Consider the following 111,804-nt stretch of genomic DNA (forward strand, 5'->3'; position numbering starts at 1 on the left):
CGTTCCGAGGTGATGCGGCGCAAGTTGCTGGCCCGACCCGACGAGTCATAAAAAAAGCCGGGCGGCTGCCCGGCTTTTCCGATCCGTGTCACGGGTGCGTGACTCAGACCATGTCTTTCAGGCCTTTCAGGGCCGTGACCTTCACCGTCTTGCTGGCCGGCTTGGCCTTGAACATCATCTCCTCGCCCGTAAACGGGTTGATGCCCTTGCGCGCCTTGACGGCGGGCTTCTTCTTGACGGTCATCTTTGCCAGGCCGGGCAGCGTGAACGTCCCGGGGGCGCCGCGGCCGCCGAGGTTCTTCTTCATGAGGCCGGTCAGTGAGTCGAAGACCGCGGCGACGTCCTTGCGGGTGAGACCGGTGTCTTCCGCGATGTGCCTGTAGATCTCCGACTTGGTCGGTGCCTTCTTGGCCGTGGTAGCGGCCTTTTTCTTTGCTGCCATGTATCAACTCCTGGATGAAACGAAAAACCCGGGCAATTCCGGCTCGATAAAGCGCGGCAACTTACCACAACTCGCCCTGCCGCGACAGATGGTCAAGTGCATTTCGCAGGCTTTTTTTCGGGGTTTCGTCAATCGGTGAAGAACTGGCGGCGGAATTTCAGCATGGTCGGCTGAGTGGCGCCGGGCGGCGTTGCCTCAATGTTGAAGATCAGCGTCTCCCGATGCGCGACCGGCACCTCGCCGATGTAGTAGGTCGCCTCGCCGTCACGCACGCGGCGCATCGTGATGTTCTTGGTCTGCCCCGTGAGATTCGCCGCCGACACCTCGACGCCGCCCTCCACCGTGTTGCCGGTCTCCTTCTCGACGAAGCTCACGTTCAGCATCGCCCGGTTCCTGGAGCGGACGATGCCCGTGCTCTGCGCGACGGTCGGCGTGAGCTGATCGGTGGTCATCGCGTTGTAGTGCACGATGTAATCGCCTACCTCGGCGGACGTCTCGCTCGACGGCATCGCCTCGGGCACGTTGCGCTCCGGCTGCCCGCTGTCACCGCAGGCGGAGAACAGTACAGCCGCCAGCGCAAGCAGTATCGTATTCGTCGGCCTCATAGCGGTCTCTCCGTGCCTTTTCATCAGGGCCCTACTATAAACCATCCGCTTCCCCCGGCCCGAATGCGCGGTTGCGGTGACGTGGTGTCCGGCCATCCGGCGCTCCCGACCGCTGCCGTCAGTGCAGCACGCCGGGCAGGCCGCTGCCGACCGCGATGCTGGCGGCCTGCAGCAGGATGGCGACCAGCAACGGCGAGAGATCCAGCCCGCCGATCGTGGGGATGAGACGGCGGGCCGGGTCGAGAATCGGATTGACCAGCTGACTGAGCAGGCTGGTGACCGGGTTGTAGGTGCCCGGTGCGACCCAGCTCAATATGACGTAGACGATGATGGCGAAGAAGAAGAAACGCAGCGCGATCATGACCGTGCGCAGTATCGCGTAGTACAGCAGCCCGAAGCCGTGGGGGGTCATGTTGAGCGCGTACGCCATGGCGGCGACGAACACGAGCTCGAACAGCAGTATCACCACCAGCGTGGCCGTGTCGATCTTGCCCATGGGCGGCAGCACGCGCCGCAGCGGCACGATGAACGGCGAGGTGATGCGCACGATCGCCTGGGAGACGGGGTTGCGGAAGTCCGCCCGGAACAGCTGCATGAACAGCCGCAGCAGCAGCACGATCAGGAACAGGTCGGCCAGTGTCCGGAACAGGAAGATCAGCGCGTCGTCCAAGCTCTCACTCCGTGCGGTCGGGTCCGGCGGGACTCAGTCCGCTGCGGCATCGCCGGCGAGCTCGGCCGCCCGCCGCCGCGCGGCATGAATGGCGCGTCTAAAGATAGCACGAACGTCGACGTCCTCCAGGACGGCGAACGCGGCCGCCGTGGTGCCGCCCGGCGAGGTGACGCGTTCGCGCAGCACGGCCGGCTCGTCGGCCTCGCTCTCCGCCGTGGCGGCGGCGCCCTTCGCCGTCTGCACCGCCAGACGTCGCGCCTGCTCCGGCGTGAAGCCGAATTCGACGGCCGTGGCGATGAGCGCCTCCAGCAGGTAGAAGAAATAGGCCGGGCCGCTGCCGGAGATGGCCGTCGCGGCATCGATCATCGATTCCTCGTCCACCCAGAGCGTCGGCCCGGCGGCCGAGAGCACGTCGTCGGCGCGGTCCCGGCCGGGCAGCGCGCGCCGGTTCGCATACAGCACGGTCATGCCCTGGCCGACCAGCGCCGGCTGATTGGGCATGCAGCGCACCACGGCGAGTCCGCCGCCGAGCCAGGCGTCGATGTCGTCGCTGCGTATGCCCGCCGCGATCGAGACGACCAGGGCCGCGGAGGCCTGCACCGTCTCGGCCAGCGGCGGCAGCACGTCCGCCATCACCTGTGGCTTCACGGCCAGCACGAGCACGTCTGCGGCGGCGGCGACGTCCCGATTGTCCGCGCTCACCCGCCCGCCGGGCAGCAGCGCCGCCAGCGCGTCGCGTCGCTCTTCGCTGGGGTCGGCGACGGCGATGCGCTCGGCGTCCACACCCTTCGCCAGCAGGCCGCGCATGATGGCGGTGGCCATGTTGCCGCCGCCGATGAAGCCGATGACCGGTTCGCTCATATGAGACCTCGTCAGTCGTCCGCCGGGCGCGGCCCGAATACGTCGGTGCCCACCCGGACCAGTGTCGCGCCCTCGAGTATGGCCGCCTCGAGATCGGCGGACATGCCCATGGACAGCATATCCAGCCGATGCCCGCGGCCGTTCAGCTCCTCGAGGAGGCCGCGCAGCCGGGCGAACGGCCGGCGCTGGGCCGCGATCCCCTCGGCCGGCGCCGGTATGCACATCAGCCCGCGCAGTCGCAGCCGCGGCAGCCCGGCGACGAGATCCGCCAGCGGCCCCGCCTCGTCCGGCGCGCAGCCGCTCTTCGACGCCTCGTCGTCGACGTTGACCTGGATGCAGACGTCCAGCGGCGGCGCATCGGGCGGACGTTGCTCGCTCAGGCGCCGGGCGATCTTCTCCCGCTCGATGGTGTGCACCCAGTCGAACCGCTCGGCGATCGGCCGGGTTTTGTTCGACTGGACGGGGCCGATGAAATGCCAGGTGAGGCCCGCGTCGCCCGGCGCATCCACCAGCGCGTCCATGTGCGCGAGCGCTCCCTGCAGCGTGTTCTCGCCGAAATGGCGGTGGCCGGCCGCCACCGCCTCGCGCACCCGCTCGAGCGGCTGGCGCTTGGACACCGCCACCAGCGTCACCGCGGCCGGATCGCGGCCTGCCGAACGGGCGATGGAAGCGATGGATTCATTGATTTTCCGGAGGTTTTCCGTGACTCCAATCACGTTAATTTCCGTTTGCTCCGCTATACTAGCCCATCCGGATTTATGGTAAATCCGGCAGTCTGGATACCTGCAAGCAAGGGATACGCATGGCCGTCGATATCGCGCAGCTCCTGTCGTTCACGGTGAAGAACAAGGCCTCCGACCTGCACCTGTCGGCAGGCGTCCCGCCCATGATCCGGGTCGATGGCGACATCAAGCGGATCAATATGCCCGCCCTTACGCACAAGGAAGTCAACAGCATGGTGTACGACATCATGAATGACAAGCAGCGTAAGGCCTACGAGGAGTACTTCGAGACCGACTTCTCGTTCGAGATTCCGAAACTCGCCCGCTTCCGCGTAAACGCCTACAACCAGATGCGCGGCTCCGGTGCCGTCTTCCGCATCATCCCCTCGGAGATACTCACGTTGGACGACCTGGGTGCGCCGGCGATCTTCAAGGACATCTCGATGCAGCCCCGGGGCATCTGCCTGGTGACGGGTCCCACCGGCTCGGGCAAGTCGACGACGCTGGCGGCGATGGTGGACTACATCAACGACAACAAGCCCGATCACATCCTCACCATCGAGGACCCGATCGAGTTCGTGCACGAGAGCAAGAAGTCGCTCATCAACCAGCGCGAGGTGCACCGCGACACGCTCGGCTTCTCCGAGGCGCTGCGCTCGGCCCTGCGCGAGGACCCGGACGTCATCCTGGTGGGCGAGCTGCGCGACCTGGAGACCATCCGTCTCGCGCTGACCGCGGCCGAGACGGGTCACCTGGTGTTCGGTACGCTGCACACGAGTTCCGCGGCCAAGACCATCGACCGCGTCGTCGACGTATTCCCGGCCGCGGAGAAGGAGATGGTGCGCGCCATGCTGTCGGAATCGCTGAAGGCCGTGATTTCGCAGACCCTGCTGAAGAAGATCGGCGGCGGCCGCGTGGCGGCCCATGAGATCATGATCGGCACGCCGGCCATCCGCAACCTGATCCGCGAGGGCAAGGTGGCGCAGATGTACTCGGCCATCCAGACCGGGCAGGGCGCCGGCATGCACACACTGGACCAGAATCTGGCCGAGCTCATGCAGAAAGGCCAGATCACCAAGGAAGAGGCCCGCTTCAAGGCGGTCAACAAGGAGAATTTCTAGGCCGCAGCTTCATGATGCGGCCCGGGGGCGGAAATGGATCGGGAACAGGCAGTACGACTGACGCAGAATCTTCTGAAGAAGCTGGTGGAGAAGAAGGGCTCGGATCTCTTCATCACCACAGGCTTCCCGCCGGCGATCAAGATCGACGGCGAGGTGCATCGGGCGACGGAGCAGCCGCTGTCCGCCGAGCAGACGTCGATCATCGTCCGCTCGATCATGAACGACAAGCAGGCGAAGGAGTTCGACGCCACCAAGGAGTGCAACTTCGCCATCAATCCCCAGGGCATCGGCCGCTTCCGCGTCAGCGCCTTCGTGCAGCAGGGGCACGTGGGCGCGGTGATGCGCACGATCACGACCAAGATCCCTACCTTCGACGAGATGGAGCTGCCGCCCATCCTGAAGGACGTGGTGATGAACAAGCGCGGGCTGGTGATCGTCGTCGGCGGTACCGGTTCGGGTAAGTCGACCACGCTCGCTACCATGATCGGCCACCGCAACGAGCACTCCCGCGGCCACATCATCACCATCGAGGACCCGGTGGAGTTCGTGCACCCCCATCGGGGCTGCGTGGTCACCCAGCGCGAGGTCGGCGTCGACACCGAGAGCTGGCACATGGCACTCAAGAACACGCTGCGCCAGGCGCCGGACGTCATCCTGATCGGCGAGATCCGCGACAAGGAGACCATGGAGTACGGCATCCAGTTCGCCGAGACCGGCCATCTGTGTCTCGCGACGCTGCACGCGAACAGCGCCAACCAGGCACTGGACCGCATCATCAACTTCTTCCCGGAAGAGCGCCGCTCCCAGCTGCTGATGGATCTCTCGCTGAACGTGAAGGCGCTCATCTCGCAGCGGCTGATCCCGCGGGAGAGCGGCGTCGGCCGTATCGCTGCGATGGAGATCATGCTGAGTTCGCCGCTGATCGCCGACCTGATCTTCAAGGGCGAGGTGGCCCAGATCAAGGAGATCATGGCCAAGTCCACGCGGCTCGGCATGCAGACCTTCGACCAGGCGCTGTTCGCCCTGTACGAAGAAGGGCACATCTCCTACGAGGAGGCGATGCGCAACGCGGATTCCCGCAACGAGCTGCGGCTGAAGATCAAGCTGGAGAGCAAGCGCGAGACGGCGCTGGCGGACCAGCAGTCGAGCAGCCTGCGCATCATGGAGGAGGACACCGCCAAGCACTTCTGACGGTGCCCCTGCACCTGTCAGTGTCGAGGGGCGCTAACCCATGAACGTCAAACCCCTGTTCAAGCTGATGGCGGAGAAAAAGGCCTCGGACCTCTTCTTCACCTCCTATGCGCCGGTCAAGATCAAGATCGAGGGCAAGATACGGCCGGTGAACAAGCTCGAGCTGACGCCGAAGATGGTGAAGCAGGCGGCCCTCGAGCTGATGAACGAGGAACAGCTCGAGGTCTTCTCCCGCGAGCTGGAGATCGATTTCGCCCTGTCCGAGCCCGGCGTGGGGCGCTTCCGCGTCAACGTGTTCCAGCAGCGGGGCAACGTCGGCATGGTGCTGCGCTTCATCACGGCCGATCTGCCGACGTTCGAGCAGCTGGAGTTGCCGGAGGTCCTGGAGGATCTGGTCATGCTGAAGCGCGGCCTGATCCTCATGGTGGGCGCCACCGGCAGCGGCAAGTCGACGACGCTGGCGGCCATGGTGAACCACCGCAACGAGAACACCTCGTCGCACATCATCACCATCGAGGACCCGATCGAGTTCCTCCACCCCAACAAGAAGTCCATCGTCAACCAGCGGGAAGTGGGCATGGACACCATGTCCTACGCCCGCGCCCTGAAGAGCGCGATGCGGGCGGCGCCCGACGTCGTGCTGATCGGCGAGATCCGTGACCGGGAATCGATGCAGGCGGCGCTCGACCTTGCCGGCACCGGCCAGCTGGCCATCGCCACGCTGCACTCGAACAACGCGCCGGAGACGCTGGACCGCATCATCAACATGTTCCCGATGGAGCAGCACAACCAGGTGTTCATGGACCTCTCCCACTACCTGCGCGCCATCATCTCCCAGCGGCTGGTGCGCGACCGGGAGGGCAAGCGCGTGGCCGCCGTGGAGGTGATGCTGAACTCGCCGCACATCGCCGAGCTGATCATGAAGGGCGACATCTCCGCGGTGAAGGAGGCCGTTAAGGACTCCAACGAGCGCGGCATGCAGACTTACGACGAGGCGCTGCTGAAACTCTACCGGGACGGGCGCATCACGCTGGAAGAGGCGCTCGCCAACGCGGATTCCCGCAGCAACCTGGAAGCGAAGATCAACTTCGGTTGATGGTCTTTATTTCACGGCCGTCCTGCGGGGGTATCCATCTTGCTCCCGACAAAAGGTCGCGGCGATGGATACCCCCGCATGACGGCCGCCTCGCGGTGGCGTGAAAGCGTTGCCAGTCAGCAACGCCTCCTGACTGGTGCCAGGCCTATCGGCGACGGGCCCGCCACGCTGACCCAGCCGATGGCGGGCCAACGCCAAAAGAAAGGCGGATCGGGCCTGAAGGCCCTCCTACACCGTTACGCGGGGAAGACGGTGTTGGCGTCGAAGACCGGGCCGTCCACGCACACGCGTTTCATCGCCGGGCCGTCCGGTGTCTCCACCCGCACCGCGCAGCCGGCGCAGCCGCCGACGGCGCAGGCCATGTATTCCTCCAGCGAGACCTGGCAGGGGATGCCGTAGCGGCGGGCGACACGGGCCGCGGCGACGAGCATCGGCGTCGGGCCGCAGGCGAACATCTCGACGCGGGCCAGCGCCGCCTCGTCCAGACTCGCCAGCCACTCGCCGGCGAGTTCGGTCACGAAGCCCCTGTAGCAGCCCTCGAAGGCGGAGCCGCTCGCGAGCCGCGAGGGCACGCCCCGGTCTTCGAGCAGGGGCATCACGGAGCAGACCTCCGCCGCGATGCCTGGCACGTCCGCGGTTGCCCGAGCCAGTTCGAAGGGGAACGGTATCTCCGAGCCCATCAGCACCAGCGGCTCCCAGTCGTGCTGCCGGTCCGCTTTCAGTGCCTCGGCCAGGAAGACCATGGGCGGTATGCCGACGCCGCCGCCGACGAGCAGCGCGCGCGGGCGCGCCGGGTCCGGACGGAAGGGGCGACCGATGGGGCCGAGCACGCTGACGCGATCGCCGGGCCGGCGCCGGCTCAGCAGGCGCAGCCCGTCGCCGACGATCTTGTACAGGAATTCGATCCAGCCCTCCGCGGCGTCCGCGCGCATGATCGAGAGCGGCCGGCGCATCGGCAGCGACTCGTCGCAGGTGACATGGGCGAAGCTGCCCGGAAGGGCATGTGCGGCGCATTTCGGCGAGCGCAGGCGCATGATGAACTGCTCGCCGGGGTAGTGCCGCACTTCCAGCACCTCGGCATCCTCGACGAAGAGGGTGCCCCGGTGGCCGCGATCGCCAAGCGTCGCGGCGGCGGTTTCGGTCTCGATGCTCATGGCGCCGCGGATTCTATCACCTCGCAGGGCGGCGCCGGTCTGCTCAGTGGCGGCCCGGCCAACGCTCGGCCAGCCATTGCTCGGCAATGATGCGGGCGGACAGGCTGTCGATATCCGCCTTGCTGACGCGCCGGCGGCGTGCGCCGCTGCGGCGCTCGCCGGTCAGGCGCGACTGCGCCTCGGCCGAGGAGAACTGCTCGTCCACCAGCTCCAGCGGGATGCCGAAGCGCTCGAGCCGGCGCCGGAACCGCTTCAGCGGCTCCTCGAGCACGGAGGTCTCGCCCGGCGCCAGCGGCATGCCCAGCAGCAGACGGTCCGGTTGCCAGTCGGCGATGAGCCTGGCGAGCGCGCCCTCGTCGGGCTCGCCGCCGACGGCGGGCAGGGTCGTCAGCGCCGTGGCGCTGCGCGTCACCGCCTGGCCCACGGCGACGCCGATGCGCCGCAGCCCGAAGTCGAAAGCCAGGACGGTTTCGGCAGTCTCAGCGTGGTCAGCGGTGCTGGCGCTGTCAGGCGTGTCCGGCATCGCTGGCCAGACGAGTGATGTCGATGCCCAGCTGCCGGGCTGCCGCCTGCCAGCGCTGATCGAAGGGGACTTCGAAGACGATGTCCGGCGTGGCCGTGACGTTCAGCCAGGCGTTGGCCATCATCTCGGACTCCAGCTGGCCGGCGTCCCAGCCCGCGTAGCCGAGGGCCACCAGCGAGCGGCTCGGCCCGATGCCCGCAGCGATGGCCGCCAGGATGTCCCGTGAGAAGGTCACGCGGATGTCGTCGGACACCTCCAGCGTCGCCTCCCATTCCTGCTCGCCGGCATGCAGCACGAAGCCGCGCTCGTGCCCTACGGGACCGCCGGCCAGCACCCGCGTGTCGCCGATCTCCGCGTGCTCCGCCGTGAGTTCGAGCTGGGCGAGCACGTCACCGAGCCGCAGGTCCAGCGGCCTGTTGATGACGATCCCGAGAGCGCCCTCGTCCGTGTGTTCGCAGATCAGCGTGACCGTCGTCTCGAAATTCGGGTCCTGCATGCCGGGCATGGCGATCAGCAGCTGATTGACGTAATTGGGCTCGTTCATGCACGTCAGTATCGACATTCCGGCGGGCATCGACAAGCGCGGGCGGATGGGGCCGCAGGTGGGGCGTGAGGGTCTGCAGGGTGTCCCGGCGGGGCGAGACGTCGGAGTTATGGGGAGTGATCGGGGCCTGAAGGCCCTCCTGCACCCGGGTTATCGGCGGGTGGCTATTCTCGGGCGCGCGCCGTCCTGGTTGAACTGCCACTGGTAGGCGAAGCGCAGCTCGTCGTAGTCCTTGCGCAGGTCCTCCGGGAACGGGTCGAAGGGCGCCGCCCGGCGCAGGATGTTCAGCGCCGCCTGATCGAGCAGCCCGTGCCCCGAGGAACGCCGCACGACGATGTCCGTGAGTTCCCCGTCGGCGTCGATCGCCACCTCCAGCACCGGGCTGCCGGTCATCCCGCGCGTGCGTGCCTGCTCCGGGAAGTTCAGCGTGCCGACCCGCTCCACCTTCCGTTTCCAGCGGTCGAGATAGCCGGCAATGCGGGATTCCCGGGTATCGGCGCTGATCACCAGATGGCGGGGGTCGTCGTCGTGGATGAGGAGATTCGCCTGTTCCTCCACCGGCAGGGGCAGGCTGCGGGGATCGCTCGCCGGCGCCGCCTGCACCGTGGTCTGCTCCGCGCTCGGGGCGGGGCTCGTGTCCTCGGGCGCGTAGTCGCGCCGGTCCGAGGGCGAGCGCGAGACGACCGCCGTGCGCGGGTCCGCCTCGCCCGGCGCCGATTCCACGGCCGTCTCGCCCGGGATCTCCTCGGGGAACGGCCGGGCCTCGGCGGAGCGGGGCCGGGCGCCGGGGCGCACCTGTTCGGTGGTGTTGCCGCCGCCGCGCTGGTTCGCCTGGGCGAGGTAGTCCGCGTCGTCGCTGGGCTCGACATGCTGGTTCGAGTCCGCGACGATCGTCACCTCCAGCGTCGTCGCCTCGTTGCTGCCGAGTGGCACTGCCTCGAACGTGACGCCGAGGATGACCACCGCATGGAACAGCGCCGCCAGGAAGAGCATCGGCGGCAGCCGGTCCGGCGTTGCCGGCACGGCGGGAAGCATGTCCCTCGTCAGACTCGGCCTGGTTGCTGCCACGTGGCTCCTGCCCCGGTTACCCCTGCCCGTTCCGTCGGACCGGTCCGTGCGACGGGTCTGCGCGACCCGTCCGTCCGGCCAGGCGCCATTCTAACCGTTCCCGCCGGCCCGGTAATGAGACGGCGATCACCCCGTGGCGGACGCTCGGGCCAGGCGGGCCTCGATGGCGTCAAACAGCAGCCCGGCGATGTTGATGCCGAATTCCCGGTCCAGTTCGCGGATGCCCGTGGGACTGGTGACGTTGATCTCGGTGAGGTACTCACCGATGACGTCCAGCCCGGCGAACAGCACCCCCTCGCGCTTCAGCACCGCACCCACCGTCGTCGCGATCTCCCGGTCGCGCTCGCTCAGCTCGCGGCCCACGCCCTTCGCTCCCATCACCAGGTTGCCGCGGCCGTCGGCCTCCGTGGGGATGCGCGCCAGCGCATACGGCACCGGCTCGCCATCGACGATGATCACGCGCTTGTCGCCCTCGGTGATCTCCGGGATGAACTGCTGGGCCATGGCGTAGCGGTGGCCGTGGCCGGTCAGCGTCTCCAGGATGACGTTGGTGTTCGGTTCGCCCTTGCGCACGGAGAAGATGGAGCGTCCGCCCATGCCGTCCAGCGGTTTGACCACCATGCGTTGCACCTCGTCGAGGAACGTCCGCATCGTGTCCATGGAGCGCGTGATGACGGTGCGCGGCACGAAGTCCGGAAACCAGGCGGTGTAGGCCTTCTCGTTCATGTCCCTCAGCGCGTCCGGACTGTTCACCACCAGACAGCCCGCCTCCCGGGCGCGACCGAGGATGTAGGTGGTGTAGACGTATTCCATGTCGAAGGGCGGGTCCTTGCGCATGAGGATGACGTCCAGCTCGGCCAGCCGGCGGCGGCTCGCCTCGCCCAGCGTGTACCAGCGCTCCGGGTCGTCGGCGACTTCCAGCGGCCGCATCTCGCCCCAGGCGGTGCCGCAGTCCAGCCACAGCCCGCCCTGTTCCATGTAGCTGATCTCGTAGCCCCGCGCCTGTGCCTCGAGCAGCATGGCGAGGCTGGAATCCTTCTTCGGGGTGATGCCCGCGATGGGGTCCATCACGATGCCCAGCCTTGTCTTTCCGGCGTTCATATCCGCTCCTGCAGGTCTCGCGGGCGAACTATACCGTCTGCATGACCCGGCGACGATGCCCGGCCATGCCTGCATCGGACTGCGTGTGTCCCCGATTGCGGGTGCCACCGGCTGCCATTAACATCGGACGAAATCCTCCACAGGCTCTTGTTCCATGATTTCCAAGCTCCGAATCACCGCATTGCTCGTCGCCGTCCTCGCCCTGTTGCTCTCGGCCGGCCCCGCCGCCGCGCGCAGCCTGGACGAGATCAGGGAGGCCGGCGTATTGCGGGTCGGCACTTCGCTGTTCACACCGTGGGCCATCCGCGCCGGTGAGGGGCAGCTGATCGGCTTCGAGGCCGACGTCGCCCGCAAGCTGGCGGCCGACATGGGCGTGGAGCCGGAGCTGAAGGTCTATCCGTGGAATGAACTGATCGACGCGCTGGAGGCCGGCGAGATCGACATGATCGCGGCAGGCATGTCGGTGACGCCCGCGCGGGCGCTGCGCGTGTGGTTCAGCGACGCGTATCACGAGAGCGGCATCACGCTGGCGACCAATACGGCGAAGACGGCGGACGTGGCGCGGCTGGAAGACCTGAACGATCGCCGTTACCGCATCGGCGTGGTGAAGGGCACCGTGGCCGAAGACCTGGCCCGACGGGTGTTCGGGGAGGCGAAGATCAAGGTCTACGATCAGGACGACAAGGCGTCGGAGGCGCTGCTGGCAGGCCGCATCGACGGCTACCTGGAGAGCTACCCCGGGCCCCAGTTCCTGGCGCTGGAGAACCCGGAGCGCATCGACACGCCGCTGGCCAAGCCGCTGCTTACCACCCGGTCGGCCTTCGCCGTGGCGCGCGGCAACGCGGACCTGGTGTATTTCCTGAATGCGTGGATCACGGCACGCCAGGCGGACACCTGGCTGCCGTCCACCGAGTCCTACTGGTTCCGCAGCCTGCGCTGGAGAGAGCGGCTTGAGGACTGACCCCCGTTTCTGGCCGTTCGCGGCGGTCCTTGTCTTGCTGGCCGCGCCCGGATTCGCCCAGGCGCCCGCGGACGGGGAACCCGACGCCGGGTCCGGCCCCGGCGCCGCGCCCTTCGAGCCTGCCCCCCGTGCCGACGAGGACGTGATCGAGGAGATCATCGTCTATGGACGCCAGGACGAGTGGCGGCTGCCCGACATGGGCGACCGGCTCCGCCGCGAGCGCGAGGAACTGGAGAAGGCGAAGGTGCGCGAGGTCGATTTCGAGTTCCTGCCGCTCTACGACCCGGAAGAGGCCACCCGGGAGCCGGACCTGTTCCGCATGGACGACCCGCTGCAGCGAGTGGGCAAGGTGGAGCTGTTCCGGTTCCGTTTCGGAGGAGACCGGTCCGAGCGCTGAGAGGCGCGTCGGGCCCGGCCCGGGGCCCCGTCAGGAGACGATTCGAGACACCGGAGCAGCGGCTGTGCCGTTCCGTGCACTGCCTCGTGGCAGCAGTCAAAACAATATGTTAAAAGTGCCCGGGTTGCGTCAGGGACAGAATGTGCGCTGTTCCACACCTGGTGGGTGGCCGGCGTGTTAGAACGCGATGCGGGGTGCAGGGAGATTTCTCAGGTGGCGAATCCAGAAACGGGCCAGCGGTCGGCCGACCTAAAGGGCCTGAAGATACTGGTCATCGACGACAGCAAGACCATCCGGCGGACGGCGGAGACGCTGCTCAGCAAGGAGGGTTGTGACGTATTCACGGCCGTGGACGGCTTCGACGCGTTGTCCAAGATCGCGGATCACCAGCCGGACATCATTTTCGTCGATATCATGATGCCGCGGCTGGACGGGTACCAGACCTGTTCGCTGATCAAGCACAACAAGGCGTTCCGGGATACGCCGGTGATCATGCTCTCCAGCAAGGACGGGCTGTTCGACCGTGCCCGGGGACGTATCGTGGGCTCGGAGCGCTATCTGACCAAGCCGTTCACGAAGGACGAATTGCTGGGTGCCATCGCGAGCCAGATGCAGGGCTGATGCGCCGCCCGCGACAGGAGAACGGATATGCCGACGGTACTGATCGTTGATGATTCGCCGACGGAGCTGCACGTGTTCCACAAGATGCTGGAGAAGAACGGCTTCGAGACGCTGCTGGCGGCCGACGGCGAAGAGGGACTGGAGAAGGCGCGCGCCGAGCGTCCCGACGTGGTGCTGATGGACGTCGTGATGCCCGGCATGAACGGCTTCCAGGCCACCCGCCGCATGACCCGCAGCCCGGAGACCGCCGATATCCCGGTCATCATGGTCACCACCAAGGATCAGGAGACCGACAAGATCTGGGGCATTCGCCAGGGCGCGGCCGACTATCTGGTGAAGCCGGTCTCGGAAAAGGAACTGGTCGCGAAGATCAACGCGGTGCTGGCCGGCTGATATGGCGGAAGCGCAGACACTGGAAGCGCTCCGCGACCAGCCGTTCGAGCTGCTGAAAGAGCTCGAACGGCGCAGCCGCGCGGCCCTGGCCGGGCAGTCGGCGACGACCGCCAGCGCGGAGGAGTGGGTCGGCGTCGGCTTCCGCATCGGCAGCGAGAATTTCGTCGCCGCCCGCGACGAGGTGCGCGAGGTGCTGATGGTGCCGGACGCGGTGACCCGCGTGCCGGGAGCGAAGCGCTGGGTGCTCGGTCTCGCGAACGTGCGCGGCCACCTGCTGCCGCTCATCGATCTGAAGATGTTCCTGGGCGGCGGGCGCACCGGCACGGGCCGCACGGCGCGGCTCATCAGCGTGCATCACCGCGAGATGCCGGCCGGCCTGCTCGTGGACGAGGTGGTGGGGTTCCGCCGCTTCATGACGAACGAGTTCTCGCAGGACTGGTCGCCGACCATCCTGCGCTGCGAGCAGTACCTGACCGGGTCGTTCAGGCGGGGGCCGGAATCCTGGCCCGTATTCGGCCTCCACCTGCTGGTGGAGAGCCCACAGTTCCTGCAGGCCGCCGCGGACTGAAAGGCCGCCGGCAGGCCACTAGCAGGCAAGTAGCAAGACGGATTGAGCTGGTATGGCACAGACAACAACTGGATCACGGACGTTCGTATTCCTCGCCGTGGCGCTGCCGGTGACCCTGGTGGCGGCGGGCGTGGTCGCCTGGCTCGCTCTGGGTCCCGAGGCGTTCGGCTCCGGCGGCTGGCAGCCTCTTGCGCTGTTCGCGCTGCTCGCCCTCGCCGTGATCCTGGGGATCGCGCTGCTGATCTCCTCCATCCGCGCCTCCCGGCTGGCCAGCTCCGCCATCCTGCAGGCCGACCAGAACGAGCGTAACCAGCAGGCCATCCTGCGGCTGCTGGACGAGCTGGGCAGTCTCGCCGACGGCGACCTCACCGTCGAGGCGACGGTCACCGAGGACATCACGGGTGCGATCGCGGACTCCATCAACTATGCCATCGAGGCACTGCGCGACCTGGTGACCACCATCAACGAGACGGCCATCATGGTGGACTCCGCGGCCAAGCAGACCGAGAGCACGGCCAACCACATGAGCCGGGCCGCTCAGAAGCAGTCCCAGGAGATCAGCGCCGCGTCGGAATCCATCGCGGCGATGGCAGCCTCCATCGAGGAAGTCTCGGGCAATGCCGAGCGCTCGGCCGACGTGGCGCGGCACTCGGTGGACGTCGCCCACAAGGGCGGCGAGGCCGTGCGCCGCACCATCGACGGCATGAACACCATCCGCGAGACCATCCAGGAGACGTCCAAGCGCATCAAGCGCCTCGGCGAAAGCTCCCAGGAGATCGGCAACATCGTGGAGCTGATCAACGACATCGCAGAGCAGACCAATATCCTGGCGCTGAACGCCTCCATCCAGGCGTCGATGGCGGGCGAGGCCGGCCGTGGCTTCGCCGTGGTCGCCGACGAAGTGCAGCGCCTCGCCGAACGCTCCACCAACGCCACCAAGCAGATCGAGGTGCTGGTGCGAACCATCCAGAGCGATACCAACGAGGCCGTCGTCTCCATGGAGCGCAGCACCACCGACGTGGTCGGCGGGGCGCTGCTGGCCGAGAATGCCGGCGCCGCGCTGGACGAGATCGAACAGGTCTCCAATCAGATCGCATCGCTGGTGCAGAACATCTCTAGCTCCGCCCGCGAGCAGACGACGGCGGCCACCGACGTCACCCGGCGCACCAAGGTGCTGCGCGACATCAGCGCCCAGACCGGGCGGGCGACCAGCGCAACGACGTCGTCGATCTCCAAGCTCTCCGATCTGGCCAGCCAGTTGCGCCAGACGGTGGCCGGGTTCCGCCTGCCGGGGGGCGACCTGCGGAACGAGGCGCCGACGGGGGAGGCGGATGAGGTACTCGTTTCCGGCACCTATCCCCGGCTGGACGACGAGGCCGCCGGTGCGGACGAGCCAGACGACGAACGGCCCCGGCCGGCCGAGCGGGTGGCGGGTCAGGGATGAGGATCGAGGGTCGGCGTGATCTCAGGGAGCGGAAGCGGCGGTGAGTGAGGCGGCAGCACAGACGGCGCAGGCGCTGAACGTCGTCAGCGACGAGCTGACCGAGACCCTGAAGCAGGCGCGGGTGGCGCTCGAAGAGGCCGTGGAGGGTCACGGCAGCCGGGAATCGCTGCTGCGGGCCGGCCGGCGCCTGCACGAGGCGGCCGGTGTTCTGAAGATGGTGGAGGTGTACGGCGGCGCGCTGCTGGCCGAGGAGATGGAGGCCGTCTGCCGCTATCTGGCCGATCTGCGTCCCGGCGCCAAGGGTCAGCAGGACGGACTGGATGCGATAACGCGGGCCATGGTGCAGCTGCCGAGCTATCTCGATCGCCTGCTCGGCGGCGGACGGGACATCGCGCTGGTGCTGCTGCCGCTGCTGAACGATCTGCGCGCGGTCCGCGGCAAGCCGCTCATGTCGGAGAGCACGCTGCTGCTGCTGAACCTGACCCCCGGTCAGCGGGTCGGCGTGGCGGACAGGGCCGCGCCGCCGAAAGAAGACATCGTGGAGCTGGCCCGCAAGGCGCGGCCGGCTTTCCAGCTGGCGCTGCTGGGGTGGATCCAGGGCCAGCACCCGGGTCAGCACCTGAAGAAACTGCGCCAGATCGCGCTGGCGCTGGAGCAGGCGGCCGACCGCGACGAGATCTACCAGCTCTGGTGGGTGGTGGTCGGCGTGCTCGAGGCCCTGGCGGACGGCGGTCTCGAGACCAGCGTCTCCCTGAAGCGCCTGCTGGGCCAGGCGGACCGGCAGCTGAAGCGCCTCATCGACGAGGGCTCCGACGCGTTCGAGCAGAACCCGCCGACCGATCTGCTGAACAACCTGCTGTACTACATCGCCCGTTCCGCTACCGCCGGCGAACGCGTGAGCGCCATCCGCCGCGCCTTCAACCTGTCCGAGCTGTTGCCCGGCGACGAGCAGGTGGTGCACGCGCGGGAAAGCCTGGCCGCGCCGAGCATCCGGCTGATGGAGACGGTCGGCGAGGCCATCAAGGAAGACCTCGGCAAGGTCAAGGACGTGCTGGACATCTACGTGCGCACCGGCATGGACGACGTTGCCGACCTGGCCCCCCAGGTGGACATGCTGAAGAAGATCAGCGACACGCTGGGCGTCCTCGGACTGGGAGACCTGCGGGGCGACATACAGGCCGAGATCGAGCGCCTGCGCAACATCGTGGCGGAGTCCGTGGCGGCTGACGAGACCATGCTGCTGAAGATCGCCTCCACGCTGCTGCAGGTGGAGGACAGCCTGGACGCGAAGCTGAAGCGGCTGATCCGCCCCGCCGGCGCGGACGTGGACGAGCCCGGCGCTGTCGAGGATACCGCGGAGGTGGAATACCGCCAGGTCACCGAGGCCGTGCTGCGCGAGTGCATCGTGAACATGGCGCGGGTGAAGGAGGCCATCACCCAGGTCACCAGCGAGAGCGGCGACCCCATGGCCATCGACAACGTGCCGAAGCTCGTCCGCGGCGTCAAGGCCGGGCTGGTCATGCTGGACAAGGGCCGGGCCGCCGAAGTGGTGGAACGGCTGGGCCGCTTTGTCACCCGGGCGCTGCAGGCCGGCCGCCAGGCGCTGGACCCGGAGCACCTGGACCGCCTGGCCGATGCGGTGGTAAGCATCGAGTACTACATGGAAACCGTGCAGGCCGGCCGCCGGGATCCCTGGTACATGCTGGACAACGCCGAGGCCTGCCTGGACGCGCTGTCCGGCATCCTCGACGAGATGGATGGCCGCGCGGCCAGGATCGAGGAGACCCTCGTGGCCAGCCAGCGGCTGCGCGCCATCCCCGAGCCGGAGCAGCCCGGCGGCGCCGGAGACGCCACGGAGATCATCCAGATCCCGGTGGTGGCCCAGGACGCGGAGCATCTCGACCCGGAGCTGCTGGAGCTGTTCATCGAGGAGTCCAAGGAGGAGATCGCCTCCATCCGCAAGCAGCTGCCCCGCTGGGCCGAGAACGCCGACGACATGGAGGCGCTGATCACGGTGCGCCGCTCCTTCCACACGCTGAAGGGCAGCGGCCGGATGGTGGGTGCCGAGCGCATCGGCGATTTCTGCTGGCACATCGAAGATCTGCTGAACCGGCTCATCAACCGCACGCTGACCCGTACGCCGCCGATGGTCGAGTTCATCGAGCGCGCGGCGGCGGCTCTGCCGGAGCTGGTGGAGCAGCTGGAGACGGGCATCGAGCCGAAGGTGGATACCCGTCAGCTCGTGGTCCAGGCGAGCGCCTTCGCCGAGGGCGATCCGAACGCGCCGAACCTGGCGGCGTCGGCGGTCGAGCCGGAGGAGGAGCCGGCGCCGGTGGAGATGGACCCGGTGCTGCTCGACATCTTCTCGAAGGAGACCGCGGCGCACCTCGGGTCCATCAAGAGCTACATCGAGGCCTGCCGGGAGGAGGAGCCGCCGTATCCGATCCCGGACAACCTGCACCGCGCCTGTCATACGTTGCACGGTAGCGTGAACATGGCCGACGTGGACCGGGGCGTGACGGTCACGGCCAGCCTGAATCAGTACGTGCGGCGGCTCTACGACGCAGGTCAGGGAATGGATACCGACGGCCTGGCGGCAGTGGAGGCCGCCGTGAAGGCCATCGAGAGTATTGTTGCCGGCATCAACCAGCCCGGTGCCCGGGACGAGGACTATCAGCCCCTCGTCGAGCGGCTGCGGGAGCTGACCGCGCAGGTGGAGAGCCGCCAGGCGGAGATGGACGAGACCGGCGAGCGCACCGGCATAAGCCCGGTGCCGGGTCCGGAGTATGGAGCCGGGGCCGCGCTCGGAGAGCAGGAGGAGCCTGCTGCCGGGAGTTCGCCTGCCGAGTCGGCGGCGGAAGCGGCGGCGCCGGAGCCGACGGAGGAAGCTGCCGAGGCCGGGCCGGCCGAGCCGTCGCAAGGCGAGCCCGCCGCGCCGCCGCCTGCCGAACCGCCCGCCGCGGAAGCCGACTACGACGCCGAGATTGCCGCCATCTTCACCGAGGAGGCGGGCGAGATTCTGGAGGCCAGCGACGAGGCGCTGGCGAGCTGGACCGGCGGCGGCCGGCCGGCGGAAAGCCTCACCGAGCTGAAACGTCACCTGCACACGCTCAAGGGCGGGGCGCGCATGGCCGGCATCACCGCCATGGGCAACCTGAGCCACGGCCTGGAAACGCTGCTGATCGCCATCGACGACGATCGCGTGCAGCCGTCCCAGGCGGTGGATGACCTGCTGCAGCAGAGCCTCGACGAGCTGCACCGCATGCGTGACATGGTGACGGGCGGACAGCGGGCGGCGCCGGCCGCCGGCCTCGAGGCGCGCATCGAGGCACTGGCAGCCGGCGAGACGGCCCCGGCCCAGCCCGAGGCGCCGGCCGAGCTCGAGACCGAGGCGCCGGAGGAGGAAGTACCGGAGGCAGCCGCGCCGACGGAGGCGTCGTCCGAAGCCGGCGAGTATCCGGCCCTGGAGTTGCCCGAGGCGCCCGAGGCGCCCGAGGCGCCCGAGACGACCGAGGCGCCCGAAGAGGGCGAGGTGCCCGCCGGTGCCGAGGTGCCGGAGCCGCCGGTCGGCGAACCTGTGTTCGGCGTGACGGCCCGCGGCGAAGGCGAGGAAGGCCTGCCGCCCGAAGCGGCGGAGGGAGGCCTGCCGGCCGAGACGGACATCAGCGAGTGGTTCGCCGAGCATGGCGAGGAGATCGCCGCGGAGGTGTTCGGCGAGGAGGCTGCCTCGGAGCGAGGCTTCGAAGCGGAATCGGAGGCACCGGCCGAGGCCGAAGCCGCGCCCGAACGGCAAGCAGAGCCCGGGCTCGAACCCGAACCGGAGCCCGAACCCGAACCGCTACGCGAGGCCGAACCCAAAGCGGAGACCGAACCGCGGCCGGAAACCGAAGCGGAGCTCGAGGCCGAACCGTCCCTGGAGACCGAAGCGGAGCGGGACGTCGAAGCGGAGCCCGAGGCCCCTGCGGAAGAGCCGTACGCCGCGGCGGAGCAGCCGGTGGCGCGGCCACCCGAGCCGCCGGCACCGGCGCCCGTGCGCCCGGAGCGCGCCGCCCCGCCGACGCCTGCCGCGCCGGAGCGCCAGGAGTTCGCCCGCATCGACGCGGAGCTGCTGGAGGAGCTGCTGAACGCCGCCGGCGAGATCAGCATCTATCACTCCCGGCTGAGCCAGCAGGTCACCTCTATCGATTTCAATCTGGCGGAGCTGGAGCAGACGGTGAGCCGGCTGCGCGACCAGCTGCGCAAGCTCGAATTCGAGACCGAGACCCAGATCCTGAACCGTCATCAGGAGGAGCGGACCGCCCAGGACTTCGACCCGCTGGAGCTCGACCGCTACTCCACCATCCAACAGCTGTCCCGGGCGCTGGCCGAATCGGCCAGCGACGTGGCCAGCCTGAAGGACCTGCTGCAGAACCTGGCGACGGAGACCGAGTCGCTGCTCGTGCAGCAGTCGCGGGTCACGGCGGAGCTACAGGACGGCCTGATGCGCACCCGCATGGTGCCGTTCCAGCGGCACGTGCCGCGGCTCTCGCGCCTGGTGCGACAGATCGCCGGCGAGACGGGCAAGCGGGTGGAGCTGGCGGTGGAAGGCGGCTCCGGCGAGCTGGACCGGCAGGTACTGGAGAAGATGCTGCCGCCGTTCGAGCACATGCTGCGCAACGCCATCGTCCACGGCATCGAGCCCCCGGAGACGCGGCAGGCGGCCGGCAAGCCGCCCGTGGGCCGCATCACCGTGCGGCTGCACCGTGAAGGCTCGGAGATGGTCATCGACGTGGCGGACGACGGCGCCGGTCTGAACGTGGACGCCATCCGCCGCAAGGCCACCGAGCAGGGGCTGCTGACACCGGACTCGGACGCCTCCGACGAGGCCGTCATGGAGCTGATCCTGAAGCCGGGCTTCAGCACTGCGGACCAGCTGACCCAGTCCGCCGGACGCGGCGTCGGCATGGACGTGGTGGCCAACGAGGTGAAGAAGCTCGGCGGCGCGCTGCGCATCACCTCCATGCCGGGACAGGGCACCAATTTCACGGTGCGCCTGCCGTTCACGCTGGCCATCACCCAGGCGCTGATCGTGCGCGCCGGCGAGGAGGTCTACGCCCTGCCGCTGCCCACCGTCGAGGGCGTGGCGCGGGTGGCCCGCGCCGAACTGGACTCACTGCTGAACCAGCCCGAGCCCACTTTCGAGTACGGCGAACAGACCTATCGCTTCCAGCACCTCGGGATGTTCGTGGGCGGCAAGCCCTCGGAGCTGCCCGAGGACGACTCGGCCGTGCCGGTCATCCTGATCCGCGCCGGCGAGAAGTCCATCGCGCTGCTCACCGACGAGATGCTGGCCAGCCGGGAGATCGTCGTGAAGTCGGTCGGACCCCAGCTCGCCAGTATCCGCGGCATCTCCGGGGCCACTATCCTGGGCGACGGCCGCATCGTGCTGATCCTGGACATGGGCAGCCTGGCCCGGTCGACGGCGCCGCTGGTCGAGATCCGCGAGGCGCCGCGGCCGAGCGTCGACGAGCGTCCGCTGGTGCTGGTGGTGGACGACTCCATCACCGTGCGCCGGGTCACGGAGCGTTTCCTGCAGCGACAGGGCATGCGGGTGGCCACCGCGAAGGACGGCATCGACGCCATCAGCGTGATGCAGGAGCACCGGCCGGACATCATCCTGCTCGACATCGAGATGCCGCGCATGGACGGCTACGAATTCGCCACCCACGTGCGCAACGACGAGCGTTTCGCCGACATCCCGATCATCATGATCACCTCCCGGGTGAGCGAGAAACACCGGGCGCGCGCCATCGAGATCGGCGTCAACGACTATCTCGGCAAGCCCTATCAGGACAGCCAGCTGCTGGAGGCGATCCATGCGCTGCTGGAGGAAAAGGGCGGTAGCGGCCTGTGAGCGCAGTGGTCGAGGAACTGTATTCCCTGCTCGTGCCCCTCGCCGAGGATCGGCTGATCGTGCCGCGGGCCTGCGTGGCCGAGGTGGTGCGCTACACGCCGCCCGAGGCGAAGCCCGTCGAGGCCGAGTCCTGGGTGCTCGGCGGCTTCAACTGGAACGGGCGGCTGCTGCCGCTGGTGTCCTTCGAGGGCGCGCTCGGCAAGCCGGTGCCGAAGGCCTCGGGCAGGACGCGCATCGTCGTCTTCCACGGCGTCACCGGCAGACTGCGCGCCGGGCACTTCGGCATGCTGACCCAGGGCTTCCCCCAACTGGTCCGCGTCAACCGGGAGGTGCTGCGGCCGGGCCAGCCGGCCGACGAGTGGCCGGAGGGCGCGCCGGTGTTCTGCCGGGTGAAGATGATCAACGAGTACCCGCTGATCCCGGACCTGGCGCGGCTCGAGGAGATCCTCGCCGAGCAGGAACTGGAACTCTAGCCATCTCCTCCGGCCGTTCGCCCTTGCAGATCGCCCCATAGCGTCTGCAGGGCCGCGATGCCGGCGACGGCCGCGGTCTCCGTCCTCAGTATCCTCGGGCCCAGCCCCACGGGCCGGAACCCGGCCGCCTCCGCCGCTTGCGTCTCCCGGTCCGTGAGTCCGCCTTCCGGGCCAACCAGCAGTGTCACCGGCGTCGTGGGGCGCGCGAGGGCGGTCAGCCCGTCCGCCGCGTCCGGCGTCAGCACGAGGCGCAGCCCCGTGGGCGGCGCCGCCAGCCAGTCCTCCAGCGCGGTAATGGGGGCGATCTGCGGCAGGCGGTTGCGCCCGCATTGCCGGCAGGCGCTCACCGCCACCCGCTGCCAGTGCTCGAGCCGCGCGGCTGCCCGCTTGTCGTCCAGCCGCACGACACCGCGCTCGCACAGCAGCGGCACGATGGCGGCGGCACCCAGCTCGGTGGTCTTCTGCACGACGTGGTCCATGCGTTCGCCCCGGGAGATACCCTGGGCGACCGTGACCGCCAGGGGCGATTCGCGCTCGACGGCTCGGTGTTCGCCGACGGCCACCGTCACCACCCGGCGACCGGCCGTCACCATCGTCGCGTCGTACTCGCCGCCGCGGCCGTCGAACAGGACCAGGGGCGCGCCCACCGGCAGCCTGAGCACGCGCGTCAGGTAGCGGGCGTCGTCTTCCCCGACCGTGACCTCGTCGCCGCTGGTCAGGGGTTCCGGATAATGGAGGCGGACCGTGCGCACAGCAGGATCATGCAGTTCCGGCCGCGGGATTGGAAGACGGGCGCGTGCGTTGACAGCCGCCGGGGCGGCGCCCATATTGCCGGCGATGACCGCGACCCCGGAGCCCCGCTTCCTGACCGATCCGGCCACCGGGCTGGTGGCCCCGGCCCGCCAGTGCCCGTCGCCGAATCAGGACGACCGCCCCGCGGGCTGCGAGCTCGAGCTGATCGTGGTCCACGGCATCAGCCTGCCGCCGGGCGAGTTCGGCGGGCCGCACATCGAGGACTTCTTCGCCAACCGGCTGGCGACGGACGGCCACCCCTATTTCGCCGAGATCGCCGGCATGGAGGTCTCCGCCCACGCGCTGATCCGGCGCGACGGCAGCCTGGTGCAGTTCGTGCCGTTCCGGCGGCGCGCCTGGCATGCGGGTGCCTCCTCCTGGTGCGGGCGCGAGCGCTGCAACGACTTCTCCGTGGGCATCGAGCTCGAGGGGCTCGACGACCTCGCCTACGACGATCGCCAGTACGATTCCCTGGCGGACCTGATCCGCTCGCTGCGCCGCGCCTACCCGAGCCTGGCGGCCGCCGACATTCTCGGCCATTCCGACATCGCGCCGGGCCGCAAGACCGACCCCGGCGCCGCCTTCGACTGGCGCCGGCTTGATGCGCTGCTCGGGCGGGACATAAGCTAGGGCTCTCCCTGTAGCCGCCCGGCTGGTTGCCCATGAAGCTGATTGCCCTGTTCATCGCCATCGTCCTGGAGCGACTGGCGACCCAGCTGTTCCATCTGCGCGAGCTGCGCTGGCTGGACGGGCTGTTCGATTTCGGGCTGCGGCTGGCGCAACGCTTCGATGCCATACCGAAGCTGCTCGGCGTGGCCGCAACGGTCCTGTTGGTGGCCTCGCCGATCATCCTCCTGCGCATCGGCCTCGGCGACGTGCTGCTCGGACTGCCTTATCTGGCCCTGTCCGTGGTCGTCCTGTTCTTTTCGCTCGGGCCCCAGGACATCGGCGAAGAGGTCGACCGCTGGTGCAACGCCATCCAGGCCGGCGACGACGAGGAGGCACGCAGGCTGGCCCACGCGCTGGTCGAGCACCGGGCTGCCGGGGAAGACGTCTCCAGCGGTTTCGCAGTGCAGGAGGCCGTGTGCGTGCAGGCGAACAACCGCATGTTCGCCGTGCTGTTCTGGTTCGTCGTGCTCGGCCCGGTGGGTGCCTGGCTGTTCCGGGTCGCGGATCTGCTGCGGCGCCGGGCCGTGTTCCAGGCGGAGCGGCTCGCGGCGGCGGGCGCGGCGGAGGGGGCCGACGAGGCGGCCCTGGCCGACCAGGCTGCTGCCGCCGCCGCCCGCGAGGCCACCGAACAGGTGCACGCTGCTCTCGCCTGGCTGCCCGCGCGGCTGACCGCACTCGGCTACGCGCTCACCGGCAGCTTCGACACCGCCCGCCAGGCGTGGGCGGGCCTCGGCATAGAACGGGTCACGCTCGGGCTCGGCAACGAACGCCTGCTGGCCCGCGTGGGTCTCGGCGCCATGGCGCTCACGCCGGTCGACGGCGAGAGCGAGCAGCAGCGTCAGACCCGCGGTGCGCGCGCGGCCAAGACGCTGGTGTTCCGCACGCTGGTCTTCTGGCTGGTAGCCATCGCGGCCCTGACACTGGCCGGCGCCGCCATTTGATCCGCCTGGCGCTGATCCTGTTCGCCGCGTCCGTCGGCGCTGCGGCGGACCCGGCCGACGACCTCGCCGAACAGCCGGCCGGCCCGCCGGCGCGGGTGGTCACGCTGGCGCCGCACCTGGCCGAGCTGGTGTTCGCCGCCGGCGCCGGGGAGCGCCTGGCGGGAGTCACGGCCTACACGGACTATCCGCCCGCTGCCGCCTCACTGCCGCGCATCGGCGATGCGTTTCGCGTGGACATGGAACGCATCGCGGTGATCGATCCGGATCTCATCCTGGCCTGGGAAGGCGGTACGCCGGAGGCGCTGACCGACAGGCTGCGAGGACTCGGCTACACCGTGATGGTGGTCCGCACCCGCAGCGTGGCAGACGTGGCCGCCGCCATCCGGGACCTCGGCGAGCGGCTGGGCACGGCGGAGACGGCGGATCGCGCGGCCGCGGAATTCCTGCGGGCGCTCGAGTTGGCGGTGTCCGGCCACGACGACGCACGACCGCTCAGGGTCTTCTATCAGGTGGCGAGCCGGCCGCTGTACACGGTGAACGGCGGCCACTACATCAGCGAACTCATCCGCCTGTGCGGGGGGAGTAACGTCTTCTCGGACCTGGACGAACTCGCGCCGGTCGTCACCGTGGAGTCGGTGCTGTCCCGGGACCCGGAGGTGATCCTGGCACCGGCGGGAGAGACCGGCGTGCTGGAACGCTGGCGGGCGTGGCAGTCCCTCGCCGCGGTGCGGGCGGGCAACCTGCGCACCGTCCCGCCGGATACGCTGGCCCGGCCGTCGCCGCGGCTGGTGCAGGGCGCCGCGGATATCTGCGCCGCCATCGAAGCATCCCGCCGGGAGCTATCCGCAGCGGCGCCCTGAGCGGGCGCGTCAGCCTTCCGACCGGGTCAGGCTGCGCCGCCGCTGCGGCCGCTCTTCCACAGCACCTCGGTGCCGTCCTCCGCGCGGGCGAGGATGCGCGCGATCACGAACAGCAGGTCCGAGAGGCGATTGAGATAGCGCAGCGAATCCGGGTTGATGGCTTCCTCGCGGCCGAGCGTGCTCACCCGGCGCTCGGCGCGCCGGCAGACCGTGCGTGCCAGGTGGCAGGCGGCGGCGCCCGGCCCGCCGCCGGGCAGGATGAAATCCTTCAGCGCCGGCAGGCCCTCGTTGTAGCCGTCCAGGGCCTGCTCCAGCCGGGTGACGTAGTCCGGCGTGATCGCCAGGTGGCCCGGGATGCAGAGTTCGCCGCCCAGATCGAACAGCTCGTGCTGCACCCGCTCCAGGCAGTCGCGGACGTCGTCCGGCACCGCATCCGTCGCCAGCACCATGCCGATGCAGCTGTTGGCCTCGTCCACCGTCCCGTAGGCCTCCACCCGGGGTGAGTCCTTGGCCGTGCGGCTGCCGTCGCCGAGGCCCGTGGTGCCGTCGTCGCCGGTGCGCGTATAGATCTTGGTCAGGCGATTGCCCATGTCGACTCCTTGTCGGTGGCCGGCGCTTCAGCGCCAGGCGTAGCCCAGTTCCAGATAACCGCTGCGGCCTGCCATGTTGAAGCCGGCCGCCGTCTCGTAGTCCCGGTCGAGCAGGTTCTCGACGCGGCCGGTGAGGCGCCAGGATTCGCTCAGCCGGAAGCGCGCGTTCACGTTCGTCAGCAGGTAGCCGCTCATCGTCTCGCCGCCCACGCCGGCCCGGTCGCCGTTCGCCACCAGGGACAGCCCGAGCGTATGCCGGCCGATATCGCGGCTCGCCGTCAGGCTCACGCTCTTCTCGGCCCGGCGCAGCAGCCGTTCGTCGGTGGCGCCGTCGCGCGCCTGCTGGCGCACGGCGGAGACACGCATCTCCCAGTCCTCCCAGCGCCTGTCCCAGGATACCTGCAGGCCGCGAATCTCGGCGGTATCGATGTTGCGCAGGCGGAAGGCGGCCAGGTCGAACTCGATCAGGTCGTCGATGTCCTTGTGATAGAACTCCACGCTGACCCGCGAGTCCGGTGCGGGCGCGTAACGCAGCACCAGCTGGGCCTCGCGGGCGGTCTCCGGCTCCAGGTCGGGATTGCCGCCGAAACCGAAGCGGTCCGTGGCGTCCGGCGCCCGGTAGGCGGTGCCGATGCCGGCCGACACCCGCCAGCGCGGGTTGATGCGATAGCCGTATTCGGCGTTCCAGGTGGACTGGCCGCCGAAGTCGCTGTGATCGGTGTAGCGGGCGGCGAGCTGCACTTCGTGGTCGCCCTGCCGGATAAGATCCTGCAGGAACAGCGCACGCACGCTCGTGTCTTCGTCGAAACCCAGCCCGAAGGACAGCGCGCTCGCGTCCTCCTCCACGAGGTAGGCACCGGCCATGAGCGTGTGACCATGCCACGAAGGGAAGGTGTGCTGCAGGTCCAGGGTACTGCGTTCCGACTCGACGAAGTCGGGCGCCTGGTTCTGCTCGATCTCGTCGCGCAGGTGGCTCAGGATCACCCGCGCGTCCCCCAGCCCGCCGATCGGGGTAGCCACTTCCAGCGCGGAGACGGCGTTCAGGTAGTCCTGGTCCACCGGGATGCGGAAGAAGTCGGAGTACTCCGTGGTGCCGGTAGCCTGCCAGTGACGCAGGGTGACTGCGGCCGGACCGAGGGACATGCCGGCGTGGGCGTTGGCGGAGAAGTTGTCGTAGCCGCGGTCGTTGTCGTCGTCCCGGTAGGTGGGGAAGCCGTTCGTCTCCGACCAGTCCAGGTTCAGACCCAGGTCGACGGCGCCGGCCCGGCGGCCGAGTGACGTCTGTATCTGGCGGGTGTCGAAGCTGCCGCTGCGCACGGCGGTCTCGCTGCGCTCGCGGCCGCCGCGGGTGATGATGTTGATCACGCCGCCGATCGCGTCCGTGCCGTACAGGGAGGAGCGAACGCCTTTCACGATCTCGATGCGCTGGATGACCGAGGGCGCCAGATTCTGCAAAGGCGCCGCGCCGATCGTGCCCGGGTTTATGCGTACGCCGTCGATCAGCACCAGTGCGTGATTGCTCTCGGAGCCGCGCACGAACACCGCTGCCGCCTGGCCGGGCCCGCCGGTGCGGGCCACGTCGAGGCCGGCCTCGAAACGCAGCAGGTCCAGCACGTCCGTGGCCAGGGAGCGCTCGATCTGCTCGCGGGTGATCACGGTGACCGGCACCAGGGACTCGGAAGCCGGGATCGGCGTGCGCGTCGCGGTGACGATCAGCGTGTCGAGACCGGCCGGCGAATTAGATCTGGCCGACGAGCTCGTCCAGGCCGCCGCACCGTCCGACTGCGCCTGGGCCGCGGCTGCCGCCGCGGCCAGCATCGCGACCACGGTCACCGCCATGGCCGCGCCCAGTCGCGTGACCGTCCGAGAAGATTCGTTCATTGCTGTCCCCCGCGTGCCCGCCGCACGTCTTCGTTCGTATTCCGCGGCCGGGAAGGGGAGAGAGTCGGGTCGATGGGTTACATCGGTCCGGCCTGCGCCCTCCGCGCCGCCACCATGACACCAGGCCGGTCTCCGGGCTGACGAGCGGGCCGTCATGGCCCTGGACGGAGCACCTTCCCGTGAGTCGCCTCACAGTGGCTTCGGAGCCGGGAACCGGTCCGACGCTTCGTCCTTCACTCGATCACCGTTGCGGGGGCAGCGCCGGAATCGGCCGCCCGGATCAGGGCGGCACCACCGGCTTCCCGTTCGTCTGCAGCGCCGCTGCAGACTCACCTGGTGTTCGCGCTCGATTCTCGGGGCCCGTGCATGGGGTGTCAAGACGACGCGGCAACAGCTTTGCCGCATTGGCGTAGAATGCGGCCGTCGCGGAGACGGGCCGGGCGATGGCACATTCGGAAAGACTGGAGACGGCGCTGGCCGCCGCCCGAGCGGCGGCCGAGGTGATCCGTCATTACTACGATCACTACGGCGAGGACATCGAGGTGCGCTCGAAGTCCGACCGCTCGCCGGTGACCGACGCGGACGTCGAGGCCGAGCGCACTATCCGCCGCGTTATCGCCGAGCGCTACCCGGACCACGGCTTCTATGGCGAGGAGACCGGCCGCGCCGACCGGGACTCGCCATTCCTGTGGCTGGTGGATCCGATCGACGGCACCAAGAGTTTCGTCCGCCGCTATCCCTTCTTCTCCACGCAGATCGCGCTGATGGAAGACGGCGAACTCGTCCTCGGCGTCTCCAGCGCGCCGGCCTTCGGCGAGCTGGCCTGGGCGGAGCGGGGGCAGGGCGCCTGGCTGGACGGGGCGCCCGTCCGCGTCAGCGGCGTCGCGACGCTGGAAGACGCCGCGGTGTCGGGCGGTAACCTGCGCAGCCTGGCGCTGAGCGCGCGCTGGCCTGCCTGGGGCGAGGTGGTCGCGAGGGCCGACCGCATCCGCGGTTACGGCGACTTCTACCACTACCACCTGCTCGCCTCCGGGCGCATCGATGCCGTGGTCGAGTCCGACGTGAACATCCTCGATATCGCGGCGCTGGCGGTCATCGTGCGCGAGGCGGGCGGCATCTTCACGGACCTGGCCGGGGGGCCGCCGGGGCTGGCCACCACCACCGTACTGGCCGCCAATCCGTCCCTGCACCCCGTGCTGCGGGGGATGCTGGAGTGGCCCTCAGGGCCGGGCGGCGGGGCCGGCTGAGCCGTCCGGGACGAAGAGTCGTCCGCCGCGCCAGTCCACCGCCGACATCGGGGTGCGGTAGAGGCGGCTGAGGCTGTCGGCATTCAGCACGGCGTCCGTATCCCCCAGCTCCCAGCCGCCCTCACCGTCCAGCAACAGGCAGCGGTCGGCGTAACGGGCCGCCAGGTTGACGTCGTGCAGACTGACCACGGCGGCCGCGCCGGCGGCGACCCGCTCGCGGATCACGTCCAGCGTCAGCAGCTGGTGCTGGGGGTCGAGGTGGTTGGTGGGCTCGTCCAGCAGGAACAGCTCGGGCCGCTGGCTCAGGGTCTGGGCGATGGCCAGCCGGCGCCGCTCGCCGCCCGACAGGGTGGTGGTGTCCCGGTCGGCGAGGCCCGCGAGGCCGACCCGCTCCAGTTCCGTCAGTGCAATCCGCCGGTCCGCCTCGCTCTCCCAGCGCCAGCGGCCGATGTGCGGGTGCCGGCCGATCAGCGCCTCCTCGAGCACGGTGCTGGGGAACAGGTCCTCCTGGTCCTGGGGCAGCAGCGCGAGCCGGCGGGCCAGGTCGGGTCGGCGCCACTCGCCAGCGGGTCGGCCGAAGTAGCGGATGTCTCCGGCCCGGGGCGGCCGCAGCCCGGCGAGGGTCTCCAGGGTCATCGTCTTGCCGCTGCCGTTGCAGCCGAGCACCGCGACGAACTCGCCCGGGGCCAGCCGGAGATCCAGCGCTCGCACCAGCAGCCGGCCGGGCACCGACACGTCGAGCGCGGCGGCTGTCAGGGAGTAGATCGGCTCCGATGTGCGGCCCGGGTCCATGGGCGGCCATGATAACCCGCGACTCAGCGGATCAGCCCGATCTCCGCCGCCGTGAGGGGGCCGATGGTCGTGCGTCCCAGATTTGCCGGGATGCGCGCCTCGGTGGGTGAGACCGCGATGCGCCCGGCCATGATCTCGGCGCGGGACTGGGGGTACAGCGGCACGCGGTCGGGATCGGCCAGGCCCGCTGGCAGCAGGGGCAGCGACGTCGCCGGGTCGTACTTGTCCGTGGCGCCGAGGGTGTGCAGCAACTCGTGGGTGATGACCACCCCGTTGGCGCCCCGCATCGCGCGGCTGGCGAACGCGTTGATGACGCCCACCAGTCCTTTCTCGAGCCCCAGGGAGGGGTCCAGCACCACCTCGTCATCCGGCGCGAAGTAACGGACGAAGAGCTTGATGTCGGGCTCGGGCACGCCGTCGTCCCGGGTGGCCCGCCATGACCACCACCGCAGCTGCAGGCTCCAGGCCGCGACCTGCAGTACGTTGGCCTCCTCCGGCGGCCGGGGCGGCCCCTCGTCCATCGTCGGACCCAGGGTGATGTCGAGGGTCCTGGCCGGCCGTCTGCCGTAGCGCTCGGCCTCGGACTGGAGATACCGCTCGATCGGCTCGAAGTCTCTTTCTTCCAGCCCTTCGATCCAGGCGGCCGCGGCGTCGCTGCCGTCGCCGTTCACCGGATAGAGGTTCACGTACAGGGTGTCGTCCCAGTCCGTGGTGGCCGCACGGCTGATCCACGCGCCCGCCGCGACGAACAGCAGCACGTAGAGCAGGAGCGCGATGCGCAGTTTGCGGAAGACGGTGGATCGGGCCTTGTGCATCGGCATGGGCATCGGCAGCGGTATGGTCGGCGTCCGTGGCCGCTCATCATGCCCGGAAAAGAAAAACCCCGCAGCAAGAGCGAACGGGGTCAACAGGACTTCTTCTTATTGTTGTCAGGTAGGCTGATTCTTCGGGCCAGACAAGCGTTTCTTCTTCTGGTTATTGTTTTTTTGCGTGTTGTTCTTGTTCTCGTTCTTGTTGTTGTTGTGACTTGTCTTCTGGCTTGTGAATCCTTGTTGGTAGGGTTCTCGTTTGACCTCCCGAATCAGTTACCTTTTCGCTTGGGCAGAGCTTGCTAAAGCAAGGGCTGTGCCAGCCATCGAATTCTCTTTGCCTTTCAGCCAATTGTTCCCCGTTGTTGACAAACGACAGCCACGGGCCGGACGGTTTCGTAAAGAAAATCGACGCGCCGGCAGGCGGCTGCCGGGCCGTGGTTCTGCGTGCCGGCCAGCAAAAACGGGCGCTTAGCGCGGGACTGGCGGGTATCGCCAGCTCTCACCGCTCGAGTCCGTTATGTCAAAACTGTCGCCGATCGGCGACAGTAGCTCAGAATCGCCTGATTTTGTCAAATTATCCGACACTTCCGCCGGCGAAGCCGGGTCCGGGGCGGCGGTCAGGCCGGCCGGGGTGAAGAAGCGGCCGCCGGTGACCACCGCCCGCACCTCGGCGGCGTCGGCGGCGGTCCGCAACGGGTCGCCTGCGACCAGCAGCAGGTCCGCCCGGTGGCCCGGCTCCAGGCGGCCCCGGCTGTCCTCCAGGCCCACCAGGCGGGCGGCCTCGACGGTGTGGCGGCGCAGAGCCTCGTACGCGCTGGCTCCCTGCCGCTGCAGTCGTCGGAGCTGTTCGCGGACGCTGCACGGGCCCGGGTTGCCGGGGCGGTCGGCGATCCGCCTGGCGCCGGCGGCGGCCAGCAGTCGGCGCACGTCTTCGTAGCGGCGGCCGGCGGGGGAGGTCGGCAGCTGGCTGCCGACGCCCAGCAGCGAGGCGCCCGCCTCGAGATCCGGATACAGGCGATCGGTGATCACCGTGGCTCCGGCTGCCCGCGCCTCCCGGATGCGCTCCAGTCTCCGGGCCCGGTCCCGGATCCCGCGCACGTCCACCAGTCCGCCGTCGGGCGCCTGTCCGGAGACGAGCGTCGGCCCCGGCACGGCGCCCGAATTCCACCCGTCCGGCGGCGACGGACGATCCGCGGCCGGGGAAGGCAGGTCCACCACGGTGGTGACGCCGCAGCCGAGCAGCAACGGGCCGTCTTCGGCGCGGACGCCGTCGGCGAGCCCCAGCTGGAGCAGGCCGGGCAGCAGGACGGCATCCGGGAATTCGAGCACGTCCACGCCGTCCCGCTGACGCCGCTCGCTCACCTCGACGATGCGGTCGTCCTCGACGACGACGTCGACGCCTTCCCGGTAGGCCGGGCCGCTGCCGTCGAACACCCGGCCTGCGCGTATCACGTAGCGCCCGTGATGCAGCAGCGGCGTGTCGCCGTCGAGATCCGAGCGGATGCCGGGCGGCCCGGCCGGCGATATCCAGGCCGTCCAGGCCACTTCCGTTCCGCGCAGCTCGCCGAACACCCGGGTGCGGATGCGGCCATCGGCGGTGTATGCGAGGCGATTCCGGGCGAGCCACTCCACGGGGCGGCGGAAGAAGTCCTCGTCCCGTGCCAGCGCCTTCGCCACCGCGGGGTCGGACAGGATCACGGCGGTGAGCTGCGTGCCCTCCGGCGGTTCCTCCACCAGGACGACGACGCTGTCGTCGGGCCGGATCGACGGCGCGGACAGCCGGTGCCCTGCCGCGTAGACGAGACGGGGCGCGGCCGCGCGGTCGCGCAGCCAGAGTTCCCAGCGACCGGCGGTGCGGGTGATCCAGGCCGTCAGTCGGCCGCTGGACGAGACGGTCGGGTCCAGTTCGTCGGTGCCCGGCGTACGGGTCAGCGTGCTGACCGTGCCGTCGGTGACGTCGACCGCATAAAGATCTGCCGACCCGGCGCGGTCCGAGCTGAAGATCACGCGCCGGCCGTCCGGATACCAGTGCGGCGCCGTGTCCCGGCCCTCGCCGTCCGTCAGCGGCCGGGCCGAGCCGTCGGGCTCCACCAGCCACAGTCTGCGCGCGGTGCCGTCGTCGCCCTCCGCGACGATGGTGCCGTCGCCGCGCATGTCCGGGCGGCGCAGCGCCAGCTCGGGGCCGGTCAATGGCTCGGCCATGCCGCCGCGGCGGTCCAGGCGCCAGAGCCGGTCGTAGAGATCGAAAACCAGGGCGCGGCCGTCGGCGGACGCGGTCACCGCGATGTTGGTGCCTTCGCTGACGCCCAGCTCCACCGCTGCGACCGGCACGGCGGCCACCATGCCGGCGAGCAGCGGGAGCAGGGTCCGCTTAAGACGATCGCTCGGCACGGACGTCGCTGAGTTCCCCGTCATCGACTTCGAACGCGATCTCGATCGGCTGGCAGCAGACCTGGCAGTCTTCCACGTAACCCTGTCCGCCGGCAGACAGGTCGAATTCCACGCTGATGGTCTCCCAGCACCAGGGGCAGGTGATGTCCCGGTTCTCGAGCCAGGCGGTCATGGCTGCAGCCTCGTGGATTGCCAGTCGCCCGTCTGGAAACTGTGCTCCGAATCGCGGGTCAGCCGGCGCTCCCAGAGCGCCCGGTCGTGGATGCGCGACGCGCCCTCGGTCCACAGCTCCACCCGCGATGCCCACAGCCGGAAGCCGCCCCAGTGTGCCGGCCGCGGGATGCCGGGCTCGTCGCCCGGCGGCACGGAGACGCCGAGTTCGCCGGCCCGCGCGTGCAGCTGCTCCAGCAGTGCCTCGCGGGAGGCCATGGGTTCGCTCTGGTCGCTGGCCCAGGCGCCGAGCTGGCTGCCGCGGGGGCGGCCGGCGAAGTAGGCATCGCTCTCTTCCGCCGGCGATCTTATGGCCACGCCCTCGATGCGCACCTGCCGTCCCAGTCCGTCCCAGTGGAACAGCGCGCCCACCCGCGAGTTCGCCGCGATCTCCCGGGCCTTGCGCGACTGGTAATTCGTGTAGAACACGAGGTAACCCGGGTCGGCCACGAATTCCTTGCAGAGCACCACCCGGGCCGTGGGCTGCGTCTCGCGCCCGACGGTGGTGATCACGAGTGCGTTCGGGTTCGGCTGCAGCGCCCGTTCGGTGGCCTCGGCCAGCCAGGCGGCGGCCACCGGCATCGGATCGTCTGGCAGCGGCGTGGGCAGCAGGCCTTCCGCCGTCAGGAATGTGGTGTCTGTCGCGGTCATGGCGGGGCGCTATTCTGCGGCATCGCCTGCGGCGGGGCCAGAGTCCGTGGCAGGGGGCGTGGCAAGTGGCGAGGCGCGTCCGAGGCATACGCCGCCCGCCCGCCGCGGATCGGCGGCGATCTCGAAGCCGCGGCGCTCGTCGTGCAGCACCGCGCCGACGCCGCCGAAGTACATGCTGAGCCCGTCGAAAGTGCGCACGGGCAGCCCGACGTCGGGCATGGGCAATCCGGGCTCGCAGGCCACCCGATCGCCGTCGTCGCGGATCTCCACGTGCAGCCGCGGATGCGCGACCGCGGCATCCAGTCCCAAGCCGAGGCGAAAGAAGTTGACGAGTACCTGGCACAGCGCGGTCGTGATGCGGCCCGCGCCGGGCGTGCCGATGGCCAGCACGCGGCCGTCGCTGCGAGCGGTGGTCGGGGCCATGTTGGAGGGCAGCCGGGTGCCCGCCGGGCCGCACACGAGGCCGCGCCGGTTCAGCTCGATCTCGCCGAGACAATTGTTCAGCCACAGCCCCGTGCCGGGCGGCATTTCCCCGGAACCGTAGCCGGAGGAGACGGTGATGGCGCACGCGAGTCCCTGCGCGTCGACCGCCGACGTGTGCACCGTGGAGCCCGACTCGCGCAACGCCGGCAACCGGCCCAGCTCCCCCCGCCGCGCGGCGGCCAGCAGCGCCTCGCCCTCGCCCGCCGGGTCCTCGGCCAGGTCCAGGCGCTCGCGGCGCCAGGTGAGCGCGCCGTGCATCGCCGCGATCAGGCGGGCGACGGTCTTTTCCGTCCAGTCGTCCAGGGTCTCGTGGTCGAGTTGCTCCAGCATGGCGCCGAGCACCGCGCCGCCGATGGCGGGCGGCGGATTGGTGGCGATATCCCAGCCGCCGGTGCGGATGGTGAGCGCCGGCCGCAGGATGGGACGGTAGGCGGCCATGTCCGCCAGCGTCAGCGCGCCTTCGCCAGCGCGCACGTGCTGCACGATGGCTTGCGCAAGCTCGCCCTCATAGAACGCCCGCACCCCGTCGCGGGCGATCAGCTCGAGGCTGTCGGCGAGATGGGGCACGTGCACGGTGTCGCCGGGCGCGAGCAGCCTGCCGTCGTCGTCGTGGATGGCGGCGCGGGAGTCCGGCGAGCGGCTGAAGACGACGTCGCCGGAGTATTCCAGGTAATGGTGGCAGGCCGAGGCGAGCGGGAAGCCCGCCCGCGCGGCGCGGATACTCGGCTCCAACAGCGCCGCCCACGGCAGCCTGCCGTAGCGCCGGGAAGCCTCGGCCAGCGCGGCCGGCGTGCCCGGCACGGCCACCGAGCCCGGGCCGATGACGGTCTCGAGCCCGCCGCCGTAGTCCATGGCCACGCGAATGCCGCCCCGGCCCGGGGCGTCGGCGGCCAGGCCGCGGCCGGGCATCTCGACGTAGCCGTCGATGGTGACCGGATCGCCGTCCGGCGGCCACACCACGGCATAGCCGCCGCCGGCCAGCGCACACACACCGGGCTGGGTGTTGGTGGATGCCATCGACGCGGCCACCGCCGCATCCACGGCGTTGCCGCCGTCCTCTATGACCGCCAGCGCCGCCTCGGCGGCGAGGGGCGAGGTCGTGGCGACGGCGACTTCCGACATGCGGGCGTACCGCGGCCGGTCAGAAATGGATGACCGTGCGGATGCTCTTGCCCTCGTGCATGAGGTCGAAGGCCTGGTTGATGTCCTCCAGCGGCATGGTGTGGGTGATGAACTCGTCCACCCGGATCTCGCCGTGCAGGTACTGATCCACCATCCCCGGCAACTGGCTGCGTCCCTTCGTGCCGCCGAAGGCGGTGCCGCGCCAGACGCGCCCCGTCACCAGCTGGAAGGGGCGGGTGGAGATCTCCTCCCCGGCGCCGGCGACGCCGACGATCACCGACTCGCCCCAGCCCTTGTGGCAGCACTCCAGCGCGGCGCGCATGAGCTGCACGTTGCCGACGCACTCGAAGGAATAGTCCACGCCGCCGTCGGTCAGATCCACGATGACTTCCTGGATGGGCGCGTCGTATTCCTTCGGGTTCACCGTGTCGGTGGCGCCGAGCTGGCGCGCGAGCTCGAATTTGTCCGGGTTCACGTCGATGGCGACGATGCGGCCCGCCCGTGCCATGACCGCTCCCTGGATCACCGACAGGCCCACCCCGCCGAGTCCGAACACCGCCACCGTCGCACCCGGCTCCACCTTCGCCGTGTTCAGCACGGCGCCGATGCCCGTGGTGATGCCGCAGCCGAGCAGGCAGACCTTCTCCAGCGGCGCCTCGGGGCTGATCTTCGCCACGGCGATCTCCGGCAGCACGGTGTATTCGCTGAAGGTCGAGGTGCCCATGTAGTGGAAGATCGTCTTGCCGTCCTTCGAGAAGCGCGACGTGCCGTCGGGCATCAGGCCCTGGCCCTGGGTCGCGCGGATCGCCTGGCAGAGGTTGGTCTTGCCCGACGTGCAGAAGCTGCACTCGCCGCACTCGGGCGTGTACAGGGGGATCACGTGGTCGCCCGGTTTGACGCTGGTCACGCCGGCACCGATCTCTTCCACGACGGCGCCGCCCTCGTGCCCGAGGATGGCGGGGAAAAGACCCTCCGGGTCGGCGCCCGACAGCGTGTAGGCGTCGGTGTGGCAGACCCCGGTGGCGACGTTCCTCAGCAATACCTCGCCGTCCTTCGGGCCGGCCAGGTCGATGGTCTCGATCTCGAGGGGTTTGCCTGCTTCCCAGGCCACGGCTGCGCGGGTCTTCATCGCCACTTCTCCCGGTGTATTTATCGTCTATTTACTGCAGGGAATCGGAAAACGGGGATGGCCGAATAGTCGCACGATAGCGGTGCAGCCGCCACTGGCCGCGGACGCCCCGCGTTCAGGGCCCGTTCATGCCGTCTGGTCGAAACTGTGCCCGAACCCGCCGCAAAGGAGGCGCATCATGGAAAGCAGGATCCTTACCCGTTTCGCAGGCGTTGCGGCGCTCGCCGCAGGCCTCGCGCTCGCGGGTCCGGCCGGCGCCGGAGGCGTGAACCAGCCCGGCACGGCAGTCGATGCCGCCTGGCAGGTCGAGAAGCCGCATCGCGTCGCGCACGACCGGTTGCCGGTCCACCGCACGAGCGATTTCGGTTTCTTCTACCGGGACCGGGACGGCTTCTTCTTCGGCTACGACCCCCGCGATGGGCGCCGCTGGTATCGTGACCTGCGGCGTCAGTACTACTACGACCGGTACTACGATCACCGCAAACGCCGCTGGGCGCACGACCGTCGCCACTACCGGGACTGGTACCGGCGCTACTATCGTCAGTACGACGACCATCGTGACTATCGTGACCGTCGCTACTACCGGGACTACCGTGACCGCCGCGACTGGGACGACCGTCGCCACGACCGCCGCCACGACCATCGTCGTGATCATGGCCGCGACAAGAAGCACGAGCGCCGGCGCGGCCACAGCGACGAGCATCGTCGCGGGCGCGGTAACGACGACCATCGACGGCGCGGCCGCGGCCGGGACTGACCCGCCGGCTGCCGCACCGGTTGCATTCGTAACTGCTGCCTCACTGCTGCTGCACCGCTTCGGCCCGCCACGCGCGGGCCTTTTTTTGTTGCCCGCCGCTGCCCGGCTTAGTACAAAGGCGGGGTTCTTGCAGATTGCGGGCAGATAATGGATCTTGACGAATTGCGTGCGCGGCTATCCGCCGTGGACCGGGAACTGATGGAGCGGGTTGCGGAGAGGCAGCGCATCGTCGACGAGATCGGCCGCAGCAAGTTGACCACCGGTCGCGCCACGCGCGACTTCCGGCGCGAGAAGGAAGTGATCGACATGGGCCGCCGCCAGGCCGAGGAGCTGGGTGTGGACCCGGCCCTGGCGGAGTCGCTGCTGACCCTGCTGATCCGCTCGTCGCTCACCCACCAGGAGCAGGCACGGGTCACCGCGGAGGGCCGCGGCGACGGCCGCCGGGTGCTGGTGATCGGCGGCTCGGGCAAGATGGGCGGCTGGCTCGTCGGCTTCTTCGCCTCCCAGGGCTTCGACGTCACGATCGCCGACCCCGGTCCCACCGATCTGCCAGTGGACTACTACGCGGACTGGCGCGAGGCCGGCACGGACTACGACATTATCGCGGTGGCCGCCCCGCTCGCGCGCAGCGCGGAGATCCTGGCCGGGCTGGCCGAGCTCGAGCCCCCGGGCCTGATCTTCGACGTCGGCTCGCTTAAGAGCCCGCTGAAAGAGCCGTTGCAGGCGCTGGCGCGCGCCGGTTGCCGGGTCACCTCCCTGCATCCCATGTTCGGGCCGGATACCCGCCTGCTCTCAGGGCGTCACGTGATCTTCTGCGACGTCGGCGTGCCGGAGGCCACGGCCGAGGCCCGGGGGCTGTTCGCCGCCACCATGGCCGAGCGCATCGACATGGACCTGGAGGATCACGACCGGCTCATCGCCTACGTGCTGGGTCTGTCGCACGCCCTGAATATCGCATTCTTCACGGCGCTGGCGGAGAGCGGCGAGGCGGCGCCCCGGCTCTCGACCATGTCCAGTACCACTTTCGACGCCCAGCTCGACGTCTCGGCCCGGGTGGCGGAGGACAACCCCAATCTCTATTTCGAGATCCAGCGCCTGAACGAGTTCGGGCTCGAGCCGCTGGACGCGCTGTGCCAGTCGGCGGAGCGTATCCGCGAGCTGGTGCGCTCCGGCGACGAGGCGGGATTCGTACGCCTCATGCGCCGGGGACGCGAATACCTCGCCAGCCGGTCGATGCCCGATGGAGGTAACCGTGAGCAGCCCGGAGGATGAACTCCGCCGCCTGCGCGGGCAGCTGGCCCGTATGACCGAAGAGGCGGCCAACAACGAGGCCATACTGCGCCGTTCCCGCGAGCGGGAGCTCGCGCTGCTGAACGCGGAGAATCTGCCGGAGCTGTTCCTGCGTCTCACCCGCGGGCTGCGGCAGAGCTTCGACCTGCCTCACGTTTCGGTGCTGCTGTGCGACCCCGACCACGAGGTGCGCCATCTGCTGATCGCGGCGGGTACCAGCCCGGAGGAATTGGCGGACGTGGTACTGGTCGATGCGCTCACCGGCATCGCGCCTCACTACACGACGCTGCGCGGGCCCTGGCTCGGACCCTACAGCGCGGCGGACCATCAGCTCATCTTCGGCCGCGGCACGGCGCCGGCCAGCATCGCGCTGATCCCGCTGGAGCGGCAGGGCCGGCTGATGGGCAGCCTGAATTTCGGCAGCGCCGATCCCGGCCGCTACACCCGCAGCCACGGCACGGAGTTCCTCGGCCATCTCGGTGTCATCGCCTCGTTCGCGCTCGAGAATGCGGTGAACCGCGCCCGGCTGCTGCGCAGCGGCATCACGGACGTTCTGACCGGCTGGCACAACCGGCGTTATCTGCAGACCCGGCTGCGCGAGGAGCTGGCGCGGTCTCGCCGGGACGGCTCGCCGCTCACGCTGCTCCTGATCGACATCGATCACTTCAAGCGGGTGAACGACAGTCACGGCCACCTGGCCGGCGACCTCGTGCTGACGGAGGTGGCCCAGCGCATCGAGTCCCGTATCAGGGCGAGCGACGTCGCCGCCCGCTACGGCGGCGAGGAGTTCGTGCTGCTGCTGCCCGACACCGACGCCGTGGCCGGGCGCAGCCTGGCGGAGCGCCTGCGCGCCGCGGTGGCCGAGCGGCCCGTCGCGCTCGCCGACGGCACGGCGCTCGAGCTGACCATCTCGGCGGGGCTCGCCACGGTGACCCCCTCGCGGGCGGACGAAGATCTGAAGACGCTGGCGGAGAGCCTGCTCGCGCGGGCCGACGTCGCGCTCTACGAGGCCAAGTCCGCCGGCCGCGACCGGGTGGCCGCGGCGGGCTGAGCCCGGTCCGGCGGCCGCCCCGTGACCTGAGGGCCGCTGTCTGTGATAATGAGAACCATTATCAATTGATGTGTTCGATGACAACTGTCTTCGGCAACCGGGTATCAACCTCAGGGCAAGAACGGAGTGTTTTCATGAATTTCACGGAACGGCTCAGGACCACCGCATGCATCATCACCGGCGCTGTGCTGGCAGCGGCCTGCGGCGGCGGCGAGCCGGAATCGGCCGCGGCGGACCAGGCGGCGGGCCCGGCGCCTGTCCAGGCGGACAGGGTGGTGGTCTACTCGGCGCGGGCCGAGCACCTCATCAAGCCCATCTTCGACCGTTACACGGAGGAGACCGGCGTGGAGGTGGCCTACACCACCGACAAGGAACAGCCGCTCATCCAGCGGCTGCTGGCGGAGGGCGAGAATACCGACGCCGACGTGCTGCTGACGGTGGACGCGGGCAACCTCTGGTACGCGGCCGAGCAGGGCGTGCTGCGCCCGGTCGAGTCGCAGGTCCTCGAGCAGAATGTCCCGGATCATCTGCAGGACCCGCAGAACCGCTGGTTCGCGCTCTCGGTCCGGGCGCGCACCATCGTGTACTCCACGGAGCGGGTGGACCCGCAGTCCCTGGCGGGTTATGCCGACCTCGCAGACGACGACTGGCGGGGCCGGCTCTGCCTGCGGACGTCGAAGAAGGTCTACAACCAGTCGCTGGTCGCCATGCTCATCGCCCGCCACGGCGAGGAGCGCACCGAGGAGATCGTGCGCGGCTGGGTGGACAACCTGGCCACGGACGTCTTCTCCAACGACACCAAGCTCATGGAGGCCATCCTGGCCGGCCAGTGTGACGTGGGCGTCGTCAACACTTACTACTTCGGCCGGCTGCAGAAGGAGCGCGGCGCGGATCTGGCAATGGCGCTGCACTGGCCGTCCGGCGAGACCGGCGGCGTGCACATCAACGTCTCCGGCGGCGGTGTGACGAAGCATGCGCCACGCCCGCAGGCGGCCGTCGCCCTGCTCGAGTGGCTGTCCTCGCCGGCGGCGCAGGAGATGTTCGCGGGCCTGAACCTCGAGTTCCCCGCCAACCCGGACGTGCCCGCCGATCCGCTGGTCGCCGCGTGGGGCGAGTTCGAGGCCAGCGACATGCCGGTGGCGCAGGCCGGCGAGTTGCAGGCGGCCGCGGTCAAGCTGATGGACCGGGCCGGCTATCGTTGAGCGCTGACCGGCGGCCCGCCGCGGGCGGCCGCGGCTGGATCGTCGTCGCGGGTCTCATCGCGGCGATGACGGCCACGCCGCTGGCCGTCGCCGTCGCGTCGCTGTTCTCGCCCGACCAGACGATCTGGGCCCACCTGGCCGAGCACGTGCTGCCGCGGGTGCTGGTGAACACCCTCTGGCTCGTGCTCTCCGTCTCCGCGCTCACTGCGCTCATCGGCGCCAGCCTCGCCTGGCTGACCGCCGCCTGCGAGTTCCCGGGCCGGCGCTTCTTCAACTGGGCCCTGCTGCTGCCGCTGGCGGTGCCCGGCTACGTGCTCGCCTTCGCTCTCGCCGGCCTGTTCGAATACACGGGCACCGTGCAGACGGCGCTGCGCGGCGCCTTCGGCGAAGGGGCGGGGCTGCCCGGGCTCGGCGCCCGCGGGGCCAGCATCCTGACGCTGACGCTCGCGCTGTTCCCCTACGTCTACCTGATCGCCCGCCATGCCTTCGCCACCCAGGGGGTGCGCGGGCTGGAGGTGGCCCAGTCGGTGGGAATGACGCCGGCCCAGGGCTTCCGGCGGGTGGCGCTGCCCATGGCGCGGCCCTGGATTGCCGCCGGCGTGGCGCTCGTGGCGATGGAGACCCTGGCGGATTTCGGCACGGTGAGCGTTTTCAACTACGACACCTTCACCACGGCCATATACCAGGCCTGGTTCTCCCTGTTCTCGCTGGACGCGGCGCTGCAGCTCGCCAGCGTGCTCGTGCTGCTGGTGGCGGTGGCGGTGGTCACCGAGCGCCGCTTCCGCGGCCGCGCCCGCTTCGAATCCGTGGGCAGCGGCGGCGGCCGCCGCCGGCTGCAGCTCGCGCCCCGCGCCGCCTGGCTGGCCACGGGTTACTGCAGCCTGGTCTTCCTGGTGGCGTTTGCGCTACCGGTGCTGCAGCTCGTCGCCTGGACGGTGCAGACCTTCGCGGCCGAGTTCGATCCCCGCTATCTCGCCTTCGCCGGCCGCAGCGTCTTCCTGGGCCTGGCGGCGGCCCTCGTGATCGTTACCCTGGCGCTGTTGCTGGCCTACGCCGTGCGCATGCGGCCGGGACCGCTCGCCGCCGGCTTCGCGCGGGCCGCCACCCTGGGCTACGCCATCCCGGGCGCGGTCCTGGCGGTCGGTTTCTTCGTGGCCGTCGTCGGGCTCGGCGACGGCATCACCGCCGCGGCCCGCGCGCTGCTCGGCGCCGGCGTCGCCCCCGTGGTGCTGACCGGCACGGTGGTGACCATGCTGCTCGCCTATGCGGCCCGCTTCCTGGCCGTGGGCCACGGGCCGGTGGAGAGCGCCATGCAGCGCATACGCCCCAGCCTCGACGACGCCGCCCGAGGCATGGGGGTGGCCGGGCTGAGGCTCCTCGGTCGGGTCCACGTGCCGATCCTCGGCACCGGCATCGCGACCGCCGCCCTGCTCGTTTTCGTCGACGTCATGAAAGAGCTGCCGATCACGCTGATGACCCGCCCGTTCGGCTGGGATACCCTCAGCGTCCGCGTGTTCCAGCTCACCTCGGAAGGGCACTGGGAACGCGCCTCGGTCTCCGCCCTGTCCATCGTGCTGGTCGGCCTGATCCCCGTGCTGCTGCTGAACCGTCGGAGCGGCTGAATGCTCACGATCGAACAACTGAGTCATGCCTACGGCGACCAGCCCGTGCTGGAGGGCGTCGACCTGGTGCTGGGACGCGGCCGCATCGGCTGCCTGCTCGGGCCGTCCGGCTGCGGCAAAACCACCGTGCTGCGCTGCATCGCCGGCTTCGAGCGGCCCGCCGGCGGGCGCATCATGGCGGCCGGCCGGGAGCTCTCGGGGCCGGGCGTGCACGTGCCGCCGGAGCGCCGGCGCATCGGGATGGTGTTCCAGGACTACGCCCTGATGCCGCACCTGGACGTCGCCGGCAACGTGGCCTTCGGCCTGGGCGCGCGGGGCGGTTCCCGCCAGCGGGACCGCGTGCGCGAGATGCTCGAACTGGTCGGGCTGCCGGGGCTGGAGGGCCGCTATCCCCACGAGCTGTCCGGCGGCCAGCAGCAGCGCGTCGCCCTGGCGCGGGCACTGGCGCCGGAGCCCGGCCTGCTGCTGATGGACGAGCCCTTCTCCAACCTCGATGCCGGCCTGCGCGAGCGTCTCGCCGCCGAGGTGCGCGACATCCTGAAGTCCGTCGGCACCACGGCGCTCATCGTCACCCACGACCACCAGGACGCGTTCTCCGTGGCCGACGACGTCGGCGTGCTCACCGCCGGGCGCCTGCTGCAGTGGGATACGGCCTACAACATCTATCACCGGCCGGCGGACCGATTCGTGGCCGGTTTCGTCGGCCAGGGTGTCTGGCTGCCCGGCGTGGTGCGCGGACCGGACAGGGTGGAGACCCCGGTGGCGACCGCGACCGGACGCATGACCGAGGCGCTGCCCGCCGGCACCGCGGTGGAGCTGCTGCTGCGCCCGGACGACGTCGTGCACGACGACGAGAGCGCCATGAAGGCCCGGGTGGTGAGCCGGCGTTTCCGCGGGCCGCAGTTCCTCTACGAACTCAGCACGGCCGACGGCAGTCGGCTGCTATCGGCCGTGCCGAGCCATCACGACCACGCGGTCGGCGAGATGATCGGCATCCGCATCGAGACCGACCACATGGTGGTGTTCCCGGCCGCGCAGGAGCCTAGCGCCGCTGGCGCCACATCAGCGCGAGAAACAGTGGCACGCCCAGCAGCGCCGTGAGCGTGCCCACCGGCAGCTGACGGGGCGCCATGGCCGTGCGCGCCAGCGTGTCGGCCACCACCAGCAGGCAGCCGCCGGCGATGGCGGCGGCCGGTATCACGCGACGATGTTCGCTGCCGGTCACCAGCCGGATCATGTGCGGCACCACGAGACCCACGAAGCCGATGGTCCCCGCCGCGGTGACGGCGACGGCGGTGAGCAGGGCCGCGCCGACGAAGATTGCGGCCTGCACCAGGGCGACCCGCTGGCCCAGGATGGCGGCCATGGTCTCGCCCCGGGCCAGCACGTTCAGCTCCCGCGCGGCTGCCAGCGCCAGCGCGGTGCCGACGGCCAGCACCACCAGCAGGGGTGCCGGCGCGTGGGCGAAGGAGAAGTCGCCCATCAGCCAGAACAGCATGCCGTGGATGCCCTGTTCCGGCGTCAGCGTGAGCAGCAGGCCGATGACCGCGGAGAGCCCCGAAGCCAGTACCACCCCGGTGAGCAGCAGCCGTGCCGGGGTCCAGCTGCCGCTGCCGTGGGCCACCAGGAACACGACCAGCATCGCGACGAGGGCGCCGGTGAAGGCGCCGGCGTCCACGGCCCAGGGCGCCAGCCCCACGGACAGGGCGGCCAGCGCCCCGACGGCGGCGCCGCCGGAGGTGCCGAGGATGTAGGGGTCGGCGAGGGGGTTGCGCAGCAGCACCTGCATCAGCACGCCGGCCAGCGCGAGCAGCCCGCCCACGGCGAAGGCGGACAGCGCGCGGGGCAGGCGCAGCTCCAGCACCAGGTCCCGTTCGCCGGGGCTGCCGCCGCCGGCCAGGATCTCCGCGATCCGCGCCAGCGGCAGCGATTCGCTGCCCGTCGCCAGCGCGGCCCCGAGACAGGCGAGCGCCAGCAGGAGCAGGCCGGGCAGCAGCAGCTTCTGCGCCAGGGTCATGACGCTTCCGGTCGCTGGTCCGGTATTCGCGATTGTGGAAGAATGACGGGCAAGAGGTTTTCCATGAATTCCGACAATATCGACGAGCACGGCTTCCGCGCGAACGTCGGCATCATACTGGCGAACGAGGCCGATCGTCTGCTGCTGGCCGGCCGCGCCGGGCGCAAGGGCTGGCAATTCCCGCAGGGCGGCATCGACAGCGGCGAGAGCGCGGAGGAGGCGATGTTCCGCGAACTGTACGAGGAGCTCGGCCTCGAGCGCCACGACGTGCAGGTGCTGGGCGCCACCCGGGACTGGATCCCCTACCGGCTGCCGGAGCGCTACGTGCGCCGCCGCGGCCAGGGCGACAATCCCGTCTGCATCGGCCAGAAGCAACGCTGGTTCCTGCTGCGCTTCGTCTCCGCGGAGGAGCGGCTGCGCCTCGATCTGAGCCACACGCCCGAATTCGATCGCTGGCGCTGGGTGGATTACTGGCGGCCGGTGAACGAGGTCATCTACTTCAAGCGCCGGGTCTATGCCCGGGCCCTGTTCGAACTGGCCACTCACCTGTTCCCGGAGGGGCCGCCGCCGCAGCCGCGCTGGTGGCCGCACCGCTGGCGGGCGGTGTTCACCAAGGACCTGCGCCGGGCCGGGTTCACGCCCTGAGGGTGTCGCCTCGAGCGCATCGCCGCCGCCCGCCGGATACAGCGCCGCCGGAGGGCCGGTGCGTGGCCGATCCGTGACATACCGCACTTCCGGGGGCGGCGGCTGCCGCGTACCATAGCCCCCCGTTTTGACAGAATCCCCCGACCCCGGACCCTATGCCGAACGCCTCTCCGATCCGCAGCCGTGTGCTCGCCGCCGTCGCTCTCGCGGCTATCCTCGGCGCCGGCTACCTGGTGTACGAGGCGGGCCGCCTGCACGCGGGCTACAACCGCCTTGAGGCCGCCCGCGAGCGGAACGACCTGACCGGGCGCATTGCGGCGCTGGAGGAAGAGGGGGCGGTGCTGCGCGAGGAGATCATCAAGCTGGAGACGCTGCGCAAGACGGACCAGGAGGCATACAAGGCCATCGACGAGGGTTTCCGCTCGCTGCAGGACAAGATCCAGGAACAGCGTGAGGCCATCGCGTTCTACCGCGGCATCATATCGCCGGCGGACTCCAGCAGCGGCCTGCGGGTGCAGGACTTCCAGGTATTGCGCGGCGCGGAGGAGTCCCGCTATCGTCTGCGACTGGTGCTCGTCCAGGTGAAACAGCATCACCAGCGCGTGTCGGGGACGGTGCGCCTCTCGGTGGACGGGGCGCGCGGCGGCGAGGCCGTCACCATCCCGTTCGGCCAGCTCGCCGCCGGGGACGACGACGCGCGCTGGGCTTTTTCGTTCCGGTATTTCCAGGATTTCGAGCGGGAGCTGGTATTGCCGGAAGGATTCGAGCCGGACCGCGTCAACGTCGAACTGATGCCGAGCGGCAGCGGCAACTCGGGCATCAAGCAGAGTTTTCCCTGGTCGACGAGCCCGGGATGAGCAGCCTTCACGGAGTAAGCCATGTTTGGACGTAAGAACAAGCGCCACACGACCATCGACACGCTCGTCGGCCCGAATTCACGGGTGCAGGGGGACCTGCACTTCGAGGGCGGCTGCCACGTGGACGGCACCGTCCAGGGCAACGTCAGCGCCGATTCCGAGAGTGATTCGGCGCTCAGCATCAGCGAGAACGGGACCATCGAGGGCAACGTGACCGTGCCCCACGTGGTGCTGAAGGGCACGGTGCGCGGTGACCTCGCCGCCAGCGAGCGGGTGGAACTCGGGCCCACGGCGCGGGTCATCGGTAATGTGTATTACAATCTGATCGAGATGGCCATCGGCGCGGAGATCAACGGCAAGCTGGTGCACGGCACGGAAAAGCGTGCGGGCCAGACCGCCGACGAGGACGACCGGGGCAGCAAGACCGGCGACACCGCGAAGATGCCGGCGCCCAAGATCGCCACGGGCGCCAAATAGGAATCGACAGGCAGAGACCGGCAGACAGGGCCCGTGTGCGGGCCCGGGGAAGCAGAACCATGGAAAACACGACGACGACGACACCTGAAGCCAACGAGATGCCGCCGCCGCCGCTGGTGTTCACCGACGCGGCCGCGCAGAAGGTGGGCGAGCTGATCCGTGAGGAAGACAATCCGGATCTCATGCTGCGCGTGTTCGTCTCCGGCGGGGGCTGCTCCGGCTTCCAGTACGGATTCACGTTCGACGAGAAATTGGAAGAGGGCGACACCCAGGTGGAGAACCAGGGCGTGACGCTGCTGGTGGACCCGATGAGCGTGCAGTACCTCATGGGCGCCGAGATCGACTACAAGGAAGACCTGGAAGGCGCCCAGTTCATCATCCGCAATCCGAACGCCCAGACCACCTGCGGCTGCGGGTCGTCGTTCTCCGTCTGACAGTCTGACGCCGCCTGAGCGGCGGCCGCCGGCGGGAAGCAGGGGAGACCGGCATCGTCTCCAATACCGACCAGAACGACGATCACTCGTACGACAGCGTCATAGCCGCTGTCGATCTGGGCTCCAACAGTTTTCACATGATCGTGGCCACGCTGCGCCACGGCCAGCTCACCATCCTGGATCGCCTGCGCGAGACGGTGCGGCTGGCCGAGGGCCTGTCGCCGAAGACCGGGCTGACGGTGAGCAGCAAGGCCAGGGCGCTGGAGTGCCTGAGCCGCTTCGGCGAGCGGCTGCGCGACGTGGATGCCTCCAACGTGCGCGCCGCCGGCACCAATACCCTGCGCCGGGCCCGCCGCGAGGCCGGCTTCCTGGCGGAGGCGGAGGCCGCCCTCGGTCAGCCCATCGAGATCATCTCGGGCATCGAGGAGGCCCGGCTAATTTATCTGGGCGTGGCGCACAGCCTGCCGCCGATCGAGGGCCGTCGGCTCGTCGTCGATATCGGCGGCGGCAGCACCGAGCTGATACTGGGGCGGGGCGAGCAGCCGGAGGCACTGGAGAGCCTGTCCATGGGCTGCGTCGGCAAGACCGAACGCTATTTCCCCGACGGCAAGCTCACCCGCAAGGCCTTCGACCGCGCCCGCACGGCGGCGCAGCTGAAGCTCAGGCCGGTCAAGGCGTTCTTCCGCAAGCACGGCTGGCAGGAGGCCATCGGCGCCTCGGGCACCGTCCGCTCAGCCGAGGCGGTGGCCCGGGAGCTGGGCATTCTGCAGCCGGAAGGCCTCACGCTCGGCAACGTCGAGGAGCTGATCGAGCGCATGATCGTGCAGGGACGCATCGACCGGCTCGACCTGCCCGGACTGAACCAGCGTCGCGCGCAGGTCTGGGCCGGCGGTCTGTCCATCCTGGCCGAGATATTCGCCTCGCTCGGCATTGAGCGCATGAATATCTCCGACGGCTCGCTGCGGGAGGGTCTGCTCTACGACCTGGTCGGCCGGCTGCAGCACGCCGATGCCCGCGAGCGCACCGTTCAGGCCCTGGTCGAGCGCTACCACGTCGACCCGGACCAGTCGGAGCGGGCGGCGCTCATGGCCGGGCGGCTGCTCGCCCAGGTGGCTAAGCCGTGGAAGCTCACCGACCCGCTGGACGCGAAGCTGCTGGAATGGGCGGCGCGGCTGCACGAGATCGGCCTCGATATCTCCCACCACAACTTCCACCAGCATGGCGCCTACATCGTGGAGCACGCGGACCTGCCCGGCTTCCCGCGCCTGGAGCAGCAGGTGCTGGCCTGTCTGATCGGCTCGCAGCGCAAGCGCCCCGACCAGGACCGCCTCGACCGGCTGCCGGAGAAGAAGCGCAAGCGGGTGTGGCGCCTGGCCCTGCTGCTGCGCCTGGCCGTGCTCCTGAACCGCAGCCGTTCGGCGGATCTGCCGCTGGATACCCGTGTGGTGGTCGGCAAGAGATCGCTCGCCCTGTCCTTCCCCGAGGGCTGGCTGGACAACAACCCGCTGACGCTGGCCGATCTCGACCGTGAGATCCAGTATCTGAAACCCACCGGTTATCGGCTGGAGGTGGACTTCTCCGGTCAGCAGGTCTCCGCGAGCCGCTGAAGCAGCGCGCCCTGCGCCGAGTGCGCGCTGGCGTCCGGCCCGGGCGAGAGGCGGTGATAACTGCCGTCGGCGGCGAGTTCCCAGGCGTCGGTGTTGTCCTCGAGATAGAGTTCCAGGTCGGCCTTGACCTGGTTGCGGTGGGATTTGCGCGTGAGCGGGAAGCAGGTCTCGACCCGGTTGAAGAAGTTGCGCTCCATCCAGTCCGCGCTGGCGCAGTAGATCAGTTCGTCGCCGCCGTTCAGGAAGTAATACACCCGCGAGTGCTCCAGGAAGCGGCCGACGATGGAACGCACCCGGATGTTCTCGGACGCGCCCGGCAGCCCCGGCCGCAGCGAGCAGATGCCGCGCACGATCAGGTCGATCTCGACGCCGGCCTGTGAGGCCCGGTACAGGGCCTGGATCACCTGCGGCTCGATCAGCGCGTTCACCTTGACGATGATCCGCGCGGGCTTGCCCCGACCCGCGGCCGCGGTTTCCGCCTCGATGAGCTCCAGCACACGCTCGTGCAGGCTGAACGGCGCCGTGGTCATGCGCTTCAGGCCGCGGATCTCGGTGAGGCTGGTGAGCTGCATGAAGACCTCGTGCACGTCCCGGCCCAGCGACTGGTCCGCCGACAGGAGGCCGTAGTCCGTGTACACCCGGGTGGTCTGCGGGTGGTAGTTGCCGGTGCCGAGGTGCACATAGCGGCGCAGCTCCTCGCCGTGACGCCTGACCACCAGCGCCATCTTGGCGTGGGTCTTGTAGCCGACCACGCCGTAGACGACGTGGGCGCCGGCCTCCTGCAGCCGGCTCGCCAGCGAGATGTTCGCGGCCTCGTCGAAGCGGGCCATCAGCTCGATGACCACCGTCACTTCCTTGCCCGCCCGGGCGGCAGCCACCAGGTGGTCCACGATGGGCGACGTGGGGCCGCTGCGGTACAGCGTCTGCTTGATGGCCAGTACGTCCGGATCGGCGGCGGCCTGGGCGATGAAGTCGATCACGGGCGTGAAAGCCTGGAACGGGTGGTGCAGCAGCACGTCTTTGGCGTCGACCGCGTCGAAGACCGTCTCCGCCGCCACCAGGCCGACGGGCAGCCCCGGCGTAAAGGGCCGGAACTTCAGGTCGTCGCGCCCGGACAGGTCGCAGACGCGCAGCAGGCGATTGAGGTTGACGGGGCCGTCCACCGGATACAGGTCCTCGGCGTCCAGTTCGAAGTGGTCCAGCAGGAAGGTGCTGAGTTCGTCCGGGCATTCGCTCGCCACCTCCAGGCGCACGGCGGCGCCGTAGCGGCTGGCGGCCAGCTCGCCTTCCAGCGCCCGCACCAGGTCGTCCACCTCCTCGTCGTCCACGTACAGGTCGCTGTTGCGGGTCACCCGGAACTGGAAGCAGCCGTCCACCTTCATGCCGGGGAACAGTTCGTCCACGAAACTGTGGATCACCGACGACAGGAACACGAAGCTCTCCTCGCCCGGCTCGCCGAACTCCGGCGGCAGCGGGATCAGCCGGGGCAGTGAGCGGGGCGCCTGCACCAGCCCCCGATGGCGGCGTCGGCCGAAGACGTCCTTGCCCTTCAGCGCCACGATGAAGTTCAGGCTCTTGTTCAGGATGCGGGGGAAAGGACGCGCTGGGTCCAGCGTCAACGGCGTGAGCACGGGCAGCACCTGATCGTGGAAATAGGCGTGCAGCCAGTCTCGCTGGCCGTCGGTCCACTCGTCGCGCCGGATGAAGTGCACGCCGTTCTCCGCCAGCGCCGGCATGAGATCGTCGTTGAGCAGCCGGTACTGGCGCTCCACGAGTTCGGCGGCCTCGCTCCGTATCGCCGCCAGGGTCTCCCGCGGCGTCATGCGGTCCGGCCCCGGCGGCGCCGAGCCGAGTTCCTCGCGTTGCTTCAGTCCGGCCACGCGGATCTCGAAGAACTCGTCCAGGTTGGTGCAGGAGATGCAGAGGAAGCGCAGGCGCTCGAGCAGCGGCGTCGTGGTGTCCAGCGCCTGGGCGAGCACCCGTTTGTTGAATTCGAGCAGGCTGAGCTCGCGGTTGATGTAGTAGTCCGGCAGGCTCAGGTTCTCGGTATCCACGGCCGTGGTCCTTCGGGGCAAGGGGCGGCCGATCAGTATAGCAGCGGGGCGTTCAGCCGGAGGAGGCGGCTCCGCCCTCGGCCAGGTAGATGCCGCCGAGGATGGCTGCGGTCTGCGCCCCGGTGACCCGGGGGCGGTTGCCGGGGCGCCCGGCCAGCGTCTCCCGGGCCAGCCAGGCGAAGGCGGCGGCCTCCACCCAGTCCGGGTCGAGTCCCGCGGCCGCCGTGCTCATGACGTCCGCAGGAGCGCACAGTTCCGCCAGCCGTTGCATGAGGAAGCCGTTGTGCGCGCCGCCGCCGCACACCAGCACCCGGCTCACCCCCGATGCCTGTTCGCCCACGGCACGGGCGACGGTGACGGCGGTGAGTTCGGCCAGGGTGGCCTGTACGTCGACGGGCGGCGGCTGTTCCGGCAGGGCTTCCAGCCGGGCGTCGAGCCAATCGGCATTGAAATACTCCCGACCGGTGGACTTCGGTGGCGGCGCGGCGAAATAGGGGTCGTCCAGGCAGGCCTCGAGCAGCAGGGGAGACACCGTGCCCTGCCTTGCCCAGGCCCCGTCCCGGTCGCAGGCCTCGCCCCGGTGGCGCCGGATCCAGCCGTCCATGAGCGTGTTGCCGGGGCCGCTGTCGAAGCCCGCGCGCACGTCGCCGTCCACCAGCGTGAGGTTGGCGATGCCGCCGATGTTGACCACGGCCGCCGGCGCGCCGTCGCCGAACAGCCAGCCGTGGAAGGCCGGCGCCAGGGGTGCCGCCTCGCCGCCCAGCGCGATGTCCCGGCGTCGGAAATCCGCCACGGTGGTGATGCCGGTGCGGGCGACGATGACGTTGGGGTCGCCGATCTGCAGCGTGAACGGCGTGTCGGCGTCCGGCCGGTGGCGCAGCGTCTGGCCGTGGCTGCCGATGGCGCGGATGTCGGCAGCCTCGACTCCGGCTCCGGCCAGCAGGCGCAGCGCGGCGGCGGCGAACGCACCGCCCACCTGCACGTCCAGCCGGCCGAGCGTATCGAGGTTGCAGGAGGCCGGATCGGCCACCGCCCGTTCCAGCGTGCGGCGCAGATCGTCGGCGTACGGATAGCAGGCCGTGGCTACCAGCTCGCAGCCGCGCCGGCCCCGCTCGGGGAAGGCGACGATGACGGCGTCCACGCCGTCCATGCTGGTGCCGGAGATCAGGCCGAGGAAGAGTTCGCTCATCGGGTCAGGGGATCAGCCGTCCCGTGGCGCGAGGGCGCCGGCCAGGCTCACTGCAGCGAGGCCAGGCGCGTCGTCCGGTAGCGGTTCAGGCGTTCCAGCAGCGGCTCCGCGGCCGCCATGAATTCGCCGCGCCAGGCCTCGCGGATGGGCTCGGCCTCGGGCAGCTCCACGGTGCGGGGATTGCGGTGCACCCCGTTCACCCGGTACTCGTAATGCAGGTGGGCGCCGGTGACCATGCCCGTGGCGCCGACGTAGCCGATGATCTGGCCCTGCTTCACGCGGCTGCCCGGTTTCGCGCGGGAATGGAAGCGCGACATGTGCGCGTACAGCGTGGTGATGTTGCCGCCGTGCTGCAGGATCACCGTGTTGCCGTAGCCGCCCTTGCGGCCGCGGAAGGTGACCTTGCCGTCGCCGGCCGCCTTGATGGGCGTGCCCGTGGGCGCCGCGTAGTCCACGCCCCGGTGGGCGCGGATGGTGTTCAGCACGGGGTGGCGGCGGTTCGGGTTGAAATTGGAGCTGATGTAGGCGAAGTCCACCGGCGCCCGGATGAAGGCCTTGCGCACGCTACGCCCTTCCGGCGTGTAGTAGTCGCTGTCCCCTTCCGGATTGACGAAGCGCAGGGCCTGGAAGCTATTGCCCCGGTTCACGAACTCGGCGGCCACGATCTCGCCGTTGCTGACGAACTCGCCGTCCTGCCAGATTTCCTCGTAGAGGATGTAGAACTCGTCGCCCTTGCGGATGTCGAGCACGAAATCGATGTCCCACGCGAAGATGCCGGCCAGGTTCATGATGACGTTGTCGGAGATGCCGGCGTCCATCGCGGCCTCGAACAGCGAGGTCTCTATGACACCGTGAGCCATCTTCTCCCGCACCTCGATCGGGCGCTCGACGATCGAGGCCTCGAAGCCTTCGCCTTTGGCCTCCACCACCAGCGCGGAGGTGAGATCCAGCTCCTTGTACAGGCGCCGCAGACGGCCGTCGCTGTGGCGGATCTCCAGCTTGTCCCCGGGGCGGATCAGGCGCAGCGGGTCCTTCGCCTCCTTCAGGCTGGTGACGCGGGCCAGGTCTGCGATGCTGAGCGAGTGGCGGCGGAACAGGCGGTCCAGGGTGTCGCCGCGGGCCACTTCCAGCGTGAGTGGCGTGTACGGCACGATCTCCGCGGCCTCGGCGGGAGCGCTCGGCGCCAGCAGCTCCGCCAGTGATTCGCTGCGGCGCTGCACGGGCGGCGCCGGAATGCTGAGCGAGGCGGCGATCTCGCGCTCCATCATGTCGGGGGTGATCTGCTCGGCGGTGCCGCCGGCATCCCGCAGCCCGGCCAGCAGGGCCACGACAGCCAGCGGCAGTCCGAGACCGACGGCAAACCACGAAAGGCGCCTCGGAGCCCGGTTACTGTGCGCGAGCTTTTGCTTGTAATCGTGCCTGATCGGGCTCACAGGACGGTGCAAGGCGGCTCTCCGGTGTGGGGCAGCCGCTAATGTAGCCAGAAGACATAATCGAGTCAAAGAAAGCGGTAGCAAATCAGGCCGTTAAACGGGCTTTTTCAGATGCCGATGCAGTCGCGGCGGGCCGGCGGCCGGGTCCGGCTCGCAGGACCCTTTGTGATTCGCCCCCGCGTCGGGCAAGATTCGCAGCGCGGCGCGCGCGCCGCGGATCTCGACCCGGGCTACGGCTACCGGGCGACAGCACTGGCGACAGGAGCCATGAACCAGATTCCCGCCGAACAACAGCTCGAGGAACTGACCCGGGGCGCCGAGGAGGTGCTGCCGGAGAGTGCGCTGCGCGCGAAACTGGCCGAGGGCCGGCCGCTGGTGGTCAAGGCCGGCTTCGACCCGACGGCGCCGGACCTGCACATCGGCCACACGGTGCTGATCAACAAGATGCGCCAGTTTCAGGAGTTCGGGCACGAGGTCGTGTTCCTGATCGGCGACTTCACCGGCATGATCGGCGACCCCTCGGGCAAGAACGCCACCCGCCCGCCGCTCAGCGAGGACGACGTGCGCGAGAATGCGCGCACCTACGAGGCGCAGATCTTCAAGATCCTCGACCCCGGGCGCACCCGTATCGAATTCAACTCCCGCTGGATGGGCGAGATGACCGCCGCCGACATGATCCGGCTGGCGTCGCACCACACGGTCGCGCGCATGCTCGAGCGCGACGATTTCCACAAGCGCTATACCGGCGGCCAGGCGATCGCCATCCACGAGTTCCTCTATCCGCTGGTGCAGGGCTACGACTCCGTGGCGCTGAAGGCCGACGTGGAGCTGGGCGGGACGGACCAGAAATTCAACCTGCTGGTCGGCCGTCAGCTGCAGCAGGACTACGGCCAGGCGCCCCAGGTCGTATTCACCATGCCGCTGCTGGAAGGTCTGGGCGGCGTGGAGAAGATGTCGAAGTCGCTGAACAATTACGTGGGCATCACGGAACCGCCGGACGAGATGTTCGGCAAGCTCATGTCGATCTCCGACGACCTCATGTGGCGTTACTTCGAGCTCCTGAGTTTCCGGGCGCTGGGCGAGATCCGCGCGCTGCACGAGGCCGTCGCCGACGGCCGCAATCCCCGGGACGTGAAGTTCGAACTGGGCCGCGAGATCGTGGACCGGTTCCACGGTGCCGGCGCGGGCGAGGCGGCGCAGGAGACCTTTATCGCCCGCTTCCGCAAGGGCGACATGCCCGAGGACATGCCGGCGGTCGACGTGGCCACCGAAGACGGCCGGCTCGGCATCGCCCGGGTGCTGCGCTCGGCGGGCCTGGTCTCCAGCAACTCGGAGGCGTTCCGCATGATCGGCCAGGGTGCCGTGCGGGTGGACGGCAATCGCATCGAGGACCGGGACCTGGAGCTCGAGGCCGGCAATACCCACGTCTGCCAGGTCGGCAAGCGCCGCTTCGCGCGGGTCACGCTGACCTGATACCGGAAATCGGGGGAATGGAAGGGACGGCACAGCCGCTCCCGGGTGATCTTTGCAAGGAGAGAACGATGCAGTTCGGGAAAATCGTCCTCTGTCTGGCCGCGCTGGCCGCGCTGGCCGCGGGCGGCGCGCTCGCCATGGATACGGAGCAGGCCGAAAAGGCCTATGAGGTGCGCCATTCGCTGTTCAGTCTGGTGGGCTGGAACGTCGGGCCCCTGGCCGGTATGGCCAAGGAGGAGATTCCCTTCGACGCGGAGAGGGCGGAGAAGCACGCAAGCCGCATCGCCGCGCTGGTGTCGATGATCCCCGACGCCTTCGCCGCCGATACGCGCGGTTACGATCTGCCCACCGAGGCGAAGGACGTGATCTGGGAGGAGAAGGGAGAATTCCTGGAACTCGCGGCGGCGATCCGCGAGAAGAGCGCCGCCCTGGAGACGGCGGCGGCCGGCGGAGATTTCGGCGCGTTCAGAACGGCGTTCATGGAGATGGGGCAGGCCTGCAAGGACTGCCACGACCGCTTCCGCGAGGACTGACGCCCGAGCCCCGCAAGGGGAGAGGCTCGGAACAGGGTACTCAGAACAGAAAGTCTGCGGCCGCCGGCTCCGGCGCCAGGTCCACGATCAGCCACACCGTGCCGGCGGCGAGTGCGGCCAGGACCAGCGCCAGCAGGAGCCGGTGGCCGGCGATTCCCGCCGCCGGATCGGCACCCCGCTTGCGGCCGGTGATCATGGCCGTGACCAGGTCGATGCGCAGCCTGAGCCAGTAGGCGAGCACGGCGGCGACGTGCAGGGCCGCCAGCGCGAGCAGCAGGTTGAAGTTCGCGGCGTGCAGCCAGGACAGCGTGTCGGCCAGGTCGTCGGACACGGCGCCGTGCCAGGGACCGCTGGTCAGCACGTCGTCGGTATTGAACAACCCCGTCACCGCCTGCACGGCCACCACGGCCAGCAGCGCCAGCACCGACCAGCCGCCCAGCGGATTGTGCCCCCCGCTCGCCCGCGCCCGCCCGGCCAGCCAGTCCCTGACGTAGGCCACGACGGCGCCGGGGCCGCGCAGGAAATCCCCGAAGCGCGCGTGGCGCGGCCCCAGGAAGCCCCACAGGAGCCGGAACACGAGCAGCCCGATCACCAGGTAGCCGAGCCGCATGTGCCAGTCCATGTACGCTACGCCGAGCTCGTGGGTGATCCAGCTGCCGGCCAGCGCCAGTACCAGCAGCCCGTGGAACAGCCGCAGGGGCAGGTCCCAGACGAGGGCCCCGGCGGGCCGATCCGCGTCTTTTTGCATGGCGGCATTCAGCCAGAAGCGCCCCGGCTCGGCAAGCGTCCGCGCGCCGGAACGCCGCCCCCCGGGGACGGTCTAATACTGTGGTCGGAAGGGTCTCCGTGGAGGCTGTTCCGGCGGCTTCCCGGCCCGCGCCGAAAAGAATTTGCAGTCGGGTGTTGACGGGGGCGGGATCGTCGCTATAATGCGCCCTCCCTGACGGCCGCGTCGCCGGCAGGAGACCCCGAAAAAGCAGTGATGCAGGCAGCTTGGACTGTTGACCAACCCCGGCCTGCCTGTATAATTGTGGGTCTGCCCCGGATTCCGGGGAATCGCTCTTTAACAATACAATCAGGTAATTTGTGTGGGCGCTCGCGCTGGAATTTTCGGAAGCGAAAACCAGAGTGAGCGAACCAAACCTAAGTCAATGTGATTTAGAGCTTGGGAATCTCATTCTTCAAACTTCAATGTTTAAACTGAAGAGTTTGATCCTGGCTCAGATTGAACGCTGGCGGCATGCCTAACACATGCAAGTCGAACGGAAACGATGGGAGCTTGCTCCCAGGCGTCGAGTGGCGGACGGGTGAGTAATACTTAGGAATCTGCCCAGTAGTGGGGGATAGCCCGGGGAAACTCGGATTAATACCGCATACGCCCTACGGGGGAAAGCGGGGGATCTTCGGACCTCGCGCTATTGGATGAGCCTAAGTCGGATTAGCTTGTTGGTGAGGTAAAGGCTCACCAAGGCGACGATCCGTAGCTGGTCTGAGAGGACGATCAGCCACACTGGGACTGAGACACGGCCCAGACTCCTACGGGAGGCAGCAGTGGGGAATATTGGACAATGGGCGGAAGCCTGATCCAGCAATGCCGCGTGTGTGAAGAAGGCCTGCGGGTTGTAAAGCACTTTCAGTAGCGAAGAAAAGCCGGCGGCTAATAACCGACCGGTCTTGACGTAACCTACAGAAGAAGCACCGGCTAACTCCGTGCCAGCAGCCGCGGTAATACGGAGGGTGCAAGCGTTAATCGGAATTACTGGGCGTAAAGCGCGCGTAGGTGGTTGGGTAAGTCAAATGTGAAAGCCCCGGGCTTAACCTGGGAATTGCATTCGATACTGCTTAACTAGAGTGTGGGAGAGGGAAGTGGAATTTCCGGTGTAGCGGTGAAATGCGTAGATATCGGAAGGAACACCAGTGGCGAAGGCGACTTCCTGGCCCAACACTGACACTGAGGCGCGAAAGCGTGGGTAGCAAACAGGATTAGATACCCTGGTAGTCCACGCCGTAAACGATGAGAACTAGATGTCGGGGGGATTTGCCCTTCGGTGTCGCAGTTAACGCATTAAGTTCTCCGCCTGGGGAGTACGCCGGCAACGGTAAAACTCAAAGGAATTGACGGGGACCCGCACAAGCGGTGGAGCATGTGGTTTAATTCGATGCAACGCGAAGAACCTTACCTGCCCTTGACATCCTCGGAACTTGTCAGAGATGACTTGGTGCCTTCGGGAACCGAGTGACAGGTGCTGCATGGCTGTCGTCAGCTCGTGTCGTGAGATGTTGGGTTAAGTCCCGCAACGAGCGCAACCCTTGTCCCTAGTTGCCAGCACTTCGGGTGGGAACTCTAGGGAGACCGCCGGTGACAAACCGGAGGAAGGTGGGGACGACGTCAAGTCATCATGGCCCTTATGGGCAGGGCTACACACGTGCTACAATGGCGCGTACAGAGGGTCGCGAGCCAGCAATGGTCAGCTAATCCCTTAAAGCGCGTCGTAGTCCGGATCGGAGTCTGCAACTCGACTCCGTGAAGTCGGAATCGCTAGTAATCGCGAATCAGAATGTCGCGGTGAATACGTTCCCGGGTCTTGTACACACCGCCCGTCACACCATGGAAGTTGGTTGCACCAGAAGTAGGTAGCCTAACCCTCGGGAGGGCGCTTACCACGGTGTGGCCAATGACTGGGGTGAAGTCGTAACAAGGTAGCCGTACGGGAACGTGCGGCTGGATCACCTCCTTTAAGAGTAAAGCGCAACCGCAAAGGAAGGCGCGAGCTCCCATACAAGTTACCTGATTGAATAGGCAACAGGCCTGGACTGCTGTCCGACCTCGCTCGAGAGAGCCCGGGCGCTTCGTGGACTCCGGGTCTGTAGCTCAGTTGGTTAGAGCGCACCCCTGATAAGGGTGAGGTCGGAAGTTCAAATCTTCCCAGACCCACCATCTCCACGTCGGATATGCATGTAGGAGGGCCTTCAGGCCCGATTCCGGTCTGTGGGAGGGGCTTCAGCCCCGATTCATGAATTCGAATAGGGGCCATAGCTCAGCTGGGAGAGCGCCTGCTTTGCACGCAGGAGGTCGGCGGTTCGATCCCGCCTGGCTCCACCATCCAACCGGTGGCCCTGTTGCCTGTACGAAGACACCAAACGAAAGCATCAGAGCTTTCTTTTGATGTTTTTGCTCTTTAACAATCTGGATAAGTTTTGACGTCTAGGCTGAGTCTTCGGACTCAGTTTTTTAGAGTGTCGCATTCGCGTCGCAAGGACACGGCTCTGAGGCAGACCGGTAATCTTCTACCGCCTGTCAGACGAGCCTGGGGTCGAGCCCGCTCTGCTTTGCAAAAGGTGATGGAGCAGGTGAGGCCCCGCCCGGAGAACGTTTTGGGTTATATGGTCAAGCGACTAAGCGCACACGGTGGATGCCTAGGCGGTAGGAGGCGATGAAGGACGTGGTAGTCTGCGATAAGCCTCGGCGAGCTGACAAACTAGCTTTGACCCGGGGATGTCCGAATGGGGAAACCCACTCCGCTTGCGGAGTATCCTGTACTGAATACATAGGTGCAGGAAGCGAACCTGGTGAACTGAAACATCTAAGTAACCAGAGGAAGAGAAATCAACCGAGATTCCCTCAGTAGCGGCGAGCGAACGGGGAACAGCCCAGTTACCATCAACTTGTGGATCCTAGCGGAACGATCTGGAAAGGTCGGCCATAGAAGGTGATAGCCCTGTATGCGAAAGGTGATACAAGGGGGTAACGAAGAGTAGGACGGGGCACGAGAAACCTTGTCTGAACATGGGGGGACCATCCTCCAAGGCTAAATACTCCCTACCGACCGATAGTGAACCAGTACCGTGAGGGAAAGGCGAAAAGAACCCCGGAGAGGGGAGTGAAATAGAACCTGAAACCGTGTGCGTACAAGCAGTCGGAGCCCCTTCGGGGGTGACGGCGTACCTTTTGTATAATGGGTCAGCGAGTTGTTTTCAGTGGCAAGCTTAACCACCTAGGGGAGGCGTAGGGAAACCGAGTCCGAACAGGGCGATTCAGTCGCTGGGAGCAGACCCGAAACCGGGCGATCTATCCATGGCCAGGGTGAAGGTAGGGTAATACCTGCTGGAGGCCCGAACCGGGTAATGTTGAAAAATTATCGGATGAGCTGTGGATAGGAGTGAAAGGCTAATCAAGCTCGGAGATAGCTGGTTCTCCTCGAAAGCTATTTAGGTAGCGCCTCGTGTCTCACTCCTGGGGGTAGAGCACTGTTTCGGCTAGGGGGCCATCCCGGCTTACCAAACCGATGCAAACTCCGAATACCAGGAAGTGCAATCACGGGAGACACACGGCGGGTGCTAACGTCCGTCGTGGAGAGGGAAACAACCCAGACCGCCAGCTAAGGTCCCCAAGTTACAGCTAAGTGGGAAACGATGTGGGAAGGCGAAGACAGCCAGGAGGTTGGCTTAGAAGCAGCCACCCTTTAAAGAAAGCGTAATAGCTCACTGGTCTAGTCGGCCCGCGCGGAAGATTTAACGGGGCTCAAGCTGTACACCGAAGCTGCGGACGCATGCTTGCATGCGTGGTAGAGGAGCGTTCTGTAAGCCTGTGAAGGTGTGTCGCGAGGCATGCTGGAGGTATCAGAAGTGCGAATGCTGACATGAGTAACGATAATGCGGGTGAAAAACCCGCACGCCGAAAACCCAAGGTTTCCTGCGCAACGCTAATCGGCGCAGGGTGAGTCGGCCCCTAAGGCGAGACCGAAAGGTGTAGTCGATGGGAATCAGGTTAAAATTCCTGAACCGACTGTTACTGCGATGGGGGGACGGAGAAGGCTAGGTCAGCCGGCTGTTGGTTGCCGGTTTAAGCATGTAGGAAGTGTCCTTAGGCAAATCCGGGGACACAATTCCGAGATGTGATGACGAGCTCCCTATGTGGAGCGAAGTGATTGATGCCATGCTTCCAGGAAAAGCCTCTAAGCTTCAGGTAACAGCTGACCGTACCGTAAACCGACACAGGTGGGTGAGGAGAGAATCCTAAGGCGCTTGAGAGAACTCGGGTGAAGGAACTAGGCAAATTGGTACCGTAACTTCGGGAGAAGGTACGCCCCTGTTGGTGATGAGACTTGCTCTCTGAGCTGGTGGGGGTCGCAGTGACCAGGTGGCTGCGACTGTTTATTAAAAACACAGCACTCTGCAAACTCGAAAGAGGAAGTATAGGGTGTGACGCCTGCCCGGTGCCGGAAGGTTAATTGATGGGGTTAGCGTAAGCGAAGCTCTTGATCGAAGCCCCGGTAAACGGCGGCCGTAACTATAACGGTCCTAAGGTAGCGAAATTCCTTGTCGGGTAAGTTCCGACCTGCACGAATGGCGTAACGATGGCCACACTGTCTCCACCCGAGACTCAGTGAAATTGAAATCGCTGTGAAGATGCAGTGTACCCGCGGCTAGACGGAAAGACCCCGTGAACCTTTACTACAGCTTTACACTGAATTTTGAACCTGCTTGTGTAGGATAGGTGGGAGGCTTTGAAGCGTGGACGCCAGTCTGCGTGGAGCCAACCTTGAAATACCACCCTGGCATGTTTGAAGTTCTAACCCAGGCCCGTTATCCGGGTCGGGAACAGTGTATGGTGGGTAGTTTGACTGGGGCGGTCTCCTCCCAAAGAGTAACGGAGGAGTACAAAGGTACCCTCAGTGCGGTCGGACATCGCACGTTGCGTATAAAGGCAAAAGGGTGCTTGACTGCGAGACAGACAAGTCGAGCAGGTGCGAAAGCAGGTCTTAGTGATCCGGTGGTTCTGTATGGAAGGGCCATCGCTCAACGGATAAAAGGTACTCCGGGGATAACAGGCTGATTCCTCCCAAGAGTCCACATCGACGGAGGAGTTTGGCACCTCGATGTCGGCTCATCACATCCTGGGGCTGTAGCAGGTCCCAAGGGTATGGCTGTTCGCCATTTAAAGTGGTACGCGAGCTGGGTTTAGAACGTCGTGAGACAGTTCGGTCCCTATCTGCCGTGGGCGTTGGAAACTTGAGAAGAGCTGCTCCTAGTACGAGAGGACCGGAGTGGACGCACCTCTGGTGTTCCGGTTGTCACGCCAGTGGCACTGCCGGGTAGCTATGTGCGGACGGGATAACCGCTGAAAGCATCTAAGCGGGAAGCCCCCTTCAAGATTAGGTTTCCCTGGACCCTCGAGGTCCCTGAAGAGCCCTCGAAGACTACGAGGTTGATAGGCTGGGTGTGGAAGTTCAGTAATGGATGAAGCTAACCAGTACTAATTGCTCGTGAGGCTTGGCCATATAACACCAAAGCGTTTTCGCGACGCTAAGCGACACTCTGACGTCAAAACTTTCCAGATTGTTAATTCAACATGGAATCCGGCATGCATGTAGGAGGGCCTTCAGGCCCGATTGCAGTCGCGGCTGAAGCCGCTCCTACGGTGCCAGATTCATACCGGTTTGCCTGGCGGCAATAGCGAGCGGGAACCACCTGATCCCATCCCGAACTCAGAAGTGAAAACGCCCAGCGCCGATGGTAGTGTGGGGTCTCCCCATGTGAGAGTAGGTCACCGCCAGGCTTCTAAACGAGAAGGCCGTCCCGGATTCCGGGGCGGCCTTTTTTTTCAGCGTGCCGGCCGGACTCAAAAACCCAGCTTCTCCAGCGCTGCCGAGATCCTCGAATTCATCGCCTCCTGCTGGAGCGGGAACGAGCGGAAAAAGTCGTGGCGCGTCAGCGACGGATCGCGCGCGCGGACATTGGCTGCCCACTTCTTCGCCTGCACTTCGTCGCCTGCCATTTCCCGGGCAGCCGCGGCGATCATGGCGATGAGCACGTGCGCGCCCGGCGACCGTGCAGCGCGGTCCGCCCACCGGGCTGCCTCGTCGTACTCGTTCCGCGCCATATGGATGAAGCCGCGCGTTCCCAGCATCGCGTAATACAACGGATCGAGCGGGCTCAGCGTCATTGCGAGATCGACTTCCTCCCGGGCTCTGGCGCTGTCTCCGGACATCGTCTCCGTCCAGGCGTGGGCATAGATTCCCTGAGCATAGTTCGGGCTGAGTGTCGTGGCCCGTTCGAGCCACGTCGCCGCGCGCTCGAGATCCGCCTCCAGCCAGAAACTGCGGCCCATAGTGAAATTCGCGAAGGGGTCCAGCGGATCGATATCTACGGCGCGCTGAGCGTAAGCCCGGGCCTGCGCGATCTCGCCGTGGATGTCGTCGGTCTGTCGCAGGAACGCCGACTGGAAATGCACGAAAGACAGACCGGCATGCGCGCGGGCGAATTCCGGATCGCGCGCGATCGCATGGGAGAAGAGCTCCGCCGCGCTCGCATTGTCTCTGCGGTTGAAGCGATACATATGCTGCAGCCCGAGATGGTAGGCCGACCAGGAATCCAGATTCGCGGTCGCCTGCAGGCGCGCCGCCGCAGCCTCGTGCAGGGGAATCTGTATCTCCAGCGAGGTCAGAATCCGGGCCCGAATCTCTGCGCGCACCGAGTGCACGTCGTCGACGAACCCGCTGTAGCGTTCCGCCCAGACGACATCGTGATCTCGCGTATCGATCAATTCGGTGGTTACCACCAGGCGCTGGCCCGCGACCTCGACGGCTCCGGTGAGGCAGTAGCGCACGCCGAGCAGCCGGCCCGCTTCGCCGGGGTCCATGTCGCCGCCGCCAAGACGGAACGACGAGCCGCGGGCGATCACGAACAGCCAGCGCAGACGCGCCAGTTCCGCGATCAGCTCGTGAGGCAGGCCCTCGGCGATAGTCGCGGCCATGGTCGCGCAGGCACCGGCTTCGCCGATAACGCGAAACGGTAGTACAGCGATCGACGGCCTTGCCGCCGGGGCCGTACCGTCGGCCGACGCCGCCGTCGCGGACTCAGCGCCGGAGCCGGCACCTGCCCACAGGGCGGGCGGATGCCGCTCCATCTCGACATCGGCCACGAAACGGAGGCCGCGCCCGTGGATCGTCCTGATGAACCGCTGCGTCCTGCCGTCGTCGCCCAGCGCCTTGCGGGCCGACTTGATCCGGCTGCCGAGGGTCGAGTCGGTCACCACGCGCCGGTCCCACAGCCTCTCGAGGATCTCGTCCCGTGACACCAGCCGGTCACCGTGTTCCACCAGAAGAGCGATCAGTGCGAATACCTGCGGTTCCACAGGCCGGGGGCGGCCGTCGGCGCGTAGTTCGGCCTTGTCGATATCGAGCTCGAATCGATCAAACCGGTAGATCATGCCGTCCAGCATAAGGCAGCGGCCGGCCGTCTGTCCGCAAATCTCCACGAGATCTCCATGCCGCCTCCAAGCACCGTGAGGCCACGCACGGTAAAAAAGGCACATGCCGCAGCGATTCCGCCGCATCGAAAGGGAGAAGACGACGATGAAGCACTCACATGCCGAACTGCAGACGCGCCTGGAAGCAGGCGGCGTCTGTATCCAGGCCCAGGATTGGGGAGACCTCAACGTGGCGCGCATACGTTTCCCCAAGGGAGCGGATGCCACTCCACTGCTGGAGGGCATGCCGCAGAACCTGTGCCAGTGTCCGCATTGGGGCACGGTGCTCAAGGGCTCCATCCACGTGCGCTACGCGGACGGGCACGAAGAGGTCGTGCGCGCCGGCGAGGTCTACTACTGGCCGCCCGGGCACACGGTCTGGGTCGATGAAGATTACGAGGCCATCGAGTTCAGCCCGAGCGATCAGATGGGCGAAGTGATCGAACACCTGAAGACGAAACTGCAATCCGGAGGATGAAGCCATGCCACTGGTAACGATCGACGTGATAAAGGATGTGTTCACTGCCCGGCAGAAGGAGCAGATGATCGAGAAGGTGACCGCCGCCATGGTTGAGGTCGAGGGCGAGGCGATGCGGCCGGTCACCTGGGTGCGAATCAAGGAATTCGAGGGCGGCGATTGGGCCATCGGCGGTGAGCGGCTTGCCGCGGCAGACGTTCATGCCATGGCCGAGGCGAAGGCGGGCTAACTGGCCGACTCCGTCATCCTGAAGGAATAAGAACGTACGGACATTACCACCGTAGGAGGGCCTTCAGGCCCGATAACGAATTGCATAACGAATCGGATGGCGAATCGGGGCTGAAGCCCCTCCTACATGGTCAGGGGTTAGCGGCGGCCAGGCAGCACCGCGAGCACTTCTGTCTCGCACAGCAGTTCGTCGCGGCAGACGGCGGCCTGGACCAGCACATTGGGAAAGCCCCCGAAACCGGCCTCGCGGAACTTCTCCCTCAGACGGTCGGCATTGGCGGGGTCTTTCACGTAGGTGATCGCCGAGACGATATCGCCGAACGTCGCGCCCTGACCCTCGAGAAGCGCAGCCACGTTGACGAGCATGCGATCGGCCTGCGCATCGAAGTCACCCACGTGTGCCGTCGCGCCCGTCTCGTCCAGGCTCGCGGTGCCTGACACCAGCAGCGCCGTCTTGTTCGAGTCCTCGATGCGCATTCCGCGCGAAAAATCCGCCCCATAGACGGGAGCTTCGTTCAGGGTCGGCGTGGTCATCACGACCCGTGGGGGCAGGGCGTCAGCCTGCAAGGCGGAGAAGGCCAGCGAGATATCGTGTGCCGGCGCCGCCAGTCCGGCGCCGATGCCCGTGCTCGCGGGTGAGGGGTCGATGCGGCGGGACCGGAAGAACTCGCGCCGCGCACGATTCAGATCCGCATAGTCACGATCCATCTCGCTCAGGTAGATCCAGGTGCGTGTGACGTCGCTGAAAGCCATTCCGGCCTGTTGCAGCAGATCCTCCGCAAGCTCGAAAAGCGAATGCGTCTGCCGATAGGCATCGGCGCCGTGGCCGTAGAGGTTGCCGGTCTGCAGTCGGTGCTCCGCGCCGACGGGAAAGAGATAACCGCGCGAACGCGAGCACTCGGGGCATGTGCAAGCCGTAGCGGGCACCAGTGTCCTGCCGGGGCCGGCGTGTTGCCCGCCCGTTTTCGGAATAACGGCATGAACCAGAATTGCGAGGGCGGCGTCTGCGTCCAGAGGGGGTTGTTCCACGCAGGTGATCGCCGGTTGATGGTCCGGGCTGCCGTTCGCCTTCAGCACCCGATGACGCGCGCTACGGCAGGCGTGCAGATCCGCTCGCGCATTCCTGAGGAACAACCATTCTGAAACCACGGCGCCGTAGTTCGTTCCTTCGGCACCGAGGGTCTCGAGAATGGTGTGATAGACGGCCCCCGCCTGCGCCTCGGGCTCTGCGCTGCCGGCGGAAGAAGGCTGGCAGCTGAAGAAGAACTCCCGGGCCTCGCGGCCGTCTACACGGCGTATGTCTACGAGGCAGCGCTGGCCTTCGACTCCCGCCGCGACGATTCGGGATGATGCCATGAGTCAGAAGTCCGGGACGGCGCTCGGAAACGGCATGGCCGCTTGCGCGGCCATGCGTGTCATCCGTGTCGGTCCGGCTCCGGTCGCGCTAACACCCGTCGGTCGGTAGCTCTCCGTCCCACTGGGAGGAGAAGAACGTGTAGTCGTCGGGCTTGTTCTTCTCGAAGCAGTTGCCGGTACCCGACGGCTCGAAGAAAGCAAATTCCGGATTCTGGTCCGCGATGTGGAAGTAGACGATGTCTTCCGCCAGGAACGGGATCGGCGGGTTTGCGCCACTGCCGTTGCCGCTCACGTAATTCTGCTCGATCCGGTTGTTGTCGGCCTGCGGCGGACCCCGCAGATCTCCCAGATTCTGGGGAGTACATTGGCGAGGGGTGCCGAAGAGGGCGGAACACCATCCCAGGACGGCGATACCCACGTAGTCGTTATCCTCGATCTTGTTCTTGCCGATCACGTGGTCACTCACGCCCAGTACCAGTACACCGGCCCCGGAGGGGAGGTCGGCCTGGAAGGAGCCTGGCGGCGCCTCGTTCGGCCGATTGTTGGCGAATATATCGTTGTGCTCGATCACCCAGTTCCTCATCTCGGGCAGCGGCGGGTTACCGGCGCCGTTGGGATGGAACAGACCCACCCCTACGGTGTTGTCGTAAATCCGGTTCTGTGTCACCTCGACATTGTTCGAGACGGTGATTTCGAAGCCGATTACGCTGCCGAACAGCTCGTTGCCGATGACGCGGACGTTCTCGGAGCCGGCCACCCACATGGCCGTATCGAGCGAGCCGTAGGAGACGTTGTTCCGCACCAGTCCGTTGGCGGACAGGGTCGGATAAATACCGTTGTTCAGGTTGTTGACCGATTCGTTCCTGACGAACTCGAAATCGTCCACCCAGCGGGTCTGAATACCGTTCACCGGAAAACCTTCGACGGTGAAGCCGCGGATGTAGAAGCCCTTGAGGTGTTCGAAACCCGGGCCCAGCACTTCCTCGCATTGCTCGACATTCCAGTCGTAATCGCAGCCCGCGGGTGCTGCGTAAATGCCCGTCTGCTGGCCGGTCCGGTTGTTGCCGTCGCCGTCGTCCTTGTAGCGCACGATCACCTTGCCGGCGTCGCCCCGGCCTTTCCTGACCTTGCCGATGAGGCGCAGGTTGGGAGTGGTAATGTGCAGGCCGTACTTGTCGTCGGGTCCCGTATTCTCGTTCTGGTAGACACCCGGTTCGACGAGGATCGTGTCGCCCGGCGCCGCGACGTCGATGGCCCCCTGTATGGACTCTCCGGGATACACGCGGTGCACTGCCGCCTGCGCCGAGAGAGCGGTTGTCAGAAGGGCAACGCCCAGGACGGCGCTCAATTGGTTCTTTATCATCGTTTTTCTCCCCCGAGGACATACGGCCGCTGCCAGCATCAAGGCGAGTCGGCAGAGCCCTGCAAAGATTGTACACCGATAGGGAGAATTGTCTAAGAAGACCGGGCTCGCGCCTCACGCACGGCCACTGAATTGACTTGAAAAAAACGATCAACCACACTGATTTCAGCCGGTCACGAAAAGAGCTTCCCGTGAGCACTGCCCCATCACTTGCAAAGGATTCCACAGGTAGTGCTTCGATGAATCCCGAGCCGGCCGGCCATCGGCGCCTGCGGGTTTCCGGGTCTCGGCCGATTCGCACCGGCTGTGCCCGGGTCGGATTGCTGGCCGTGCTGCTGACGCTCTCGGCCTGTCAGCGTGGCGTCGATGCTGCCGCCGTCGCATTCCCCGAGGCACCCGCCGGTCGCCTGGCGATCGACTACCCCCTCGACGAAACGCTCTTCCCCCCCGACATCGCCGCACCCGCGGTGGTCTGGAGTGACCAAACCGAAGGCGTTACCCGCTGGCGTGTCCTGCTTCGCTTCGGCGATCAGGAAGAGGCGCTGGGTTTTGCGTCGGCGGACACGCGCTGGCGGCCGGCGGAGGAAGACTGGGCGGAGATCAAACGGCGATCCAGCGATAACGATGCGGAGCTGGCAGTCGTCGGCATGGATGCACAGGGTACGGTTGTATCGGCAGCCGGCATCCGAATCCGTACCTCCGTCCATCCGGTAGGCGATTCGATCTTCTATCGCGAAGTCCCACTGCCCTTCATCGAGGCAGTCCAGGACCCGTCGCGGATACGCTGGCGCTACGGCTCCGTCGGCTCCGTGGAGCAGCCGCCCGTCGTACTCGAGGATCTGCCGGTATGCGGCAACTGCCATTCCTTTTCCGGTGACGGCGGCGTGCTGGGCCTCGACGTCGACTACGGCAACGACAAGGGCGGTTACGCGATCCTGCCGGTAGACCGGGAGATGGTCCTGAACGACGAGAAGATCATAACCTGGAGTGATTACAAGCGAGAGGACGGCGAGGCCACCTTCGGCCTTCTCTCCCAGGTTTCTCCGGACGGCCGCTACGTCGTCAGTACGGTAAAGGACAGGGCGGTGTTCGTGGCGACACCGGGGATCGAATTCTCGCAGCTGTTCTTCCCGATCAAGGGCATACTAGTTGTCTACGACACCGAAACCGGCACGTATACGCCGCTTGCGGGCGCAGACGACCCCGAGTACGTGCAGAGCAATCCGACCTGGAGCCCGGACGGCAAGTGGATCGTCTTTGCCCGCACCCGGGCCTACAGGAAGGAGGCGATCGAGCGTGCCAGCGGCGTTCTCCTGGACGAGCACGACGTCCCGGAGTTCATCGAGGACAAGGAACCGTTCAAGTTCGACCTGTACCGGGTGCCGTTCAATGAAGGACGTGGTGGCAAGGCGGAACCCATAGAGGGCGCTTCGCACAACGGCAGGAGCAATTTCTTCGCCGAGTTCTCGCCCGACGGCAAGTGGATCGTGTTCACCCAGGCGGAGAACTACATGCTGCTGATGCCGGACAGCGAGCTGTTCATCATCCCGGCGGCCGGGGGCGAAGCTCGTCGGCTGCGCGCGAATACGCCGCGCATGAATTCCTGGCACAGCTTCTCCTCGAACGGGCGCTGGCTGGTGTTCTCTTCGAAAGCGAATACCCCCTATACCCAGCTCTTTCTCACGCACATCGACGAGCAGGGCGAATCCACCCCACCGGTGGTACTGGACCGCTTCACGGGTACTTACGGGGCCGCCAATATTCCGGAGTTCGTGCCGCTGCCTGCCGATGCCATCGCCGAGATCAGGGAACGGTTCCTCGACGCCTATTCCTTCCTGCGTGCCGGAATGGCGAACGAGCGCACCGGCAATTACGCAGCTGCGGTCAGGACGTATCGTCGCGGTCTCGAGATCGAACCCGACAACGTGGAGCTCCTGAACGCCACCGGCTTCTCGCTGTTCCAGATGGGCAGGAGCGAGGAGGCGGTCCCGGTGCTGGAGCGCGCGCTGGCGGTCGATCCGCAGCACTGGAAGGCTCATAACAACATGGCGCTCGCTGCGGTCGATATCGGCGAGTTCGAGCTGGCCGAGGCGCATTACCGGGAATCGCTGGCCATCGAGCCACAGCCGGCCATCTACAATGATCTCGGCTTCGTGCTGGCGCGTCAGGGGCTCCTCGAAGAGGCCATCGACGCGTATCGGGAGGCCACAGCGCTCGAGCCCGATTTCAATGCGGCGCACTACAATCTGGCGGGCGCGCTTGCCGGCATCGGCGAATTGGCAGGGGCTGAGGAGCACCTGCGCATCGTATTGGAGAGCGATCCCTCCGCTCAGGCGCACATTGCCATGGGCATGGTGCTGTTCCGACAGGACAGGCTCGATGAGAGTGTCGCCAATCTGCGCGCGGCGATCGCTCTGGACCCCGCGGCTTCGAGAGCGTACGAACAGCTGGCTGCCGTCTTCGTGCGGGACGGGAAGCTGGAGGACGCCGCTGCTACCTATCGCGCGTTAATCGAACACAGTCCCAGCGCAGCCGCCCACACTGCGCTCGCCGAGATTCTGACGCGTCTCGGAAGACACGATGAGGCCCAGGCTGAACTCGAGTCAGCTCGGGCTGCGAACGCCCGCTGACTCCAGGAGGCCTTGTGTCATGACACGCTTCGATTCCTACCCGCCCGGCACCTTCAGCTGGGTCGATCTGATGGCGAAAGACGTCGCGAAAGCGAAGAGTTTCTACGGATCGCTGTTCGACTGGACCGCGGAGGAGCAGGACACCCAGGGCGGTCCGCCCTACGTCATGTTCAGGCACGACGGGGACGAGGTCGCAGGCCTCGGCCGGATGCCCGACGAGATGCAGCAGCAGGGCGTGCCCGGCGTGTGGTCGAGCTATGTCACGGTCGCTGACGTGGAGGAGTCCGTCGGCCGCGTCGAGGAGCACGGCGGCAAGATCGTCATGCCGCCGATGCAGGTTTTCGACGCCGGTCACATGGCGGTGATCACGGATCGGGAGGGCGCCGCGCTCAGTCTCTGGCAGCCGCTGGGGCACAAGGGAGCCGCCAAATGCAACGAGCCCGGTTCATTCTGCTGGAATGAACTCGCCGTCCGCGACATCGACGGCGCAAGGGAGTTCTACCATGGCGTCTTCGGCTGGGATTACACGCTCAATGACGATGCGCCGACCACCTATTACCTGATCTGCAACGGGGACCAGACCAACGGCGGCTTACTGCAGATGAACGAGCAGTGGGGGGATATGCCGTCCCACTGGAGCGTATATTTCGCGGTGGACGACGTCGATGCCTGCGTCGCGAAGGTGAAGGATCTCGGCGGCACCGTCCATGCCGATCCGTTCGAGATCCCGGTCGGGCGTCTGACCGTCGTGCAGGACGACCAGGGCGCGCACTTCTACATGCTGCAGCTCAAGGGCTAACGACAGTCAGATGCTGTCGACCAGGTACGGCCGCGCGGCGGGCTCGTGGCGCAGCTCTTGCAGGAACGGCGAGAGGCGCGCATCGAGATACCAGCGTGCGAGCGCGCTTGCGGTGGGTGCCGGGCCGAGGCGCCGGTAACTGGTCTCCAGCCAGCGCAGGGCCGGGCCGGGCTCGCCGCGATAGGCGTGGACCTCGGCGAGCAGCAACGCGGCTTCGGACGTCTCCTGCTCCCTCAACTCCTGCATGGCGGCCTCGGCCTCTGCCAACTCGCCGGCGGCGCCATGGAGCAACGCCCTGGATTGGCGCTCCTGAGCGCCTGACAGTACGCTTCCGAGGACGGCGCGCGCCTCGTCGAGGCGCCCCTGCAACAGGTAGATCCGGAAGCGTTGGGTCGGGTCGGCGGCATCGTCGCCGTGCAGCGCGGCCAGCTCGGCCAGCTCCGCTTCCGCCTCGTCGTAGCGACCGGCAAACAGCAGAAAGCCCACCATGTTGTGTCGATTGACATGGCTCAGCGGGTCGACTTCGACCGCCCGGCGCTGCAAAGCCAGGGCCTCCTCGTAACGGCCCTGCAAGCCGGCCCGGCCCGCCTGCAGCCCGATGACCAGTGAACTGTTCGGATTCAGTTCCCGAGCTCGCTCCAGGTGCTGCATGGCCAGCTCCTGGTTGCCGGAGAGCGCATGGAACCGGCCGAGTCGGGCGTGCGCCTCGGCCAGAGTCGGGTCCAGGCTGACCCCGGTCCGGGCCGCGTTGCCCATGAGTTCCAGCACGGTGTCGTAATCCTCCTCGCGATCGAACAGGTCCAGCATGTAGAGGCCGGCGAGACCGGCCCACGGCTTGGCGTAACCCGGATCCAGCCTTATCGCCTCCAGATAGAGTTTCTTCGCACGTTGCAGGTCGCCGGCTTTGCGCCGGGCATGCAGATGGTGAGCGCGCGCGTACGCATCATAGGCGGCGGGCAGCGGCTGCCTTGGCGGCTCCACGCCATCCGACTCGTCCAGCGCGACCCGCATCGCGCCGGCAACCGACCCGGCGATCCGCGCCTGCACCTCGAGCGCGTCGCCGGGCCCGCCATCGTAAGACTCGGACCAGAGATGCGTGCCGCCGCCGGTCTCGATCAGCTGAGCGGTCACCCGGAGGCGGTCCCCGGAGTGCCGGACGCTGCCTTCGAGGAGGTAGGACACGTTCAGCAGCCGGCCGATGGCAACTGCGTCGAGATCCGGCCTGTCTCTCAGGGAGAAAGAGGAGGTGCGGGCGATGACCTTCAGTTCCCGTACCTGGGCGAGCCGGTTCAGGATCTCCTCGGACAGCCCGTCGGCGAAGTACTGCCGGTCGCCGTCGGGGCCCATGTCGGCGAAGGGAAGCACGGCGATGCTCTTCGCCGGCGGAGGCCCCGACGTATCGACGCCGCCGCTGCCGTGGTCCGCCAGGCGCCAGACCAGCACGGCAGCCACGGCGATGATTGCGGCCAATGCCAGCATCGCCGGCAACATCGTTCGCTTGCGCGCCGCTGCCCCGGTCCCGGGCGCGCCGGGCGGCGATTCGGTGACCGGCAGGTCGAATACGTAACCCTCTCTCGGTACGGTGCGGATCATCTGCTGGTCCGTGTCGCCGATGGCACGCCGTATGTCGATGATGCACTGGGTGAGCGAGCCTTCGGTGACCACGGTGTCGCCCCATACCGCCTGCATGAGTTCGTCACGGGTCACCAGCCGGCCGTGGTTGACGAGCAGGTGGTGCAGGACCCGGAAACTGCGCGGCCGCAGGGCGACCTCCTGCCCGTCGCGCAGGAGCGAGTGGCCTTCCACATCGAAGAAGAACTCGCCGAAGGCGTATCCGCGTTCGCCGGATGTCCTGGCGCCGCTCACGCTGCCTCCCCCCAATCGGCTGCCCATGGTCGATTTTCGCACAAACATAGCCGCAAATTAGCCGATCTTTCGCCGGTTCTTCGTTACGCAGCGGGGGTCTCGGGGCTAGCGTCGCCCTTCTCTGGACCGACAACGGGGGAGAAACACCATGTCCGAGAAGACGAGACTGAAAACAATAATGATCGTCCTGGCATTGTCCGCGTCCGTTCTCGCCGCACCACCGGCAGTCCATGCGCAGCTCGTGACGGGGCTGCAGGGCGCGGCCGGCAGTACCATCGGGCCCGGGGGCGATCTCTTCGTTACCGAAGGACTCGTGGGCCGGGTATCCCGGGTCGACCCGGACAACGGAGCCGTGACCACGTTCGCCGAGGGTCTCCCGCCCGCCGTCATCGGGGTTGGCGGCGCCGCCGACGTCGCCTTCATCGGCGACACGGGTTACGTCCTGGTCACCCTGGTGAGCCTGTTCAGCAATGCGACCGATGGCATCTACCGCATCGACGGACCGAACAGCTACACGGTAATCGCCGACCTCGGTGCCTATACGCTGGCCAATCCTTCGGACGTGCCCTGGGATATTCCCACGGGCGTGCAGTGGTCCATCGAACCCTACCGGGGTGGCCTGCTGGTATCCGAGGCGCATCACAACCGCGTCCTGTGGGTGAGCCAGGATGGCGAGATCCGCGAGCTCAGGGCCTTCGACAATGTCGTGCCGACGGGAGTGGAGGTTCTGGGCAGCACCATCTATCTGGCACTGACCGGTCCGGCGCCGCATGAACCGGAAGACGGCCGGGTCGTCTCGTTCGATCCGGACTCGGACAGCGTACAGCTGGAGGCTTCCGGCGCGCGTCTGCTCCTCGATGTCGAATCCGGCCGCGGTCGGAGTCTGTTCGCGCTGTCGCAGGGCCAGTGGAACGGTCAGTTCCCGGGGTCTCCGGCCATCGAGAACGACGGTGCTTTGTGGGAAATCAATGCCGACGGTTCCCTGAGGCTCGTCGCCGACGGGATCGATCGGCCAACGTCCCTCGAGATCATCGGGAATGACGCTTATGTGGTCACTCTGACCGGCAACATCGTGCGGATCGAGGACATCGCGAGACCGCCTTTCCGCCGCTGATCGGCCGCAGACTACAGTATTCCGGGAGGCGGCTGCCGCGAAGCTGCCCGAACAATTCGGTCTCCCCAGACTGCAACTGCGCGCCGGCGAAGGCCGGCGCGGGTATCAGAGAGGTAGCCGCCTCCCGGCCTTCCCAACTGTGTAGGAGGGCCTTCAGGCCCGACCGCCACCAGCCGTAACGTGCGGAGGCGGTCGGGCCTGAAGGCCCTCCTACTCCCTTTCTTACCAGGGTAGTTCTTCGCCTTCGGCGTGCCAGAAGCTGCCGGTGTTTTCCAGGTTCAGCTCGTCGATGCGCTGGATGAGGCCGGCAGCCGCCTTCTCCGGCGGGATGCCGCGGCCGCCGGTCATGTCGGTGGCGACCATGCCCGGGTGCAGGAGCGCCACCGGGATGCCGCGGGGCTTGAGGTCGTGGCTCAGGTTCTTGCCCACCATGTTCACGGCGGCCTTGGAGGTGCGGTAGGCGTAGTTGTTGCCGGAGCCGTTGTCGCCGACGGAGCCCACGCGGCTCGAGACGATGGCCACTTTCGAGCCTTCCTGCAGGTTATTCAGCAGCGCCCGGGTGACCCGCAGCGGTCCGAGGGTATTCACCTCGAACAGCTTCACCATGTCATCGTACTGCACGGTGTCGATGTCGTCGGGCCTGAGCATGCCGGCGTTGTTGATCAGCACGTCGATCTGGCGGCCTTCCAGCGCGTAGCGCAGCTGTTCCACGTTGTCGTCGCTGGCCACATCGATGTGCTCGATGATCTCCACGCCGAGCTCCTCGAGCTCGGGGCTCGGGCTGCGACAGACGGCGATCACCTCGTCACCGCGCTCCTTCAGCTGACGGCAGAGTTCGAGTCCGATACCCCGGTTCGCACCGGTGATGAGGATGCTGGCCATCCGTGTCTCCTTTCCTTTTGTCACTCGTCTGATCGATTTTCCGATCGGTTATCGCTGCGCCCACCAGACTAACATGCGCCGCCGCTTGCGCAGGAACGGGGGCTGTGATCCCCTGTCGCTTTCCTCCGGAAGCCGGAATGAGAGCCAGACTACGACCACCGACCGCCGCCCTGCTGTGGCTGCTCGCAGTGCTGCCGCCGGCCGTTCCGGCCGGTCAGGAATCCGACGCATCGGCGGCCGCCAGTAACGCCGCCGCCGACGCCGGCGACTCCGGCTCCGCCACGGTGGAGATCATACTGGTGACCGCCCGCCGGGTGGCCCTCGAGGCGCCGGCCAGCACCTTCGCCTCGCCGGTGACGGCGCTGCGCTACGACCCGCGCATCGACGTGCAGTCGCGGGGTCTCGCCGAGGGTCAGGCGGACGTCAGCGTCCGCGGCGGTCTGTTCGAGAACACCGGCTTCCGCCTCGGCGCAGTCAACCTGCTGGATCCCCAGACGGGACACTACTTCGCCGAGCTGCCGACGCCGCCCGCCATGCTGTCCGCACCGGCGCTGCTGACCGGCGTGGACAACGCGATGGGCGGTTTCAACTCCACCGTGGCCACGGTCGGCTACCGGTTCGCGCCGCTGGACCCGGGCTACGATGCCGGCGCCGGCCTCGGCACGGACGGTCTGCGTTTCGTGAGTGCCCGCGCGGCGGCCAGGGCCAGCAACACCGCCGGCGACATCGGCGCGGAATTCGCCGTCGCGACTTCCAGCGGCGACGGCAGCCGCGACAACGGCGATCACGACTTCGAGCGCTACGCATTCCGCGTCCAGCGCAGCATCGTGGGCGGCCAGACGGATCTGCTGCTCGCCTACCAGGACAAGTTCTACGGCTGGCCCGGCGCCTACACGGGCTTTGCGAGCCTGCCCGAGACCGATCATACGAAGACCACGCTGGCCGTGCTGAACCACCGCCAGGAGTCGGCGGGCACCGGCTGGTGGGAGGCAGGCGCCTGGTACCGCAACCTGGAGGACGACTACGACTTCGACCGGCGCACGGCGGAGTCCGGCGTGCCCGGCGCCTTCGATCACGAGACCCGCGCCGGCGGCATTGCGCTGCACGGCCGCCGGGGCGGCGCGGCGGTGGACCTGCGCTACTCGCTGCAGGCCACCGCCGACGAACTGGTCAGTTCCACCGACCTGACGGAGGGGCCGTTCGCGAGCCGCAGCTATGCGAGCGCCGCGCTGTTGCCGACGATGACCCGGCCGGCGGGCGCCGGCGAGCTGGAGTTCGGGCTGGGCGCGCGGCTGGACTGGACCAGCCGGGAGGGCAGCGAACTCCTGCCGAGCGCCTTCGTCGCCTGGCGGCGGCAGACGGCGGCGGCCGAGCGCACGTGGCGGCTGTCCTGGGCGGAGACCTCCCAGGTTCCCGGCTACACGGCGCTGGCCTCGCCGCCCGAGGGGCTGTTCGGCGGCAATCCGACGCTGGGACGCGAGACTGCCCGCACCCTGGAGCTGGGCTATAGCCACGTCGCGGAGAACTGGCGGGCCGAGGCCATCCTGTTCCGCCGCGACGACGACGGCCTGGTGGACTGGACCTTCCTCTCCGGCGCGCCCTTCGTCCGCCAGGCGAACCCGGTGGACCTGGAGGTGCTCGGCGCCGAACTCTATCTCGCCCGTGCCTGGTCCGGGCTCACGCTGCGCGCCGGCTACGCCTGGCTGGACAAGGACGCCGACTACGGCACCGTGGCGGTGGATGCGAGTTACTACGCGCTGAACTACGCTCGCCAGCGGCTGACCGTGGCACTGGAGTACGACTTCGCCGAGGCCTGGCGGCTGGTGATGGACACGGAACTCCGCCGCCAGGCGGACAACCCGCTGCGCACCGGCTCCGACGACGCCTTCGCGGCGTCCGTCGCCCTGTTCTGGCGGCCGCTCGCGGGGCTCGATCTGAGCCTGGTGGCCGACAACGTCACCAACAGCGACTTCCAAGAGTTCCCCGGCACGCCGGCGCCCCGGCGCCAGGTGAGCCTGCAGGCCCGCTACTCCTGGTAGGCTCGCGGCCGTGACGAGACTCACCAGTGCCGACGATCTCGCCCGCGCCGGCCTCGTGCCCGCCGAGGCGCTGCCCGACCTGCGTGCCGTGGCCGAGCGCTACGCCGTCGCCGTCACCCCGGCGGTCGCGCGGCGCATCGCCGCCGGTTCGCAAGGCGTGGCGCTGCAGTTCCTGCCTTCCCCCGACGAGCTGACCGCGGGCGAAGGAGAACTGGCCGACCCCATCGGCGACGATGCCCACACTCCGGTGAAAGGCATCGTGCACCGTTACCCGGATCGCCTGCTGCTGCAGCCGACCACCACCTGCCCGGTGTATTGCCGCTACTGCTTCCGCCGCGAGACCGTGGGTCAGGCGGACGCCGGGCTGCTCGGCCGTGAGGAGCTGGCAGCGGCGCTGGACTACATCCGTGCGCAGGCGGGCGTCTGGGAAGTCATCCTGAGCGGCGGCGACCCGCTCATCCTGTCGCCGCGGCGCCTAGCGCGCATCGTCGACGGGCTGGCGCCGGCGGAACACGTGCGGATCCTGCGGGTGCACAGCCGGGTGCCGGTGGTCGCCCCGGAACGCATCACGGCGGAGCTGGTGGCGGCGTTGCGGGCGGCGCGGCAGACGGTCTGGCTGGTCCTGCACGTGAATCACCCCGACGAGCTGGACGACGCGGCGCTCGTGGCCTGCGCCCGTCTCGCCGATGCCGGCATACCACTGATGAGCCAGTCGGTTCTGCTGCGGGGCGTGAACGACGACGCCGATACCCTGGAGCGGCTGTTCCGCCGGCTCGTGGAGCACCGGGTGCGGCCCTACTACCTGCATCACTGCGACCTGGCGCCGGGCACGGCGCGATTCCGCACCGGCATCGAGGCCGGCCGCGAGCTGATGCGCGAACTCAGGGGCCGGGTGTCGGGCCTTTGCCAGCCGGCCTACGTGCTGGACATCCCCGGCGGCGCCGGCAAGTCGCCGCTGGGCCCGCCCTGGGCCGAGCGCGACGAGGCCACGTCAGAGTGGCGGGTGCGGGACTACCGCGGCGGCGTCCACCGCTATCCGGCAGACCCGACCGAGGACTGATCCGCCTTGCGGGCTCGCGCTTCCCAGGGCGAGCGCAGCCAGGCGAGCAGGTCGGCGGTGACCTCGTCCCGGTTGGTCTCGTTGAACATCTCGTGACGGCCGTCCGGGTAGAGCCGCAGCGTCGTGCCGGCGAGCCCTGCTTCCCGGTAGGCGTCGTAGAGCCGGGTGAGCCCCTTCGCGCCGCCCACCGGGTCTTGCTCGCCGCCCAGGATGTAGACGGGCAGGCTCGCCGGCAGCTGGCGCAGGGCGGGGACGGCGGAGATCTCCATCAGGCCGCCGGTGAGATCCCGCCAAAGCTGGTTGGTGGACTGGCCGCCGCAGAGCGGGTCGGTGACGTAGGCATCCACTTCGGCCTCGTCCCGTGACAGCCAGTCGAAGTCGGTGCGGGCCGGCTGGAACTCCTTGTTGAAGGCGCCGAAGCTGAGCTTGTCCAGCAGCCGGCTGCGGCCGGTGGAGCCCTGACGCAGACTCTCGATGGCGGCGACGATGCGGAAGATGCGCAGTTGCATGCGGGAGGCGAACGTGGAGCCGGACAGCACCAGGGCCTCCATGTTGCACGGATGGCGCAGCGCGTAGCTCTGCGCGACATAGGAGCCCATGCTGTGGCCGAGCAAGATCACACGGCCGTCGGGTCTGAGCGCCTTCGCCTCCTGGCGCACCCGCTCGACGTCTTCCACCAACTTGTCCCAGCCGTCCTGGTCGGCGAAGTGGCCGGGGATGCCGCGCTGGGCGGTGCGCCCGTGGCCGCGCTGGTCGTGGGCGACGACCAGATAACCGGCGTCGGTCAGGCTCCCGGCCAGTCGCCGGTAGCGCCCGGCATGTTCGCCGAGCCCGTGGACGATCTGCACGACGTCGCCGTTGCTCTTGTCCTCGTCCGGGTGCCAGACGTAGAGATGGATGTCAGGCCCGCCCGTCCCCGAAAGCGTCCTTGCTTCTTCCTTCACGGTATCCCCCATTGTCCCCAACCCACGTATTCCACCACAGTCGGGCGGGACTTGCAGCGCTGGCGGAGTTCATGGGCCCGGATTACGGACCGAGATTGTGTGTCGGGACGCCTGCCTATCAGGCAGCCAGGCTCTCGCCGTTCCAGCGACGGTAGAACTCCTGCATTTCGGCGGAGGACAGGGCGCGGGAGATGAGGTGGCCCTGCAGCCGGTTGCAGCCGAGGTCTTTCAGGAACAGCAGCAGGTCTTCCCGGTCGATGCCCTCGGCGCAGACCGTGATGCCCAGCGTCTGCCCCAGCTGCACCAGCGCCCGCAGGATGGTCTCGGATTCCGGCCGTCCGGGCACGTCTTCCATCAGCGAGCGGTCGAGCTTGACCTCGTTGAAGGGCATGCGGGTGAGCTGGGTGAAGGAGGAATAGCCGGTGCCGAAGTCGTCGAGCGAGAGGCGGAAGCCCTTCAGCCTGAGGCGCGTCATGATGTCGATCATCATGCGCGGCTCTTCCAGCGGCGCGATCTCGGTGAACTCCAGCGTGAGGTAGCGGGGGTCCAGTTCGTACTCGCGCATCAGGAGTTCGAGGCGGTCCGGCACCTCCAGATCGGCGAGCAGCCCCACGTTGAAGTTCACGGCCACGCCGATCTGCACGCCGCTCTGGTGCCAGACCCGCGCCTGTTCCACGGAGCGCTGCAGCACGAAGTCGGTGATGTGGGTGGCGAGACCGGCGTGCTCGGCGATCTGCATGAACTCGCTGGGGTAGACGATCTCCTGGCGCTGGGGGTGTTTCCAGCGCACCAGGGCCTCCACCGAGGCGATGCGCCAGCTGCCGTCCGTCTTGTGCTGGGCGATCGGCAGGTAGTGGGCGGTGAACTCGCCGGCCGCGAGGCCGTCGCGGATGGCGTCGGCGGTAATCGGTTCGGTAGCCCCGCGGGCGTTTCTGAGCGTCTCGCGGAAGGGCTCGGGCTCGAAGGGCTTCTGGATGGAGGCCAGCATGGTCAGCCCGCTGGCGGCACCCACCCGCTCGGCGGCGGAGAGCGTGCGCATCTCGGCACCGCTCATCAGCACGACGCCGGCGCGAGACTCCTGTTCGGCCAGGAAGCGCATGAGTTCCACCCCGTCGCCGCCGCGGATGGTGAGATCCAGCACTATCACGGTGGGGTCCACCTCGGCGTACAGGCGCCGGAACTCGTCCGCCGAACCGCACGCCGCCACCGCGAAGCCGACTTCTTCGGCCACGGCCGCCACAACGGCGCAGATCTGGTCCTCGTCGTCGACGATCAGAAGACGGTTGGGCTGTTGCTTGCCTGTCGGCTCCATCGTCCCTGTCTCTTGCCTCTCTCTCAGGCCGGCGCTGCGGCCGTGCTTTGCCATAATCCGGTGGGGCTAAAGATGGGATTATGGACACACACCGGTCGGCCGGACCGGACCGATGTCGCATTTTCGGGGATTCTCGCGGATCTGTGGGCTCAGTCGGCGGCGGGCAGCCAGAGCCGGAACGTGGTGCCCTCGCCGGGCCGGCTGTCCAGGGTCAGGCGTCCGCCGGCACCCCCGGCGAAGCGCTGGACCATGGCGAGCCCCAGGCCGCTGCCCTCGGGCTTCGTGGTGAAGAAGGGCTCGAACGCGCGGCTGCGTACCTCCTCGCTCATGCCCGTGCCGTTGTCGGCCACGGTGACCAGCCAGCCCGGCGGTCCGTGACTGCCGCCGCCGCCGGTCTCGTTGCCGTCCGCCGCGACGGTGAGGGAGAACACACCGCCGTCGGGCATGGCGTCCCGCGCGTTGATGGCGAGGTTCAGCAGCGCGCTCTCGAAGCCGGCCGCATCCAGCCACACCGGCGCCGGCCTCCCGGCCGGGACGATCCTGAGTTCGATGCCGCTTTCCAGCGCCCGCTCGAGCAGCGGACGCAGCGCGCCGATGCGTTCGTTCAGGTCGATGCGCTCGGGCTCGGCCGTCTCGCGGCGGGCAAACGCGAGCAGGCTGCGGGTGAGGTCGGCGCCCTGCCGCGCCGCCGTGCGCGTGGCCGCGAGCAACTCGGCGAGCGGATGTTCCGCCCCCAGTTTCTGCTCGGCCAGGTAGAGGTTGCCGTTGATGACGGAGAGCAGATTGTTGAAATCGTGAGCAATCCCGCCGGTGAGCTGGCCCACGGCCTCCATCTTCTGCGCCAGCACGAACTGCTGCTGCAGCGCCTTCATCTCCGTGATGTCGGTGAACATGCCCTCGTAGCCCCGCAGCATGTCCCGGGCGTCGCGCACCGGGGCACAGGCCGCCATCACGTGCACCGTGCCGCCGTCCACGCGGGTGAGTGCGAGTTCCATGCCGCGCACGGTCTCGCCCCGGGTCAGCGCCCGCAGCCAGGCGAGCAGCTGGCGACGATGGCGGAACACGCGGCCCTCCGCCAGACGGCGCTGCAGGGCGGCCGGGTCGGCGTCGCCCAGCATCGCGCGCACCGCCGGGTTCATGCGGGTGATGTGGCCGCGAGCGTCCAGCTCGAACAGCCCGGCGGGGACGTTGTCGTAGAGCCGCTGCCAGCGTTCCTCGGCCTCGCGCAGCGCCCGCCGCGCGCCCGGTTCGGCGGGGCGCTCGTCGCCGCCGTCGACGGCGGCGGAGTCGTAATCGTCCGTTGCGGACCGGTTCATGGGCGGCGGCTTCCCTTCAGTCGTTGTCGGGTCGTTGTCGGCCGGCCCGTGCCGGGCATTGCTGGAGGTCGGACCCGGGGCGGCGCCATAATGCGCGCCACGAGGTACCGGGTGTTCCCGGCAATAGTACTGGCCTGGGGCCAGCGAGACGAGGGGAGAGAGCACATGAAATTCTACGATTGCCAGTCGGCGCCGAGCCCCCGGCGGGTGCGGATCTATATGGCCGAGAAGGGCATCGAGCTGCCGACGGTGCAGGTGGATCTGGGCGCCGGCGAACACCTGCGCGACGAGTTCCGCGCCATCAATCCGGATTGCACGGTGCCCGCGCTGGAGCTGGACGACGGCACGATGCTCACCGAGTCGTTCGCCATCTGCCAGTACCTGGAGTCCGTCTACCCGGATCCGCCGCTGATGGGGCGCGACGACCGGGAGCGGGCGCTGGTCACCCAGTGGAACGCGAAGGTGGAGGCCCAGGGCCTGAGCGCGATTGCCGAGGCCTTTCGCAACCGTTCCCGGGGATTCGCGGGCCGGGCGCTGACCGGCCCCGAGGGTTTCGAGCAGATCGCCGAGCTGGTGCCGCGCGGGCGGCGCCGGGCGGAGCTGTTCTTCAGCCGCCTCGACGAGGAACTCGCAGGTCGGGAATTCGTGGCCGGCGACGTCTTCACCGTGGCCGACATCACCGCGCTCGTCACCGTGGATTTCGCCGGCTGGATCAAGCTGCCGCTGCCCGAGGGTGCCGACAATCTGCGCCGCTGGCACGAGGCCGTCTCGGCCCGGCCCGGCACCAAGGTCTGAGTCCGCTCAGCCGCCCGGGGCGCGCGGGGGCGCGGCGCCTGAGGCCCCGGCCAGCGCATAGACGCCCAGCCAGGCCAGCAGCAGCGCCTTGGTGACCTCGATGGCCGCGTAGACGCCGTGCGCGGCGGACGGCGGCGGTTCGCTGCCGGCGATGACCATCTCGGAACGGGTCACGAGTTCCGGCAGCAGCCACAGGGTCTGGGCCGCCAGCATCGCCGCGAGTACCGCGGCGGCGATCCAGAACAGCTTGCGCCGCTCGGCGACGAGACCCAGCACCACCGTCAGCGCCAACAGCACGAGCTCCGTGCGGTTCAGGGCCGTGAACACCACCCGGCCCACGTCGAAGGCGACGGGGCGGGTGAGGGTGGGCGCCGTGAACTTCACCGGCGCCTCGATGAACGAGATGCCGATGACGACCCCGAGCCAGATCAGCAGGACGGGGCCGGGGGAGAGCAGTATTCTTTTCATGGCGAGTCGTATCACTGTTGTCATGCCCGTGTGCGGCAGGCAATCTGAGCGGCCTCGAGGGGCGAGCATAGCACCAGGGCACCGCGGGGCGCCGGGTGGGGAGAGTGCATCGTGAGTGAAGCGCAGTCGGCGGACGCGGTCCTGATGATCCGGCCGGTCCGTTTCCAGACCAATCCGCTGACCGCGGAGTCGAACAAGTTCCAGGCCGAGGCGCCCGTGGCGCCGGCGGACACGGCGCAGGAGCGGGCGCTGGCCGAGTTCGAAGGACTGCGTGCCGCGCTGGAGGACGCCGGCGTGGCCGTGCACGTCTTCGACGACACGCCGGAGCCGCACACGCCGGACTCCGTGTTTCCGAACAACTGGGTGACCTTCCACTCCGACGGCACGGCCGTGGTGTATCCCATGGAGGCGCCGAACCGGCGGCCGGAGCGGCGCCGGGACGTGGTGGAGGCATTCGACCGGGAGCTCGGTTACCGGGTGGACCAGGTGATCGATCTCAGCCGTCACGAGGACGCCGGCCACTTCCTGGAGGGCACCGGCAGTCTGGTGCTGGACCGCTCCCGGCACCGGGCCTACGCCTGCCTGTCGTCGCGCACCCACGCCGGCCCGCTGGCCGAGTTCGCCCGCAGGCTCCGTTACGAGGTACTGAGCTTCGAGGCCGTGGACGCCGACGGCGAACCCATCTACCACACCAACGTCATGATGTGGGTGGGCGAGGGCATGGCCGCGGTCTGCGCCGAGTCCGTGCGGGACCCGGAGCAGCGCGAAGCGCTGCTCGCCGCACTCGCGGAGGGCGATCGCACGGTGCTCGAGCTCTCCCTCGCGCAGGTCATGGCGTTTGCCGGTAACATGCTCGAATTGCGCAGCCGGGAAGGCGACCGGCTCCTCGTCATGTCGGAACAGGCCCGCCGCAGCCTCACCGCGGAGCAGCTGGCCGCCATCGAGGATTACGCGCGCATCGTGAGCGCGCCGCTGGATCACATCGAGACGAGCGCCGGCGGCAGCGCACGCTGCATGCTGGCCGCCGTCCACCTGCCGCGGCGCTGACGCGAAACCGAGGCCTTATGAGCAAGACACGCGACCGCATACTCATGTGTCCGCCGGACTACTTCACGGTGGACTACGTCATCAACCCCTGGATGGCCGGCAACGAGGGGGCGCTGGACCCCGAGAAGGCGCGGCAACAGTGGGAGAACCTGCGCGACGCGCTCTCCGAGCACGCCGACATCGAGGTGATGGAGCCCCAGCCCGGGCTGCCGGACATGGTGTTCACCGCCAATGCGGGCGTGGTCTTCGGCGAGAAGGCCATCGCCAGTCACTTCATGCCGAAGGAGCGCCGGCCGGAGGAGCCCCACTTCAAGCGCTGGTTCCGCGACCACGGCTACGAGCTCTACGACCTGCCCGAGGACATCGGCTTCGAGGGCGCCGGCGACTGCCTGCTGGACCGTGGCGGGCCGTGGCTGTGGACCGGCTACGGATTCCGCACCGAGATCGAGGCCCACGAGCACATCGACCGCTTCTTCGACCGTGAGCTGGTGTCCATCCGCCTCACCGACTCGCGCTTCTATCACATCGACACCTGCCTCTGTCCGCTCAGCGAGGGCTTCCTGCTCTACCACCCGCCGGCCTTCGACTACGACTCCCGGGTGGCCATCGAGACCCGTGTGCCGGACCACAAGCGCATCGTCGCCGACACGCTGGATGCCGGTCACTTCGCCTGCAACGCGGTGAACGTGGATGACCAGATCTTCGTGCACAAGGCGTCGAATCCGCTGAAGGCCCGGCTCATGCGCCTCGGCTTCCAGGTGAACGAGATCGATCTGTCCGAGTTCCTGAAGGCCGGCGGCTCGGCCAAGTGCCTGACGCTGAAACTCTCCGAGCCCCGCCGCCGCTGAGACGAGAACCACCAGGAGATCCCATGACCGAGGCCGCCTCCGAGCCCGTCCGCTATACGATCACGCCGGCCGAGCCCGGCGCCCATCTCTTCCGGTCGACCGTGACCGTCGCCGACCCGGACCCGGCGGGACAGGTGTTCTCGCTGCCGGCGTGGATACCGGGCAGCTACATGATCCGCGACTATGCCCGCCACATCATCGCCATCGAGGCGGAGGCGGAAGACCGGCCCGTGGCGCTGGAGAAGGTGGACAAGACCACCTGGCGGGCCGTGCCCTGCCGCGGCGCGCTGACCGTGACCACCCTCGTATACGCCTGGGATCTGTCCGTGCGCGGCGCCCATCTCGACAACACCCACGCCTACTTCAACGGCCCCTGCGTGTTCCTGGCCGCGGAGGGTCGGGAGGACCGGCAGGTACGCCTCGAGGTGCGCCCGCCGCCGAACGGCGTCGGCGACGACTGGCGGCTGGCCACGGCCATGCGCCGGGTGAGCGGGGAGGACAGGGGCTACGGCACCTTCGCGGCGGACTCCTACGACGAACTCATCGACCATCCCTTCGAGATCGGCGATCTCACCATCGGCGAGTTCGAAGTGAACGGCATCCCTCACGCCATCGCCGTGCGCGGCGCCCGCCGGTTCGATATGGAGCGGTTGTGCCGGGACATGGAGCGCGCGTGCGCGGAGCACCACCGCCTGCTCGGCGCGCCGGAAGACCTGGACCGCTACGTCTTCCTGCTCTACTGCATGAGCGACGGCTACGGCGGCCTGGAACACCGCTGGTCGTCCAGCCTGGTGTGCAAGCGCTCCGACCTGCCGCGGGCGGGCGAGGAGCGGGTGGGCGAAGGCTACCGGCGCTTCCTCGGCCTGGTCAGCCACGAGTACTTCCACCTGTGGAACGTCAAGCGCATGAAGCCGGCGGCCTTCACCCCGTACGACCTCACGGCCGAGTCGCACACCGGCCTGCTCTGGGTGTTCGAGGGCATCACCTCCTACTACGACGACCTGGCGCTGGTGCGCTCGGGGCTCATAGACGCCGCGGGCTACCTGGAGCTGCTGGGCCAGACCATCACCAAGGTGCTGCGCACGCCGGGCCGGCGCCTGCAGAGCATCGAGGAGTCGAGCTTCGACGCCTGGACGAAGCTGTACAAGCAGGACGAGAACGGCCCGAACAGCATCATCAGCTACTACAGCAAGGGCTCGCTGGTGGCCCTCGCCCTCGACCTGAAACTGCGCGCCGAGACCGGCGGATGCAACCTGGACGTGGTCATGCGCGAATGCTGGCGACGCTACGGGGAGACCGGCGTCGGCATGCCGGAGCGGGCGCTCGAGTCCGTTGCCGAGGAGCTGAGCGGCCTCGACCTCGGCGACTTTTTCGAGCGCTACGTGCGCGGCACCGGGGATCCGCCGCTGGACGAACTGCTGGCCGCGATGGGGGTGGGCTATCACCTGCGCAAGGCGACCGGCGCCGGCGACGCGGGCGGCAAGCCGCTGCAGAACAATCCCCAGCCGCTGCCCTGGCTCGGCGGCCGCATGTCGACCGAAGGCGATCGCACGCGGCTGGCCGTGGTGCTGGCGGACGGCCCGCTGCAGCGCGCCGGGGCGGCCGCCGGCGACGAACTGGTGGCCCTGGACGGGCTGCGCGCCACGCCCTCGTCGATGCCGGTGCTGCTGCGCGGCTACCGTGCCGGCGACACGGCGGAGCTGACGGTATTCCGCCAGGACGAACTGCTTACCTTCCCCATCACGCTGGCGGAGGCGCCGGCGGACACCTGCTACCTGACCCTGGACGAGCGGGCGGACGGCGCCGTGCTGGCGCGGCGGCAGGACTGGCTGGGACGCTGAGCCCGCTCAGGCGGCGTCTTCGTCCTCGTCCTCCGGCTCGAATCCCTCCAGCCGCCGGTACAGCAGGAAGGAATAGATCACCGGCACGAAGCCGGCGATGAGCGCAGTCGCCACGACCACCCGCGGGTCCGGCAGATACAGGGCGCTCATGAGGGCGGCGATGCCGGCCAGCGTGAACAGCCAGGCCGCGAGCCGATGGGTCCGCGCCCACACCTCGCTGCTCGCCAGCGTCCAGGGCGTGCGGATGCCGATGAAGAAGTTCTTGCGCACCTTCCCCAGGTAATTGCCGAGGATCACGAACAGCACGCCCAGCGCGCCCGTCACGACGCGGGGCATGGCGATCTGGTAGCCGGCCGCATAGAGCAGCGTCGCCACGGTCAGCACGGCCATGAAGGCCACGAGCACCACCTGGAACAGCCGCACCACCTCGATGAACTGATCCGTGCGGAAGCCCTTCGGCGAGATCACCGGGATCAGCTTCATGAGCACGAACACCAGCCAGGCGATGGCGGGCAGAACGAACGCGCCCCAGGGCTTGGACGTGTAGCTGTCGACGTCGCCCGCCGCGTTCCAGTGGGTGGGGATCAGCTCGGGCAGGGACGGGTACATCACCGCCGCGAATACGAACGAGAACGCGATGAACAGGATGCTGAGCCAGTCGGCCAGGCGTTGGGTCATGAGGGTTCGGCCTCCTTGTCGTTGTCGCCGTCGTTTCCATCCGGGCCGCCCTCCGACCCGAACAGGTCCATGAACAGCGCGGCCACCTCCTCCATCACCGAGGCGTTCAGGGAATAGACGATGTGCTGGCCGCGGCGTTCCGTGCGCACCAGGTCGGCAGCCTTCAGGATGCCGAAGTGGTGCGACAGCGACGCCCGCGTGATGGGGAAGGCCTCGGCCAGTTCGCCCGCCGTCTGCGAGCCCTTGCGCAGCCGCCGCAGGATGGTGCGGCGGGTGGGGTCGGCGAGGGCCTTGAAGACGGACTGTTGCTTCATGCCGTGATGATATTTCGAGAAATATCTAAATACAAGACTTCGCCACTGGGCGGCGTCGGGCGATAGCCGCGCCTGCCGCCGCTCTTTAGAATGCCAGCCCTCGTGCTGCCGCCACGCATTCCGCCAGGGGACTTCATGCAGCCCACCCGTCAGAGAGAGCCCGCCCGATGCCGCTGATACCGCCCCGAGCCCGCATCTTCCTGGGCGCGACGCTGATCAGCTTCTCGCCGGTGTGGGTGGCGCTGGTGGACGTGGCGCCGACGGCGAGCGCGTTCTACCGCATGCTGATCGGCGGCATCGCGCTCACCGTGTTCATCGCCGCCACCGGGCGCAGCTTCCGCTTCAACCGGGTCGCCTTCGTCGCCATCGTCTCCGCGGCCGTGTTCTTTGCGCTGGATCTCTGGTTCTGGCACCGCAGCGTGCTCTACGTGGGGCCCGGACTCTCGACGCTGCTGGCGAATTTCCAGGTCTTCGCCATGACCGCCGTGGGCATCATCTTCCTGGGCCAGCGGGCGAGCGTCTGGCAGCTGATCGCCATCCCCGTCGCCATGGTGGGCCTCGCGCTGGTGGTGGGCGTGGACTGGAGCGTGCTGAGCCCGGAGTACCGGCTGGGCGTCGTCTTCGGGCTGGCAACCGCGGCGAGCTACACCGGTTATCTCCTGTCGCTGCGCCGCGCCCAGGCGGAGAGCGGCCACGTGCTGCCGCGGGCGGAGATTGCGGTGATGTCGCTGGTGTGCGCCGCCGTACTCGGCGGCATGGTACTGGCGGAGGGCGAGTCCTTCGCCGTGCCCAGCGCCGCGGATGCCGGCTGGCTGGTGTGCTACGGCGTGCTCTCCCACGTGCTGGGCTGGCTGCTGATCGCCGGCAGCCTGTCCCGCGTGTCCACGGCCGTGGTGGGCATCTCGCTGCTGCTGCAGCCGCTGCTCTCCTACGTGTGGGAGATCCTGCTGTTCGGCCGGGTGGTGAGCGCCACCGAGATGACCGGCGCCGCCATTGCGCTGGCGGCCATCTTCATGGGCTCCCGACCGCGCCGCGAGCCGCAGCCGGCCGGGGGCGGGTGATACAATTCCACCAGGCCCGATGCCGCGGGCCGCACACCAGATCACTCGTATGCTGGAACTCGGACTGAAGGTACTTATCGCCTACTTCCTGGGCTCGATCATGGGCGGCGTGCTCATGGGCCGGCTCAAGGGCGGCGTGGATCTCGCCACCGTGGGCAGCGGCAACGTGGGCGGCACCAACGCGCTGCGCACCCAGGGCAAGCTGTTCGCCCTCGGCGTGGTCGTGGTGGACGTGGGCAAGGGCGTGCTGGCCGCCGGCGTCATACCGGGGCTGGATATCCCGGGCGTCGGCATCGACGCCGCCGTGAACCGCCACTGGCTCACTCTATCCTGTGCCGCCGCGGCGGTCGTGGGCCACGTCTACCCCGTCTGGCACCGGTTCCGCGGCGGCAAGGGCGCGGCGACGCTGGTGGGGGCCTTCGGCGTGCTCGCGCCCGCGCTCCTGCTGCCGCTGATCCTCATCTGGCTCGGCGTCATCGTGCTCAGCGGCTACGTGGGGCTCGCCACCATGATCACCGCCTGGAGCGCGGCGCTGATGATCGCCACCAGCCCGGGGCCGGCCGGTCGTCCGTTCGTGCTGTTCGCGCTGATCGCCGCGCTGTTCATGCTCTGGACCCATCGCTCCAACATCGCGCGCATGCGGGCCGGCAACGAGAACCGCAACGAACGGCTGATGATCTTCCGACCGCGCTCCGGCCCGAAAGCCTGAACCTGCATGACGACCCCCGATCCCCTCAACGAGGAAGGCATCCGTGACGCCCTGCCCGGCGGCAGCCGGGCCTGGCTCGAGCACCTGGACGTCTTCGACACCATCGACTCCACCAACGACTGGCTGGCCGGGCAGACGCCGCCCGCCGCAGGGCGCCTGGCCGCCGCCGTCGCCGACTACCAGTCGAAGGGCCGCGGCCGGCGGGGCCGCCAGTGGGACATCCCGCCGGGGCACGGCCTGTGCCTGTCCGTGGCCCGCGCGGTCACCGTGCCCGCCGACGGCATCTCCGCCCTGACGCTGGCCTGCGGCACCGCCGCCGCCGAGGCGCTGGAGTCGTTCGGGGCGGACGACATCCGCCTGAAGTGGCCCAACGACCTGGTGCTGCTCGACGGCAAGCTGGGCGGCATCCTCTCCGAGATCGCCGGCCGCGCCGGCGCCGCCATGCACGTGGTGGTGGGCATCGGCATCAACGTCTCGCTGCCGGCGGGGTTCGCGCCGCCGGGCGACATCGGCTGGGGCCGCGGTCCCGCGGCGCTCGCCGAAGTGCTGGACCCGCTGCCCGCGCGCAATCGGCTGGCGGCGGCGCTGATCGACTCGCTGCAGGCCGCTTTCGACGCCTACGAGGCCGAAGGCTTCGCGCCCTTCGCCGAGCGCTGGCAGCGCCGCGACTGGCTCAGCGGCAGCGAGGTGACGGTGCGCGATGCCGACGGCGAGGCGCGCGGCGTGGCCGCCGGCATCGACGCCGGCGGCGCGCTGCTGGTGGATACGCCGGACGGGCAGCGGCGTATCATCGCCGGTGATATCCTGCGCTGCCGCCGTCCCGCCCCGGGCACCGGAAACTGATGACCACCGTACTCTTCGACATCGGCAATACCCGCCTCAAGTGGGGCGTACTCACGGCCTCCGGCGAGGTGGCCGGCGCCGGCTATCGCACCCACAAGGAATGCGAGTCGGACAACTATGCCGCGGTGCTGGACACCCTGCCCGGCGAAATCGAACGCGTCATCGCGGCCAACGTGGCCGGCCGGCGGGTGGCCGCAGATCTCTCCCGGGCCATCGACGAGAAGGCCGGCATCGACATCGACTTCGCCACCAGCCGCGCCGAGGCCTGCGGCCTCACCAACGGCTACGACGAACCCGCCCGACTGGGCGTGGACCGCTGGGCGGCCTGCGTGGGCGCCTGGCAGCGCTATCCGGACGAGGCGCTGCTGGTGGTGGACGCCGGCACCGCCACCACCCTCGATGCCATCGATTCCTCCGGCAAACACCTGGGGGGCCTCATCCTGCCCGGCCTCACGCTCATGGGCCGGGTGCTCGACACTTCCACCAGCGGCATCGGCACCGACGGCGCCGGCGCTGACGACCCGGAACCGGAGAACCTGTTCGGCCGCACCACCGACCAGGCCGTGCGCAGCGGCGCGCTGGCGGCCATCTGCGGCGCCATGGAACGGTCCTGCCGGGTGCTCGAGGGCATCGATCAGCTGCCGCGCATCCTGCTGACGGGCGGCGATGCGCGGCGCATCCAGCGCCAGTGGCACTACACGGTGGAGAACCGGCCCGACCTCGTGCTCGAGGGCCTGGCGGCGCTGGCGGGGGCGGAATGAGAAACCTCGTACTCCTGCTCGCGCTGGCCAACGTCATCTTCTTCGCCTGGAACCAGTGGCTGGCGGAGCCGCCGTCCGAGGGCGCCACCCGGTTCAGGGCATCCGACGTCGGGCCCACGCTGGAACTGGCGCCCGAGCCGTCCCGCGACGCCGGCGGACCCGGCAAACCCATCCTCCCGCCCGCCGACGCGGCCCCGGACACCGACTTTCCGGCCGACCAGCCGATTGCGCAGACCCCGGACGACACTCCCGAGGAACCCCCGGCCGCCGCTCCGGCCGCGGTCTGCGTAAGCGTGGGTCCCTTCGAGGCCGCCGAGACCGGCGAGGACGTGCTGGCCCGCGTGCGCGATCTGGCCGGCGAGGCGGACCTGCGCACCGTCACCGAGGACGTCTTCCTGGGCCACTGGGTACAGATCCGCAACATCCCGAGCCGGGAAGAGGCCAACCGGCAGGTGGCCGTATTGCAGGAGGCGGGCTTCGAGGACGCCTACCCCATGCCCGAAGACGACGGCGAGCGCACCATCTCGCTGGGGCTGTTCAGCGACCAGGAACGCGCCGAGCGGCTGCAACAGCAGGCCGCCGAGCTGGGACTGGATGCCGAGGTGGTGCCCCAGACCCGGGAAGCCACGGTCTACTGGGTGGACGTACGGCTCGACGCAGACCAGGAGGCGGACGCCTTCGCCGACGCCCTGGGCGTCGATAGCCTGGCCACCGGCGCGCAGGCCGTCTGCCCGCCGTAGACCGGCCGATACCGGCGCACCGTCACGGGCCGGCAAGCCCCGGCAAGCGCTACTCCAGCAGGAACTCCAGCAGGTGCAGCGAGGCGGCGATGGCATGCACGATCATGCCCACCACCAGGGCGTCCGCGGCCACGATATGCCAGTCCCGCCAGGCCATCGCGGCCCGCGAGCCTTCCAGCAGGAACCAGCCGAGCCCCGTGAGCGCGGTGGCCACCAGCAGCACCAGCACCAGGCCCTCGATCAGCGAGAATAGCCCGGCGCCGCCCGGCTGGGGCAGCCGGCCCTTCGGGATGCCGGCGAGGTCCTTCTTCAGGCCGGCAAAATCCCCGGCCAGCCAGGGGAAATACTCACGCCAGCGCCCGCCCAGCGTGTTGGTGGCGAAATAGGCGAGGCCCAGCGGCACCAGCACCAGGCCGAGCGTGATGTGGGCCCAGTCCAGGAAGCCGGCGGACTCCGGGATGCCCTTGCGCATCGAGATCCAGGGGCTCGTCAGCACCAGCCACAGCGAGACGAGCAGCACCACCAGGTGCTGGTTGTCGGCGAGTCTGTCGAGGACGCGGCGCAAGGGCGGCGAGGCTGATCAGGCGGCCTCGGCCTTGCCGAGGGCGGCGGCCTGCTCGGCGAAGCGGTCCACCACGGCCCAGTCCGTGTACTGCTCCTTCGTCTGCGGATCCGTCGGTCCCTTGGTGATCCACATGATGAAGCGGATGATGTTGCGGTCCATGGCGCCGTAGCGCTGGTAGTCGAGATCACCCGCGAACACGCCGAGGAGATCCGGCTGCCAGGGGCTCTTCTCCACGAACTGCTTCATGTACGGGTTCGTCTCCGGCGTGTTCTTCTCCGGCTTGCGGGCCACCAGGTTCACCGAGAAGAAGGCGCTGGGCCGTTCCTCCAGCAGTGACTGGTACTTGCGGATGAAGTCCCACACCGGCGGCTTGTGCTTGCCGTTGCGGATGCACGCGCCGAGGATGATGCGATCGTACTGCGTGGGGTCCACGTCCGGGTTCTCCAGCAGAGAGACCGCGTCCACCGGCTCGCCGAGTTCCGTCATGCGGTCGCGGATGCGCTCGGCGATGCGGCGCGTGTGCCCATACAGGCTGAAATATAGGAGCAGCGTCTTCGCCACGTCAGAACCTCGGACCTATCCGCACCCGATAACCCGGGTGAGGATAGCCGAGTCGGGCCGGCCTTCAATACGGGATTCCGTAAGTCGGCCTCAGTAAATGCCGCGGGCAGGGCAGGGGCCGGCCGAAGACCGCTTCAGTCTTTCCACTCTTTCTGCCACTTCTTGACCTGGTCTTCCGCCCACTCCTTTGACTCGCCGTAGCGCTTCTGGAGCGCGCCGACCAGCTCATCCTTCTTGCCGGTGATGCGATCGACGTCGTCATCGGTGAGCTTGCCCCACCGTTGCTTGACCTTGCCTTTGAGTTTTTTCCACTGGCCTTCAAATTCTTGTGCACTCATCAGTAACCTCCTGAGTCAGTCTTCTCTTCCACGCGGTCCGCCGCTTCTTCCAGTTCGTCGCCAGCCTCTTCGGCAGCTTCTTCCATGGTGTCGCCGGTCTCCTCGATGGCCTCGTCGACCCTCTCACCGGCCTTCTCTGCCGGACCCTTGTCCTCCTCGCAGGCCGAGATACCGACCGCGAACATGCCCGCGAGGAGCGCTGTCAGCGAAATGCGCGTCAATGTTTTTACTACTCTCATGGTTACTCCTTATGCTCATTGCGTAAATTCAATGCCCTCGATCGACGGCGTCGCGCCCGCCGCTGATCGGCAGGCCGCTGCGTCCGCGGAAAGCAGATAAGCGGTTACCGGGTGAACCAATAACGCAAGGTGGCTCAGCCCGATTAGGTTCCCCTTGTATCGGAACTAGACGGGTGGCCGTCCACGCACCGCATGAGCGATGGCACTAACGACCAGTAGTACGAGAAAGATGAAGAACAGGATCTTTGCGATCTCTGCTGCTGCCCCCGCGATGCCGCCGAAGCCGAGGACGCCGGCAAGTATGGCGAGGATGAAGAAGGCGAGTGCCCAACGAAGCATCTCTCTGTACCTCCGATAGTGGTCGGTGATGGTCGGCAGGCTCGCTCGAAACCGCCGATAGAGATACCAATGTTAACATATTCAACAAGTTATGTCAGGCCGCCCTGTCAACGATCAGTCAATGCCGCCTTGGGTCGGCTCGTTTTCGACGGCTTCCGCTCCGGCTCGAGCGATCGCGACGGTGCAGCCGAGGTACCAGAGCGCGAGGGATGCGTTGAAAAGCGTCAGCCACAGGAGATGGTCCAGCGGGTACGGCACGAGGGCGATGAGCACCAGCAGTCCCAGCTGGATCACGAGCGGATTCCAGAGTGCGAAAGCGCGGGGGAAAATCGTGGTCCGGAACGCGACGATAAGGACGAACAGCAGGGAGACTGCCACGTTGCCCGCCAGCAGCAGTCTGCCGAAGGGCTCGCTCAGCGAGTTGAAGTAAGGCAGCAGCGTCGCGTCGCCATGCAGCGCACCGGTCACGAAGGCCAGGCTGCCGTGGAAGAACGTACCGTAGGCGACCGTCAGTACACCGAGCAGCAGCACGCCAAGCGCTTCCGGGTGCCTGCGGGGCCGAAGGGCGGCAACGATCTGCAGCACCCCGAAGATCCCCAGCGGAATGAAGAGCACCGCCAGAAAGTGGCCGGTGCGGGCATCGGACAGGGAATTCGCGGCAAGCAGCGGCGCGATCTCGCCGAACGACAGCAGCGTCGCCGAGCCCAGATCCACCCGTGCACCCGGCGTGAATCCGGAGTAGACATCGGCGGCCATACCCGCGACATGACCGAGTATCGCCAGGGCGCCGAACCACAACAGAACGCTTTTCGTTCTCATCGGACCGCCAGTCGGGGCGTGTCGGTCCACCGTATCACACCGTGGAGCAGCGCCCGGATCCGTGACCGGGCCAGTTGGCGGCGGCCGGCGCCTTGCCTACAATCGCCCAATCAGCCGCATCGAAAGCCGGAATAGCTCAGCTGGCAGAGCAACTGATTTGTAATCAGTAGGTCGGGGGTTCGAATCCCTCTTCCGGCACCATGAAATCAAGGGTGTATTCTGGTCACATGGTTTACACCTTGTTCGGGAGACGCGGCGACCATGATCGCCGGGCGTGGGGCGATTTCCGGCGCTGCACAATGTTTGACCGCCCTTTCACGCCGGCAACCGGAGTTCGAATTCCCGTGGGGATGCCATATTTCCCCCGTAACTAGCTGAGAATATGGTGGTTGTTCCCCAGCCCTCTCTCAGGCTATACAAAATCCTTCTCACAGCTGATCGCCCTTGGGGATTATTTTTCTCACAAGAAATAAATGTTTTCTATCAGGGCTAGAACAATCCTAAGAAGTGGGAAGTAGCCTTATTTGCGGTGTGGCGCTGACACTCCGTCATTTGCGCAAGGCGGAGGGTTTGATTCGTTGGGGGGGCAGTACCCGATGGGCCTCTAGGGATTGGGGAGGATCGGGGTCTAGATTAGCCGCTTGTGCTGATTGATCGCTTTGATATTGCTCGGGACCAGAAATCGCTTACAGTCGTCTAGAATCTCTTCAGCTTCTCTCAGATTTGGGTCTATTCGTTCCGCCCATTTGCTCCACTGGCGCAGTTCGCTGTAATCCATCGAATCGGGGTCCAGCGCCTCAAAAGCGTCAAGTTCGGTTCCGAGTTTCGTCTCCAGTAAGGATTTCAGCCGTTTATAGTTGGTGAATGCCCGTACTCCCGCGATGGAGAAGATGACCTCTTCGTTGAATTCACTGTCATCGCCCATCGCACGCGCCTCTTCGATCTCCTCCCGGCTCTTACGAGTGACTCGAGTCACTACCGCGTTGCCCCTCTTGGCCCGTTCCCCAAGCCTCTTTTGCGTACTCTCATCGAACAGATACTCGCATTGTCTGCGCATTTTCCGGGCAACCTCATCGGCGCCGTCTTCTCCCCCCCGAACGGCTTGCACAGAGGCTCGTATAGCGGCTACCCGATTCTGTGTCTCCCCTATCGTCTCCCTCCTTCTTTGCTCGTTGTAGAGCCGCTTATACTGCCGCTCTAGATGCTCCCAGTCGATTTCAAAATGCCGCTTCCCGCAGATGTGACCTATATTGGTTTCATGGCCGCCCTCGAGCAAAACGATGTACCCCTGAAAGTGTGGTTGGTGACAAGTCTTCAGGCCGCAGGGGTGTTTGGTAGGTGGTAGTCGGTACCGCCCGATAATGCGCTTCAGCTTAATCTCTTTCGGGTCAACCTCCGGAAGGAAGCCCGGTCGTGTCAGTAGGTCTTCCCATGAGGCAACTTCGACAAACCCTTTTCCATCCTCGCTGATTACGATCATGGGTCTCGCCTCCCTGATTCCCCCAAATTCTAGAGGAGTCTAGTGCCTATATGCCTATCGCGCAGCTGTGTTTACGTCGGTTTCTCGGCCAGAAGCGGGCGCCTTGGCGTAGCTATTTCTATTGTTCTCTTGGCCACGATTTATATTTCGATGGAAATAGATTGACGTCATCCCCTCGCAATACGTCAATCACCGATTTGTGCCGAGGATGTTCCGATTCCGTGTTTCGATTAAGAAACTGAAGGAACCACGTATAAACGTCTGCTAGCTGCAAAAATCGGCTTAGATGAGAATGGGTGAAATGCACAGAATCAACGAGATTCTCAATGTCTCTGCCGAATCGAAAATCGGTGCCTTGCGCGCGATAACCAGAAAGGAAACGTGCGTACTTTTCAGCGACTTGATCATTTTCTCGATCCCCAAGAAGCATACCTAGATCGCGGGATGCCGCGACCAAGTCGTTCGCTCGTTCGCAAAAGAACATGAAAGCTATGTCGTCGGCACACTGGGAATCCCAAAGCTGTCCGCAATTGATCTGCACATCAATCAGTCGCGCCGCCTCCGTGCTCAGAATTCGTGCAAGATCGTTGAGCAGCTCAAGTCTTTTTCCGAAGTCCGGACAGTTCTTGAAGTTCCTTTTGCGCTGATAAATATCTACGGCATGCAGTTCTGTACTTCGGGTCAACTCGGAGGACCCGAACGCTTTCTTTGCGACGCGATTGATCTCTTGCTCGATGGTTGCCAATTCGGATTCGTCAATGCACACACCACCAATGTGGTAATAGGGGTAATCTGGCTGATCTTTAGATTCGTCGAAAAAAATAAGCTTCATTGCAAATGACCACGCTTGGTCAAGGTGTGGTCATTCTATAATCAAACGCGCCACAGTCGCGTATGGGGCACTAACCGTGCCCCTCAGTTCGAGCGATGCGCGATGTGGGATTTCCCTTTATTGCGAGTCAGCCGACACACTGGGAAGTGCCATCTACCTAAGTGGTGCTTTTCCGCAACGGTATAGTTCGTGCCATACGCCATTCCTGAGAAAGATGTCATGCACAGAAAGACGGACTCCCCGAACCTCAAACAAGAAGCCGCAGCCCTTCAAAACTACTGGTCCCCCCGCATCCTCGCCCGCGTCAACGACCAATACGTAAAGGTCGCAAAACTCAAAGGCGATCTGGCGTGGCACAAGCACGACGACGAGGACGAGCTGTTCCTCGTTCTGGAAGGAGAACTCCGCATCGAATACGAAGACCGCGTGGTGACGCTTGGCGCGGGTGATTGCCACGTCGTGCCCAGAGGCACCCTGCACAACCCGGTGTGCGACGAGGAATGCCTGATCGCACTGATCGAGACCGTGACGACGAAACACACGGGTGACACGCAGACGGCGAAGACGAAGTCCATCGATGAGCAACTGGCCGGCGTCGAACACTTGTCCTCCGGCGACCGTTGATCGGCTCCACGCAGGCTCTGGTACAGTAATACCCGTAAAACTCTGCGGGGCGGGCTTTGGAAGAATACATCTCACGAGCGACTGAATACGGTCAGCTAGCGCTCGGCTACGTGCAACAGACGGGCGTCATATTCCAGGCGGGGCTCATCGCTGGTCTGTTCGCCGTTGCCTGGGTTCTCACCTGGTGGGCGAAGCCGCGGCTCGAGGACAGGGCGCGCCGCATCAAGGGCTATCCGGGCCTCCTGCGCCTGATCGTGCTGTTGCTGCGGCGGCTCTTCTGGATCTTCTTCGTGCTGTTCCTCGGCACGGCAGACGTGCTGGTGCGCAGCATCGGCTGGCCGGAGAACGACATTCTGCTGTCCAACGTACTGCTGCTGAGCCTGGCGTGGCTCGTCATCTCGTTCGGCTCGCAGGTCATCCGCAGCCGTGCCATAGGAAGAACATTCGCCGTTCTCGGCTGGATCTACGTGGCCGCCACCATACTGGGGCTCACGGACGACGTCGCCGCGGTGCTCGAGAGTATCGGCTTCCAGATCGGCACCGGGGGCACGAGGCTGACGCTGCTGGTCGCCATCAAGGCCGTCCTGCTGCTGGGAGTCCTGCTCTGGGCCGCTGCGGCCACGGGCAATTTCCTGGACCAGCGTATCCAGCGCTCGGATGAGCTGACGCCGTCGCTGCGCGTGCTCATCGGCAAGGTGCTGCGCATCACGCTCGTCGTCGTCGCCGCGCTGGTCGCGCTCGGCGGTCTCGGCATCGACCTCACCGTATTCACCGTCCTCTCCGGTGCCATCGGTGTCGGTATCGGTTTCGGTCTGCAGAAGGTCGTCTCGAATTTCATCTCCGGCATCATCATCCTGCTCGACCGCTCGATTAAGCCGGGCGATACCATCTCGCTGGGCGAGACCTTCGGCTGGATCCGCGAGCTGAGGGCGCGTTTCGTTTCGGTGGTCACGCGTGACGGCCGCGAGTACCTGATACCGAACGAGGACTTCATCACGCGTGAAGTCATCAACTGGTCGTTCTCCGACGACCTGGTGCGTATCGACGTGCCGTTCGGGGTTTCGTATTCCTCGGATCCCCACCAGGTGATCGAGCTGGCCATCGAGGCCGCTGCCTCGGTCAAGCGTGTGGAGTCGTCACAGAAGCCGGTCTGCTGGATGACCGAGTTCGGCGATTCCTCGCTGAATTTCCTGGTGCGTTTCTGGATTCGCGATCCCCAGAACGGCCTCACCAATATCCGCGGCCAGGTGCTGCTCGCCCTGTGGGACAGCTTCAAGGAACACGGCATCAACATCCCGTTCCCGCACCGTGAGGTGATCATGCGCACGCCGGTGGAGGTAGCGCGGGTGCCGGAAGGGGATTGAGTCCGGTTCGTTGTGATCAGCGCAAGCTTCGGCTAACGGCGAGAAGCGGAAACAAAAAAGCCCCGCACTGGGCGGGGCTTTGACGGACGTTAAGTGAGCGGTGACTAGACTTGCTTCCGCCTGCGAGTGAATGCCAGGCCGATCAGACCCATGCCCAGGAGCGCAATAGTCCCGGGCTCAGGAACGCGCGTCAGGGAGAAGCCGTTGACGAATACGTTGCAACAGACACCTTGATCGCTGAAGTCTATCCGGCCCTGCAATATGGCGACGCCGGTCGCATCAGTAAAGACACGGAAATTGGCAACCTGAGCGTCCAGGCCGGTCGGATCCGGGCTATCCGGGATGCTAAGCGCCACCCCGTTCCAGAGCATGTTGCGCCCGCCGTTACTGACATCGTCGAAGGCCCACAAGCTGACGTCATACCATGCCGATGCCGCCAGGCCGGAGATAGAAATATCGACACCGGCGGGATTGCCGACTTCGGTATTCCGTTCGTCAGCAAATACGAAATCACGCCACATGTCGTTGTTCGCAGTGTCACCCCCGGTGCCGTCGGTATTGCCGGCGCCCCGGTCGCGGTCGTCCAATATCACGCCGCCCACCGCATCGAAGGTCACACCATTGATTCCGTCCAGATTAGCCGCGATCCAGCCATCCAGCGTGATATTTGTGCCACGGTCATTTACGTCGTAGAGGATAGGCGTCGCACCAGCGGCGCCCGCAAACAGGAGTGCTGCCAAAGCGAGTGAAGTCCGTTTCGTCGATATCATGTCCATGCTCCTCTGTGCGGCGAGATCACTAGTGGGATAGCAGGCACATATCGTGCCAAGGCGGCTATAGACACAATTTTCAATACCTTGCCGTCGCGACTAAATCCGTTACAGAGGACACTGTAAGATATTTCGACACCCGCGAATCAAGGCGCCTCGCTGTTGAGGCGCCGGACATTCGACTAGCCGGTATCGGCGCTCTGTATGGATTCGGTGCCTGGCTGCGTCCGCAGCAATCGAATCGAGCCGAGCTCACTGATGGACTGGTTGATGTGACTATAGTTCGGGCGGGTCGTACCAACGAGAGCAGTCACTACGGCGAAAAGCGCTGGGCCGATAGCGCCGCATAGCAACACCGGTTTTCGTCGATTCGTAGACACGATTGACACCAGGGAGGCAAACAACCCGCTCATCCCGCGAGCTTCTGCATAAGGTCGCTAGCGGTAATCCTGCCTCAGAGCGCCGCCGGGGTCGCTGCCCAGGTATCGCGTTTGGAACGTAGGAGATGGCCCCCCGAAAGAGGCCATCTCTGGTCGGCTCAATCCTGCGGGCGCGGCGTATCGGCAACGCTGGGCGGCAGTACCGGATAGATCACCTGCGGCTGCTCGCCGGTCAGGCTGAGCAGGAACCCGGTGATGAGGTCGATCTCCTCGTCGCTCAGTTCCGCGCCCAGCTGGCTCACGCCCATGATGCCGACTGCCTGACGCAGGTCCCAGACCTTGCCGCTGTGGAAATACGGCGGGGTCAGTTCGACGTTGCGCAGCGTCGGTACCTTGAAGACGTACTCGTCACTCACGGTGTTGGTGACCTGGAAACGACCCTTGTCGTCCGGCGGCAGGATATCGGCGCCGGGTTTCTCCACCACGCCGAACGGCGCGTACTGGCCGCCGCCGATGTTGATGCCGCTGTGGCAACCGGCGCAGCCCCTGTTTATGAAGAGCTGCAGTCCGGATCGCTGGTCCGCCGTGAGCGCTGACTCGTCGCCGGTGAGGTAGCGATCGAAGGGCGCGTCCGGCGTCAGCAGCGTCGCCTCGAACAGCGCAATGGCGTCACGGACGTTCTCGAAGGTGATCGGGTCGTCGGCGTCCGGGAAGGCGCGGTCGAATGCCTGCACATAACCGGGAATGCCCCGCAGCTGCTCGACCACGTGTTTCTCGGTCGTGCCCATCTCCACCGGATTCACCAGCGGGCCGCCGGCCTGCTCCTCGAGGTCCTCGGCACGGCCATCCCAGAACTGCGCGGTGTTGAATACGGCATTCAGTACCGTGGGCGCATTACGGCCGCCGCGCTGCCAGTGATGGCCGATGGAGGTCTGCTGCAGGTCCACGCCGCCCAGACCGACCATGTGGCAGGAATTGCAGGAGATGGCGTGGCTCTCCGACAGCCGGGGCTCGAAGTAGAGCATCCGTCCGAGTTCGAGTCGCTCCGGTGTGGCGGCCACACCGGAGAGGGTGGGCGGCTCCTGCGGGATGGGTTTGAACAGGCTCTCGGCCTGGCTGCGCAGCGCATCCTGCGCATGGGCACCTGCTGCGGCCGCGAGCAGCACGCCCGCGGACAACAGAACTCTCAGTCCATTCCGTTTCATGAGGAATCTCCTTTTCCTTCGGCGTTGCACTCCGATTTTCGCGCCGTGAGACGGGCAACGTCATGAGGGTTCTCCGCAAGACGCGCGGGATCGGAACCCCGGTGCCGGCCGTATCGGCACGGCCGGCACCGGGGGTTCAGGACGGGTTTACGGTTGCAGGTCCGCCGTACGATCCGCCGGCATCGTCGGGATCATCCAGAGATACGGGGTGGACGGCTCCACATCGGCCGCCAGTGCCCCCGGCGTCGGCTCACCCCTGGCGCCCAGGAAGCGTACGTACCGGTACATCGCGCGCATGTCCTGCTCGCTCAGACGGTTGACGTTCATCCAGGGCATGGGCGGACGGTCCTTGCGGTGCGTGAGCATGGCTACCCAGCCGTCTTCGTCGACCGACTGGGCCAGCAGCCTGAGATTGGAGGCATAGGTGGTGCCCCACGGGCCGCGCCAGCCGAGCGGCGAACCGGTGAGCCAGTCGCTCTCGGCGACCTGCCCGCCGTTCTCGGAATAGCCGGCCGTGTGACAGTCGTTGCAGCCGGCGACGGTTATGAGATAGCGGCCCGCCTCGATTTCCGAGGCCGCCTGGACGTGGGGTTTCGACTGGGGGGCGGCCTCTGCGCCGGGGTCCGGTCCCTCGGCGAGGCTGGAAGAGACAACGAGACACAGGGCGATTGCGGCGAGCGCGTTGCGCTCAGGCATGAAATGGGTCGTCATGGGTGTGGATCTCTCGCAGAAAAGCCAGAGACACTGGTCTGGCGGCAGGCCTGATCTCTCCATTCATCCCCCGCCCTCGGGCCGGGGAACCCGTCAGGCCAGATTAGTCTACGCCGATCGCCGATGCCGGCAAGAACAAAAAAATGAGACAAAACAGCCGGTTGAAGTGCGTCGGAATTGGCGGCTTCGCGCGCAAACGAGGCCTCGGGCCCGTTCGGCTCCTCGAACAGCGATTTCTTCGGGAAGCAGATCAGGCCAGTGATGTGCGCGGTCAGCCGGCAGGTTTCCCGACGGTCAGGGCAGTCCACTTCGGAAATTCCTCTTTGAAGGCTACGCCGGTCGATTTGAGATCGTGAGGCGACTCCACACAAGCGACGGCCATATGGACTTCGCCGGGCCATTTATCCGATCGGAACAGAATCCTCGTTCCACATGCCGAACAGAATCCCCTTTCCGACTCGGGTCCGGATCGATACCAGGTGAGCAGATCCTCGCCGGCGTCGATGCGGAACGCAGGCGTTTTCACGCCGACCCAGCAAACAGCTGTTGCACCGTGGGCTTGCCTGCAGGATTGGCATACACAATCGGCAACGAACCTCGGCGGGCCGGAGAAAGAGAACCGGACCGCGCCACACATGCATGCTCCATGATATTCCTTGTTCACGTCGATCCCCCGGCACCAGAATCGCGAGCAATAATGAGGTCGTACTCATCTACGCCGCCGTGCGGCCCGGCGACCCGCTGCTGCTACTATAGACCCCTCGCGGGGAGTATACGGATACCCGCCGAAACAGCATGCGCGACACCCTCATCTACCTGGACCCCGACAGCCAGCTGAATCTGCAGAACCAGATTCGCCGGAAGCTGGTGGACGGCATCCTCTCGGGCGCGCTGCCGCCGGGCCACAAGCTGCCCTCCAGCCGCAAGCTCGCGCAGCAGCTGGACGTGGCGCGAAACACGGTGGTGCTGGCGTATCAGCAACTGATCGCGGAGGGTTATCTCGTCAGCCGCGCGCGCAGCGGCATCTTCGTGAGCGAGGAGATGCTGGAGAACCGGGTGGGTTATCGCGGTGAGGTGGTGCCGGCGAGCGCCGCCCAGTCGGAGGCGTGGCAGAAACGAACGAAGCGCCCGCTGATCGCGACCCGCGCCCTGGCCCAGGACCTGCCCAACTGGAACCGCTACCCGTATCCGTTCATCGACGGTAAGTTCGACGCCTCGCTGTTCCCGCTGGCCGAGTGGCGCGAGGCCTCGCGTCTGGCGCTGAGCGTCGACGACGTCCGCCAGTGGTCGGCCGGCAGCGGCGATGCGGACGATCCCATGCTGATCGAGGAGATCCGCAGCAAGATCCTGAGCCGGCGCGGCATCCAGGCAGGCTCCGACGAGATACTGATCACCCTCGGCACCCAGAACAGCCTGTATCTCATCAGCCATCTGCTGGCCGACGCGAGCGTCACCGCGGCCATCGAGGAACCGGGCAACAGCGAGATGCGCGAGCTGCTGCGCCAGAACGCCGCCCGCATCCGGCCCCAGCCCGTGGACGAGGAGGGTCTGGTGGTCGACCGGCGTCTGGAAGGCTGCGATCTGGTCTACGTCACGCCGAGCCACCAGGTACCCACGGCGGTGCTCATGTCGGCGAAGCGTCGCCGCGCACTGCTCGCCGCCGCGAAGGAGCACGACTTCCTGATCGTGGAAGACGACTACGAGTGCGAGATCAACTACCGGGACCAGCCGATCCCGGCGCTCAGAAGCATGGACGACAGCGGCCGGGTCATCTACGTGGCGAGTCTGTCCAAGGTGCTCGCGCCGGGCATCCGGCTCGGGCTGATCGTGGCCGATGCGCGGTTCATCGAGCGGGCGCGGGCGCTCAGGCGCACGATGATGAACCACCCGCCGCGCAACAATCAGCGCGCGGTCGCCTTCTTCCTCTCGCTGGGTCATTACGATGCGCTCATGCTCCGGCTCGGCCGGGTGCTGCAGGAGCGGCGTCTCGCGCTCCGCGATGCCCTGAACTGGATGCGCGGCGTGCCCATGGAGATCTCGCCGGAGGTGGGTGGCACCACTTACTGGGTGCGTACCCCAGACCACTTCGACGTGGGGGGATTCGCCTACGATGCCGCGCAGCACGGCATCCTGATCGAGCCCGTGCGGCATTACTACGCCGCGGCCGAGAACGCGGAGAACTGCTTCCGCATGGGCGTGACCAGCCTGCCGGTAGAGCAGATTCGCCCGGGTGTGACGCGGCTGGTGGAACTCATCCGCAGCCGCGTGAAGGGCCAGGTGGAGCAGCTTGCCACGACGACCGGCGAGTGGCTCACCGGTGATGATCTGGTCCGCGCCATGAGCGGCGCCACCATCCTCTACCGGGAGGTATACGGCGCGCCGTGCACCATCAAATACCACACCGACGGCACCATGACAGGCGTGCTCGGTTACTCCAACGAGGAGCAGGACCGCGGCCACTGGCGCATCGCCGACGACGTCTGGTACCGCCAGTGGAGCCGCTGGAACTACGGTGAGGAGAAGGGCTACTCCATCGTCATCGACGGCGATCAGATCAAGTGGTTCAATGCGGACGGTCAGATGGTGGACTCTGCATTCATCCTGCGCGGCACCGATGCGGCCGCCGACTCCGACCTGCCGGCCTGGTCCATCACGCACCACCAATCTGGACCTATCTAGCATTCCCGATCGCGGGTAATTTGAGCCTCCTGACCCGGGGGAGTGCACCGATGAGCGTGATCGGCATAGCCGCGCTGCAACTGGAAGCGGCCAACGGCGACAACACGGATTCCATGGCGGCGGAGATCGACGCGGTGATGCGCCGGTTCCCGTGGGTGGACATGGTGCTGCTCGGCGAGCTGAACGCTTACGGCTCCGATCCGAACTACGCCCAGCCCATGCCGGGAGAGTTCGAGACCCGTTTCGCCGAACTGGCGCGCCGGCACGGCATCTGGCTGGTGCCGGGCTCGATCATGGAGCGGGACCGCGACGCGTGCTACAACACCGCGCCGGTGATCGACCCGGAGGGCCGGGTCATCGCCCGCTACCGCAAGCAGTTCCCCTGGCGCCCCTATGAGAAGGGCGTGACGCCGGGATCCGAGTTCGTGGTCTTCGACGTGCCGGGCATCGGCTGCTTCGGCGTCTCCATCTGCTACGACATGTGGTTCCAGGAGACGCTGCGCACGCTCGCCTGGATGGGCGCCGAGGTCATCCTGCACCCCTCGCTCACCAGCACCATCGACCGCGAGGCCGAGCAGTGCATCGTGCGGGCGAGCGCGGCCATGTACCAGTGCTACTTCGTCGACGTGAACCTGGCCGGGCCGCTCGGCGTCGGCGGCACCATCGTGGCGGGGCCGGGCGGCGAGGTCATCCACCAGGCCGGCAAGGGGCGCGAGATCATGGTAATGCGCCTGGACCTCGAGCAGGTGCGCGAGGCGCGCAGGAACGGCTGGCACGGGCTCGGCCAGCCGCTGAAGAGCTTCCGCGACAGCCGCCTCGAGTTCCCGCCCTACGTGGAAGGGCACGACTCGGAGTATCTGCGCTCGCTCGGCCCGCTGGAGCCGGCGGCCTCCGCGCGCAGGGACGAGAACGGCTGATGCGGGCGGTTGCGCCCAACAGCATGGCGGCGCGGATCTTCCTCGCGTTCCTCGCGACGGCGGGGCTGTTCTACGTGAACATCATGCCGGCGATTGTGGACGGCCTGAAGGAAGGGCTCGATTTCACCGACCGCCAGGCCGGTTTCGCGGCGTCGGCCAACGTCTACGGCGCCGCACTCGGCGCGCTGCTCATCGTCTTCATCGTCCGGCGCATCAGCTGGCGGCCGGTCGCCTACACGCTGCTCGCGACCCTGATCGTGATGGATCTCCTGTCCATGCTGGTGGCGGCGCCCGGGATCATGATCGCCACGCGTTTCGTGCACGGCTGCGTCGGCGGGGCGCTGGTGGGCGTGGGCTTCTCGGTGATCGCGCGGACCCTGCATCCGGACCGCACCTTCGGCGTGCTGCTGTTCATCCAGTTCGGGCTCGGCGGCCTGGGTAACCTCTACATACCGCGGCTGGTCCCGGTGTTCGGCACCGACGTGCTGTTCCTGTCGCTGATCGCCTTCAGCCTGGCCACCCTGGCCATGGTGCCTTTCCTCGGTCCCTACAAAGCCGATCCGGCAGCGAGCCCCGTCGCCGACCCGGAAAAGGCGAAGTCGGCTCTGGTGCCGATCGCGCTCGTGCTGCTTTCCATTTTCCTGTTCCAGGCGGCGAACAACGGGCTGTTCGCCTTCATCATCGGGCTCGGCAAGTTCGAGGGTCTCACCCTCAACTTCATCACCATCACGCTGGCCGTCGCGGGCTGGATCGGGCTGGCCGGCGCCGGTCTGGTCATCGTCTTCTATACCCGCTACGGGCGCACCATCCCGCTGGCGGCGGCCATGCTGGTCACCATCGCCGCCACCTGGGCCCTGCACTACAGCGAGAGCGGCACGGTGTACCTGCTGGCGAACTGCGCCGTCGGCATCACCTGGGCGTTCTGCATGTCGTATCTGCTCGGCCTCGTCTCCGCCTTCGACGAGACCGGCCAGATGGCCGCGCTCGGCGGCTTCGCCTCGAAGCTGGGCCTGGCCAGCGGCCCGCTCGCGGGCGGCCTGCTGCTCGGCGACAACAACTACGGCCTGCTCATCAACCTGGCCGTGATCGCGCTGGCATTGAGCACCATCGCCAGCGTGATACCGGCGCGCCTGAAGGACCGGCCGGCGCCGCCGGTGCCACCGGTGCCCGATGCGCTGGCCGACGAACTGGACTAGCGGGCGACCCGGAACTGGTACTACGCGGCCTCCGGGGGCTCGGGTAATTTGCAATAACCGACGAAATCATCGAGCGGGATCGGGGGGAACCGAATGGAGAAGCAACTGGAACTGCGGCGCAAGCCGCTGGCCGTCGCCGTTACGGCGGCGTGCATGGCGATGTCGGCGAACGCGCCGGCTCAGGAAGGGGCCGGCCCGGTCATCGAGGAGATCCTGGTCACGGCCACCCGGCGCGAGGCGAGCGTTCAGGACATCCCGTACAACATCTCGGCGATGTCGGGGGACTACCTGGTCGACGTCCACAACGTCGTCAACCAATACGACGTGCTGCGGGCCATGTACGGCGTGACCGTCGTGGACCGGGGCTACCGGAACTCGGGCACGGTCAACAACATCGTCATCCGCGGCCTGAACGTGGATAACGGCGCGAACGGCGACATCATGCTGAACGCCGTGCCGACCGTGGCCACCTACTACGACAACACGCCGCTGTTCGCCAACTTCCTGGTGAAGGACATCGAGCGGGTGGAGGTGTTGCGCGGGCCCCAGGGCACGCTGTACGGCTCCGGGTCGCTGGGCGGCACGGTACGCTACATCGCCAATGCGCCCGACCCCCAGGCCTTCGACGCCAGCGCCGAGGTGGACTTCGGCACCACGTCGGGCTCCGGCGGCAACAACCTGGCCTTCGACGGCATGATCAACGTGCCCATCGGCGACCGCACGGCGCTGCGGGCGGCCTACAGCCGTATCGACAACGACGGCGTCATCGACTACGTCAACGTCTACCAGCTGAACGAGTTCCGCGAGCCGCTGATCGACGTGGACGGCCAGTGCGTGGATCCGCGCGAGGCCACCGACCAGCAGATCCTGTTCAACACCGGCTGCTTCCGGGAAGCGGAGGACGCCGATACCGTCGAGATCGACTATTACAAGCTGGCGCTGCGCAGCGACATCACGGACTCGCTGAGCGTGCAGCTGAACTACCACCGCCAGGAAGACGAGATCGGCGCGCGGCGCTCGACCACGGTGGGCGACAACGCCCAGCCGCCGGGCTCCGACCTGTTCTTCGCCTACGGCGACGACGACAGCGGCCAGGTGATCCTGGAGCCGTCCTCGCGCGAGGTCGACCTGGTCAGCCTGGACGTGGAGGTGGACTTCGGCTTCGCCACGTTCACGTCGACCACGTCCACCTACGATCACACGGGCGTGGGCGAGAGCGACAACGGCGGCCTGTGGGCGAGCGGCGGCCGCGACTGGAACTTCCTGTTCTACGGCGGCCAGTGGCCGCGGCCCATCCAGCGTGCCGAGCGCGGCTACGAGGACGAGGCGTTCATCCAGGAATTCCGGCTGGTGTCGAAGACGGGCGAGAGTTTCGACTGGATCCTGGGCGCCTACTGGATGGACCAGGAGACCAGCGTCTACCAGCTGAGCTGGAACCCGGGCATGAACCTCTTCAAGAACGCCTGCCGGGACACGGGCGACGTCATCTGCACCATCGGTGGCATCTACGGCGGCTTCTGGCCGCGCTTCTACGCCGGCGATCTCAGCGAGATCGACTTCGAGTACGTGCGCGATACCGACTACGAGGAGCGCGCCGTCTACGGCGAGGTGACCTACCACTTCAGCGATACCTTCCGGCTGACGGGCGGCTTCCGCTGGTTCGACAACGAGACGGTGAACGACACCATCCTCGGCTTCCCGCTGCCGCCGGGGTCCACCTCGCCCGCCGCGCCCCAGTCCACCGACAGCGACGACGACGTGCTGGTGAAGCTGAACGCGTCCTGGGATCTGAACCCGAGCGCCATGCTCTACACCACCTACTCCGAGGGTTACCGCCACGGCGGCGCCCAGGCGGTGCCGAGCCTCGAGAACGGCGACCCCTTCGGCGAGCCGAATGCCGAGGCCATCCGCACCTTCGAATCGGACTCGGTGCAGAACTACGAGATCGGCATCAAGGGTGGTACGGACGGGTTCCAGTACACCGCCGCGGCCTTCTACGTGAACTGGGACGACCCCCAGCTGAACACGACCTCGGCGTTCTTCGGCTTCTACCTCGCCGCCAACGGCCAGGAGGCCTCCACCCGCGGCATCGAGCTGGAATTCGAGGGCTACCTCACCGACACGCTGCACTACCGGGTGGGTTACACCTGGCTGGAGGCTGAACTCGACAAGGACTTCATCAGTCCGCAGACGGGAGCCGTGGTGGCGCCGGAGGGCTCGGATCTGCCGGGCGCACCGAACAACACCCTGAGCTTCAACGTGGACAACCGCTGGCAGGTGGCCGCCGACATGGAGCTCGTGGTCGGCGTGAACGGCTACTACCAGAGCGAGGCGGAGAACTTCGTCAACCAGTCGAGCGTGCTGAACGAAACCTACGAGTCGTTCCTGCTGCTGGGTACCTCTGCCTCTCTGACCCGCGACAACTGGCAGGCCACCCTGTACGTGAGGAATCTCACCGACGAAGAAGGCGTGAGCGGCGGATTCCCATCGGCCTACTGGAGCTCCGATACCGGCATCTTCGAGAACTGGTACGGCAACGGCAATCGCCGGTTCATCGTGGAGCCGCGCACCATCGGGCTGAGGCTCGGTTACCGGTTCTAGGTGTCGCATAATGTCCGGGCCATGCGCCCGCATCATCCGGACAGCCCGCCACCGGACGCGGCCTCCACGCTGGAGGCCCGCGTGCGGGAGCGGATGCGCAGCGGCGATCTCCGCGGCGCCGCCGCGGTCTGTCAGCAGCTGAATCGTCAGCATGCGGATTACGCGCCGGGCTGGCTGGCGGCCAGCCAGCTCGCGCTGCGCATGCAGAACCCCGGCGGCGCGCTCGCCGCTGCCGGCAAGGCGCTCGAACTCGAGCCGGAACGCACCGTCCTGCTGCTGCAGCAGGGACTCTGTCTCGCGGCGCTAGGCCGCATGGAGTCACTCGGCGAACTCGTCGACCGGCTGCAGAGCCGTCGGCTGCGCACCGCGTTCGAGCATTCCACGCTCGGTCTGCTGCTGACCCGGCTGGAGCGTAGGGAGCAGGCCGTCACGCACTACCGGCAGGCCGTCGCGGCCGAACCCGGACACGCGAAGCACCATTACAACGTGGCGGCGCTCGAGCGCTCCCTCGGCCGCATCGAAGCGGCGGAGTCGTACTTCGACGAAGCCATCCGGCTGGACCCGACCGACTACGAGGCATGGAAGATCCGCTCCGAGCTCCGCGGGCAGACGCCGGAGAAGAATCACGTGGCGGCGCTCACGCAATTGCTGGAAGCGGGTATTAAAGACCCCCGCGGGCGCGTCCACATCCTCTACGCCCTGGCAAAGGAGCTGGAAGACCTCGGCGAGCCGGCCCGCTCGTTCCGGTATCTGCAGGAGGGTGCGGATACGCGGCGCGAGTACATGCGTTACGACGTCGGCCGCGACGTCGAGACCATGGCTGCACTGGAGCAGGAATATGGGGCGGATCGATTCGATGGCGCCGTGCCCGGCGACGACAACGCCGAGGCCATCTTCGTGCTCGGTCTGCCGCGCACCGGCACCACGCTGGTCGAGCGCATCCTCGCGAGCCACACCGACGTCTTCGCGGCGGGCGAACTGACGAACTTCGCCGAACAGATGATGCAGCAGGTGCGCGCCGTCGGCGACACGCCACCGAAGGACCGGGACGAACTGGTCAGGCGCAGCACGCAGCTCGACTTCCGCGCGCTCGGCCGGGCCTACGTCGAGAGCACGCGGCCGTTCACCGGCCATACGCCGCGTTTCATCGACAAGATGCCGCTGAACTTCCTCTACGTGGGGCTGATCCACCTCGCCCTGCCGGATGCGAAGATCGTGAGCGTGCGGCGCCATCCGCTGGATACCTGCTACGCCATCTACAAGCAGCTGTTCGTGGACGCCTATCCGTTCTCCTACGATCTCACCGAACTCGGCCGTTACTATGTGGCCTACGACCGCCTCATGCAGCACTGGGAACGGGTGCTGCCCGGGGTCATGCATACCGTCCGCTACGAGGACCTGGTGGACGACCTGGAATCGGAGGCGCGCGGGCTCGTGGATTACTGCGGGCTCGACTGGCAGGCCCGCTGCCTCGAGTTCCACGCCAACCCGGAGGCGTCCACCACGGCGAGCACGGTGCAGGTGCGCCGGCCCGTCTATCGCACCTCGGTCGGCCGCTGGAAGGACTATCGGCGTGAGCTCGCTCCGCTCATCGAGGCGCTGGAGGCCGCCGGTGTGCCGCTGGAGGAATAGCGCAGCCGGGACGTGCGCGATCCTCGTTCTTCTGCTCGCGGCGACGGGTCACGCGGCGGAACCACGGGTTCTGTCCGCTGCGTTTCTCCTCGGTGACGCTCCGCTCGGCGAGCCGGTGCCGATGTCCGAGTACGCGCCGCCAGCCGAGGCATCGTCGCCCCGGCATCGTTTCTCCGGCATGCTACGTCCGGCGTCGACAGCGGCCGACGGCTTCCGGCTGTTACAGGACGAATTCGACCGGGCGGCCAGCGTGGGCGGGGCGCTGCGTTCGCTCCCGCGCTTCGACCTCGGCTACGTGCAGGACGGCGGCGACCTGGTGCCGCTGACTCACGGCGTGCTGCGCACCGACCATCCCTACTGGGAGCTGATCCTGCAGCCGGGCCGGGCCTGGCAGGAACCCGGCGACGGCGGATGGAGCCGGGCCTCGGTACCGTTTGCGCTGCAGGAGCGTGCCGCCAACTGCACCCACTACGGGGTCATGACCTGGCTGTTCGACGATGCGGGGCGGGTCTCCCGGGCCGCGTGGCAGATCGTCAGCGAGACCTGCGCCTATCTCCGCTTCGACGCCTGGGGCGTCATGGATATCGGTTACGAAGCGGCGGAGGCCGGTGCGCCGGCGGAGGCACAGCTCGCGCGCTTCCGCCGCCACGAGGCCGCGCGCCTGCCGGTGCGCCCGCTCGCCCGCCTGGCCGAGGACCACCCGGGCGTGAACCCCTCGTCGCTCGGTGATGCCGACGGCCTGAAGCGTGGCGACCTCACGGTGATGGGCCTGGTCGCCGGAGGCATCCACTACCGCAGCGATTGCCCGACGCGCTACGGGCCCTATCCTTATTGCACGAGTCTGCCGCTGCCGTCCTATTCCACGGCCAAATCCCTGTTCGCGGGTGTCGGACTGATGCGGCTCGAGCAAATCAGTCCCGGCGCGTCACAGGCGCCGATCGCCTCGCTGATCGAGGCCTGCGATCCCGAGCGCTGGGGCGACGTCACGCTCGAGAACGCGCTCGACATGGCCACGGGCAACTACGACTCGGCGCGGCTGTACGAGGACGAGGATGCCGCCGGCCACCTGGAGTTCATCTTCTCCGACAGCCACGCTGAGAAGCTCCGCCTGGCCTGCGGCCTGTTCCCGCGCCGCGCCGAGCCGGGCACGCGCTTCGTCTATCACACCTCCGATACGTATCTGGTCGGCGCGGCGATGCAGCGCCTGCTCGACAGGGGAGGGCAGGCCGACGTCTACCGGGAACTGCTGGTCGACTCCGTCTGGCGGCCGCTGCGATTGAGTCCGCTGCTGGACGGGACGAAACGCACCTACGACCGCGCGGCCCGGCCTTTCACCGGCTACGGCCTGACCTACGAGGCGGACGACGTGCTGCGCGCTGCCCGCTGGCTCATGGACGGCGCCGGCCGGATCGGCGGCACGCAGGTGCTGGACCGTGCATTGCTGGACGCCGCGCTGCAGCGGCGCCCCGACGACCGCGGGCTCGCGGCCGGGGATGCCCGCGTCCGTTACAACAAGGGGTTCTGGGCTTACGATGCCGGCCCCGATTTCGACTGCGGGCATCCGGTGTGGGTGCCCTTCATGTCCGGTTTCGGCGGTATTGCCATATCCATGTTCCCGAACGGCGTCATCTACTACTACTACTCCGACGGCCATCTGCACCGCTGGGGCAGCGGCCGGGAGGCGGCACACGCCATCGGAGATCTGTGTGACGCGGCGGCGCGGCCCGCCGGATGAACCGGTGCCGGGCCG

Annotated in this window: 100 protein-coding genes, 3 tRNA genes, 3 rRNA genes, 1 pseudogene and 1 riboswitch (1 of these 108 only partly in view); of the genes and pseudogenes, 59 read left to right on the forward strand and 48 right to left on the reverse strand. The window is 67.3% G+C overall.

Going from position 1 to position 111,804, the window contains the following annotated elements; translation table 11 throughout:
• Positions 1 to 51: the 3' end of a tellurite resistance TerB family protein gene (locus ACJMKZ_RS02420; RefSeq protein WP_405231603.1), read on the forward strand. Its footprint begins 414 nt before the window's first position; the window shows 51 of its 465 coding nt (coding positions 415-465); the start codon falls outside the window, past its left edge; its stop codon occupies positions 49 to 51.
• A gap of 52 nt (positions 52 to 103) precedes the next feature.
• On the opposite strand, the gene ACJMKZ_RS02425 is transcribed toward ACJMKZ_RS02420, so the two are convergent.
• The 5 genes from ACJMKZ_RS02425 to ACJMKZ_RS02445 all read right to left on the reverse strand — a co-directional run bounded on the left by ACJMKZ_RS02425 (position 104) and on the right by ACJMKZ_RS02445 (position 3,294).
• The gene (locus ACJMKZ_RS02425) at positions 104 to 442 is read right to left on the reverse strand and encodes an HU family DNA-binding protein (RefSeq protein WP_405221065.1); all 339 of its coding nucleotides are present in this window, start codon (positions 440 to 442) and stop codon (positions 104 to 106) included.
• 128 nt (positions 443 to 570) lie between these two features.
• The gene (locus ACJMKZ_RS02430) at positions 571 to 1,047 is read right to left on the reverse strand and encodes a DUF4426 domain-containing protein (protein WP_405231604.1); all 477 of its coding nucleotides are present in this window, start codon (positions 1,045 to 1,047) and stop codon (positions 571 to 573) included.
• Between the two features lie 118 nt (positions 1,048 to 1,165).
• Positions 1,166 to 1,717, reverse strand: coding sequence for a YggT family protein (locus tag ACJMKZ_RS02435; protein WP_405231605.1), 552 nt, complete (start codon positions 1,715 to 1,717; stop codon positions 1,166 to 1,168).
• 33 nt (positions 1,718 to 1,750) lie between these two features.
• Complete coding sequence (proC, locus tag ACJMKZ_RS02440; protein ID WP_405231606.1) at positions 1,751 to 2,578, reverse strand: pyrroline-5-carboxylate reductase; 828 nt, start codon at positions 2,576 to 2,578, stop codon at positions 1,751 to 1,753.
• 11 nt (positions 2,579 to 2,589) lie between these two features.
• On the reverse strand, positions 2,590 to 3,294 hold the full coding sequence (locus tag ACJMKZ_RS02445) for a YggS family pyridoxal phosphate-dependent enzyme (protein ID WP_405231607.1): 705 nt from the start codon (positions 3,292 to 3,294) through the stop codon (positions 2,590 to 2,592).
• Positions 3,295 to 3,380: 86 nt separating this feature from the next.
• Here ACJMKZ_RS02445 and ACJMKZ_RS02450 point away from each other — a divergent pair, with 86 nt between their 5' ends.
• Genes ACJMKZ_RS02450 through ACJMKZ_RS02460 form a run of 3 tightly spaced genes read left to right on the forward strand, consistent with a single transcriptional unit; the run spans position 3,381 to position 6,708 of the window.
• A complete protein-coding gene (locus ACJMKZ_RS02450) occupies positions 3,381 to 4,421 on the forward strand; it encodes a type IV pilus twitching motility protein PilT (protein ID WP_405231608.1) in 1,041 nt (346 codons plus the stop codon).
• A 33-nt stretch (positions 4,422 to 4,454) separates the two neighbouring features.
• The gene (locus tag ACJMKZ_RS02455) at positions 4,455 to 5,612 is read left to right on the forward strand and encodes a PilT/PilU family type 4a pilus ATPase (RefSeq protein WP_405231609.1); all 1,158 of its coding nucleotides are present in this window, start codon (positions 4,455 to 4,457) and stop codon (positions 5,610 to 5,612) included.
• Positions 5,613 to 5,652: 40 nt separating this feature from the next.
• Positions 5,653 to 6,708 carry a PilT/PilU family type 4a pilus ATPase gene (locus ACJMKZ_RS02460; protein WP_405231610.1) on the forward strand — a complete coding sequence of 352 codons (1,056 nt, stop codon included), beginning with the start codon at positions 5,653 to 5,655 and terminating at the stop codon, positions 6,706 to 6,708.
• Positions 6,709 to 6,944: 236 nt separating this feature from the next.
• Here the strand turns inward: ACJMKZ_RS02460 and ACJMKZ_RS02465 are convergent, their stop codons facing one another.
• The 5 genes from ACJMKZ_RS02465 to gshB form a co-directional block, all read right to left on the reverse strand.
• On the reverse strand, positions 6,945 to 7,862 hold the full coding sequence (locus ACJMKZ_RS02465) for a dihydroorotate dehydrogenase electron transfer subunit (RefSeq protein WP_405231611.1): 918 nt from the start codon (positions 7,860 to 7,862) through the stop codon (positions 6,945 to 6,947).
• Positions 7,863 to 7,905: 43 nt separating this feature from the next.
• Complete coding sequence (gene ruvX / locus ACJMKZ_RS02470) at positions 7,906 to 8,385, reverse strand: Holliday junction resolvase RuvX (RefSeq protein ID WP_405231612.1); 480 nt, start codon at positions 8,383 to 8,385, stop codon at positions 7,906 to 7,908.
• A complete protein-coding gene (locus ACJMKZ_RS02475; protein WP_405231613.1) occupies positions 8,369 to 8,929 on the reverse strand; it encodes a YqgE/AlgH family protein in 561 nt (186 codons plus the stop codon). Before ACJMKZ_RS02475 ends, ruvX begins: the two co-directional genes overlap by 17 nt.
• Before the next feature lie 150 nt (positions 8,930 to 9,079).
• Positions 9,080 to 9,997, reverse strand: a complete 918-nt coding sequence (locus ACJMKZ_RS02480) for an energy transducer TonB (protein WP_405231614.1) — start codon at positions 9,995 to 9,997, stop codon at positions 9,080 to 9,082.
• A 126-nt stretch (positions 9,998 to 10,123) separates the two neighbouring features.
• The gene (gene gshB, locus ACJMKZ_RS02485) at positions 10,124 to 11,098 is read right to left on the reverse strand and encodes a glutathione synthase (RefSeq protein WP_405231615.1); all 975 of its coding nucleotides are present in this window, start codon (positions 11,096 to 11,098) and stop codon (positions 10,124 to 10,126) included.
• A 154-nt stretch (positions 11,099 to 11,252) separates the two neighbouring features.
• Between gshB and ACJMKZ_RS02490 the strand changes: the two genes are divergently transcribed.
• The 8 genes and pseudogenes from ACJMKZ_RS02490 to ACJMKZ_RS02525 all read left to right on the forward strand — a co-directional run bounded on the left by ACJMKZ_RS02490 (position 11,253) and on the right by ACJMKZ_RS02525 (position 21,848).
• On the forward strand, positions 11,253 to 12,059 hold the full coding sequence (locus ACJMKZ_RS02490; protein ID WP_405231616.1) for a transporter substrate-binding domain-containing protein: 807 nt from the start codon (positions 11,253 to 11,255) through the stop codon (positions 12,057 to 12,059).
• A complete protein-coding gene (locus ACJMKZ_RS02495; RefSeq protein ID WP_405231617.1) occupies positions 12,049 to 12,456 on the forward strand; it encodes a hypothetical protein in 408 nt (135 codons plus the stop codon). Before ACJMKZ_RS02490 ends, ACJMKZ_RS02495 begins: the two co-directional genes overlap by 11 nt.
• Positions 12,457 to 12,669: 213 nt before the next feature.
• Positions 12,670 to 13,077 (forward strand): response regulator, encoded by a 408-nt coding sequence (locus tag ACJMKZ_RS02500; RefSeq protein WP_405231618.1) that lies wholly within the window; start codon positions 12,670 to 12,672, stop codon positions 13,075 to 13,077.
• 27 nt (positions 13,078 to 13,104) lie between these two features.
• Positions 13,105 to 13,470: a response regulator transcription factor gene (locus ACJMKZ_RS02505; protein WP_405231619.1), complete on the forward strand. Its 366-nt coding sequence runs from the start codon at positions 13,105 to 13,107 to the stop codon at positions 13,468 to 13,470.
• A gap of 1 nt (position 13,471) precedes the next feature.
• Positions 13,472 to 14,038 (forward strand): chemotaxis protein CheW, encoded by a 567-nt coding sequence (locus tag ACJMKZ_RS02510; RefSeq protein WP_405231620.1) that lies wholly within the window; start codon positions 13,472 to 13,474, stop codon positions 14,036 to 14,038.
• Between the two features lie 193 nt (positions 14,039 to 14,231).
• A pseudogene (locus tag ACJMKZ_RS02515) lies at positions 14,232 to 15,482 on the forward strand (methyl-accepting chemotaxis protein); the annotation flags it as partial.
• A gap of 40 nt (positions 15,483 to 15,522) precedes the next feature.
• A complete protein-coding gene (locus ACJMKZ_RS02520; protein ID WP_405231621.1) occupies positions 15,523 to 21,375 on the forward strand; it encodes an Hpt domain-containing protein in 5,853 nt (1,950 codons plus the stop codon).
• Complete coding sequence (locus ACJMKZ_RS02525; protein WP_405231622.1) at positions 21,372 to 21,848, forward strand: chemotaxis protein CheW; 477 nt, start codon at positions 21,372 to 21,374, stop codon at positions 21,846 to 21,848. The genes ACJMKZ_RS02520 and ACJMKZ_RS02525 overlap by 4 nt, the downstream gene beginning before the upstream one ends.
• On the opposite strand, the gene ACJMKZ_RS02530 is transcribed toward ACJMKZ_RS02525, so the two are convergent.
• Positions 21,845 to 22,600, reverse strand: coding sequence for a 16S rRNA (uracil(1498)-N(3))-methyltransferase (locus tag ACJMKZ_RS02530; RefSeq protein ID WP_405231623.1), 756 nt, complete (start codon positions 22,598 to 22,600; stop codon positions 21,845 to 21,847). The two genes, ACJMKZ_RS02525 and ACJMKZ_RS02530, sit on opposite strands and share 4 nt — an antisense overlap.
• An 85-nt stretch (positions 22,601 to 22,685) precedes the next feature.
• On the opposite strand from ACJMKZ_RS02530, the gene ampD reads away from it, so the two are divergent.
• The 3 genes from ampD to ACJMKZ_RS02545 are packed head-to-tail and all read left to right on the forward strand — an operon-like array spanning position 22,686 to position 25,110.
• Positions 22,686 to 23,270 carry a 1,6-anhydro-N-acetylmuramyl-L-alanine amidase AmpD gene (gene ampD, locus ACJMKZ_RS02535; RefSeq protein ID WP_405231624.1) on the forward strand — a complete coding sequence of 195 codons (585 nt, stop codon included), beginning with the start codon at positions 22,686 to 22,688 and terminating at the stop codon, positions 23,268 to 23,270.
• Positions 23,271 to 23,302: 32 nt separating this feature from the next.
• Entirely contained in the window at positions 23,303 to 24,250 is a 948-nt protein-coding gene (gene ampE / locus ACJMKZ_RS02540; protein ID WP_405231625.1) for a regulatory signaling modulator protein AmpE, read from the forward strand.
• Positions 24,247 to 25,110, forward strand: a complete 864-nt coding sequence (locus ACJMKZ_RS02545) for a cobalamin-binding protein (RefSeq protein ID WP_405231626.1) — start codon at positions 24,247 to 24,249, stop codon at positions 25,108 to 25,110. The genes ampE and ACJMKZ_RS02545 overlap by 4 nt, the downstream gene beginning before the upstream one ends.
• A 26-nt stretch (positions 25,111 to 25,136) precedes the next feature.
• Here ACJMKZ_RS02545 and ACJMKZ_RS02550 read toward each other — a convergent pair whose 3' ends face one another.
• Positions 25,137 to 25,700 (reverse strand): cob(I)yrinic acid a,c-diamide adenosyltransferase, encoded by a 564-nt coding sequence (locus tag ACJMKZ_RS02550; protein ID WP_405231627.1) that lies wholly within the window; start codon positions 25,698 to 25,700, stop codon positions 25,137 to 25,139.
• Positions 25,701 to 25,727: 27 nt separating this feature from the next.
• Positions 25,728 to 27,581 carry a TonB-dependent receptor domain-containing protein gene (locus ACJMKZ_RS02555; protein WP_405231628.1) on the reverse strand — a complete coding sequence of 618 codons (1,854 nt, stop codon included), beginning with the start codon at positions 27,579 to 27,581 and terminating at the stop codon, positions 25,728 to 25,730.
• 106 nt (positions 27,582 to 27,687) lie between these two features.
• Positions 27,688 to 27,933: riboswitch (cobalamin riboswitch) on the reverse strand.
• Between the two features lie 91 nt (positions 27,934 to 28,024).
• Here ACJMKZ_RS02555 and ACJMKZ_RS02560 point away from each other — a divergent pair.
• Positions 28,025 to 28,828, forward strand: a complete 804-nt coding sequence (locus ACJMKZ_RS02560) for an inositol monophosphatase family protein (RefSeq protein ID WP_405231629.1) — start codon at positions 28,025 to 28,027, stop codon at positions 28,826 to 28,828.
• Here the strand turns inward: ACJMKZ_RS02560 and ACJMKZ_RS02565 are convergent.
• From ACJMKZ_RS02565 to ACJMKZ_RS02595, 7 genes are all read right to left on the reverse strand, one after another.
• Complete coding sequence (locus ACJMKZ_RS02565) at positions 28,802 to 29,620, reverse strand: ABC transporter ATP-binding protein (protein ID WP_405231630.1); 819 nt, start codon at positions 29,618 to 29,620, stop codon at positions 28,802 to 28,804. The two genes, ACJMKZ_RS02560 and ACJMKZ_RS02565, sit on opposite strands and share 27 nt — an antisense overlap.
• Before the next feature lie 23 nt (positions 29,621 to 29,643).
• Positions 29,644 to 30,435, reverse strand: coding sequence for a hypothetical protein (locus ACJMKZ_RS02570; RefSeq protein ID WP_405231631.1), 792 nt, complete (start codon positions 30,433 to 30,435; stop codon positions 29,644 to 29,646).
• Between the two features lie 465 nt (positions 30,436 to 30,900).
• Positions 30,901 to 32,823, reverse strand: a complete 1,923-nt coding sequence (locus ACJMKZ_RS02575; RefSeq protein WP_405231632.1) for an amidohydrolase family protein — start codon at positions 32,821 to 32,823, stop codon at positions 30,901 to 30,903.
• Positions 32,804 to 32,995, reverse strand: a complete 192-nt coding sequence (locus ACJMKZ_RS02580) for a CPXCG motif-containing cysteine-rich protein (protein WP_405231633.1) — start codon at positions 32,993 to 32,995, stop codon at positions 32,804 to 32,806. Before ACJMKZ_RS02580 ends, ACJMKZ_RS02575 begins: the two co-directional genes overlap by 20 nt.
• Positions 32,992 to 33,684, reverse strand: coding sequence for a pyridoxamine 5'-phosphate oxidase (pdxH, locus tag ACJMKZ_RS02585; protein WP_405231634.1), 693 nt, complete (start codon positions 33,682 to 33,684; stop codon positions 32,992 to 32,994). The genes ACJMKZ_RS02580 and pdxH overlap by 4 nt, the downstream gene beginning before the upstream one ends.
• Before the next feature lie 9 nt (positions 33,685 to 33,693).
• Positions 33,694 to 35,289, reverse strand: coding sequence for a gamma-glutamyltransferase family protein (locus ACJMKZ_RS02590; protein WP_405231635.1), 1,596 nt, complete (start codon positions 35,287 to 35,289; stop codon positions 33,694 to 33,696).
• A gap of 19 nt (positions 35,290 to 35,308) precedes the next feature.
• Positions 35,309 to 36,418, reverse strand: a complete 1,110-nt coding sequence (locus tag ACJMKZ_RS02595) for an S-(hydroxymethyl)glutathione dehydrogenase/class III alcohol dehydrogenase (RefSeq protein WP_405231636.1) — start codon at positions 36,416 to 36,418, stop codon at positions 35,309 to 35,311.
• Positions 36,419 to 36,596: 178 nt separating this feature from the next.
• On the opposite strand from ACJMKZ_RS02595, the gene ACJMKZ_RS02600 reads away from it, so the two are divergent.
• The 6 genes from ACJMKZ_RS02600 (at position 36,597) to ACJMKZ_RS02625 (ending at position 43,441) form a co-directional block, all read left to right on the forward strand.
• Positions 36,597 to 37,175 (forward strand): hypothetical protein, encoded by a 579-nt coding sequence (locus ACJMKZ_RS02600; protein ID WP_405231637.1) that lies wholly within the window; start codon positions 36,597 to 36,599, stop codon positions 37,173 to 37,175.
• Between the two features lie 147 nt (positions 37,176 to 37,322).
• Positions 37,323 to 38,447 carry a prephenate dehydrogenase/arogenate dehydrogenase family protein gene (locus ACJMKZ_RS02605; protein WP_405231638.1) on the forward strand — a complete coding sequence of 375 codons (1,125 nt, stop codon included), beginning with the start codon at positions 37,323 to 37,325 and terminating at the stop codon, positions 38,445 to 38,447.
• Positions 38,428 to 39,516 (forward strand): GGDEF domain-containing protein, encoded by a 1,089-nt coding sequence (locus ACJMKZ_RS02610; RefSeq protein WP_405231639.1) that lies wholly within the window; start codon positions 38,428 to 38,430, stop codon positions 39,514 to 39,516. Before ACJMKZ_RS02605 ends, ACJMKZ_RS02610 begins: the two co-directional genes overlap by 20 nt.
• Positions 39,517 to 39,650: 134 nt before the next feature.
• Positions 39,651 to 40,718, forward strand: a complete 1,068-nt coding sequence (locus ACJMKZ_RS02615) for an extracellular solute-binding protein (RefSeq protein ID WP_405231640.1) — start codon at positions 39,651 to 39,653, stop codon at positions 40,716 to 40,718.
• A complete protein-coding gene (locus ACJMKZ_RS02620; RefSeq protein ID WP_405231641.1) occupies positions 40,715 to 42,340 on the forward strand; it encodes an ABC transporter permease in 1,626 nt (541 codons plus the stop codon). The genes ACJMKZ_RS02615 and ACJMKZ_RS02620 overlap by 4 nt, the downstream gene beginning before the upstream one ends.
• Entirely contained in the window at positions 42,341 to 43,441 is a 1,101-nt protein-coding gene (locus ACJMKZ_RS02625) for an ABC transporter ATP-binding protein (RefSeq protein WP_405231642.1), read from the forward strand. It abuts the gene before it with no gap.
• Here the strand turns inward: ACJMKZ_RS02625 and ACJMKZ_RS02630 are convergent.
• The gene (locus ACJMKZ_RS02630) at positions 43,383 to 44,357 is read right to left on the reverse strand and encodes a FecCD family ABC transporter permease (RefSeq protein WP_405231643.1); all 975 of its coding nucleotides are present in this window, start codon (positions 44,355 to 44,357) and stop codon (positions 43,383 to 43,385) included. The genes ACJMKZ_RS02625 and ACJMKZ_RS02630 overlap by 59 nt on opposite strands.
• A gap of 63 nt (positions 44,358 to 44,420) precedes the next feature.
• On the opposite strand from ACJMKZ_RS02630, the gene ACJMKZ_RS02635 reads away from it, so the two are divergent.
• The 5 genes from ACJMKZ_RS02635 (at position 44,421) to ACJMKZ_RS02655 (ending at position 48,377) form a co-directional block, all read left to right on the forward strand.
• A complete protein-coding gene (locus tag ACJMKZ_RS02635; protein WP_405231644.1) occupies positions 44,421 to 45,002 on the forward strand; it encodes an RNA pyrophosphohydrolase in 582 nt (193 codons plus the stop codon).
• Between the two features lie 155 nt (positions 45,003 to 45,157).
• The gene (locus ACJMKZ_RS02640; RefSeq protein ID WP_405231645.1) at positions 45,158 to 45,859 is read left to right on the forward strand and encodes a DUF6776 family protein; all 702 of its coding nucleotides are present in this window, start codon (positions 45,158 to 45,160) and stop codon (positions 45,857 to 45,859) included.
• 21 nt (positions 45,860 to 45,880) lie between these two features.
• On the forward strand, positions 45,881 to 46,336 hold the full coding sequence (locus ACJMKZ_RS02645; RefSeq protein WP_405231646.1) for a bactofilin family protein: 456 nt from the start codon (positions 45,881 to 45,883) through the stop codon (positions 46,334 to 46,336).
• 59 nt (positions 46,337 to 46,395) lie between these two features.
• Positions 46,396 to 46,770 carry an iron-sulfur cluster insertion protein ErpA gene (gene erpA, locus ACJMKZ_RS02650; protein ID WP_405231647.1) on the forward strand — a complete coding sequence of 125 codons (375 nt, stop codon included), beginning with the start codon at positions 46,396 to 46,398 and terminating at the stop codon, positions 46,768 to 46,770.
• A 137-nt stretch (positions 46,771 to 46,907) separates the two neighbouring features.
• Positions 46,908 to 48,377 carry a Ppx/GppA phosphatase family protein gene (locus ACJMKZ_RS02655; protein ID WP_405231648.1) on the forward strand — a complete coding sequence of 490 codons (1,470 nt, stop codon included), beginning with the start codon at positions 46,908 to 46,910 and terminating at the stop codon, positions 48,375 to 48,377.
• Here ACJMKZ_RS02655 and ppk1 read toward each other — a convergent pair.
• The 3 genes from ppk1 to ACJMKZ_RS02670 are packed head-to-tail and all read right to left on the reverse strand — an operon-like array spanning position 48,353 to position 52,948.
• Positions 48,353 to 50,431: a polyphosphate kinase 1 gene (ppk1, locus tag ACJMKZ_RS02660; RefSeq protein ID WP_405231649.1), complete on the reverse strand. Its 2,079-nt coding sequence runs from the start codon at positions 50,429 to 50,431 to the stop codon at positions 48,353 to 48,355. The two genes, ACJMKZ_RS02655 and ppk1, sit on opposite strands and share 25 nt — an antisense overlap.
• Positions 50,432 to 50,483: 52 nt before the next feature.
• Positions 50,484 to 51,620: an anhydro-N-acetylmuramic acid kinase gene (locus tag ACJMKZ_RS02665; protein WP_405231650.1), complete on the reverse strand. Its 1,137-nt coding sequence runs from the start codon at positions 51,618 to 51,620 to the stop codon at positions 50,484 to 50,486.
• A 47-nt stretch (positions 51,621 to 51,667) separates the two neighbouring features.
• On the reverse strand, positions 51,668 to 52,948 hold the full coding sequence (locus tag ACJMKZ_RS02670) for a M23 family metallopeptidase (protein ID WP_405231651.1): 1,281 nt from the start codon (positions 52,946 to 52,948) through the stop codon (positions 51,668 to 51,670).
• A gap of 372 nt (positions 52,949 to 53,320) precedes the next feature.
• Between ACJMKZ_RS02670 and tyrS the strand changes: the two genes are divergently transcribed.
• Positions 53,321 to 54,526: a tyrosine--tRNA ligase gene (gene tyrS, locus ACJMKZ_RS02675; RefSeq protein ID WP_405231745.1), complete on the forward strand. Its 1,206-nt coding sequence runs from the start codon at positions 53,321 to 53,323 to the stop codon at positions 54,524 to 54,526.
• Positions 54,527 to 54,594: 68 nt separating this feature from the next.
• Positions 54,595 to 55,059 carry a c-type cytochrome gene (locus ACJMKZ_RS02680; protein WP_405231652.1) on the forward strand — a complete coding sequence of 155 codons (465 nt, stop codon included), beginning with the start codon at positions 54,595 to 54,597 and terminating at the stop codon, positions 55,057 to 55,059.
• Positions 55,060 to 55,099: 40 nt separating this feature from the next.
• Here the strand turns inward: ACJMKZ_RS02680 and ACJMKZ_RS02685 are convergent, their stop codons facing one another.
• Positions 55,100 to 55,807 carry a cytochrome b/b6 domain-containing protein gene (locus ACJMKZ_RS02685; RefSeq protein WP_405231653.1) on the reverse strand — a complete coding sequence of 236 codons (708 nt, stop codon included), beginning with the start codon at positions 55,805 to 55,807 and terminating at the stop codon, positions 55,100 to 55,102.
• Between the two features lie 449 nt (positions 55,808 to 56,256).
• Between ACJMKZ_RS02685 and ACJMKZ_RS02690 the strand changes: the two genes are divergently transcribed.
• The 5 genes from ACJMKZ_RS02690 to rrf all read left to right on the forward strand — a co-directional run bounded on the left by ACJMKZ_RS02690 (position 56,257) and on the right by rrf (position 61,618).
• A 16S ribosomal RNA gene (locus ACJMKZ_RS02690) occupies positions 56,257 to 57,797 on the forward strand.
• A 123-nt stretch (positions 57,798 to 57,920) separates the two neighbouring features.
• Positions 57,921 to 57,997, forward strand: a tRNA-Ile gene (locus tag ACJMKZ_RS02695).
• An 89-nt stretch (positions 57,998 to 58,086) separates the two neighbouring features.
• Positions 58,087 to 58,162 (forward strand) — tRNA-Ala (locus ACJMKZ_RS02700).
• 283 nt (positions 58,163 to 58,445) lie between these two features.
• Positions 58,446 to 61,340 (forward strand): 23S ribosomal RNA (locus ACJMKZ_RS02705).
• A 162-nt stretch (positions 61,341 to 61,502) separates the two neighbouring features.
• A 5S ribosomal RNA gene (gene rrf / locus ACJMKZ_RS02710) occupies positions 61,503 to 61,618 on the forward strand.
• Together the 16S, 23S and 5S rRNA genes with 2 tRNA genes alongside form the textbook arrangement of a ribosomal RNA operon.
• Positions 61,619 to 61,681: 63 nt before the next feature.
• Here rrf and ACJMKZ_RS02715 read toward each other — a convergent pair.
• Positions 61,682 to 63,319, reverse strand: coding sequence for a winged helix-turn-helix domain-containing protein (locus ACJMKZ_RS02715; RefSeq protein ID WP_405231654.1), 1,638 nt, complete (start codon positions 63,317 to 63,319; stop codon positions 61,682 to 61,684).
• 97 nt (positions 63,320 to 63,416) lie between these two features.
• Between ACJMKZ_RS02715 and ACJMKZ_RS02720 the strand changes: the two genes are divergently transcribed.
• Both ACJMKZ_RS02720 and ACJMKZ_RS02725 read left to right on the forward strand, forming a co-directional pair.
• A complete protein-coding gene (locus ACJMKZ_RS02720; RefSeq protein WP_405231655.1) occupies positions 63,417 to 63,788 on the forward strand; it encodes a cupin domain-containing protein in 372 nt (123 codons plus the stop codon).
• A gap of 4 nt (positions 63,789 to 63,792) precedes the next feature.
• The gene (locus tag ACJMKZ_RS02725; RefSeq protein WP_405231656.1) at positions 63,793 to 64,017 is read left to right on the forward strand and encodes a tautomerase family protein; all 225 of its coding nucleotides are present in this window, start codon (positions 63,793 to 63,795) and stop codon (positions 64,015 to 64,017) included.
• A gap of 137 nt (positions 64,018 to 64,154) precedes the next feature.
• Here ACJMKZ_RS02725 and ACJMKZ_RS02730 read toward each other — a convergent pair whose 3' ends face one another.
• On the reverse strand, positions 64,155 to 65,372 hold the full coding sequence (locus tag ACJMKZ_RS02730; protein ID WP_405231657.1) for a Rid family hydrolase: 1,218 nt from the start codon (positions 65,370 to 65,372) through the stop codon (positions 64,155 to 64,157).
• A gap of 88 nt (positions 65,373 to 65,460) precedes the next feature.
• Complete coding sequence (locus tag ACJMKZ_RS02735; protein WP_405231658.1) at positions 65,461 to 66,735, reverse strand: right-handed parallel beta-helix repeat-containing protein; 1,275 nt, start codon at positions 66,733 to 66,735, stop codon at positions 65,461 to 65,463.
• A gap of 137 nt (positions 66,736 to 66,872) precedes the next feature.
• Between ACJMKZ_RS02735 and ACJMKZ_RS02740 the strand changes: the two genes are divergently transcribed.
• Positions 66,873 to 69,365, forward strand: coding sequence for a tetratricopeptide repeat protein (locus ACJMKZ_RS02740; protein WP_405231659.1), 2,493 nt, complete (start codon positions 66,873 to 66,875; stop codon positions 69,363 to 69,365).
• A 19-nt stretch (positions 69,366 to 69,384) separates the two neighbouring features.
• On the forward strand, positions 69,385 to 70,164 hold the full coding sequence (locus tag ACJMKZ_RS02745) for a VOC family protein (protein ID WP_405231660.1): 780 nt from the start codon (positions 69,385 to 69,387) through the stop codon (positions 70,162 to 70,164).
• 6 nt (positions 70,165 to 70,170) lie between these two features.
• On the opposite strand, the gene ACJMKZ_RS02750 is transcribed toward ACJMKZ_RS02745, so the two are convergent.
• Positions 70,171 to 72,030 carry a winged helix-turn-helix domain-containing tetratricopeptide repeat protein gene (locus ACJMKZ_RS02750; RefSeq protein WP_405231661.1) on the reverse strand — a complete coding sequence of 620 codons (1,860 nt, stop codon included), beginning with the start codon at positions 72,028 to 72,030 and terminating at the stop codon, positions 70,171 to 70,173.
• A gap of 148 nt (positions 72,031 to 72,178) precedes the next feature.
• Here ACJMKZ_RS02750 and ACJMKZ_RS02755 point away from each other — a divergent pair, with 148 nt between their 5' ends.
• Positions 72,179 to 73,144 (forward strand): ScyD/ScyE family protein, encoded by a 966-nt coding sequence (locus tag ACJMKZ_RS02755; RefSeq protein ID WP_405231662.1) that lies wholly within the window; start codon positions 72,179 to 72,181, stop codon positions 73,142 to 73,144.
• A 222-nt stretch (positions 73,145 to 73,366) separates the two neighbouring features.
• On the opposite strand, the gene ACJMKZ_RS02760 is transcribed toward ACJMKZ_RS02755, so the two are convergent.
• A complete protein-coding gene (locus tag ACJMKZ_RS02760) occupies positions 73,367 to 74,026 on the reverse strand; it encodes an SDR family oxidoreductase (protein WP_405231663.1) in 660 nt (219 codons plus the stop codon).
• A gap of 137 nt (positions 74,027 to 74,163) precedes the next feature.
• Between ACJMKZ_RS02760 and ACJMKZ_RS02765 the strand changes: the two genes are divergently transcribed.
• Positions 74,164 to 76,065 carry a TonB-dependent receptor gene (locus ACJMKZ_RS02765; protein ID WP_405231664.1) on the forward strand — a complete coding sequence of 634 codons (1,902 nt, stop codon included), beginning with the start codon at positions 74,164 to 74,166 and terminating at the stop codon, positions 76,063 to 76,065.
• A gap of 10 nt (positions 76,066 to 76,075) precedes the next feature.
• A complete protein-coding gene (locus tag ACJMKZ_RS02770) occupies positions 76,076 to 77,125 on the forward strand; it encodes a lysine-2,3-aminomutase-like protein (RefSeq protein ID WP_405231665.1) in 1,050 nt (349 codons plus the stop codon).
• Here the strand turns inward: ACJMKZ_RS02770 and ACJMKZ_RS02775 are convergent.
• The 3 genes from ACJMKZ_RS02775 to ACJMKZ_RS02785 form a co-directional block, all read right to left on the reverse strand.
• Positions 77,098 to 78,069, reverse strand: a complete 972-nt coding sequence (locus ACJMKZ_RS02775; protein WP_405231666.1) for an alpha/beta hydrolase — start codon at positions 78,067 to 78,069, stop codon at positions 77,098 to 77,100. The two genes, ACJMKZ_RS02770 and ACJMKZ_RS02775, sit on opposite strands and share 28 nt — an antisense overlap.
• 118 nt (positions 78,070 to 78,187) lie before the next feature.
• On the reverse strand, positions 78,188 to 79,381 hold the full coding sequence (locus ACJMKZ_RS02780; protein WP_405231667.1) for an EAL domain-containing response regulator: 1,194 nt from the start codon (positions 79,379 to 79,381) through the stop codon (positions 78,188 to 78,190).
• A 149-nt stretch (positions 79,382 to 79,530) separates the two neighbouring features.
• On the reverse strand, positions 79,531 to 80,697 hold the full coding sequence (locus tag ACJMKZ_RS02785) for a two-component system sensor histidine kinase NtrB (RefSeq protein WP_405231668.1): 1,167 nt from the start codon (positions 80,695 to 80,697) through the stop codon (positions 79,531 to 79,533).
• A 165-nt stretch (positions 80,698 to 80,862) separates the two neighbouring features.
• Between ACJMKZ_RS02785 and ACJMKZ_RS02790 the strand changes: the two genes are divergently transcribed.
• Positions 80,863 to 81,492 carry a glutathione S-transferase family protein gene (locus ACJMKZ_RS02790; RefSeq protein WP_405231669.1) on the forward strand — a complete coding sequence of 210 codons (630 nt, stop codon included), beginning with the start codon at positions 80,863 to 80,865 and terminating at the stop codon, positions 81,490 to 81,492.
• A gap of 6 nt (positions 81,493 to 81,498) precedes the next feature.
• Here the strand turns inward: ACJMKZ_RS02790 and ACJMKZ_RS02795 are convergent, their stop codons facing one another.
• Positions 81,499 to 81,960, reverse strand: coding sequence for a DUF4149 domain-containing protein (locus ACJMKZ_RS02795; protein WP_405231670.1), 462 nt, complete (start codon positions 81,958 to 81,960; stop codon positions 81,499 to 81,501).
• A gap of 111 nt (positions 81,961 to 82,071) precedes the next feature.
• Here ACJMKZ_RS02795 and ctlX point away from each other — a divergent pair, with 111 nt between their 5' ends.
• From ctlX to ACJMKZ_RS02810, 3 genes are read left to right on the forward strand one after another with little or no spacing between them, the layout of a single operon-like run.
• Positions 82,072 to 83,007, forward strand: coding sequence for a citrulline utilization hydrolase CtlX (gene ctlX / locus ACJMKZ_RS02800; RefSeq protein ID WP_405231671.1), 936 nt, complete (start codon positions 82,072 to 82,074; stop codon positions 83,005 to 83,007).
• Positions 83,008 to 83,024: 17 nt separating this feature from the next.
• On the forward strand, positions 83,025 to 83,855 hold the full coding sequence (locus ACJMKZ_RS02805) for a dimethylarginine dimethylaminohydrolase family protein (RefSeq protein ID WP_405231672.1): 831 nt from the start codon (positions 83,025 to 83,027) through the stop codon (positions 83,853 to 83,855).
• Between the two features lie 23 nt (positions 83,856 to 83,878).
• Positions 83,879 to 85,696: a M61 family metallopeptidase gene (locus ACJMKZ_RS02810; RefSeq protein ID WP_405231673.1), complete on the forward strand. Its 1,818-nt coding sequence runs from the start codon at positions 83,879 to 83,881 to the stop codon at positions 85,694 to 85,696.
• A gap of 6 nt (positions 85,697 to 85,702) precedes the next feature.
• On the opposite strand, the gene ACJMKZ_RS02815 is transcribed toward ACJMKZ_RS02810, so the two are convergent.
• Together ACJMKZ_RS02815 and ACJMKZ_RS02820 are read right to left on the reverse strand one after the other, a co-directional pair.
• Positions 85,703 to 86,374, reverse strand: a complete 672-nt coding sequence (locus tag ACJMKZ_RS02815; protein ID WP_405231674.1) for an SdpI family protein — start codon at positions 86,372 to 86,374, stop codon at positions 85,703 to 85,705.
• Positions 86,371 to 86,688 (reverse strand): autorepressor SdpR family transcription factor, encoded by a 318-nt coding sequence (locus ACJMKZ_RS02820; RefSeq protein ID WP_405231675.1) that lies wholly within the window; start codon positions 86,686 to 86,688, stop codon positions 86,371 to 86,373. Before ACJMKZ_RS02820 ends, ACJMKZ_RS02815 begins: the two co-directional genes overlap by 4 nt.
• A 167-nt stretch (positions 86,689 to 86,855) precedes the next feature.
• Here ACJMKZ_RS02820 and ACJMKZ_RS02825 point away from each other — a divergent pair, with 167 nt between their 5' ends.
• Genes ACJMKZ_RS02825 through ACJMKZ_RS02845 form a run of 5 tightly spaced genes read left to right on the forward strand, consistent with a single transcriptional unit; the run spans position 86,856 to position 90,802 of the window.
• A complete protein-coding gene (locus tag ACJMKZ_RS02825; RefSeq protein WP_405231676.1) occupies positions 86,856 to 87,749 on the forward strand; it encodes a DMT family transporter in 894 nt (297 codons plus the stop codon).
• Positions 87,750 to 87,798: 49 nt separating this feature from the next.
• Positions 87,799 to 88,458, forward strand: coding sequence for a glycerol-3-phosphate acyltransferase (locus ACJMKZ_RS02830; RefSeq protein ID WP_405231677.1), 660 nt, complete (start codon positions 87,799 to 87,801; stop codon positions 88,456 to 88,458).
• Positions 88,459 to 88,464: 6 nt separating this feature from the next.
• Positions 88,465 to 89,301: a biotin--[acetyl-CoA-carboxylase] ligase gene (locus ACJMKZ_RS02835; RefSeq protein ID WP_405231678.1), complete on the forward strand. Its 837-nt coding sequence runs from the start codon at positions 88,465 to 88,467 to the stop codon at positions 89,299 to 89,301.
• Positions 89,301 to 90,062 (forward strand): type III pantothenate kinase, encoded by a 762-nt coding sequence (locus ACJMKZ_RS02840; RefSeq protein ID WP_405231679.1) that lies wholly within the window; start codon positions 89,301 to 89,303, stop codon positions 90,060 to 90,062. Before ACJMKZ_RS02835 ends, ACJMKZ_RS02840 begins: the two co-directional genes overlap by 1 nt.
• Positions 90,059 to 90,802, forward strand: a complete 744-nt coding sequence (locus ACJMKZ_RS02845; protein ID WP_405231680.1) for an SPOR domain-containing protein — start codon at positions 90,059 to 90,061, stop codon at positions 90,800 to 90,802. The genes ACJMKZ_RS02840 and ACJMKZ_RS02845 overlap by 4 nt, the downstream gene beginning before the upstream one ends.
• Before the next feature lie 49 nt (positions 90,803 to 90,851).
• Here ACJMKZ_RS02845 and ACJMKZ_RS02850 read toward each other — a convergent pair whose 3' ends face one another.
• The 6 genes from ACJMKZ_RS02850 to ACJMKZ_RS02875 form a co-directional block, all read right to left on the reverse strand.
• Positions 90,852 to 91,367 (reverse strand): cytochrome b/b6 domain-containing protein, encoded by a 516-nt coding sequence (locus tag ACJMKZ_RS02850; RefSeq protein WP_405231681.1) that lies wholly within the window; start codon positions 91,365 to 91,367, stop codon positions 90,852 to 90,854.
• Positions 91,368 to 91,382: 15 nt separating this feature from the next.
• On the reverse strand, positions 91,383 to 91,928 hold the full coding sequence (gene hemG / locus ACJMKZ_RS02855; protein ID WP_405231682.1) for a menaquinone-dependent protoporphyrinogen IX dehydrogenase: 546 nt from the start codon (positions 91,926 to 91,928) through the stop codon (positions 91,383 to 91,385).
• Between the two features lie 134 nt (positions 91,929 to 92,062).
• Positions 92,063 to 92,266 (reverse strand): CsbD family protein, encoded by a 204-nt coding sequence (locus ACJMKZ_RS02860; protein ID WP_405231683.1) that lies wholly within the window; start codon positions 92,264 to 92,266, stop codon positions 92,063 to 92,065.
• A complete protein-coding gene (locus ACJMKZ_RS02865) occupies positions 92,266 to 92,505 on the reverse strand; it encodes a hypothetical protein (protein WP_405231684.1) in 240 nt (79 codons plus the stop codon). The genes ACJMKZ_RS02860 and ACJMKZ_RS02865 overlap by 1 nt, the downstream gene beginning before the upstream one ends.
• A gap of 165 nt (positions 92,506 to 92,670) precedes the next feature.
• Positions 92,671 to 92,844, reverse strand: a complete 174-nt coding sequence (locus tag ACJMKZ_RS02870) for a DUF1328 domain-containing protein (RefSeq protein ID WP_405231685.1) — start codon at positions 92,842 to 92,844, stop codon at positions 92,671 to 92,673.
• Between the two features lie 114 nt (positions 92,845 to 92,958).
• On the reverse strand, positions 92,959 to 93,642 hold the full coding sequence (locus ACJMKZ_RS02875; RefSeq protein WP_405231686.1) for a hypothetical protein: 684 nt from the start codon (positions 93,640 to 93,642) through the stop codon (positions 92,959 to 92,961).
• A gap of 146 nt (positions 93,643 to 93,788) precedes the next feature.
• Between ACJMKZ_RS02875 and ACJMKZ_RS02880 the strand changes: the two genes are divergently transcribed.
• Positions 93,789 to 93,864 (forward strand) — tRNA-Thr (locus tag ACJMKZ_RS02880).
• A 427-nt stretch (positions 93,865 to 94,291) separates the two neighbouring features.
• On the opposite strand, the gene ACJMKZ_RS02885 is transcribed toward ACJMKZ_RS02880, so the two are convergent.
• On the reverse strand, positions 94,292 to 95,143 hold the full coding sequence (locus tag ACJMKZ_RS02885; protein ID WP_405231687.1) for a hypothetical protein: 852 nt from the start codon (positions 95,141 to 95,143) through the stop codon (positions 94,292 to 94,294).
• Positions 95,144 to 95,261: 118 nt separating this feature from the next.
• Entirely contained in the window at positions 95,262 to 95,975 is a 714-nt protein-coding gene (locus ACJMKZ_RS02890) for a DUF3800 domain-containing protein (RefSeq protein ID WP_405231688.1), read from the reverse strand.
• Between the two features lie 219 nt (positions 95,976 to 96,194).
• Here ACJMKZ_RS02890 and ACJMKZ_RS02895 point away from each other — a divergent pair, with 219 nt between their 5' ends.
• Both ACJMKZ_RS02895 and ACJMKZ_RS02900 read left to right on the forward strand, forming a co-directional pair.
• Positions 96,195 to 96,599, forward strand: coding sequence for a cupin domain-containing protein (locus ACJMKZ_RS02895; RefSeq protein WP_405231689.1), 405 nt, complete (start codon positions 96,195 to 96,197; stop codon positions 96,597 to 96,599).
• A gap of 56 nt (positions 96,600 to 96,655) precedes the next feature.
• Complete coding sequence (locus tag ACJMKZ_RS02900) at positions 96,656 to 97,963, forward strand: mechanosensitive ion channel family protein (RefSeq protein WP_405231690.1); 1,308 nt, start codon at positions 96,656 to 96,658, stop codon at positions 97,961 to 97,963.
• 104 nt (positions 97,964 to 98,067) lie between these two features.
• On the opposite strand, the gene ACJMKZ_RS02905 is transcribed toward ACJMKZ_RS02900, so the two are convergent.
• The 4 genes from ACJMKZ_RS02905 to ACJMKZ_RS02920 all read right to left on the reverse strand — a co-directional run bounded on the left by ACJMKZ_RS02905 (position 98,068) and on the right by ACJMKZ_RS02920 (position 101,693).
• Positions 98,068 to 98,733, reverse strand: a complete 666-nt coding sequence (locus ACJMKZ_RS02905; RefSeq protein ID WP_405231691.1) for a PEP-CTERM sorting domain-containing protein — start codon at positions 98,731 to 98,733, stop codon at positions 98,068 to 98,070.
• Between the two features lie 538 nt (positions 98,734 to 99,271).
• Complete coding sequence (locus tag ACJMKZ_RS02910) at positions 99,272 to 100,318, reverse strand: cytochrome-c peroxidase (protein WP_405231692.1); 1,047 nt, start codon at positions 100,316 to 100,318, stop codon at positions 99,272 to 99,274.
• A gap of 147 nt (positions 100,319 to 100,465) precedes the next feature.
• Positions 100,466 to 101,029 carry a c-type cytochrome gene (locus ACJMKZ_RS02915; RefSeq protein WP_405231693.1) on the reverse strand — a complete coding sequence of 188 codons (564 nt, stop codon included), beginning with the start codon at positions 101,027 to 101,029 and terminating at the stop codon, positions 100,466 to 100,468.
• Positions 101,030 to 101,300: 271 nt separating this feature from the next.
• Positions 101,301 to 101,693, reverse strand: a complete 393-nt coding sequence (locus ACJMKZ_RS02920) for a GFA family protein (protein ID WP_452233297.1) — start codon at positions 101,691 to 101,693, stop codon at positions 101,301 to 101,303.
• Positions 101,694 to 101,824: 131 nt separating this feature from the next.
• Between ACJMKZ_RS02920 and pdxR the strand changes: the two genes are divergently transcribed.
• The 6 genes from pdxR (at position 101,825) to ACJMKZ_RS02950 (ending at position 111,789) form a co-directional block, all read left to right on the forward strand.
• Positions 101,825 to 103,708, forward strand: coding sequence for a MocR-like pyridoxine biosynthesis transcription factor PdxR (gene pdxR / locus ACJMKZ_RS02925; RefSeq protein ID WP_405231694.1), 1,884 nt, complete (start codon positions 101,825 to 101,827; stop codon positions 103,706 to 103,708).
• A 50-nt stretch (positions 103,709 to 103,758) separates the two neighbouring features.
• Positions 103,759 to 104,625 (forward strand): carbon-nitrogen hydrolase family protein, encoded by an 867-nt coding sequence (locus ACJMKZ_RS02930; protein ID WP_405231695.1) that lies wholly within the window; start codon positions 103,759 to 103,761, stop codon positions 104,623 to 104,625.
• Positions 104,625 to 105,821: an MFS transporter gene (locus tag ACJMKZ_RS02935; RefSeq protein ID WP_405231696.1), complete on the forward strand. Its 1,197-nt coding sequence runs from the start codon at positions 104,625 to 104,627 to the stop codon at positions 105,819 to 105,821. The genes ACJMKZ_RS02930 and ACJMKZ_RS02935 overlap by 1 nt, the downstream gene beginning before the upstream one ends.
• A gap of 93 nt (positions 105,822 to 105,914) precedes the next feature.
• Positions 105,915 to 108,422 carry a TonB-dependent receptor gene (locus tag ACJMKZ_RS02940; RefSeq protein WP_405231697.1) on the forward strand — a complete coding sequence of 836 codons (2,508 nt, stop codon included), beginning with the start codon at positions 105,915 to 105,917 and terminating at the stop codon, positions 108,420 to 108,422.
• 21 nt (positions 108,423 to 108,443) lie between these two features.
• Positions 108,444 to 110,054, forward strand: coding sequence for a tetratricopeptide repeat-containing sulfotransferase family protein (locus tag ACJMKZ_RS02945; RefSeq protein WP_405231698.1), 1,611 nt, complete (start codon positions 108,444 to 108,446; stop codon positions 110,052 to 110,054).
• A gap of 121 nt (positions 110,055 to 110,175) precedes the next feature.
• Positions 110,176 to 111,789: a serine hydrolase gene (locus tag ACJMKZ_RS02950; protein ID WP_405231699.1), complete on the forward strand. Its 1,614-nt coding sequence runs from the start codon at positions 110,176 to 110,178 to the stop codon at positions 111,787 to 111,789.
• The last annotated feature ends 15 nt before the right edge of the window (positions 111,790 to 111,804 follow it).

Source organism: Lentisalinibacter salinarum (genome assembly GCF_040706555.1).
GTDB classification, from domain to species: Bacteria; Pseudomonadota; Gammaproteobacteria; order Steroidobacterales; family Woeseiaceae; genus Lentisalinibacter; species Lentisalinibacter salinarum.

Bases quoted from the DNA above. Each gene is read 5' to 3' on its own strand.
- ACJMKZ_RS02425 (WP_405221065.1), bottom strand. From the start codon at position 442: ATGGCAGCAAAGAAAAAGGCCGCTACCACGGCCAAGAAGGCACCGACC.
- ACJMKZ_RS02430 (WP_405231604.1), bottom strand. From the start codon at position 1,047: ATGAGGCCGACGAATACGATACTGCTTGCGCTGGCGGCTGTACTGTTC.
- proC (WP_405231606.1), bottom strand. From the start codon at position 2,578: ATGAGCGAACCGGTCATCGGCTTCATCGGCGGCGGCAACATGGCCACC.
- ACJMKZ_RS02450 (WP_405231608.1), top strand. From the start codon at position 3,381: ATGGCCGTCGATATCGCGCAGCTCCTGTCGTTCACGGTGAAGAACAAG.
- ACJMKZ_RS02455 (WP_405231609.1), top strand. From the start codon at position 4,455: ATGGATCGGGAACAGGCAGTACGACTGACGCAGAATCTTCTGAAGAAG.
- ACJMKZ_RS02460 (WP_405231610.1), top strand. From the start codon at position 5,653: ATGAACGTCAAACCCCTGTTCAAGCTGATGGCGGAGAAAAAGGCCTCG.
- ACJMKZ_RS02465 (WP_405231611.1), bottom strand. From the start codon at position 7,862: ATGAGCATCGAGACCGAAACCGCCGCCGCGACGCTTGGCGATCGCGGC.
- ruvX (WP_405231612.1), bottom strand. From the start codon at position 8,385: ATGCCGGACACGCCTGACAGCGCCAGCACCGCTGACCACGCTGAGACT.
- ACJMKZ_RS02475 (WP_405231613.1), bottom strand. From the start codon at position 8,929: ATGAACGAGCCCAATTACGTCAATCAGCTGCTGATCGCCATGCCCGGC.
- gshB (WP_405231615.1), bottom strand. From the start codon at position 11,098: ATGAACGCCGGAAAGACAAGGCTGGGCATCGTGATGGACCCCATCGCG.
- ACJMKZ_RS02490 (WP_405231616.1), top strand. From the start codon at position 11,253: ATGATTTCCAAGCTCCGAATCACCGCATTGCTCGTCGCCGTCCTCGCC.
- ACJMKZ_RS02505 (WP_405231619.1), top strand. From the start codon at position 13,105: ATGCCGACGGTACTGATCGTTGATGATTCGCCGACGGAGCTGCACGTG.
- ACJMKZ_RS02510 (WP_405231620.1), top strand. From the start codon at position 13,472: ATGGCGGAAGCGCAGACACTGGAAGCGCTCCGCGACCAGCCGTTCGAG.
- ampD (WP_405231624.1), top strand. From the start codon at position 22,686: ATGACCGCGACCCCGGAGCCCCGCTTCCTGACCGATCCGGCCACCGGG.
- ampE (WP_405231625.1), top strand. From the start codon at position 23,303: ATGAAGCTGATTGCCCTGTTCATCGCCATCGTCCTGGAGCGACTGGCG.
- ACJMKZ_RS02550 (WP_405231627.1), bottom strand. From the start codon at position 25,700: ATGGGCAATCGCCTGACCAAGATCTATACGCGCACCGGCGACGACGGC.
- ACJMKZ_RS02555 (WP_405231628.1), bottom strand. From the start codon at position 27,581: ATGAACGAATCTTCTCGGACGGTCACGCGACTGGGCGCGGCCATGGCG.
- ACJMKZ_RS02560 (WP_405231629.1), top strand. From the start codon at position 28,025: ATGGCACATTCGGAAAGACTGGAGACGGCGCTGGCCGCCGCCCGAGCG.
- ACJMKZ_RS02565 (WP_405231630.1), bottom strand. From the start codon at position 29,620: ATGGACCCGGGCCGCACATCGGAGCCGATCTACTCCCTGACAGCCGCC.
- ACJMKZ_RS02570 (WP_405231631.1), bottom strand. From the start codon at position 30,435: ATGCACAAGGCCCGATCCACCGTCTTCCGCAAACTGCGCATCGCGCTC.
- ACJMKZ_RS02580 (WP_405231633.1), bottom strand. From the start codon at position 32,995: ATGACCGCCTGGCTCGAGAACCGGGACATCACCTGCCCCTGGTGCTGG.
- pdxH (WP_405231634.1), bottom strand. From the start codon at position 33,684: ATGACCGCGACAGACACCACATTCCTGACGGCGGAAGGCCTGCTGCCC.
- ACJMKZ_RS02590 (WP_405231635.1), bottom strand. From the start codon at position 35,289: ATGTCGGAAGTCGCCGTCGCCACGACCTCGCCCCTCGCCGCCGAGGCG.
- ACJMKZ_RS02595 (WP_405231636.1), bottom strand. From the start codon at position 36,418: ATGAAGACCCGCGCAGCCGTGGCCTGGGAAGCAGGCAAACCCCTCGAG.
- ACJMKZ_RS02600 (WP_405231637.1), top strand. From the start codon at position 36,597: ATGGAAAGCAGGATCCTTACCCGTTTCGCAGGCGTTGCGGCGCTCGCC.
- ACJMKZ_RS02605 (WP_405231638.1), top strand. From the start codon at position 37,323: ATGGATCTTGACGAATTGCGTGCGCGGCTATCCGCCGTGGACCGGGAA.
- ACJMKZ_RS02615 (WP_405231640.1), top strand. From the start codon at position 39,651: ATGAATTTCACGGAACGGCTCAGGACCACCGCATGCATCATCACCGGC.
- ACJMKZ_RS02625 (WP_405231642.1), top strand. From the start codon at position 42,341: ATGCTCACGATCGAACAACTGAGTCATGCCTACGGCGACCAGCCCGTG.
- ACJMKZ_RS02630 (WP_405231643.1), bottom strand. From the start codon at position 44,357: ATGACCCTGGCGCAGAAGCTGCTGCTGCCCGGCCTGCTCCTGCTGGCG.
- ACJMKZ_RS02635 (WP_405231644.1), top strand. From the start codon at position 44,421: ATGAATTCCGACAATATCGACGAGCACGGCTTCCGCGCGAACGTCGGC.
- ACJMKZ_RS02640 (WP_405231645.1), top strand. From the start codon at position 45,158: ATGCCGAACGCCTCTCCGATCCGCAGCCGTGTGCTCGCCGCCGTCGCT.
- ACJMKZ_RS02645 (WP_405231646.1), top strand. From the start codon at position 45,881: ATGTTTGGACGTAAGAACAAGCGCCACACGACCATCGACACGCTCGTC.
- erpA (WP_405231647.1), top strand. From the start codon at position 46,396: ATGGAAAACACGACGACGACGACACCTGAAGCCAACGAGATGCCGCCG.
- ACJMKZ_RS02655 (WP_405231648.1), top strand. From the start codon at position 46,908: ATGATCGTGGCCACGCTGCGCCACGGCCAGCTCACCATCCTGGATCGC.
- ACJMKZ_RS02665 (WP_405231650.1), bottom strand. From the start codon at position 51,620: ATGAGCGAACTCTTCCTCGGCCTGATCTCCGGCACCAGCATGGACGGC.
- tyrS (WP_405231745.1), top strand. From the start codon at position 53,321: ATGAACCAGATTCCCGCCGAACAACAGCTCGAGGAACTGACCCGGGGC.
- ACJMKZ_RS02680 (WP_405231652.1), top strand. From the start codon at position 54,595: ATGCAGTTCGGGAAAATCGTCCTCTGTCTGGCCGCGCTGGCCGCGCTG.
- ACJMKZ_RS02685 (WP_405231653.1), bottom strand. From the start codon at position 55,807: ATGCAAAAAGACGCGGATCGGCCCGCCGGGGCCCTCGTCTGGGACCTG.
- ACJMKZ_RS02720 (WP_405231655.1), top strand. From the start codon at position 63,417: ATGAAGCACTCACATGCCGAACTGCAGACGCGCCTGGAAGCAGGCGGC.
- ACJMKZ_RS02725 (WP_405231656.1), top strand. From the start codon at position 63,793: ATGCCACTGGTAACGATCGACGTGATAAAGGATGTGTTCACTGCCCGG.
- ACJMKZ_RS02730 (WP_405231657.1), bottom strand. From the start codon at position 65,372: ATGGCATCATCCCGAATCGTCGCGGCGGGAGTCGAAGGCCAGCGCTGC.
- ACJMKZ_RS02735 (WP_405231658.1), bottom strand. From the start codon at position 66,735: ATGATAAAGAACCAATTGAGCGCCGTCCTGGGCGTTGCCCTTCTGACA.
- ACJMKZ_RS02745 (WP_405231660.1), top strand. From the start codon at position 69,385: ATGACACGCTTCGATTCCTACCCGCCCGGCACCTTCAGCTGGGTCGAT.
- ACJMKZ_RS02755 (WP_405231662.1), top strand. From the start codon at position 72,179: ATGTCCGAGAAGACGAGACTGAAAACAATAATGATCGTCCTGGCATTG.
- ACJMKZ_RS02760 (WP_405231663.1), bottom strand. From the start codon at position 74,026: ATGGCCAGCATCCTCATCACCGGTGCGAACCGGGGTATCGGACTCGAA.
- ACJMKZ_RS02765 (WP_405231664.1), top strand. From the start codon at position 74,164: ATGAGAGCCAGACTACGACCACCGACCGCCGCCCTGCTGTGGCTGCTC.
- ACJMKZ_RS02780 (WP_405231667.1), bottom strand. From the start codon at position 79,381: ATGGAGCCGACAGGCAAGCAACAGCCCAACCGTCTTCTGATCGTCGAC.
- ACJMKZ_RS02785 (WP_405231668.1), bottom strand. From the start codon at position 80,697: ATGAACCGGTCCGCAACGGACGATTACGACTCCGCCGCCGTCGACGGC.
- ACJMKZ_RS02790 (WP_405231669.1), top strand. From the start codon at position 80,863: ATGAAATTCTACGATTGCCAGTCGGCGCCGAGCCCCCGGCGGGTGCGG.
- ACJMKZ_RS02795 (WP_405231670.1), bottom strand. From the start codon at position 81,960: ATGAAAAGAATACTGCTCTCCCCCGGCCCCGTCCTGCTGATCTGGCTC.
- ACJMKZ_RS02805 (WP_405231672.1), top strand. From the start codon at position 83,025: ATGAGCAAGACACGCGACCGCATACTCATGTGTCCGCCGGACTACTTC.
- ACJMKZ_RS02810 (WP_405231673.1), top strand. From the start codon at position 83,879: ATGACCGAGGCCGCCTCCGAGCCCGTCCGCTATACGATCACGCCGGCC.
- ACJMKZ_RS02815 (WP_405231674.1), bottom strand. From the start codon at position 86,374: ATGACCCAACGCCTGGCCGACTGGCTCAGCATCCTGTTCATCGCGTTC.
- ACJMKZ_RS02820 (WP_405231675.1), bottom strand. From the start codon at position 86,688: ATGAAGCAACAGTCCGTCTTCAAGGCCCTCGCCGACCCCACCCGCCGC.
- ACJMKZ_RS02825 (WP_405231676.1), top strand. From the start codon at position 86,856: ATGCCGCTGATACCGCCCCGAGCCCGCATCTTCCTGGGCGCGACGCTG.
- ACJMKZ_RS02830 (WP_405231677.1), top strand. From the start codon at position 87,799: ATGCTGGAACTCGGACTGAAGGTACTTATCGCCTACTTCCTGGGCTCG.
- ACJMKZ_RS02835 (WP_405231678.1), top strand. From the start codon at position 88,465: ATGACGACCCCCGATCCCCTCAACGAGGAAGGCATCCGTGACGCCCTG.
- ACJMKZ_RS02840 (WP_405231679.1), top strand. From the start codon at position 89,301: ATGACCACCGTACTCTTCGACATCGGCAATACCCGCCTCAAGTGGGGC.
- ACJMKZ_RS02845 (WP_405231680.1), top strand. From the start codon at position 90,059: ATGAGAAACCTCGTACTCCTGCTCGCGCTGGCCAACGTCATCTTCTTC.
- ACJMKZ_RS02860 (WP_405231683.1), bottom strand. From the start codon at position 92,266: ATGAGTGCACAAGAATTTGAAGGCCAGTGGAAAAAACTCAAAGGCAAG.
- ACJMKZ_RS02865 (WP_405231684.1), bottom strand. From the start codon at position 92,505: ATGAGAGTAGTAAAAACATTGACGCGCATTTCGCTGACAGCGCTCCTC.
- ACJMKZ_RS02870 (WP_405231685.1), bottom strand. From the start codon at position 92,844: ATGCTTCGTTGGGCACTCGCCTTCTTCATCCTCGCCATACTTGCCGGC.
- ACJMKZ_RS02885 (WP_405231687.1), bottom strand. From the start codon at position 95,143: ATGATCGTAATCAGCGAGGATGGAAAAGGGTTTGTCGAAGTTGCCTCA.
- ACJMKZ_RS02890 (WP_405231688.1), bottom strand. From the start codon at position 95,975: ATGAAGCTTATTTTTTTCGACGAATCTAAAGATCAGCCAGATTACCCC.
- ACJMKZ_RS02895 (WP_405231689.1), top strand. From the start codon at position 96,195: ATGCACAGAAAGACGGACTCCCCGAACCTCAAACAAGAAGCCGCAGCC.
- ACJMKZ_RS02905 (WP_405231691.1), bottom strand. From the start codon at position 98,733: ATGATATCGACGAAACGGACTTCACTCGCTTTGGCAGCACTCCTGTTT.
- ACJMKZ_RS02910 (WP_405231692.1), bottom strand. From the start codon at position 100,318: ATGAAACGGAATGGACTGAGAGTTCTGTTGTCCGCGGGCGTGCTGCTC.
- ACJMKZ_RS02915 (WP_405231693.1), bottom strand. From the start codon at position 101,029: ATGACGACCCATTTCATGCCTGAGCGCAACGCGCTCGCCGCAATCGCC.
- pdxR (WP_405231694.1), top strand. From the start codon at position 101,825: ATGCGCGACACCCTCATCTACCTGGACCCCGACAGCCAGCTGAATCTG.
- ACJMKZ_RS02930 (WP_405231695.1), top strand. From the start codon at position 103,759: ATGAGCGTGATCGGCATAGCCGCGCTGCAACTGGAAGCGGCCAACGGC.
- ACJMKZ_RS02935 (WP_405231696.1), top strand. From the start codon at position 104,625: ATGCGGGCGGTTGCGCCCAACAGCATGGCGGCGCGGATCTTCCTCGCG.
- ACJMKZ_RS02940 (WP_405231697.1), top strand. From the start codon at position 105,915: ATGGAGAAGCAACTGGAACTGCGGCGCAAGCCGCTGGCCGTCGCCGTT.
- ACJMKZ_RS02945 (WP_405231698.1), top strand. From the start codon at position 108,444: ATGCGCCCGCATCATCCGGACAGCCCGCCACCGGACGCGGCCTCCACG.
- ACJMKZ_RS02950 (WP_405231699.1), top strand. From the start codon at position 110,176: ATGTCCGAGTACGCGCCGCCAGCCGAGGCATCGTCGCCCCGGCATCGT.